We start from the raw sequence: 115,343 nt of genomic DNA, 5'->3' as shown, positions 1-115,343 counted from the left end.
TCTACATTGTTTAATAGATTAACGGAAGCTAATACGTTTGAAGAAAACCTTCTGTTTGCAACATTAGATCCGACGACAAGGAAGATGTCGTTACCTTCTGGTTATACAGTATTACTGACCGATACGGTTGGTTTTATACAAGATTTACCTACGTCATTAATTGCTGCTTTTCGTTCAACGTTAGAAGAAGCTGGTGAAGCAGATGTTATTTTACATGTTGTTGATTCCGCAGATCCTAACTATGTAGGGCATGAACAAACGGTAAAGCAATTGTTGTCAGAACTTGAAATTAATCATATTCCTATTATTACGTTATATAACAAGAAAGATGAATTACATCAAAACTTTATTCCGTTTCCGGAAAGTGACTTTTTAATGACTAGTGCTTTTGAACAAAGTGATTTATTACATATAAAAGAAGCGATAGAAACGAAGATGAAGGAAGAAATGGTTTGTTATCAAGTGGAAATTCCTCCAAGGGAAGGTAAGTTGTTAACGCTATTAAAGACGGAAACACTATTAACAAAGATGGAGTTTCTGGAAGGTAAATTTGTATATAATTGTACAGGGTATATATTTGCTCATTCGTCGCTTAATGGGCAGTTAAAGAGATTTTTAGTGGAAGAAGGAGAAAATAATAATGTTTGATCGTTTAAAAAATGGAGAAAAAATTGCTCCGATCGTAAAAGAAGTAGAGAACCAAATTACGGAAGTACATAAACGTGCGGAGGAAGTAATTGAAAGTAATCAATTTCGTGTATTAGAAAGTTTTCGTAAACATAAAATTAGCGATTCGCATTTTATTCCGACGACAGGTTATGGTTATGATGATATTGGTCGTGACACGTTAGAAAAAGTGTATGCTGATGTATTTGGAGCGGAAGCTGGTCTTGTTCGTCCGCAAATTATTTCGGGTACGCACGCTATCTCTACAGCGTTATTTGGTATTTTACGCCCGGGAGATGAGTTGTTGTACATTACTGGCAAGCCGTATGATACGTTAGAGGAAATCGTTGGTGTGCGCGGGAAAGGTGTAGGTTCATTTAAAGAATATAATATTGGGTATAATGCAGTTCCGCTGACTGAAGAGGGGCTTGTTGATTTTGAAGCTGTTGCAGCTGCGATCTGTAGTAACACGAAGATGATTGGTATTCAGCGTTCAAAAGGGTATGCTACTCGTCCGTCGTTTACTATTTCTCAAATTAAAGAAATGATTGCGTTTGTTAAAGAGATTAAACCTGATGTTGTTGTGTTTGTTGATAATTGTTATGGTGAGTTTATTGAAGAGCAAGAGCCATGTCATGTTGGTGCGGATTTAATGGCGGGTTCTCTTATTAAAAACCCAGGCGGTGGAATTGTTAAAACTGGTGGTTATATTGTCGGGAAAGAACAGTATGTTGAAGCTTGTGCATACCGTTTAACATCTCCAGGGATTGGTGCAGAAGCGGGAGCATCCTTATACAGCTTACAAGAAATGTATCAAGGTTTCTTCTTAGCGCCTCATGTTGCGGGGCAAGCGCTAAAAGGAGCGATATTTACAGCGGCATTTTTAGAGAAGTTAGGAATGAACACGTCACCAGCATGGAATGAGCCGAGAACGGATTTGATTCAATCTGTTCAATTTGATGATAAAGATCGTATGATTGCCTTCTGCCAAGCGATTCAATATGCATCTCCAATTAATTCGCATTTCACTCCGTATGCAAACTATATGCCGGGTTATGAAGATGATGTAATTATGGCTGCGGGAACGTTTATTCAAGGTGCAAGTATTGAATTGTCTGCTGATGGTCCGATTCGACCACCGTATGTTGCATACGTGCAAGGTGGATTAACGTATTCGCATGTTAAAATTGCGATTTGTTCTGCAATTGATGAATTGATTGAAAAGAATTTGTTAACAATTTCTTAAAGGGAAGCTGTCGATTTCGACAGCTTTTTTTCGTATCAAAGTAATGGTTTGTGCCATTAGAAAAAAGAATGAAAAAATTTTTAAAAAAATCATGTAAGAAAAGCTAACATCTATTGACACTAAACATAACATGATATAAAATGAGAAGCAGTTAAGGCGAAGGAGGAACCGAAACAATGAAAGAAGATAGACGTTCTGCTCCGCTGTTTCCTATTGGTATTGTTATGGATTTAACACAATTGTCTGCACGTCAAATTCGCTACTATGAAGAGCATAATCTTGTTTCTCCAACCCGTACAAAGGGGAATCGTAGATTATTTTCATTTAACGATGTAGATAAGCTGTTAGAGATTAAAGATTTATTAGATCAAGGCTTGAATATGGCTGGTATTAAGCAAGTATTACTAATGAAAGAAAATCAAACAGAAGCAGTGAAAATAAAAGAAGAAACGAAAGAAATTTCAAAAACTGAACTTCGCAAAATACTTCGAGATGAACTACAACATACAGGTAGATTTAATCGAACTTCATTGCGACAAGGTGATATTTCAAGGTTTTTTCACTAAAGATAACTGATTCTGAAGGTGTTTAGAGGGACTAAGGAGGAATTTATAATGGCTAGGTACACAAAAGAAGATATTTTCCGTTTGGCGAAAGAAGAGAATGTAAAGTATATCCGCTTACAATTTACGGACCTTTTAGGAGTAATTAAAAACGTAGAAATTCCAGTGAGCCAATTAACAAAAGCTCTTGATAACAAAATGATGTTTGATGGATCTTCTATTGAAGGTTTCGTACGTATTGAAGAATCTGATATGTATTTATATCCGGATTTAGATACTTGGGTAATTTTCCCTTGGACAGCTGAAAAAGGTAAAGTAGCTCGTTTAATCTGTGATATTTACAATGCAGATGGCACACCATTTGAAGGAGATCCACGTAATAACTTAAAACGTGTATTAAAAGAAATGGAAGCTTTAGGATTCTCAGATTTCAATCTTGGACCAGAGCCAGAATTTTTCCTATTTAAAGTAGATGAAAAAGGTAATCCAACATTAGAATTAAACGATAACGGTGGATACTTCGACCTTGCGCCGATGGATCTAGGGGAAAACTGTCGTCGTGATATCGTTCTTGAACTTGAAGAGATGGGCTTTGAAATTGAAGCATCTCATCATGAGGTTGCGCCAGGCCAACACGAAATTGACTTTAAATATGCAAATGCAATTCGCTCATGTGATGACATTCAAACGTTCAAACTTGTTGTAAAAACAATTGCTCGTAAGCATGGTTTACATGCAACATTTATGCCGAAACCATTATACGGTGTAAACGGTTCAGGTATGCACTGTAACTTATCATTATTTAAAAATGGTGAGAACGTATTCTTCGATCAAAACGGTGATTTACAATTAAGTGATGATGCTCGTCACTTCATCGCAGGTATATTAAAACATGCGCCAGCATTTACAGCGGTAGCAAACCCAACTGTAAACTCTTATAAGCGTTTAGTACCTGGATATGAAGCTCCATGTTACGTAGCGTGGTCTGCACAAAACCGTAGCCCGTTAGTACGTATCCCTGCATCTCGTGGTATTAGTACACGTGTAGAAGTACGTAGTGTTGACCCAGCTGCAAACCCATATTTAGTAATGGCAACATTATTAGCTGCAGGTCTTGACGGAATTAAAAACAAATTAACTCCACCAGCTGCAGTAGATCGTAACATCTATGTAATGACAAAAGAAGAGCGTGAAGAAGCAGGCATCGTTGATTTACCAGCAACATTAGCGCAAGCGTTAGTTACATTACAATCTAACGAAGTAGTATGCGGTGCACTAGGAGATCATTTACTTGAACACTTCATCGAAGCAAAAGAGATTGAGTGGGACATTTTCCGTACGCAAGTTCACCAATGGGAACGCGATCAATACATGTCTCTATACTAAGAGACTTAAACCCTTGACACACAACGTGTCGAGGGTTTTTTTATTTTGTGGGTAAAACACTTTTATTTGAAAGTAGAGTAATTCACCCACAAAACACCCACAAAAAAATCAAACTTACCCCAATACGTTATTCATATAAGCTTCAAACCCCGAAATAGAATCTTTGTTAATTTTATCGCTGATAGGAGGGTAAACGTTAGAAGTGATTTCTATACTCTTATGTCCTAGTCGACCTTGAAAGTATTTCATACTTGCACTAGACTCTAATAAAAGAACTGTATGAGTGTGTAGGATTGCATGTCCTAATTCATACGCACAAACAGTTCTTTGCATAGATGGAGACAAATGATTATTAATAACGATGAAACAATTTCTTTTTTCATATTTATAAAATCCGTTTATTTCTTCCATTCTTTTTGGGTTTGCTATTCACGAAAAAGTAATTGTGAATGGTTCGTATCAATACAAAGTAGACAACAGTAAAGGCAAAACATACTATGTAACTGCTAATCCAGCCTATGTGTATGCGAGATGAAAATTATAAAAGCAGAACCCTCATAGGGTTCTGCTTTTATTTGTTGTAATTAATTTTCTTTATCTAGTGTAAATCCCCAGATCGGTTCTACTTTTTCAATTACCTCAACATCTTCTAGTCTTACATCTTTTACGAATTCACCACGATCAGGTGAGGACATTCCTAAATCTTTTCCTACTTTCGGATCAATCGTATATATTGAAACGGTTCCTCTGTCTTTATTTTCTCCAATAATTCGAAACATAATTTCTTTATGCTTGGCAAAAGGTGTAATGTCATATGCTGTTTCTAACTCGGATTTTTCAACTTCTTTTATAAATAAATTGGGATTTCTTTCGTAGGGTGTAAAACCGTTTTGTAAGTCCTTTTGATTTGTAGAAGCTAATATATACCGATTATCGATTTTTGATATACTATATTCCGTTCCTTTATATACTGCATACTCATCTCGTCTAATCATTTTCATACTTCCTTTCTTAGTCCTTAGTCACAGCTGGAATAAATTTTTTATCTAGCTCGCTATATATTCCTACCAATCGTTCCTTTCCATTTACAACTTCATATATTTCTGCTCCATCATGTGGTCTTAATTTCTGTGGAAATTGAGATTCATATTCTGGAATAATATTCCTGTTTTCGGATATTACAAATCCATTTCCTGTTTGAGGATATTGTAAGTAGTCACTAGGTTTTTTATTTATTGGGTCAAAGTTATCGCATAAGGGATAAAAAGTAAGTGTAAACGGTTCGCTACAATATAAAGTACACAATAGAAAAGGAGGAAATATACTATGTTACGACAAATGAAGCCTTTGTGTATGTGAAGTAGAAAAAAGTAAAAGACCACCTGTAAAGGGCGGTCAAAAATCGTTCTTACTATTTATTTTTTAATGCTCTTTTTAAGAGTTCAACTATTTGTTCTAGCCATTCTATAGGGGAAAGGTTTAAAGTAGGAAAATAAATTTCGGCATTATATTTAATGAATTCTTCTTAATATATTTAATAAGGTTAAAGAAAATACAGATTCTTTTATTTATTACTCCCTGTTAAGATTTAGGTACCAAATGTTAACAGGGAATTTTGAAGAAGGGCTTGAAGGGTTAGAATACATAAAAGATATGCCGGATGGTTTATTAAAATACTACTATCACTTCTTTAAATTTATTTATGCAACAGAAATTGGAAACTACAATAGTGCAGAAAAACATCTTGAGTCTGCTAGTGATTTGTTAGATATGATGTCCGATGAAAAAGAAAAAGCAGAGTACCATTATCGTGTTGCGCTGTATAAATATTATATTTCACAACCTACTTTAGCAATTAATTATGCTACAAAGGCTCTCGATTATTTTTCAAGCCATGAAGGCTATGAGACCAAAAAGGGAGCGTGTGAAAATACATTAGGTATGGCTTGTATCACTTTAGAACAATTTGAATTAGCAGAGGAATATTTAATTTCTGCTCTAAATATGTTTCAAAAATTTGATGAACACTCGCTGGTTTTAAAAGTCCGTAGCAATTTAGGAGTACTGTATGCCGAACAAAACTTATCAGATTCAGCAATACGCCATTTAGAGGAAGTATATAAAGCATGTCAACATACAAAATTGCATTATCAAAGAAGGGTAATATTCCTATTAGCTCGGGAACATATTAAATTAAAACAGCATAATGATGCAGCTTTTTATATTAAAGAGGGCCTGAAGGATTGTAATCAAGAATATAGTTATCACCTAAATATTATGGAGTGTATAAATAACAATGAATCTATAGCGAAGTTAGAAGAAATTATAAATGAAGCACTTTCGTATTTTAAAGAACAAGAATTATGGAAAGACATTCAAATTTATACCGAACTATTAGCAGGTAAATGGTATAATGTGGGTGAAAAGGATAAGGCGTGTGAATATTATCACTTAAGTCATGAAGCGAGAAATTTATTAAAAGAAAAGGGGCGTTTAAAATGAAAAAGATTAAAATTACATTAATGGGTTTAATCGGTATTGCAGTGTTATCGTTTGGTTTAAATAGTCCTAGTATTGAAAAAAGTGCAGCACCTACACTGAAACAAGAAAATATTATTTCATATTCAGAACATGGTACAGGAATCTAATAAATAAAACATTACCCCCATCAGTTATTAAAGAAATAAATAATTACTAAGCAGTAAAGTATATTAAATAAACAAGGCAGGATGATGACAACATCTTGTCTTGTTCACTTGTGAAAAATTATTGAACTGTAACAAACTTTTTTAGAGGATATTTTAAATAGGAAAGAACAGATGAAAAACTGAAACAAGCCTAAGCTATTTAGGTTTGTTTCAGTTTGTGGGGCACCCCCAACTCACCCACAAAAACAAAAAAGTGATGAATCACTATGAAACATCACTTTTATAAAACCTTGATAAATCAACGCTTTTGGCTTGATTTAAACCTTGATGAATTCAGAGGATATATTCCGCATGCAAGTTCACCAATGGGAACCCGATCAATATATGTCTCTATACTAAGAAAAAAAGCCCTGATACTACGGTATCAGGGCTTTTTCGTCATTTATCTACAGCGAATTGCAGTGAATGTTGTCGTAATTTTTGGGGTGTAATTAAGAAGTGATTTAACAAGAATAATTTGTATTGACTCGTTCTGTATAAAGAACTAAAATGGCATTAATTAGGAGTTTTTATATATTTGAAAAATAAAAAATATTACTGTTATTTCTGTTTTTATGGGAATTTCAACTGGAATCTCATTGGTATTAAATGAGGGGGAGAAGTAATGAATAAGGAAATAAATTTAAAAAATCTATTTACTGTTATATGGAAAAGGGTGTGGATACTACTATTGTTTACGACTCTCACAACGGTAGGGGGAGCGATGTATAGTATGTACATGAAAACGCCTTTGTATGCCTCCTCAGCAAGAGTTATTGTTCAAGCTAATGCTGAAACGATGAATACATTGAAAGCGATGGTAAATGAGCCTGTAATATTAGAAAAAGTAGCTGTTGAATTGAATATTAACAGATCTGCAGGTGCATTAAGTGGGCAAATAAGTGCAGAAAGTGTACAAGGATCCCAGATTATGAGAATAAATGTAGTGGACAAGGATCCTGTGCTTGCGCATAAAATTGCAAATGCTACAGCTGCTGTTTATAAGAAAGAAGTAGCGAATATACTGAATTTTAATAATGTGAGTATACTACCAGAAGACCCAATCCAAAAATATTCGATGCCTATAAATATAAATCACTTTAAAACGATATTAATTGCATTCTCTATAGGTATGGTGCTTAGTATCGGTTTTATTTTTTTATTGGATTCACTTGATGAGAGAATAAAATCAGAACGACGAATTGAACAATTGTTAGATGTCCCTGTTTTGGGCGGGATTTCTAAAATGAATAGGAAAAATATGAAAGACAAATTCAGTGAAAAAAATACAGTGGTACTGGGGGATGGAACGGAGTGGCCTACAAAAATAGACGAAAAACCAATAAAGTTAAAGGAGAAAGTGTAATTGCTTATACAGCTCCAAGATCGAAAATTTCGGAGCAGTATCGTTCGCTTCGAACAAACCTTCAATTATCTTCGTCTATTCATAAAATCAGAACGATAGTTATTACTTCTCCGAGGTATGGTGAAGGAAAATCAACGATTACAGTTAATTTAGCAGTCTCAATAGCGCAAAAAGGTGAGAAAGTATTGATAATAGATGCAAATTTACGAACACCCACGATTCATGAAATGTTTGGAGTAGAAAATACAGTTGGATTAACTGATATATTGAACGGAAAAACAAATTTAGAAGGCGTTGTAAAAAAAACAGAGATGGAACGTCTTGATGTATTAACTAGTGGTCCAGTACCATTCAATCCATCTGAAGTACTTGGTTCAGATGAGATGGATATATTAATTCAAAAGGCAATGGAACGGTATGACATCATATTATTTGATTCTTCTCCTGTATTAGAAGTAACAGATACGAGTGTATTAGCTGATAAGTGTGAAGGAGTACTATTGGTGATCCGATATAATCGTACTGTGAGTGAAGATGCGCTTGAAACGAAAAGAGCGCTAAGTTTTACGAAAAGTAGAGTGTTGGGTGCAGTTTTGAATGGGAAAGTATAAAGGGGATTTAGAATATTAAATTTAACCTTTGTACATAAAAATGTTCGTAATAAAGAAGAATTAATAGAACTGTGATGTGGTGATGTCTCCTGACCGCTATCAATGGAGGCACTCGATTATGCTGTGGGTTGTGAAAACAACCTTAGATGCGAGTCATCAAAAGTGTAATGTGAGGGAGGGTTAGATGCCCATGTTTTATTAAAGTTTCTAATTATGTGCTTTTAATAAGAGGATATAATTAGAAACTTTAAATTTGAAAGAGTTATGTAAGGAATTGATTAAAGGAGGAAGTAATATGACGTATCGCCGGAGGATATCGTTATTGCTTTTAATGGATTCACTGATTGTATTAAGTGCTATTTTTTTTAGCTATTTCTTTGTAAATGCTAGCTTTAGTGTGATCACTCTATCATCAGTTATTAGCTCTATCACTTTATTAGTCAGTCATCATTTGTTTGCTTTTATTTATAAGTTGTATAAAAAAGCTTTGGAATATGCAAGTATAGGTGAGTTGCTAATTATATGCAAGGTCGTTACATTTTCTATACTTACTACAGCAGTTGTGCAGCAACTATTCATGCAAAAAATGTATTTTCGATTATTAGTTGTAACTTGGATGATTCATATTTTATTAATTGGCGGTTCCCGCTTTATTTGGAGAATGTATAGAGATATTTATTATGTAAAAAAGGGTGATAAAAAAAGAACGTTAATTGTTGGTGCTGGATCAGCTGGGACGATGGTTGCAAGACAGTTGTTGAAGAATAGCGCTGCTGAATTAATGCCAGTCGCGTTTATTGATGATAATGTCAAAAAACATAATCTTGATATTTGGGGAATTCCGGTAATAGGTGGTATGAATCAAATTGATTACGTTATTAAAAAATTGAATATTGAGATAATAATTTTGGCAATTCCTTCGCTAAACAAGAGAGAGAGAAATGTTATTTTAAAAGATTGTTTAAAAACAAAAGTTAAAACTCAAATTCTTCCAATGTTAGAAGACTTAGTAACAGGTAAGGTTTCAGTGAATGAATTTAGAGATGTTCAAGTAGAAGATTTATTAGGGCGAGATCCTGTAGAGTTAGATGTGGATATTATTTCAGATTATATAACTGATAAAGTTATTTTAGTTACTGGTGCAGGTGGATCGATTGGTTCGGAAATTTGTAGACAAATTGCGCAATTTAAGCCGAAAAAATTGATTTTATTAGGGCATGGAGAAAACAGTATTTATTCCATAGAAATAGAATTAAATGAAAAATATAACGATATGAAAGGCGTGTTTATTCCAGAAATCGCAGATATACAAGATGAAAAGAAGATGCATTTAATAATGAATAAACATCTTCCCAATGTTGTATATCATGCAGCCGCACATAAACATGTACCATTAATGGAGAACAATCCTGAAGAGGCTGTTAAAAATAATTTGATTGGGACTATAAATATAGCAGAGGCCGCGAGAACACATGGAGTAGGAACGTTTGTCATGATTTCTTCCGATAAAGCGGTGAACCCGACGAGTGTTATGGGAGCAACAAAGAAATTAGCTGAGATGGTCATTCAGCACAAAGATAAAATAAGTCATACAAAGTTTGTTACAGTACGTTTTGGAAATGTATTAGGTAGCCGCGGGAGCGTCATACCTTTATTTAAAAAACAAATACAAAATGGTGGACCAGTTACAGTTACTCATCCTGATATGGTTCGTTATTTTATGACAATTCCGGAGGCATCTAGACTCGTAGTGCAAGCGGGGGCGTTAGCTAAAGGAGGAGAAATTTTTGTACTGGATATGGGAGAACCGGTAAAAATAGTTGATCTTGCTAAAAATCTCATTCGATTATCAGGAAACTCTTTGGATGAAATAGGAATAGAATTTACTGGTATACGCCCTGGAGAGAAGCTTTTTGAAGAATTACTAAAAGAAGATGAAATGAATGAAAAGCAAGTTCATCCGAGAATTTATGTAGGGCAAGAAATGAATGTTCGTATAGAAGAAATAGAAGAGCTTATTTCAAATTATACAGATTTAAACGAAGTAGAATTAAGAAAGCGATTGTTAAACTTAGTAAATCAGCGTAAAACTTTAAAGCTATTAATACCAGTATCAGGTTAATAGCGAAAATTTATAATAAGACGGGTGCGTGGGAAGGTGTCTAAAAAAGTTCTGTTTTGTGCAACTGTGGATTATCATTTTAAGGCTTTTCATTTACCATATTTGAAATGGTTTGCAGACCGAGGATGGGATGTACATGTTGCGGCGAATGGGAATATACCTCTTCCGTATGTAACTCAAAAACATAATATTACTCTTCAAAGATCGCCTCTTAGCGTACAAAACTTTCATGCATATAAAAAACTCAAATCAATTATTCATCAAAATAAATATAATATCATTCATTGTCATACGCCTATGGGAGGAGTAATTGCTCGCCTAGCTGCTAGAAAAGTGCGGAGAGAAGGCACAAAGGTTATATATACAGCGCATGGATTTCACTTTTGTAAAGGATCATCATTCATAAATTGGCTTTTATACTATCCAATCGAAAGAAGTTTAGCTAATACTACGGATTGTCTTATAACAATTAATCAAGAAGACTACAATTTAGCGGTAAGACATCGATTTCAGGTGGGGAATATTAAACTCGTTCATGGTGTAGGGGTGGATATAGAACGATATATTCCTATTACTGAAAGTGAAAAGGAGCAATTAAGACTTAAAAATGGTTATAAGTCAAAAGATTTTTTGATGTTTTATGCAGCCGAATTTAATAAGAACAAAAACCAAAGCTTCTTAATTCGATCATTAGCACAGTTGAAAAATGAAATTCCACATGCGAAGCTTCTACTTGCTGGTGAAGGGCCGTTAATGGAAGAGTGCAAAAAAATAGCGACTCAACTAGGAGTAAGTAATATGGTTCACTTTCTTGGTTATAGAAATGATATAGCCTCTTTGTTGCAGATGTGTGACCTAGCCGTTGCATCAAGTTATCGGGAAGGTTTACCAGTTAATATTATGGAAGCTATGGCTTGTGGACTTCCAGTTATCGCTACTGACAATAGGGGGCATAGGGAGTTAATTATTAATAATAAAAATGGTTGGATTATAGATCGTGATGACATAAAGACGATGTCTGAAAGGATAATTTCTATTTCTAAAAATAATAAATTAAAAGCTCAGTTTGGGCAGTATGGACGTACTATTATTAAAAGTAAATATTCAGTTAATGAAGTGTTAAAAGAGAAACAAGAAATTTATACAACATATATGGATGAAATGGAGGATTTAAATTGGGCGCTCCATTAAGAGTATTACATGTAGTCGTAAATATGAATAGAGGCGGAGCCGAAACTTTAATTATGAATTTGTATCGTAATATAGACCGCTCAAAAGTACAATTTGATTTTTTAACTTGTAAAGAGGGTGTATTTGATGAAGAAGTAGTAAAGTTAGGCGGAAAAGTTCATAGAATTCCATATGTTACAGATGTTGGTCATAGGGGCTATATAAAAGCATTAGATACCTTTTTTAACTCTCATCCACAATATAAAATCGTTCATTCACATATGGATAAAATGAGTGGGTTTGTGCTTCGTTCAGCTAAAAAGGCGAAGGTGCCAGTTAGGATTGCACATAGTCATAATACTAGTAGTGAAGGTGGTACAGCTGCAAAAATCTATAAATGGTATGCAGGAAAATCTATATCCGCTTGTGCAACACATTTGTTAGCATGTTCAAATGCTGCTGCCAGGTGGCTATTTGCGGATAAAGCCGATGTAGCAAGAATTTTAAAAAATGGAATTGATTGTGATAGATTTTTGTTCTGTCCAGAAATGCGAACAGAAGTAAGAGAAGAATTACAAATTAAGCAAGACGCTCTTGTTATTGGCCATGTTGGAAGGTTCGCTCATCAAAAAAATCAGACCTATCTTATAGAATTATTCGCGCAGTTAACTCGATTTAGGCCGAATTCAATGCTTTTATTAATTGGCGAAGGGCCGCTTCGCGTGGGAATTGAAAATAAAGTAAAGGAATTGAATATGGAGAAGCATATAAGGTTTCTTGGGATACGAGACGATATAGAAAGGATACTTCAAGCATTTGATGTATTTGTTTTTCCATCTTTACATGAGGGATTGCCACTCACTCTCATAGAGGCGCAAGGAGTTGGTTTGCCTTGTATTATATCTGATGCTATTACGAAAGAAGTGGACTTGGGAATGAATCTAGTTGAACATGTTCCTCTAACAGATAAATTGACTTGGATAGAAAAAATAAAAAATATAGAAACTAGTAATTTTTCGAGGAAAACATCAGCTCAAGTATTATTAGAAAAAGGATACGATATAAAACATACAGCTGAATTAACTCAAGACTATTATTCCGTACTTTCGAGGTGAGTAATTTGGAGAATTTAACGATTTTCACCCCTACTTATAATAGAGCGTATTGTCTTGCAAATTGTTATGAGAGCTTAAAACGTCAAACATGTAAGAATTTTGTATGGTTAATAATAGATGATGGATCTAGTGATAACACAAAAGAATTGGTGGATAGCTGGATAGCTGAAAAACATATCAAAATTATGTATCATTGGCAAAAAAATCAAGGGATGCATGGTGCTCATAATACAGCATATGAAATGATTGATACGGAATTAAATGTTTGTATTGATTCTGATGATTATATGCCAGATGATGCTGTAGAAAAAATCCTGTCTTTTTGGAGTAGCTACGGGAATGATGAGGTAAGTGGAATGATTGGACTGGACTTGTATACAAATGGGCAAATAATTGGCTCGAAGTTACCAGAGAACCTTAAACACTCCACGCTTTTTGATCTTTACAACAAACATGGTGTCACAGGTGATAAAAAATTGGTCTATCGAACAGAATTGACTAAGAAATATCCGTACCCAATTTTTAAAAATGAAAAATATGTAGGGTTAGCATATAAATACTATATGTTAGATCAACAGTATGAGATGTTACTTATGAACGAAGCGCTTTGTTATGTGGAATACATGGCTGATGGATCATCAATGAATATGCTAAACCAATATCGTAGAAACCCAAAAGGTTTTGCTTTTTATCGCAAGGAACTTATGAAATTACCATTTACTAATCGACTATTTAAGTATAGGCAAGCTATACATTATGTATCTAGTAGTTTCATATCGAGAAATAGAAGGTTTATACAAGAATCGCCATGTAAAGGACTGACACTTTGTGCACTGCCATTTGGGATTATCCTTTATAGTTACATTACAATGAAAACAAAAATAAAAAGTAAACATATAGGGATTTAATTAGTAATTAAATGAGAGGAAATAACAATGACTATACTTTGGATGAATCTTGCTATAGTATTCATACTCGCATTTTTTGCAAGGTATTTTGCTATACCTGTAACTAATAATTTTGCAATGATAAAACCAAATAGATTGTTGGTTTTAATAGCGGCTCTATCACTTGTATTGGTAGCGGGACTTCGGAATAATATTGGAGATACTTATTTTTATATGCATGCATATAAAATAACGGAGTTTAATTGGGAATATGTTCAAACTAACAAAGACATGGGCTTTAATATTTTTCAAATGGTTTTGAAAAAATATACGGATGATCCTCAAGTAATGGTTTTTACTACAGCATTGATAACAAATGTACTCATTGTAGCAACACTATATAAATATTCAAGACTAATTGAATTGAGTTTATATGTTTATATTACATCAGGTATGTATTTAACATCAATGAATGGGATTAGGCAATATTTAGCCGCTGCAATTATTTTTGCTGCCACAAAATATATTTTTGAAGGAAAATGGAAAAAATATATGGCAATTGTATTATGCGCATCAACATTTCATGCAAGTGCATTAGTTCTTATGCCAATCTACTTTTTTGTAAGAAAAAAAGCCTGGTCAGGAACGACATATTTGCTTCTTTTTTTAGCAGTATGTGTAGTTATAGGTTTTAATCAGTTTTCGGAAGTTTTATTCTCGGCTATTGGAAATACTCAATATGGTCAATATAAGGAATTTCATGAAGGTGGTGCCAATATACTTAGGGTTGCTGTGAATATAGTGCCAATTATACTGGCTTACCTTGGGAAGGATAAAATGAGGGCGTTATTCCCTGAAAGTGATTATATTGTAAATATGTCCATATTAGGTCTTGTTTTTATGATTATTTCAACACAAAATTGGATATTTGCTAGATTCTCCATATATTTTGGATTGTATCAGTTAATATTAATTTCTTGGGTTGTAAAGTCATTTACAGATAAAGATCAAAAGTTGATTTATTATGCAGTTCTAGTTTGTTATTTTATTTATTTTGTATATGAACATGTAATTACTTTGGGAATTATCTATAAGAGCAACCTGCTTTGATAATAAAGTGTAAAATGCTGGGGGCGAATTGTGAAATGGGGATAGATTATAAACTTAGAACTAAAAATACAAAAAAGGTTTTACACATTGTCAGTGCTCTGAATCGCGGGGGAGCTGAAACGTTATTAATGAATATATACAGGAAAATAGATAGAGGGCAGCTTCAGTTTGATTTTGTATCTCATCGAAACGAGAAAAATGATTACGAAGATGAAATAATTGCATTAGGTGGGAGAATATATAGGGTACCTAGTTTAGGGCAAATAGGACCTTTTGCCTATGTTAAAGAACTTGTAAAGATTATGTCGGATAATCAATATGAAGCTGTACATGCACATACGGATTATCAAGGTGGTTTCGTTGCTGTAGCGGCAAAAATAGCTGGTATAAAAAAGAGAATTTGTCATTCACATAGTAATAATTGGCCACAAGAATCTAGAATAAAAGCAAGAGTTATTCTAAAGGTTTTGCAATCTATTATTAAATATGCTGGAACTAATTATTGTGCGTGTAGCGTTGAAGCAGCACGTTTTTTATTTGGTGAAAGGATGCTTCATAGTAAGAGGATAGAACTGATTAAAAACGGTATAGATATTAATCAATTTACTGATATAGATATTGGAAGTAGTGTCAGTGTAAGAAAGGAACTTAGTATACCGAATGCAGCAAAATTAATAGGGCATATAGGAAGTTTTTCAGAGTCAAAGAATCATATTTTTATCTTAAAAGTTTTAAAGCAAATTTTAAAAAGAGATTCAAATTTTGTTGCTATTTTGGTAGGAGATGGCCCATTAAGGAGTTCTATTGAATTAAAAGCAAAGCAATTAGGGATTTTTGAAAATATTAGATTTTTGGGAGTTAGGAAGGATATTCCACGCCTCATGAAGAGTTTTGATGTTTTTATTTTTCCTTCTTTATTTGAGGGGTTTGGTATTGTGACTTTGGAAGCACAATCTGCAGGTGTACCATGTGTTGTAGCAGATACGCTACCTAATAATACTGATATGGGGTTAGGAATAATGTCATTTATTGGTTTAGATGAAGAAATAGAAATATGGTGTAAAGAAATTTATAAGGCTTTGTTAAAAGAAAGACCTGATAGGGAATTTATAATTAACAATATTTCGAAATTAGGCTTTGATATTAACAATAATATTCACGAATGGCTATCGTTATATGGAATTGTGCGCAAGGAAGAAATAGGGTAATCAAATTTGTTTTCATTTTATACGTCTGATGTATAAGGGGATTTGTTGTGCAAAACAGCAAAATACTAATATGAAATGAAGAAAAGAAATCAATAATAGATTTTGTGAGGTATCCTATGATGAAAAAGAAAAGAATATTAATTGCATCTTTTGATATGGAAATTGGTGGAGTAGAAAGAAGTTTGATTGGTTTATTAAATACAATTGATTACAGTAAGTATGATATAGATTTAATGTTATTTAGGCATGAAGGTGGATTTTTCTCTTTATTACCTAAAGAGCCGAATTTATTAGAAGAATTGCAACAATATACTACTTTTAGAAAATCAATTAAGCAGATATTACAAGAAGGACATTTCTCAATTGGAATTACTAGGATGCTAGGAAAAGTTATGGGTGTTATGCATGGAAGATATGTAAATAGTAAAGAACCTGGATACTTTGTTATTCAATATGGATGGAGAATATCTCTTCCATTTCTTCCAAAGTTGAGGGAAGAGTATGATGTTGCTATAAGTTTTTTATGGCCACACTATTTTATAGGGGATAAAGTTCGAGCGAAAAGAAAAATTGGTTGGATTCATACTGATTATTCAAACATACAACTTAATAAAGGAATGGAATGTAAAATGTGGAGGGAAATAGATGATATCGTGGCGGTTTCTGAAAGTTGTAGAGATACATTCCTTAATAGTTTGCCTTATATTAATAAAAAGGTTCAAATAATAGAAAATATAATAGATCCTGCATTTGTCCGTGAGCAATCTAATCAAGGAGATATTACTCAAGAAATACCAGTAAATAGCGAGCGAATCAAGTTAGTTACTGTTGCTAGACTTTCGCATGCTAAGGGAATTGATAACGCTATATATGCGCTTAGAAAACTATTAGATCAAGGGTATGATATCGAGTGGTACATAGTTGGATATGGGCCTCAAGAAGCTGAACTTAAATCGTTGATAGATAAACTAGGACTTCAAGATAAATTTGTTTTACTAGGTAAGAAGATTAATCCGTATCCGTACATAAAAGCATGTGATATTTATGTGCAACCATCTAGATACGAAGGGAAGGCAGTAACAGTTCGGGAAGCACAAATTCTTAAGAAACCAGTATTAATAACTAATTTTTCAACTGCCAAAAGTCAGCTAGAGAACGGGGTAGATGGATATATTTGTCCAATGGGTATAAAGGGAATTGTCGGAGGAATAAAAAGAATGATTGATGATGTAGAATTCAAAAATGAAATTGTAAATAATGTAAGCCGAAAAAATTATGGTAATGAAATAGAAGTGGAAAAGATATATAGGTTAATTGAATTAGAATAGATTAAGTTATAAAACTAAAAAATCTTTTACTATTTATAAAAGATACTTGGGGGAATTATTTTTATGGATAATGTTTTAGTATTAGATACATCAGTAGGTTCTCTTAACAAGGGTGACGATATAATAATGAAGTGTGTAAAGCATCATCTATCTGATATAACTAAAAATGCATATGTTTTAACATTACCCACTCATGTTTCACCTTTTCATTGGTACCAAGTAGCGAGAAAATCAAATAGGGTAAAGATTTATAGTGATGCAAAATATAAGTTTGTAGGTGGTTCGAATTTGCTAGCAATGGATATGTTTACTCATTTCCCGCAGTGGAATATTAATATATTTAATTATGGGCCTTTAAAAGGGAGTATTCTGGTTGGAGTTGGTGCAGGAAAAGGGAATAAAATAAATACCTATACAAAAATGTTATATAGAAAAGTTTTATCACATGAATATATACATAGCGTTAGAGATGAAAGAACAAAAAAGTTTTTAGAAGAAATGGGGTTTAAAGCTATAAATACTGGTTGTGCAACTTTGTGGTCTTTTACGCATGATTTTTGTAGGGGAATTCCAAGTGATAAATCGGACTCAGTTGTTTTTACACTAACCCATCATTCTAAAAATCGTGAAAAGGATCAATTATTGATAGATATACTTAACAAAAGTTATGAAAATGTCTACTTCTGGATACAAGATGCTGATGATTTGGAATATTTAAAAACTTTTAGGGATATACAAGGCATGAAAATTATACCTCCTACTATAGAGGCGTATGAAAAAGTCCTAAATACAGCCGTTGATTATATTGGAACACGTTTACATGGCGGTATATTTGCTATGCGTCATAAAAAACGTGCAATAATTATCTCCATAGATGAAAGAGCTAAGGGAATGGGTGAAACGTATAATTTAAATCTGATTGATAGAGAAGATTTAAATAATCTTGAAAAAATGATACATTCAGAATTTATAACGGATGTTCAGGTGGATTTTGATGTAGTAAATCAATGGTTAAAACAGTTCTCCAATTAGCAAACGTACTATGTTAAAAATGGCGATTTATTAGGAGGCTCAAATGAATAGTATAATTCTCGATAAAATTGTCGTGAAAAATAATAGGGTTGATTATTCTTTTAGTATTAAGGGGGATTTACAAAAGTATTTTAAGACAAGTAATCATATGTTTCTTGAATATAACTATGATGTATCTGATATCCCCTTAAGTATTTTAGCTATTCCGTTTGTTGCAAATGTAGTTCCTCTTGTATGGATTACTAACTCAACAATAGTGATAAATGAATTAGATAAATCTTTTTATATTTGTTTGAATAATATAAAAAATGCATATCAAAACATGTTTCCTAGTGTGAAATTTAAAGGATCCATAGTTGTAGGAGAAATTATTGATAATGTTTACATTCCGGAACTGGAAGCGGCATCTTTATTTAGTGGTGGATTAGATGCACTTACTACATTTATAAGAATAAAAGATAAAAACCCCTTGTTAGTTACTGAATATGGATGGCATGAAAATGAAATAAAGGGTAGTAAAGTATGGGAGGCAGATAGAGAAAATGCTATGAATTTTGCAAAGATTAATGGATTAGAAAATATTTTTATACAATCTAACTATGGGACCTTTATAATTGCAGGGAACATTGACCGTGATTTTAGAGAAAAGTTAAACGATACATGGTGGCATGGATTGCATCATGGTTTAGCAATAATATCTGCAGCTATTCCAATAGCTTTTAAACTTAAGATAAAATGTATATACATTGCAAGCTCTAATTCTCCATTATATCAAGTTACTTGTGCATCTGATCCAACTGTGGATAATGAAATAAAATATGCATCTGGAACAGTCCTTCATGATGGGTACGAACTTACTAGGCAAGAAAAGATTAAAGTGGTTGTGGACCATTATTCAGCTAATAAAGAACCTGTTAATATCAGGGTATGTTTTAAAAATGAAGAAAATTGTTGTAAATGTGAAAAATGCTTAAGAACGATTATGGGAATTATTGCTGAAGGGAGAGATCCTCGTGAGTATGGTTTTAATATTCCAAGTAATCTTTTTCAGTACGTTAAAACTTCTATAAATAGCGAGGTGAAGTTTTTTACCAATACATTCATTGAAATGTATTGGAATTTAATCCAAGTGCGAATGAAACAAAATCGTGATTGTATTGCAGATAAAAATTTACTAAATTGGTTTCTAGATTATGATTTCAAGGCGCAACGAAGGAAAGCATTATTAAAATACAGGATAACAAAGTTTTTCCCTATTTTAAAGAGGAAGATTAGTGCCAAATTTAGTAGAGTGGGTACGTAAAACAACTAAAATATAGAAGGTATTACGATGAGAATACAAAACTCCTTAAAAAATATTTTATTCGGTTTGTCTGGACAAATAATTAGTATTGGTATGGGATTTATTGTTCGAACTGTTTTTATCTATAAACTCGGTATAGAATATTTAGGTGTGGATGGACTTTTTACAAGTATACTATTGATGTTTTCCCTAGCTAATTTAGGATTTGATACAGCTATAATTTATAGTTTATATAGGCCATTAGCTGAGAAGGATATTTATAAAATACAGGCATTAATGAACTTATATCAAAAAGCATATAGAATTATAGGAGTAGTAGTTTTATTGATAGGTTTATTGCTATTGCCTTTCATCCAAAATTTAATAAGTGCAGATACCGCAATAAAAGATATTAACATTATCTATCTCTTATTTTTAACAAGTTCTGTTTCATCATATTACTTTGTATATAAGCAATCTATTATTATCGCTGATCAAAGTAACTATATCATTTCTAAAATACACAGTTTGTTCATGATTATATCTAACACATTACAAATTGTTTTATTATTAATTATTAGTGATTACATTGTAGTACTAATAGCTCAATTAACATTAAAAGTAATTGAGAATATATATATTGCAAATAAGGCAAATAAATTATATCCATACTTAAAAGAAAAAAATAATGCGAAATTATCTAAGGTAGACAGAAGAGAGTTTTTCGAGAATTTGTACTCCTTGTTACTATATAAAATTAGTGGTGTAGTAATTAATGCAACTGATAATATAATTATATCGAAATTTATTGGAGTTATTTGGGTTGGTGTGTATTCGAATTATCTGCTGATTTTAAATACATTAAATACCTTCTTAGGCTATTTGTTTTATTCTATCACTGCTAGTGTTGGAAATTTGAATGTGAAAGAAAATGCAGAAAAAAAATATTTTATTTTTCGTGTAATTAACTTTTTTAATTTTTGGATATATGGATTTTGTACAGTTTGCCTTTGGAATTTAATAAATCCATTTATAACGCTCTGGTTAGGTGAGGAATATGTGTTTAATAAATATGTATTATTTTCCATATTACTTAATTTTTTTACTTCAGGAATGCAAAATACAACTACAATTTTTAGAGAGACCACAGGTTTGTTCAAAAAAGGAAAATATAGACCTATTGTAGCAGCAATTATAAATATTGTAGTTTCTATAATTCTTGCGAAACAAATAGGGATAGCCGGTGTGTTTTTAGGTACTGTTATTAGTAGATTATGTACTTACTTTTGGTATGACCCTTATATTATATTTAAAATTGTTTTTGAAAAATCTGTAAAAATATATTTTTTTAGATATATTTTGTTTGTAGTGCTTGTATTATTTTCTGTTATAGCAACGGATGTAATTGGTTATATTTTCCGTATGAATATATTTACGGATATAATAATGCGTAGTATCTTGTGCCTGATTATTCCGAATTTTATCTTTTGGATGGTGTTTAAAGAGGCAGAAGAGTATAGGTATTTCCTTAATTTAACCCGAATATTAATAAAAAAAATAAAGTCGAAAATATTAACTCGGAAAGTTTCGAATGATAATTATCTATAAAACATTATTATATTTTCACTATATCACAGTAAGGAATTCTTTATCTATGGAAGAAATTTTAGGTTGTTCTGAAAATAATAGTAGATAATAATGGGGTGTTATGTATAAAAAGCATAGTGTCTTTTTAATTATATACCTAGATGTTAAGCGTCTTGATTATTGTAAATTTAAATAGTTTAAATAAAAGGGTATTGAAATAAACACAGTTAGTAGGAAAAGAACTTTTTAGGGAAGGAGAAAGGAATTATAAAAAGGCTTTCTAAATAATGAATATCTGAAGAATAATAAAAAGTGATATTAATTCTCTTATATCCAATCAATTTACCATATTAAACATAAAATGTAGAAAAGCAAAAAAAGAGGTGTGAATTGATGTGGAGAAGAAAGGATAACCTTGGAAATTTAAATGATTTAGATTTGGTATCCAAACCTCCTTTTCATAATGACATTTTAACTTATGATAGTACGCAATTAAAATGGATTCCAAAATCATTAGAAGCTACAAATTCTACAAGTATATATGTATTAGAATTAGATAGATGGGATGTTAAGAATGATGGGACTGATGCTATCAACACTTCCCAAGGTATTAATAATGCTTTAGTTTGGGCGGCACAACAAGGATGTACGGAAGTTGTGTTACCTAGAGGAGTATATTTGATTGATAAACAAATACCCATCGAACCACAAAGTCATTTAATGTTGAATCTAAACGGTTCAACATTAAAAATGGAAACAAATAATTTGACTGGATATGCAATTATAAGCTTTCGTAGAAATCAAGTATATTCAAGGGTTACAAATGGTATTATCCAAGGAGATAGATATACACATGATTATTCTAGTGGGGGAACACATGGGGCGGGGTATGGCATTGAATTGGGGAGTTTTACTCCGCCTGCTGATGGGGGGAACAATACAAGGTTTGTATCTTTAGATAATCTAGATATTTTAGATTGTACAGGAGATGCCATTACACTGAACAGTACTTTTGGGCAGATTTCACCTTTTCCTACATCATTAGCAAGTTCATTTGAACAGGGAGCAATTAATACAACAGATGGTTCATTAGTAAGTAGTACAACAAAGATACGTTCCAATTTGCAAATTGATATGACCCAAGTGGCTATTGTAAAGTATGGTTACTTCGGTTTATATGGAAATGGATTTGGAGCATTGGGTTCTGATATAAAATGCGATTATTATGATGTCATTTTTTACGCTTCAAATAATATGTTTTTATCTTCAAAAACCAATGTACAATTCTTTGATGAAGTGGAAGCCCCTAAAGGAGCAAGTTATGCTAAAATTGTTTTGCATCAAGGGAATGTTCCTGCTCCTGCAAATTGTTTAATAAATGTTCGGGTGCCTTCTTTTCCACAATATACTTATATAGAAAAATGTAATTTACATGATTGCCGTAGACAAGGAATTAGTGTATGTGGGGCAAAGAATGTATATATTCGAGATAATGATATTCATCACATCGCAGGTACCGATCCACAAAGTGGAATAGATATTGAAGATGGATATGATTTAAATCAATATATATATATTGAAAGAAATAATTTTCATGATAATAAAAATTATAATATTATTGTTGTAAATGGGAAATTTATCTATATATCAAATAATTCTATTATGAATACCATTTCAAATGCTTATGTTGGTCTATCTATTAATAGTGGTGCAGATAGGGTAATCGTAACAGGGAATAATATCCGATTAACTAAGGTCTCTTTATTAGGAGATGTTATTTTTTCTAATAATTATGTATACGGATCGCAAATAAATGTTCAAGGTGTATATGCAAATCGATCTATTAATATACTAGATAATATTTTTTCTAATAGTAAAATGGTTATTGATACCCCCTTTCCATATGCGGTTAAAGTTGATTCCTGTCGTTTTATAAATGATGCAGATAAGCTAAATTCCTTGTCATCATTGTATCAGTGGACATTAGAGATGAAAAATGAGCCGCAAACTATCTCAAATTGTATATTTGAAGGACAAGACGTTTTGTATTTAAATTATGTACCAATAGGAACAGTTAAATCAGGATGGATATTTGAAAATATTATATTTAATAATGTTAAAACCCCAACCTTAGTTGCAGGGACATATACGAATTGCTTTTTTAAGGACGTAACCTTTTTGGGGATAACAAGCGCAGGAAGCGCTTTAGAATTAAAAGATTGCAATTTCTTTAGTATAGATAGAAATAACACGTTATTTACAGTGAATAACCTCAAAGCATTCAAGATGATTGATTGCCATATAGAAAAATCAAATGGAACGGTCTTGAATATTCAAAATGTATCTGATGATATAGTGTTAAGGGGAAATACTATAAAAATTACAAATGATACTCTTCAGAGAGCTATTATTGTTTTGGATACAGTGTTTACTGGTAAGCAAGTGGTAATCCAAAATAATAATATAAATTCCACAAATTTGATGCAAGTTGGGATAGATAATAGAACAACGAGTAGTACACCACAAGTAGTAATTCAAAATAATGTGTTGAATAATGCGAAAATTACAATTACAGGGAGAGAATTTTTGCAAGGAAATATTGTTAATGGTGTAATGGATCCAAATTAATGCATGGTGATAATTAAATTTGAATGGTTTCAAAAAGTTATGAGAAAGGAGGTAGAATGAATCTTAATAAATATGTCTATAAAGTATTATATAATGGTACGTCGTATACAATTTCATCCGCTTTTTTATTAGTTTCAGGTAGTACTTTTGCTGATAATAATGTTACATGGAAAGATTTTGGTCCAATGTAATCATTCGAAATAGTCTAATTCCTAATAGATATTATGCTTATTGACTTTTAGTTACTACTATAAAAAAGAGAAGAGCTATTATGTTTTTTATAAACATAATAGCTTTTTGTTATTACGTTAACTGCATACTACAAAATAGTATGTAGGAGAATTTTTTAATAATAAATGGGTTTTTTATATACTACTAAGCGTTGTTTATAAAATTGTTTTTGTGAATATATTTATTGAGATTTTTACAGATAGTAAGGGAAAGATACGTAGAAACTATATGAGTATTTTATAATCCCAAATATATTATTGGGAAACATACTCCTTATAAATCTATAACGTTCACACTTGCATGTCTAATATAATTTCATGTTCCTTCTTTATAAATAAGAATAGATTTTGACAGCATGTAATATTCTCTTCGATAATTATTTAGAAAAATATGGTTTATACCTATATGTCCTACTTTCTCTTACTTATTAAGTTTTAAAGTTGTGCATTATAAAAAATGTTTGCAGGTGATAAGTAAAGAGAAATTGAATACAATTCTTTAATTACAACTTGAGAACACTTAATTTCAATCCGTAATGAATACTTTGTAGATTATTTAACTTTGGAAAAGCATTTGTAATAATTTAAGGTGGAGGAATGATTGGTAATGAAGAGACTGTTTGATATCTTTATTTCTTTATTATTATTATTTTGCTTTTTTTTCGTTATTCTTTTAGTAGCAATTATAGTTAAAATCCAGATAGGATCACCTATTTTATTTAGACAACAACGTCCAGGGTTACATGGAAAACCTTTTTATCTTTATAAATTTCGCACGATGACTAATGAGCGAGATAGTAATGGGGAACTCTTACCAGATCACGCTAGATTAACTAAAGTTGGAAAATTTCTTAGGAAATATAGTTTAGACGAATTACCACAATTAATAAATGTGCTAAAAGGTCAATTAAGTTTGGTGGGCCCCCGACCATTATTAATGGAATATATGCCTCTATATTCGAAAGAGCAAGCGAAAAGGCATAATGTAAGACCGGGAATCACTGGATGGGCTCAAATTAATGGAAGAAATAGTATCTCATGGGATGAGAAATTTAAATTAGATGTATGGTATGTTGAGAATCAAAGTTTTCTTTTAGACTTGAAAATTTTATATCTAACTTTTAGTAAGGTTTTAAAGTCGGAAGGGATAACAAATAATAAGCATGTGACTATGCCAGTTTTTAAGGGGGGAATCGAGCATGGGAGAGAATGAAATGAATATTTTGTTTACTAGCTCAGGTAGGAGGGTCGCCTTAATTGAAAAATTTAAGGAGGCACTTAAACAAGAAGGAATCAAAGGCAAAATCTTTACTGCAGACTTAAAAGAAACTGCACCTACCATTTACTTTAGCGATAAGCATTTTATTGTTCCGCATGTAAATGAAGAAGGCTATATAAGTGAATTATTAAAAATATGTAGATCTGAAATGATAGATTTAATAATTCCTTTAATTGATACAGAATTAATGCTTTTGGCTAATAATGCAAAGGTTTTTGAGGGTATCGGTGTAAAAGTACTAGTTTCTAGTATGGAATTAAATAAAATAGCTAATAACAAAAAATACACGTATAACTTTTTTGTTTCTAATAATATACCTACGCCGAGAATATATAGTGATGAAGAAATTGAAAGGAAAGAATATCAATTTCCATTATTAATTAAGCCCTATGATGGAAGTTCTAGTAAAGGTGTAACAAAAATTATGAATGAAAAGGAATTAGAATTCTTCAAGGAGTATATACCTAACGCTATGATACAAGAGTATGTTTCAGGAGAAGAATATACTATAGATATAATGGTGGATTTCTATGGGAATATAAAAACGATTGTTCCTAGATTGCGTATAGAGACAAGGGCAGGTGAGGTAAGTAAAGGTATGACCAAGAAGGATATTGATATAATCAAAGCAGCAGAAATTGTAACAAAAGCTCTCCCTAATCCCATTGGCTGTATTACTTTACAATGTTTTAAAAAGGAGGATGGACAAATTACGTTTATTGAAATAAATCCACGTTTTGGTGGAGGAATTCCATTATCCATAGAAGCAGGAGCAAATTTTCCACTTTGGACAATTAAAATGTGTCAAGGAGAAGTTTTTACAGATAGAGACTTTAATTGGAGAGAAAATTTAACAATGCTTAGATATGATGAAGCAGTTTTTATGGAGAGTATTTAATATGGCGATTAAAGCAATTGTTTTTGATATGGATGATACTTTATATAAAGAGAAGGATTATGTCGTAAGTGGTTTTAAAGCAGTGGATGATTGGATTAAAGAGAATTATAAGGAAACGGAGTTTTATAATATTGCAATTCAATTATTCAATTCAGGGGAAAGAAAGTTTGTGTTTAATAAAACACTTGAAAAGTTAAACATTGATTATGATGAAAAATTCATTAGTAATTTGATAGAACGGTATAGGTTTCATAAACCAGATATTCAATTATTGGATGAAGCGGATTGGGTACTAAATAATTTAATTAATTCGGTAAAAATAGGACTAATTTCAGATGGATATTTAGTTACTCAAGAAAGAAAAATAAATGCATTAAAGTTAAAAGAGAGAGTGCATTCAATAATTCTTACTGATAAATTTGGAAAAGGATGTTGGAAGCCGAGCGAAATTCCTTATGAAAAAATAAGTAAGGAATTACAGGTGCCTCATCAGCAATGTGTCTATATAGGGGATAATTTAAGAAAGGATTTTATAACTGCCAAGAGACTGAAATGGTTAACGATTCACATTAATAGAGAAGATGGGATTTACCGTAATCTTATAGTTGAGCAACCTTATCAAGCGCATTATACAATTGATAATTTAAGAAGGTTACCTGATATACCAGTATTAAAGCATATGTTTCTAGATACATAGTATTTAAATATGTATAAAGGATGTGTTTACATGCAAATAGTTCAGCATAAAAAGCGAATCTACCTTTCCTCTCCGCACATGAGTGGAAATGAACACAAATATATTCAAAATGCATTCGATACCAACTGGGTTGCTCCTCTTGGCCCAAATGTAGATGGATTTGAAAGAGAACTTGCATCTTTTGTAGGAGTTAAAGGTGGGGCGGCAGTTAGTTCAGGTACTGCTGCTATTCATTTAGCTTTGCGATTATTAGGTGTTCAAAAGGGAGATACAGTATTTTGTTCAAGTTTTACTTTTGTAGCGAGTGCAAATCCAATTGTTTATTTGGGAGCTGAACCAGTATTTATTGACTCAGAACCAGAAACATGGAATATGTCACCGAATGCATTGGCACATGCATTGTATGAAGCTGATAAAGCGGGGAAATTACCGAAGGCTATCATTCTTGTTCATTTATACGGTCAGAGTGCTAAACTAGATGAAATTCTTTCACTTTGTAATCAATATAATGTTCCTATAGTTGAGGATGCAGCAGAATCTCTTGGATCTACATATAAAGGAAAAGCAAGCGGTACATTCGGGAAATTTGGTGTTTATTCATTTAATGGAAATAAAATTATTACAACTTCAGGTGGTGGAATGCTTGTTTCTGATGATGTAGAAGCATTAGAAAGAGCGAGGTTTTTAGCGACACAAGCAAAGGATCCAGCGCCACATTATGAGCATAGTGAGATAGGATATAATTATCGTATGAGTAATATTTTAGCTGGTATTGGTAGAGGTCAATTAGAAGTGTTAGAAGATAGGGTGAGAGCGAGAAGATCTATATATATACGGTATTACGAAGCGCTATCTCAAATGCCAGGATTTTATTTTATGCCTGAATTAGAAAATACTCGCTCAAATCGTTGGCTTACTACATTAACAATTGATGAAAAGGAATCCGGGATCTCTATTGGGAAATTATTGAGAACTTTAGCAGAAGAGAATATTGAAGCGCGTCCTATGTGGAAGCCACTTCATATACAGTCGCTCTTTAAAAGGAAGAAGTATTATCCACATAGCAAAAATGAAGATGTGTCGCAGTACCTATTTCAAAGTGGAATTTGTTTGCCTTCAGGATCTAATATGTTAGCTGAAGATCAACAAAGGGTAATTCAAGGCATTTTAAAAGCTATAGAATGGAAGAAATAAAAGAAAAGTAAGTAAAAGTGGAATTAGATTTGTATACGTACCACAAATCGTTCTTTATAATGAACGTTTTGGGCTTTCAGTTTCAATTCACATAGAAAAGGATGATTCTAGGTGTTAAATATCTATGTCTTAGTCTAAAAGTAAATTAAAGCATGTAATTGAGAAAGTAATAAAATAAATAATTTTGTTCGTTAAAAAGAATGATAAAGAGGTATGTTCAACGAATTTAATATGTAAATAGTATTTGGAGTAACTTTTCATATATTAGGAGGAAGAAATGAGCGCTATAACTGGCATTATTCACTTTACTAATGAGCCTGTATCAATTGAGCACGGAAGAGAAGTAATGAGTCGTTTATACAAATACCCTGCTGATGATATTCAAATATGGCACAAAGAAAATGCTTTTCTAGGATGCCATGCACAATGGATTACACCAGAGTCAGTTGGTGAACAATTACCCTTTTATAATTATGAAAAGCAACTGGCAATTACAGCGGATGCTATTATTGATAATCGTCATGAGTTATTTGAAAAATTACAAGTAGATTATGCGGATAGAAAGAGCATGACAGATAGTGAATTGATTTTACTCTCTTATCAAAAATGGGGGGAAGCGGCTCCAAAATATTTGGTAGGTGATTTTGCCTTTATGATTTGGGATGAGAAAAAACAAATACTTTTTGGGGCTAGAGATTTTTCTGGGAGCCGGACGCTTTATTTTTATCGTGGTGAGGAAAAGTTTTCTTTTTGCACTCTTATAAATCCGTTATTTTCTCTACCATATGTCGAGAAAAATTTGAACGAGCAGTGGCTTGCTGAATTTTTAGCTATACCTGTAAATTTCGAATCAGTAGATCCGCAGTTAACAGTTTATAAATATATAGAACAGGTGCCTCCATCACACACTATTTTGGTAAAGGAAGGCGAAGTGAAGTTTTCGCGATACTATACACCAACTGCTGGGAAAATACTTAATTTAAAATCAAATGAAGAGTATGAAGAGGCGTTTCGAGAGGTGTATCAAAGTGCAGTGAAGGCACGTTTACGAACACATCACCAAGTAGGAGCTCATTTGAGCGGAGGGCTAGACTCAGGTTCTGTCGTTAGCTTTGCTGCAAAAGATTTACGTGCTGAAAATAAAAAATTACATACGTTTAGTTATGTCCCAGTAGAAGGATTTGAAGATTGGACACACAAAGGTAGGATAGCCGACGAAAGACCATTTATTCAATCGACTGTAGAGCATGTAGGGAATATACAGGATTATTATTTAGAATTGCCAGAGAGAAGCCCACTATCGGAAATTGATGATTGGCTGGAAACAATGGAGATGCCATATAAATTTTTTGAGAATACTTTTTGGCTAAGGGGAGTTTATGAAAAAGCATCTCAGAATGGAATAGGAGTACTTCTTAGTGGTCAAAGAGGCAATTGGACAGTATCATGGGGACCTATTTTAGATTACCAGGCAATGTTGTTAAAAAAGCTACATTGGATTCGTTTTTATCGTGAACTACATTTATATAGTAGAAATATAGGGGTAAAAAAATCACGTGTTTTTGAAGTGGTAAGAAGAAAGGCTTTTCCGTATTTGTTTCAGTTACTTTCTTCAGAGAAACAAGATGTTTTTCCAACAATAATCAATCCGGAGTTTGCTAAAAAAGTGAATGTTTTTAATAGACTCAAAGAACAGGATATCGATATAACGGGTATGTCTATCTTAAATGCATATGACATGAAAAGAGAGCAGTTCGAAAAAACATATTATTGGAGTATAAACGGAACGTATGAAACGAAATTATCGTTACGTTATGCTTTATGGGATCGTGATCCTACAAATGACTTACGCGTTATTCAATTTTGTTTGTCAGTCCCGGAAGAACAGTATGTTCAAAATGGTTTAGATCGATCTCTGATCCGGAGAGCTACAAAAAATTTTCTTCCTGATAAGGTAAGATTAAATCAGCGGGTTCGAGGTGTTCAAGGTGCAGATGGTGTTTACCGTATGGCTCCTTTTTGGAATGAATTTATTGAGGAAGTTGAAGAACTTAGTGTAGATCCAGTAATTTCTGAATTTCTAAATGTGGAGGTAATTAAGAAAGCTATCTCAAAAATTTGTAGAGAGCCTAGACCTGAATATGCATTTGATTTAGATTTTAGAATTTTAATGCGTAGCTTAATCTTCTATCGATTTATAAAAAAATCAATATGAAAGGGGGTGATACGTGTGAAAAAGGAATGGAAACAACCTGTATTAGAAGTGCTTAATGTTAATATGACTATGGCGGGGCCAGGACATAAAACTCCTGACGCGGTTCAACCTGATCCAGATGATCCGGTGAAGTTTAGTTAAGTTATGAAAAAATAAAGCTCTTATATAGCTTTATTATATAAGAGCTTTCAAAAAAAATGACAATGTGGGGTGAATGGGGTGATTGATTTTATGGGGAATGTGCTATATCAGGCCTTTGGGTTAAAAATAGTAAGTGAAATTCCATTACCCGAATTGTCTCAGTTGAATGAAAAGAAAGAGATGGCAGATATCCAAATTGAAATAACTGATTTATCTGAACGATGGAATGAATATAACGAAGAACAGCAAAAAACAATTGTAGTGGAAGATGAGGTAGTGATGTTTCATGTTCCTCAAACTGCAATATTTTCTATCCAAGCAGGCGAAAAAATTACTTTTTCACCTATGCCAGAGGCAGATGAAAATAAAATACGACTCTATATTTTGGGAACTTGTATGGGAGCGCTTTTAATGCAGCGCAAAATACTCCCGTTGCATGGAAGTGTAATTGCTATAGATGGGAAAGCATATGCTTTAATTGGTGATTCAGGAGCCGGAAAATCAACGTTAGCCTCGGCTTTTTTGAGTAAAGGATATCAGCTTTTAAGTGATGATGTAGTTGCCGTGTCTCTTTTAAATCAAAATACTGCAATAGTTCATCCGTCTTACGCGCAACAAAAATTATGGCAAGAAAGTTTAAACGAGTTTGGAATGGAAATAGCGCAATATAGCCCTTTGTTTGAAAGGGAAACGAAGTATGCTGTTCCTGTAAATTCTCAATTCTTTCCTGACCCATTACCTCTTGCAGGTGTTATTGAATTAGTAAAAACGCAGGGAGAAGATATTGAGATGACCCGTATAGAAGGGCTCGCACGCTTGTATAAATTATACCGCCATACTTTTAGGAATTCTTTGGTTTCTAAATTAGGATTGATGGAATGGCATTTTGAAACTTCATCTAATATTGCAAGTGGAATGGAAATGTTTCAAGTAAGCCGCCCGATTTCAAGATTTACAGCTCATGAGCTTGTGAAAGTTATTTTAAATACTATACAGAAAGGGAGTATGGCTGATGGTTGTCCACGCGAGAAAAATATCATTAGAACATAACGTTGTTCAAAGTAAAGGTAATATAGTAAGCGATATGGATGGAGAAAAAGTTATGTTAAATGTCCAGAAAGGAAATTACTATAACTTAGGTGAAATAGGCGGAGAAATATGGGAGCTCATTGAAAAGCCAATAATAATTAATCAGCTTGTTACTACGCTGGTATCTAACTATGATATTGAACGAAAAGATTGTGAAGAGCAAGTTCTTTCCTTTTTAGAATGTTTGTTCCAAGAAGGTTTAATTCAAATAAAAGATCAGCCTAATAGATAGATTCATAATTTCGAAAGAACTGCTAGGAAGGGATTTATGAATATTGTGAAAAGGTTAAGGATATTTTTATCAATGAACATGAAAACAAAGCTTTTACTTTTAGAGGCTTTTATTTTTTTAGGATGGGCACGTGTACTAAAAAGTATTACATTTTCCAAAGTTGCACCTTCTTTAGGAGATTACATGAGTGAAACGTCAAGTGCTCATATTCAACTGCACGGAGATACACTAAAAAAGGTGTCCGAAGCTATTTCTATTATGAGTCGTTATACTTTTTGGGAAAGTCAATGTCTTGTTAAAGCCATAGCTGGGATGAAAATGCTCGAAAAACGTCACATTGAGAGTACTCTTTATTTAGGAACTGCTAAGGATAGTCATGGGGAATTAATTGCACATGCATGGTTACGTAGCGGTTCTTTTTATGTTACTGGATCGGAAGGAATGGAGAAATTCACTGTTGTTGGATCATTTGCAAAGAGGCTAAGTGAGAACACTATTAAAGGAGAGTAAAATGAAGAAAGATTTTGGTCTTAATGTAGAGTTCATGTCTAAGGAATTGAAACTTCTTTGTGCAATTTTGAAGTTACAAGATGACGCAACAATGCAAATTTACAGTAATGAATGGTTTTCGGATATTGATTGGGAGGTATTTCTTGAGCAAGCCGTGCATCATCGCGTTTATCCGGTGATATATCAAAAACTTAAACATGAGGATGAGGAACTGATTCCTTCACATATTGTACAAGCCTTGAATAGAAAATATAAAAGAAATACATTTCAAATGCTTTATTTAAGTGCTGAAATGGAACGAATAAATAAACTATGTAATGAAAATGAGATTCGTACGATTTTTCTAAAAGGGCCTGTACTATCTCAGGACCTATATGGAGATATTTCTTTCCGAACATCCTGTGATTTGGACGTTCTTATTCCTATTCAAAATTTAGAAAAAGTAGAAAAACTACTTTTAGAGCAGGGATATGTGAAAGATGATTATATTCAAACGATATTAAATGATTGGAAATGGAGGCATCATCATATAACATTTTTCCATCCAACAAAGCAGATCAAGCTTGAAATTCATTGGAGGTTAAATCCCGGACCTGGTAAGGAACCTGGGTTTGAAGAGCTTTGGAAGCGAAAGAGAAAGAGTACACTTACGAGTAATTCGGTATATATGTTAGGGAAGGAAGACTTATTTTTATTTCTTGTATCTCATGGCGCTAGACATGGTTGGTCCAGATTGCGCTGGTTAGTAGATATAAAAAAAATTGTCGATCAAGATCTTAATTGGAGTGAGATTCATAAATTAATGAGAAAATATCAAATGCTTCATTTAGGAGGACAAGCGTTAATTTTGGCAGCTCAATTGCTAGGTGTACGATTAGATGAAAGAATGATGGAATTAGTAGCTAAAAAACATTCAAAACAGTTAGCGCAAGAAGCGTTATTTTATTTCAAGCAAATGATAAACTTACATACCGATCCTGTTCCTGAAGAAGTACTTGCTTATCATAGTAGGCATTTATTTTCGCTAATGTCTAATCAGCAAAAGATTTTATATATTATGAGCCAACTATATCCTTATCCAATTGATGCAAAAACATTACCGCTACCTAAATTTCTTCATTTTTTATATTTTCCTTTACGTCCGTTTCTATGTCTTTGGAGGAGAACAAAGAAGCTTGCTTTGTTATAGGGGGAACATCGATGAATCATATTATATATTTTATGAAGAAATTATACTCTTCTGCAGGGAAAATTCTGTATGTGAATTTGTTTGGTATGGTTTTAATAAGTTTACTTGAAGGGATAGGTATTATTTTATTAATTCCAATGATAAGTATGACTGGAATAATCAATATAGGCGAGGAGACTTCTTTTATTGCGCCTGTCTATAATCTTTTACAGAATTCCCCTAAAACCATAAGTCTAACCTCTATTTTAGGTATATATGTATTAATAGTGTTAGGTCAAAATCTACTACAAAGAAACATAACGCTACGGGATGCAAAAACTCAACAAGCTTTTATAAGGAAATTAAGAATAGACACATATAGTATGATTTTAAAAGCAAAGTGGAGTTTTTTTTTAGAGAAAAGGAAAACAAATCTAATAAATATATTAACGACAGAATTAGCTCGTGTTAGTTATGGGATTAATTTAATTTTACAATTGTTAGCTTCTGTTCTTTTTACATTTATACAGGTGGGGTTTGCGTTTTTATTATCTCCCAAAATAACTATATTTGTTTTAGGATTTGGATTATTGTTCTTGGCAGCTTCTCGTATTTTTATAAAAAAAGCACGAATACTAGGCGGTAAGACCTCAGAATTGGCACAAAGTTATCTTTCTGGTATAACAGATCATTTCAATGGAATTAAAGATATAAAGAGTAATGCCTTGGAAGTATCACGTTTGGATTGGTTCCAATCTATAACAGAAAAGATGAGTAACGAACAAATGGAGTATATGAGAATTAGGTCGAATTCTCAATTGTTTTATAAAGTTTCAATGGCTATTTTAATTGCATTTTTCATATTTTTATCAATAAGTATGTTTCAAGCGCAACCTGCCCAATTACTATTAATCATTCTCATATTCTCCAGACTATGGCCACGCTTTACGGCGATTCAGTCTAATTTAGAACAGCTTGCTGCAAGTATTCCTGCTTTTAAATCTTTATGGGAATTACAAGAGGAGTGTAATGAAGCAATTGAAATGCAGGATATATATCAGCAAAAACATATAAAGCCGATTTGTATAGAACAAGGTATTGAATGCAAGGATGTTTACTTTCGTTATAATAAGCAAGAATCTTTATATGCGCTTCAAAATATTAATGTGCAAATTCCAATAAATAGTATGACGGCAATTGTAGGACATTCTGGTGCTGGGAAAAGTACATTAATTGATGTTTTAATGGGATTAATCCAACCAGAAAAAGGTCAAGTGCTAATAGATAGTACTCCTCTTACAACTGATAATTTATTGTCATTAAGACGGGCTATTAGCTATGTACCACAAGACCCATTCTTATTTAATGCTAGTATAAGAGAAAATTTATTGATGATTGATCCGAATGCAAGTGAAGAACAAATTTGGGCTGCATTAGAATTTGCGGCGGCAGCTGAATTTGTACGAATGCTTCCAAATGGGCTTGATACACTGATTGGAGATCGTGGGGTGAGACTTTCAGGTGGTGAACGCCAGCGACTTGTATTAGCCCGGGCCATTTTAAGACAACCGACCATTTTAGTATTAGATGAGGCTACGAGTGCGTTAGATACTGAAAATGAGGTGAAAATCCAATCAGCATTAGAAAGGTTGAAAGGAACGATGACAATTATTGTTATTGCGCATCGTTTATCTACGATACGCAATGCAGATCAAGTTATTGTTTTAGGAAAAGGTGAAATTGTTCAAAAAGGTGAATTTAATCAATTAGCTAAAGAGAGGAAAGGTGTGTTTCGTAATTTATTAGGGTCACAAATGGAAGTTGGCTCTTAGAGGAGAAAGAGTGAATGAAGTCTTGTATGAATGTAATTCGAATCGAATAAAAGCCCGAATAATGGTCAGTTACAATAGATCTTATTCGGGCTTTTATTGGTGCTTTTTCTAAATTTAGGGAATAAATATAAATGGATAAAACAGGTACTGTGTATTGAACAGTACTAAAGTAAGAAAGGAGAATTGTACCTGAACGTTCTTATCAAGATGTAAAAGTAAATTCATCCGCTGGACAAATAGAAATAAGTGATGTGACAAGTGAACGCGTAAGTGTTGGAGTACTCGCCGGAGATGTGGATTTGAAACATGTAACAGCTAAGAATGTGGAGGGATCTACAAAAGCTGGTGAGGTGAATTATAAAAAGGTTATAGGGAAAGTAACAGTAAAAACGGCTAGTGGGGATGTAGATAGTATTGACCATGATGCCAAATATGATTTAGAGGCAAGTTCAACTGCTGGAAATGTTACTATAGAAACGCGTTAATAATTAATGAAATGCATTCTTTTGAATGAAAGGAATCCTATCAAAATATAAAAAGAAGATAATTACCTATATAAATAAGGTGATTATCTTCTTTTTATTATTTTTTAATGCAAATCACGATATACACCAATTACTTTTCCGATAACTGACACTTGCTTTAGAATGATAGGTTCTAATGAAGAGTTTTCAGGTTGTAGACGGAAATGGTCTTTTTCTTTATAGAAGCGTTTCACCGTTGCTTCGTTGTCTTCTGTTAAGGCAACGACAATTTCACCGTTGTAAGCAGATTGTTGTTGGCGTACAACAACTAAATCTCCGTCGAAAATACCCGCTTCAATCATACTATCTCCAGAAATACGTAACATAAACACTTGGTCTGCTCCAGCAACAATGCTAGCAGGGAGTGGGAAGTGCTCCTCTACACTTTCAACCGCTGTAATTGGTAATCCAGCAGTAACTTTTCCGACGATTGGAACTTGAATAACAGATTGTGTTTCTGTATCCATTCGGTCATCACCTAAAATTTCGATTGCTCGTGGTTTTGTTGGATCGCGTCGGATATAGCCCTTTTCTTCTAGTCGTGATAAATGTCCGTGCACTGTAGAACTAGAAGCGAGGCCGACTGCTTGACCGATTTCACGTACGGAAGGTGGATATCCTTTTTCTTGTACTTTTAGCTTAATAAAGTCGAGAATGTCTTGCTGGCGTTTCGTTAACTTTTCCATGTTTTCTAACACCTCGTTTTCTTTCATTTTTCTTATTAATAAGTATAACATGTGAAAAAACATTCTACAAACATAAGTTCGAACAAAAGGCAAATTTATGTTACACTAGAGAGAAAATATAGCGAGAAAGAGGGGTTCAAAATGAATGCAATTATTTATGCACGTGTGAGTACAACAAAAGAAGCGCAGGAAACATCATTATTACGTCAAAAAGATGAATTATTGCATTTAGCTGAGCGCTATCAAATGAATGTTACAAAGGTGATTGAGGAGCAGGCTAGTGGCTATACAATTGAACGTGATGGCATATTAGAAGTATTAGATACAATTCGAGACGAACAAATTGATGTGCTACTTATTCAAGATGAAACGCGCCTTGGTAGGGGAAATGCGAAGATTGCATTAATGCACTGTTTACATAAAGAAGGAATAAAAGTGTATACGCATACGCATAATGGTGAATTACAATTGTCGGATTCTGATTCGATGGTATTAGATATTATTGGTATTGTTGAAGAATATCAAAGAAAGATTCATAACTTAAAAATTAAACGTGGCATGCAACGCGCAGTTGAAAAAGGTTATCGCCCAGAAAATAATTTAAAAAATCGTCATTTAAGCATAGGAAGAGAGAAAAAAGAAGTGCCAATTGAGGAAATTGTACGTTTGCGTAGGAGTGAACTTACTTTCGAAGAAATTGCAGCAACGCTTCGTGGCTTTGGTCACAATGTTTCGAAAGCGACTGTACATCGTAGATATGTAGAGTATACAAAGCAATTGCTTGATAAAGAAGAGTAACTATTGTATGATAATAATCAGTTTTGATTAGAAGGGGGATTCGAGATGCTTAGTCACGAACTCGTTGAACGCATTAACTTCTTAGCGAAAAAAGCAAAAGCTGAAGGTTTAACTGAAGAAGAACAACGTGAGCGTCAATCGCTACGTGAACAATATTTAAAAGGATTTCGTCAAAATATGTTAAACGAACTTAAAGGAATTAAAGTCGTTAACGAAAAAGGCACAGATGTTACGCCGGCGAAATTAAAAGCTTTAAAAAAGCAAGATAATGCAAAATTAAATTAAAAGATGGGCGAAGCCCATCTTTTTTATTTGTTAAAATCGTTATGTAATAACTTTCCAGTTGTTATTCACTGTTGCTTTTATCGTTTTATGTTCCAATATATAATTAGCGATAAGTTCAGACATATCTGTTGGTATGTCTTTTACTACGGGCTTATTTTGAAACATAAAATAGTTCCCGCCACCGCTTGCACGATAATTATTCATAACAACGTCATATTCTTCATTCATATTAAGAGGAGCACCTTTATACTGTAAAGACTCTACTCTCTCACCAATTGGTTTTGAAATGTTTAATATATACGAAATCCCTTCCCACATATCGTAATTATAGTGCGCAGACTTTGGTTCTATGAATACAGGATTAACAATTATATCTCCATCTTCATTTAATGTGAAATAAGTAGCAGAGAGTTCGAGAGCATCTTTTATATCTGCTCCAGTCACTCGAATAACTTTTAATGTGTTTGGGTAAATATAATTGGAAACGATATTTCGCATTGTGACATGTTTCGGGAATCCTGTAGATGTATTATGAAACAAACTTGTACAAGAAATTGAAACGTTAGCTATCTCCATCTGTATTTTATTTATGAATTCAATAAAAGGATGGTCTTGCAAACGAGTTTGCATAGCATCTGAAATTTGCATGTCCCCGTGGATGATTCCAATAGGTTGATCGAGCCATTTTTGTGTTTTCTCTTCATAATCGGCTACCAAGGAAAGAACATCTGGATCTGCCTCAATTCCTTGCACAGTCAAAAGTTCTGAATAACTCTCTTTTTTTACCCACTCTTGTTCCGTTTTTTCAAATGTTACTGTTACTTTTCCAACTGAATGTCCATTACATCCAGTCTGTAAAATTGTTACACCATTATCCAAAGTTTGGGCAATTTCTCGGTGTTGGTGGCCTGTGAGTATAATATCTATGCCTTCAATTTCATGACACATTGCATATCCTTGGTTTTCGCCTGTTAAAGCTTCAGTCGGTACACCAGTTTGCAAATCGCGTTCAAATCCCCCGTGATAAGCTACGACTAGTAAATCTGGTTTCTCGTGTTCGCGGATGTAAGAAACCCACTTTTTTGTAGTTTCTAATGCATCTTCAAATAGTAAATCTTTAATATGGTGGGCTTGTTCCCAATTTGGGATGTAATGCGTTGTTACTCCTAAAATAGCAATTTTTATATTTGATTCGATATGTTTTATTATATAAGGTTTCCCGAAATAAGGTTCTTTTATGTTTTTATCTAAAATATTTGCTGATAAGTACGGGAAGGTTGCAGTATCTACAGCACGATTTAATATATCCATTCCATAATTAAATTCATGATTGCCGATAATTGCAGTGTCATACTCTAAGTAGTTGGCTAATAAGGACATTGGATTTTTCTTATCTTTTTCGTATGTAGCGTAATGATAAGTAAAAGGTGTTCCTTGTATAAAATCACCGTTATCAATTAAAAGAACGTTTGCATTTTGAGAACGTTCTTTTTTTATAAGAGTAGAAATTTTAGCTAAACCAATTTCTGCTTTGGAGTTATCTTGGTAGTGAATTGGATACGCAGTACCATGTACATCACTTGTTAATAAAATATTTAAAGTTACAATTTGATTTTGATTCAACACCATTCACCTTTTCTATTATTATCTTTCAATTAATCATATCAAATATGTGAAGAGAATTTTAATGTGAATGTATATAATGTGTAAAGATTCTGTAAATAAGCGATTATTTGTAAAAATGTGTGATATATTTCTTCATGTTTATGGAAGGTTATTTTATAATAACGAAAAATGGAGGCATTAACATGTTGAAAAAAGTTTTTGCAATGAGCACAACAGTTGTACTAGCAGCGGGATTATTAAGTGGCTGTGGAACGAAGGAATCAAGTGCAAGTAAAAGTGAAGATACGAAAAAAGGCTATGTACCGAAGACGTTAAATGTTCAATTTGTACCTTCTCAAAATGCAGATACGTTAGAGGCGAAGGCAAAACCATTGGAAAAGCTATTAAGTGATAAATTAAACATTCCGGTAAAAGTTAGTATTTCAACGAATTACAATACAATTGTAGAAGCGATGGCATCTAAGCAAGTAGATGTAGGTTTTTTACCTCCAACAGCGTATGTGTTAGCACATGAGAAAAAGGCTGCAAATGTAATTTTACAAGCACAACGTTATGGGGTAGAGGATGAAACAGGAGCTCCTACAAAAGATTTAGTAGATTTTTATAAATCTGAATTTGTTGTTAAGAAAGATTCTAATATTAATAGTGTAAAAGACTTAAAAGGTAAAAAAATTGGTTATCAAGATGTAACATCATCAGCGGGGTATGTATGGCCTGCGGCTGTACTGTTAAAAGAGGGAATCGATCCGTTAAAAGATGTGAAACCTGTTACATTAAAAGGTCACGATCAGTCGCTTATTGCTCTTTTAAATGGTGATGTAGATGCAGCTGTTGTATTCCAAGATGCCCGTAATATTGTAAAAAAAGATTATCCAAATATATTTGATCAAACAAAAATAGTGAAATTTACAGAGAAAATTCCAAACGATACGATTTCTGTACGCTCTGATTTAGATGCAGAGTGGAGCAAGAAATTACAAGATGCTTTCATTGAAATTGGAAAGAATGAGGAAGGTCGCAAAATCATTAAAGAAGTATATTCACACGAAGGATATGTTAAATCTGATGATAGTAAATTTGATATCGTTCGTGAATATGGAAAGAAAGTGAAAACGCAATAATACATATGGAAATGGCAGCTAACTGGAAAGCATCTGGTTTCAGTTAGTTTGCCGTTTTTCGGTTATTGAGAATACATAGAAGGTAGGTAAGATGTGTGATAGAGTTTCGAAATGTTTCCAAAGTGTATCCGAATGGAACGAAAGGATTGAATAATATAAATTTAAAAATTCAAAAAGGTGAGTTTGTTGTAATGGTTGGGCTTTCCGGGGCTGGAAAATCTACACTTCTCAGATCAGTAAATCGGCTTCATGAGATTACAGAAGGAGAAATCATTATTAAAGGTGCGTCTATTACTGCTGCAAAAGGAAAAGGATTACGACGCATGCGTCGAGATATTGGTATGATTTTTCAAAGCTTTAACCTTGTAAAGCGATCAACGGTACTGAAGAATGTATTAGCTGGGCGTGTTGGATATCATTCGACATTACGTACAACGTTAGGTTTGTTTCCGAAGGAAGATTTGGAGCTTGCATTTCAGGCGTTGAACAGAGTGAATATTTTAGAAAAAGCGTATGCACGAGCAGATGAATTATCAGGAGGACAACAGCAACGTGTATCGATAGCTAGAGCATTGGCGCAAGAGGCGAAAATTATATTGGCAGATGAGCCTGTTGCTTCGTTAGATCCACTGACAACAAAGCAAGTAATGGATGATTTGAAGAAAATTAATGAAGATTTTGGAATAACGACAATTGTAAACTTACACTCTATTGATTTAGCGAGGCAATATGCTACTCGTATTATTGGATTACATGCTGGTGAAATTGTTTTTGATGGATTAGTAGAAGAGGCAACGGATGAAAAATTTGCTGAAATATATGGGGACGTAGCTCGGAAAAGCGAATTATTAGAGGTGGCAGTAAAATGAATGATGTGACGATGTATTCGAAAGCAATACCGAAGCCGCCAAGTAAGTTGAAACATATGTTAACGTTTATTTTAGTTATTTTAATGTTATGGGGTAGTAGTGTACAGGTAGATGCATCATTTTCAAAACTAATAGTCGGTTTTCCAAATATGGTGGATTTATTGAAAGAAATGGTGCCACCAGATTGGAGTTATTTTCAAGTTATTACAACAGCGATGTTAGATACAATCCGTATGGCGATTATTGGGACGACTTTAGGAGCGATTTTCGCTATTCCACTTGCATTATTTGCAGCAAGTAATGTATTTACTAACACATTTTTGTACAGTCCAGCTCGATTGATTTTAAATTTTATACGAACGATACCAGATTTATTATTGGCAGCTATATTTGTAGCGATTTTTGGAATAGGACCACTTCCAGGTATTTTAGCTCTTACTTTTTTCTCTATTGGACTTGTTGCAAAATTATTGTATGAATCAATTGAATCAATTGATCCAGGACCATTAGAAGCGATGACAGCTGTAGGGGCTAATAAAGTGCAATGGATTGTTTATGGGGTAATTCCGCAAGTAAAAGCGCATTTTGTCTCCTATGTACTTTATACATTTGAGGTGAATGTCCGTGCAGCAGCAGTTTTAGGTTTAGTAGGAGCAGGTGGTATTGGATTATATTATGATCGTACACTTGGATTTTTACAATATCAACAAACGGCTTCTATCATTATTTATACTCTTGGTGTTGTTTTGTTAATTGATTATATAAGTACATTGTTGCGGGAGAAATTATAATGAGTAAAACGACGATAATCGTGCCGAAACCGAAGAAACCGAGTGTATATCGCTGGTTTATTTTTATAGCATTGACAGTTATATATGTATGGGCCTTTTCAGGAGTTCCGATAGAGGGAATAAAGGATACTGCTGGAGAAATTACAAAAGCAATTATGACAGGCGTATTGAACCCCGATTGGTCGTATGTATCTTTGCCAGATGGTGAAGATTTATTACATGGTTTAATTGATACGTTGGCAATTGCGATACTGGGTACATTTATTTCCGCCTTTTTATCTGTTCCATTTGCCTTTTGGGCAGCAACGAATATGAGTAGTGGAAAATTAACTTCAGGAACTGGGAAGTTTATACTTAGTTTTGTTCGTACATTTCCTGAATTAGTTATGGCTCTTTTATTTATAAAAGCTGTTGGGCCAGGCTCTTTTGCCGGAGTGCTAGCTTTAGGGTTACATTCTATTGGAATGCTAGGGAAACTGTATTCGGAAGGGATTGAAAATATAGATAAGGGACCGACGGAAGCGTTGATGGCAACGGGAGCAAATCGTTTTCAAATACTTTGGTACGCGGTATTACCACAAGTATTACCGGATTTTTTATCGTATACGTTATACAGGTTCGAAATTAATGTACGATCCGCTGCGATATTAGGTGTGATTGGGGCAGGGGGAATTGGTACGCCATTAATTTTTGCACTGAGTTCACGTAATTGGTCTCGTGTGGGAATTATTTTATTGGGCATCATTTTAATGGTGATAATAATCGATTTTATTTCAAGTTCAATTCGAAAACGGATTGTTTAACTTATTTTAAAGAGCATCTAAGTTAGATGCTTTTTTAATGTTTATCAAAAGAATTTGGTATAGAAGAAGTTAGTATATTTGCATAAATATACAGATAATTCCCTTTCTTTTTAAAATAAAAATAATGAAAAAGTATGTCATATTGAATACCCATACATTCCCGGAATCATTGATTTTTTTATGAAAAACCAAAAAAATATCAACATATTTGTCGATACATGTTGTATAATCTTGCGTGGGAAGCTATCATATAAATGTATAAAACGTTTACTAATATAAGCGAAGGGAAGAATAGCATGTCACATTCAATCGAACAACTTTCTATCAACACGATTCGCACATTATCCATCGATGCGATTGAAAAAGCAAACTCTGGTCACCCAGGAATGCCAATGGGTGCAGCACCAATGGCTTATACATTATGGACTCAATTTATGAAACACAATCCAAATAACCCAACGTGGTTTAACCGTGATCGTTTCGTATTATCTGCAGGTCATGGTTCAATGTTATTATACAGCCTACTTCACCTATCTGGTTATGATGTAACAATGGATGACTTAAAGAACTTCCGTCAATGGGGAAGCAAAACTCCAGGACATCCTGAGTACGGGCATACTGCAGGTGTAGACGCAACTACTGGTCCACTTGGACAAGGTATTGCAACTGCTGTAGGTATGGCAATGGCTGAAAGACATTTAGCGGCTAAATATAACCGTGATGCGTATAATGTAGTAGATCATTATACATACGCTATTTGTGGTGATGGAGATTTAATGGAAGGCGTTTCTGCTGAAGCATCTTCATTAGCTGCTCATTTACAATTAGGTCGTCTTGTTGTACTTTACGATTCAAACGATATTTCATTAGATGGCGATTTAAATCGTTCATTCTCTGAAAGTGTAGAAGATCGTTACAAAGCATACGGATGGCAAGTAATCCGTGTTGAGGATGGAAACGATATTGAAGCAATCGCGAAAGCAATTGAAGAAGCGAAAGCTGATGAAAAACGCCCAACGCTAATTGAAGTAAGAACGACAATTGGTTTCGGTTCTCCAAACAAATCAGGGAAATCAGCTTCACATGGTTCTCCACTTGGTGTAGAAGAAACAAAATTAACGAAAGAAGCATATGCTTGGACTGCTGAGCAAGACTTCCATGTAGCAGAAGAAGTATATGACAACTTCCGTAAAACAGTACAAGATGCTGGTGAAACTGCACAAGCAGAGTGGAACACTATGTTAGGTGAATATGCACAAGCGTATCCAGAATTAGCAAACGAACTGCAAGCAGCAATGAACGGTCTTCTTCCAGAAGGTTGGGAGCAAAACTTACCAACTTATGAATTAGGATCAAAAGCAGCAACTCGTAATTCTTCTGGTGCTGTAATTAATGCAATTGCAGAGTCTGTACCATCATTCTTCGGTGGATCTGCTGACCTTGCTGGTTCTAACAAAACATACATGAATAACGAAAAAGACTTTACAAGAGATGATTACAGCGGTAAAAACATTTGGTACGGTGTACGTGAGTTCGCAATGGGTGCAGCAATGAACGGTATTGCACTACATGGCGGTTTAAAAACTTACGGTGGTACGTTCTTCGTATTCTCTGACTACTTACGCCCAGCAATTCGTCTTGCGGCATTAATGCAATTGCCTGTAACGTATGTATTCACACACGACAGTATCGCTGTAGGTGAAGATGGTCCAACACATGAACCAATCGAGCAATTAGCAGCGCTTCGTGCAATGCCAAATGTATCTGTTATTCGTCCAGCTGACGGTAACGAATCTGTTGCAGCTTGGAGACTAGCTTTAGAATCTACAAACACACCAACTGCTTTAGTATTAACTCGTCAAGACCTTCCAACATTAGAGGGTGCAAAAGACGATACGTATGAAAAAGTAGCAAAAGGTGCATATGTAGTTTCTGCAAGCAAGAAAGAAACAGCTGATGTAATCTTACTTGCAACTGGATCTGAAGTAAGTCTAGCTGTTGAAGCACAAAAAGCTCTAGCAGTAGACGGCGTTGACGCAGCTGTTGTCAGCATGCCATCTATGGACCGCTTTGAAGCTCAAACTGCTGAGTACAAAGAATCTGTATTACCAAAAGCAGTAACGAAACGTTTCGCAATTGAAATGGGTGCTACAATCGGATGGCACCGTTACGTAGGTCTTGATGGAGATGTACTAGGTATCGATACATTCGGTGCTTCTGCTCCTGGTGAGAAGATTATGGAAGAGTATGGATTTACTGTAGAGAACGTTGTTCGTAAAGTAAAAGAAATGCTTTAATGATTTTAGAAAAATCTCTCCAGCATGGGGAGATTTTTCTATGTAATTGAGTTTTTTCGACAGAAAAAGTTTTTTCTCTCTCCATAGTCAGACAATCATCGCAAATTTTCTTTTATATAATGTAGGGAAAAGGTTGTCCAGATCGGGAGGGAAAAAATGAAAACGTATGAATTGTATTTAATTCAAGAGGATATTGCGAAAGCTTACTTTGGTCGTGAATATTTGTTTTTTGATTTATTTGCTCGATTTTCAGAATCTGGGTCCCTTTCGGAGAAAAAGGTGTTATATAAGCAAATGATGTATATAACAATGCCGTTACAAGTAATGAAAATTCATCATAAATTGGAACAAGCTTTGCGTGTTCTCGGCAAATATGAAAGAACAACACATCATATGCATAAGCTTTATACGGGAGCAGAATATGGCGAAATAATGGTGAAATCACAATATATTCGAATGAATACTTCTGGAAATGTATCCATGGAAACGACTTTCTTTGAGGTGCTTAGAAAGTGTGAGCTAACATTTTTAGCGATGGATTATGAAAATAAAAAGTATGGCTGGTTAAATCCTCTCAAACAAGTACGGACATATGTGTAAAAAATGTCGAATACTATCTTGTCTTATTGAAATGGTTTTAGTACACTGTAAGGTAGACAACATGAAGGAGGAAAATATATGTCAATTTGGTTAGGTGTTCTAGTGGGCGTAGTAGCACTAGTAGCAGGCGTGGCGTTAGGATTTTTCATTGCCCGCAAATACATGATGAATTACTTACAAAAAAATCCACCAATTAACGAACAAATGTTAAAAATGATGATGATGCAAATGGGACAAAAACCTTCCCAAAAGAAAATCAATCAAATGATGAGCGCGATGAACAAGCAACAAACAAAATAAGCGCTAAAGGGCACTCTTACTGAGTGCCCTTTCCTTTTGGATTTTAAAAATGTTTAAAACTTTTAAAAATTCTGTATTTTTGTTAAACTGAAAACATCGCTCATTTTAAGGGAGGAGGATAAATATGAAAGTATTTTTTAATTTAGCTTGGTTTTTTAAACAAGAAAAACGAGCGTACATAATCGGAATTATTATGTTATTTGGTGTCGCGCTTCTTGAGCTTGTAGCCCCAAAAGTACTAGGGATTGTAGTAGATGAAATTAATAATGGAACATTAACGTCTGAGAAATTGTTGAAGTGGGTTATTTTGTTAGTAGTTGTAGGGATTACTATGTACATATTACGTTATTTATGGCGTATTATGATTTTTGGATCTTCTTTAAAACTAGCCCGTCAATTACGAAAGAATTTATATGAACATTTTACAAAGATGAGTCCAACTTTCTATCAATCACGTCGTACGGGCGATTTGATGGCACATGCGACCAATGACATTCAGGCGATTCAGCAAACTGCTGGATCAGGTGTTTTAACACTTGTTGACTCATTAGCAGTTGGAGGGTGTGTCCTCGTAGCGATGGGTTTTACAATTAGCTGGAAGTTGACGTTATTAAGTTTAATTCCAATGCCGATTGTAGCGATCTCTACAAATTATTATGGAACTTTATTGCATAGAAGATTTCATAAAGCGCAACAATCGTTTTCTGAAATCAATGATAAAGTACAAGAGAGTATGAGTGGGATGAAGGTGATTCGCTCGCTTGGACAAGAGAAAGAGGATTTACAAGCGTTTCGGAAGAAATCGGAAGATGTCGTACATAAAAATATGTTAGTCGCACGTATTGACTCGTTATTCGATCCAACGATTGCACTTATTGTCGGATTTTCGTTTTTAATCGCAGTTTGTTACGGATCACTATTAGTAGTACGGGGCGAATTAACTGTAGGTGAATTAGTAACATTTACAACATACTTGGGGACTCTTGTATGGCCAATGTTAGCCTTTGGGTGGTTGTTTAATATTATGGAGCGTGGACGCGCTTCATATGATCGTGTGGAGACAATACTTTCACAAACTTCAGATGTAGTGAATAGGGAAAATGCTATACATACTATAGCAAGTGGTGATGTTTCATTCGCAGTTGAATCGTTTTCTTATAAGAAAAATGAACTATTAAATTTAAAAGATATTTATTTTAACTTAAGAAAAGGGGAAACGTTAGGCATTGTAGGACGTACTGGTGCAGGGAAGACGACGTTGTTAAAATGTTTCATTCGCGAGTATGACCATTTTAATGGTGAATTAAAAGTTGGTGAGCAGGATATTCGAGATTTAACACTTCATGGTGTACGTTCTGCAATTTCATACGTGCCGCAAGATCATTTTTTATTTTCAGCGAGTATTGGGGAGAACATTGCGTTTGGAAAGGCTGATGCTACATATAAAGAAATTACCTGGGCTGCTGAAATTGCTTGTATTCATAATGATATCGTTCAATTTCCAGAAGAGTATGACACGGTAGTAGGTGAAAGAGGCGTTTCGCTATCAGGAGGTCAAAAACAGCGAATTTCCATTGCGCGTGCGTTATTAACGAATGCAGAAATTTTAATTTTAGACGATTGTTTATCCGCCGTAGATGCAAAAACAGAAGAGACTATTTTAACTGCATTGAAACGAGAAAGAGCAGAAAAAACGACGATTATTACTGCTCACCGTTTAAGTGCAGTTCAGCATGCAAATCTTATTCTTGTTATTGATGAAGGTATGATTGTGCAGCGAGGAACACATGAGCAACTAATGAAAGAAAATGGTTGGTATAGAGAAATGTACGAAAGCCAGCAGTTAGAGGCGTTAGTAGAGAAAGGAGGCGTATGATGGCTGAGAAAAAGCGGAGTGATTTAAGGAGATTGCTTTCTTATATGAGGCCATATAAAGGGCTATTGGCACTAGCGTTTATATTTCTAGTTGGTGCAACTGTAACTGAAATGATGGGTCCTTTTTTAATTAAACAATTTCTTGATGAACACTTAGTACCACGCAATTTTGAACAATCGGCACTTGTTACTCTATTTGTAGTGTATATTATTGCTCACTTACTAAAAGTATTATTTACTTATTTAGACCTATTGTATTTTCAAAATATCGCTTTTAAAATTGTTCAAGATATGCGTGTTGAAGTATATGAGCATGTTCAAAAATTGTCATTAAGTTTCTTTGATCGTACGCCGATTGGTACACTTGTATCTCGTATAACGAATGATACGGAAGCTATTAAAGATTTTTATGTTAGTGTATTATCAACATTTGTGAAAAATATAGTCTTTTTAGTAGGTATTTTAGTAGCGATGTTTTTATTAGATGTAAAACTAGCGTTATTTTCGCTCGTATTAATCCCAATAATGTTTGCGATTATGATGCTATATCGCCGAAGAAGTGCCGTTTTTTATTTAGAAGTACGTAATCAACTGAGTGTTTTAAACGCAAAGTTGAACGAATCCATTCAAGGAATGAATATTGTTCAAGTGTTCAGGCAAGAAAAGCGGATGAGAAAAGAGTTTGAAGAAGTGAATGATAAACATTATAGTGCAGGGCGACGCACATTAAAGTTAGACGCATTACTTTTACGTCCAGCAACGGATTTAGTTCATATTGTAGCAATTGCGTTAGTGCTTGGTTTATTTGGAATTGATGCTTTAAAGAGTCCTGTTGAAGTAGGGGTTTTATATGCGTTTGTTAACTATATTCATCGCTTCTTCCAGCCTGTAAATGAGATGATGATGAAATTATCATTTTTCCAACAGGCACTTGTTTCATCATCACGTGTATTTCATTTAATGGATGAGAAAGATTTAGCCCCAGTTCAAAAAGGGGATGGGAATCCTCAAGTAGTTGATGGAGATATTGAATTTAAAGATGTTACTTTTTCGTATGATGGAAAGCGTGATGTTTTAAAAAATGTATCTTTTCACGTGAAACAAGGGCAAACGGTTGCTTTTGTTGGGCATACTGGTAGCGGAAAAAGTACCATTATGAATTTGTTAATGCGATTTTATAATATTAAGTCAGGAAATATTGTAATAGACGGCGTGGATTTAGATGGATTTTCAGAACGAGAAATTAGAAAGAAAATAGGGCTTGTATTGCAAGATGCTTTTTTATTTGCGGGAAATGTAAAGCAAAATATTCGTATGTACAATGAAGAAATTACGGATGAAGAAGTAAAAGAAGCTGCACAATTTGTGCAAGCCAATACCTTTATTGAAAAATTACCAGAACAGTATGAAACAGAAGTAGTGGAAAGAGGAGCAGCATTTTCTAGTGGACAACGGCAATTAATTGCTTTTGCTAGAACGATAGCAACAAATCCGAAAGTATTAGTATTAGATGAGGCAACAGCTAATATCGATACAGAAACAGAAGAGGCTATCCAAACAGCATTGCAACAAATGCGAAAAGGGCGGACAACGATAGCAATTGCGCACAGATTATCTACAATTCAAGATGCCGATCAAATATTTGTAATGCATGATGGAGAGATTGTAGAAAGAGGAACACATCAAGAATTACTGAGTGAACAAGGGTTATATTACAATATGTATTTACTACAAAATAAAGGGAGTTTACAAAAGACCTTGTAGTTACAAGGTCTTTTTTTACTTTGTATACAAAATATATTTACTCTTTGCTTCTATAGCATAAATGTCGTGTCCACTTATTAAAGTTGTACATATTGTATGTATACGGAATAAAAAAATTTGATAGGAGATTTTATATGCAAAACAGATCGAGTTCAAATGTTACGTTTATCGATGTGTCTCATTGGGAAGGGAATATTGATTGGAATGCAGTTAAGGCATCTGGTATTCAAGCAGCATATGCAAAAGCGACAGAAGGTGTGAATTTTATTGATCCTACTTTTGCTCAAAATGTACAAGCAGCTCGAAAGGCGAATGTATTAATCGGTGCATACCATTTTGCACATCCAGAACAAAATGATGCAATTTCAGAAGCGAAATATTTTGTAAGTATATTACAAAGCAATCAGACAGACTTAATTCCAGTTCTAGATTTAGAATCACCAACAGATCCGAGTAATAGTAATTTAACTGGTACCGCTATATCTAATTGGGCAAGAAGTTTCATAAATTATGTGAAACAGGCCACTGGAAAAAATGTAATGTTATATACAGGAGTTTGGTATATTAATGAATTTGGTATTAATGGATTAAGTGATATTCCACTTTGGATTTCCAGATACTCTAGCACACCGCCTGCTGATGCTGGTGGCTGGACAGAGTGGACAGCGTGGCAATACACAGATTCTGGTCAAATTTCAGGTGTAGGAGGAAATTGTGACGTATCAGCAGCTGTTTCATTAGAAGCTTTACAAGGAAATGGAGCAAGTGGTGGAAATGTTTCCCCACCTACTAATGCTACTGCAGTCTACGGTGTTGCTGTAATTAATGGTGATAATGTAAATTTACGGAGTGGACCATCTTTACAATCTAGTGTAATCCGCCAGTTAAATCGAGGTGAATCATATAAAGTTTTGGACGAACAAGATGGTTGGCTTGCTTTGGGTGGAAATGAATGGATATACTATGATTCGAGTTATATTCAGTATAAACATTATGTGGCGACTATTACTGGTGATAATGTGAATTTGCGTGATGCTCCATCATTAAACGGAAATGTTATAAGACAGTTACATCATGGTGAGGCATATCGGGTATGGTGTAAGCAAGATGACTGGCTTGGTTTAGGTGGAGATGAATGGATATACTATGATTCGAGTTATATTCAGTATGGTGTACAATAAAGTATACTGTACTACTCTGTCACAGTAATGTAAGGTGGGATTTTATTAAAAAAATGTACCTCGCATGAGGTGCATTTTTTAATAAATATATATAATTTTTACAAAGTGTACGTTGATAGCATAGTATAATGTAATGGCTATACTTAAAAAAGATATAGAAACGAAGGAGAAGAAATATGGATTATGTGCTAATAGGTATAATTTTAATATTATTAGCTGCAGTGTTCGTACTGTTTTATAAAAATAAACAGTTAGAATCAGAGGGCCAGCAAGTAGAGTTTGAAAAGAAACAAGCAATCGAAACGTATGAAGGTGAAATCGCCGCTACGATTACAGAGCATAAAGAACAACAAGAAACTTTAAAAAATATGGAACAGAAAAAATATAATGATTTACAAGTGAGTACAGCTAGAGAGCTTGAAAATATGCGTATGATGAAAAATCAATTAGCGGTACAGCATAGTAAAGAACGTAGTGAAATGCAAGATAAACATAGTAATGAAATACATATGTTTCAAAAATTAATTGCAGATTTACGAGAGTATACTAAAAATAGCGCTGAAGTGAATACGCAAGAAACATTACATTATATGAAACAAGGCTTCGTAGAGCAAGGAATAATACTAGATAATGAATTTCATATTATACCGAATGTTTTTATTAGAAATAACCGTGAAATAAAAGATAATCGAATCCATCACCTCATCTTGTGCAAAACGGGTATTTATTTATTTGAGACGAAAGAATGGACAGGGAAATTAATTCATGGTGTAACGAAAGAAAATGCTAGTATATATTCATTTATGATTGATGAAATTGGTAAGTATCAACAAGAAGTTGAAAAAGAAGAGACGTTTGAATGTATTACAGGTAAAGATTCATTAACGATACAAGTGAAAAATGAAGGGAATCCAGTCTATAGAGCGAGGGAATTATCACATATTTTATACAATTGTCTGAAAGAAATGCAAGTTGATATTGTAAAGGAAAACGTAAAGCCGATTGTATATTTTTATAATGAGAGTGGCAAAGAAGTACTAGATCTTTCTAAGGAAGAAACACCTAGATTAAAAGATAGGGAGCAAATTGTAACGTTTTTCAGAAATGAAATCTTAACAGGGAAAGTAATATATACAGAACAAGAATTAGACAAGATTCGAGAAATGATTAGCCGGATGAATTATATAGAGTATAAAGTGCAGCGAGATTAATATAGCGAGAGGAAGAAGTTATATATTGTATAACTTCTTTTTATTTTTCAATATGTTATAGAAGGAAGATATAATTTTTGAATGGAATAAGGAATGAAAGCGGAGGTGATGCATATATATAGATGCATTGGGTTGTTTTTATCATATTGTATAAATGAAAAGGAGGTAAGACGGTGAAAGCGATACCGACTGATGTCCTGAGTAAAGAATTGATGGAAAGAGAAGGTGTTATATCAATTACAGTAAAGGAATTTGAAAAGATAGAAGTAGCTGGAGTAGTCGTTGCCGGTCCTGCTGTTATTTTGATTAATCAAGATTGAGTACATATTTTCAATATAGAGAAGTAGTAAAAGTATCCGAAATGTTAAATATATAACAATAGCTAAACATTGAAATTAAAAGCCTTTATCTTTGATTACTAAGTAATTATCGATAAAGGCTCTTTTTATAGCCTTGGAACAAAGTTTGATTAAATTAACTTAATAAGCCTTTATAAAAAAGTTTGATAAGTTTTGTGATTGTTGCTCAATTAAAACGCCCGATTGTTGAAAATCGTCGTTTTAATCATATTCAAGATAAGCACCCAATTCGTGCAATAATATTTTTTGTTACTGCTTCAGCTGGAGTAAATGCTTCGGTTATAGTTTGTCACTAATTGGGGGATAAATCAGTCCTTTTATCTTTACCTGGACTCTCCCTTAAACGAATGACCTTTTCTCCTTTTCCGTAGTTTCGAATTAGGTCGGGATCTCTAAAGATTGCGTACGTTCCAAACAATCTCACCGCGCTCGTCCCACGTACTGTGATGCCGCTCAAATCCAATCTTTTCTAGCACCCGGAAGGACGCAACATTCCAAGGGCGTACAGTCGACCAAAGTCTGTGGCGCCCGGTAGCGATCGCAGCGTCCAGCACAACGGATGCTGCCTCAGTCGCATAGCCTTTACGATGAGCACTGCGGAACAACTCGTATGCGATCTCAGGTTCTTCAAGTGTAGAACGACCGATAATCAAGCCACAGTATCCGATGAAATCGCCTTCGTCTCGTCGGCGAATAGTGAGAAGGGAAATGCCATTTTCGGCTGCTCTCTTGCGCATCTCGATAAGCTGGCTACGAACGGAGTCAAGGGGTGGCGTGTTCACACCACGTTCGCCAATTAATTTTCTCATCCAGGCTGAATCAGATTCTTCCCACATATTCAGGTCAAGTCGTTCAGTTTTCAGCTGGAACGCCATAGCTTTAAATAAATCTGTCATAGTGGAAACCTCCTAGTTATGTCACTGCACTTAATAGCTTCGTACCTCATCACCACATCAGGTTGGAAACCCGGTTGATTCGCGAATCTATTTTCAAACTCTCGCGAGAGTTTATAGCAACAGTATACAAAAAAATTAGTGTTATTTTATGCATAAGCAATTACCCTACAAAATAGACCTTTTTATCAATCTTTATTATAAATTATCAAACATTACAATGTATTTTTTATATGTCTTTAACGGCTAGGATGCTTTTTATTTGTATAAAAGAGGGCGTATAGTAGATAATTGGGGTACTGGAGGGAGAGTATGTGGCAATTATTATAACGATGTTATTAATGGGTATTTTATTAGGATTTGTTGGAGCTGGGGGAGCTGGATTTATTATCGCGATACTCACTTTAGTATTTCATATTCCTATTCACGTTGCGCTTGCAACATCTTTAACTGCTATGGCATTTACGACGTTATCTGGAGTTATAAGTCATTATCGTGAAGGAAATGTCGTACTTATGATAGGCGGGGTTGTTGGTGGATTTGGAGCGCTTGGTTCTTATATCGGTTCAAAGTTTGGTTCACTTATACCAGCACATCTTCTTCATTGGTTTACAGCTGGGATGTTATTTTTATCAGCAATTTTTATGTTTATTAAATTAATTATGTCTCGAAATAAGCAACAGCTATCCTTATGTGGAAAGAAAGAACTTTCAAAAAACAACTTGATGAAATGTATATGTCTAGGATTAGCTACTGGAATTTTGGCTGGTTCATTCGGGATTGGTTCAGCCCCCTTTATACAACTTGGACTAATGGTTCTTTTAGGATTAACGATACAGCAATCTGTAGGAACGACTATGCTTGTTATATTACCGATTGCAATTGGAGGCGGGCTTGGATATAGTTCGGAAGGGTATTTAGACTATATATTGTTATTGCAAGTATTAATTGGGACGATGTTAGGGGCATATATCGGTGCGAAGTTTACAAATTACGCACCACGCATGCTTCTGAGATTTTCAATGATTATGACGCCGGTGTTAGCTGGATGTATGTTATTGGTGGAATAAAACTAATATAGCAAACTATTAATATATTTTACGAATGAATTATGTAAGTAATTCATATTTCCCATATAAAAGGATTTGCTTTAATATTATGAGTGTAAAGTTCGAGTATTCGAAGTACTACTTGAATTATATCCCTATCCCTTTTCTAAAAATGCGAACAAGTTTTGCCCTATTCTATTCAATACTTAATTGCATAGAAATATATTGTTCGATGACCATTATGGAACGTACATAATGGGAAAATCCCGATCCTTAAAGAGGATGCCCCTAATCTTCATGTGAAAATATGATCGGATAAGAAAGCTGGCCAATTGATGGTCAGCTTTCTTTTTGTTCAAAAATTATTTCTTCTTTAATCTCTGTTTGCAATAATAAAGTTTTTCCGAAGCGACGTTTACATTCAGCTCGCACTTTTTGAATAGCTAGTAGCTGAGAAGTGGCGGGAACTGTGACGATAGCTTGGCGAGGCTTTCGATTTTCTTCACAAAAGACACATTCCACAACATATTTAGAAATCATAATTTCATCCTTCCGTTTTTAATTTCTAAGAAGGGACTGTCTATGAAGTTGATGTCTTCTTTCGTCACCGTTTTATTTATTTCCTCTTTTTTTAAGGAGAAAATAAAAAAGAAGGCGAATTTTAGTAAGGGAGGGATGTTTATGGAGAGATGGATAGGTACGGCAGCTATTTGCATAAATGACAGAAATGAAGTTTTAATGGTATTGCAAGGAAAAGAAGGGGAAGAAAAAAGGTGGTCTGTCCCAAGTGGAGGACTTGAAAAGGGAGAAACGCTAGAAGAATGTTGTATTCGAGAAGTTTGGGAGGAAACGGGTTACAATGTGGAGGTTGTAAATAAAATATACGAAAAAGAAGGTATTACATACGGAATTCCGGTGTATGTTCATTATTACTTTGTTAAAAAAATAGGCGGTAATATGAAAATTCAAGATCCTGATGAGTTAATACATGAAATTGATTGGAAAGGGATACGTGAAGTTGAAAAATTATCGTTAGCTTTTCCGGAGGATTACGAGTTAATATGCCGATATATATATTAAAAAGCAAGTATGTAAATACTTGCTTTTTTAATGTATCCAAGATAAGAAAAGCGGAACGATAACTAAACTAGCCCCTGCTGTTAAAAGCATGGATAAACTGGCAATTGTTCCTTCGACAGGACCGATTTCGAATGCTTTTGACGTACCGGTTCCATTTGCGCTCGTACCCAACATAATGCCTTTTGCAATTGCTGTTTTAATACGGCAAATACGGATGAGAGAAGGACCGAGTAATGCTCCTGTTAAGGCAGTTAAAACGACAAATACAGCTGTTAATTGTGACATACCACCAATCATTTCTGAAATAGCCATTGCAATTGGTGTCGTTACGATATGCGGTGCTAAACTATGTTCTAGTGACGCATCAATTTGAAAATAATTAGCTAGTAGTGCTGAAGTAATAACTGATAAAAACGAGCCGACAATGACATTAAGTAAGATGGCGATTCCGTGTTTCTTTAATAAATCAAAGTATTTATAGATTGGCCATGCAAAAGCAACTGTTGCAGGTTTTAATAATTCTGTTAGCCATTGGCCACCAGATTCATATGTTTCATAAGGCGTGTCTAGTCCGAGCAATAAAGCAATTAAAATAATGGGACAGACGAGAAGAGGAGAAAGTAAGCTCCAATTCCAGCGTTGATACATTTTTTTAGATATCCAATATGTTAATAGTGTTAATAACAAACAAAGAAAGCCGATCATTGCGTTGATCCTTTCCGCTTAAGTAGCAATTCTGTTAAAAGTCCTGTAACGAGAGTGACACAAAGTGTACTAATCATAATAATTAAAATGAGATCGATTCCATATTGTGATAGTGTATCTTTGTAGCGTATGACAGCGACTGCAGAAGGAATGAAAAATAAAATAAGTTCTTTTAATAAAAAGTCAGCGCCATCCTGTACCCATTCTTTTTTAACTAGGTTAAGCTTTAATGAGATTAATAATAAAAAAATACCGATTATACTTCCTGGAACTGGGAGGTGTGCCTGTTTTGCAATCCATTCACCTGTCCAAGCGAAACAAAATAATAATAAAATTTGTCCGCTTAACTTCCACCATTTCATACAGTAACCACCTCTTTCTTTTTTTACATAAAAATTGTAAAAAAGAATTAACAATTTCTACTATACGTTCATTCAAAATATTTGTCTAATATATAAATTATATGTTATTAATATATTAGACGTATTAATTGAAAGTGAAAAGGGTGTCCAAAATGGAATTACGGCATTTGCAATATTTTGTTGTTGTGGCAGAGGAGTTACACTTTGGACGAGCGGCTGCTCGTTTACAAATGACACAACCACCACTTAGTCAACAAATTCAGCAATTAGAAAAAGAAATGGGAGTTATGTTATTTTCAAGAACGAAGAGAAAGGTTGAATTAACAGAAGCAGGAGAAATGTTTTTAAAAGAAGTAAAAAAAGCGTTTGAACAAATTGAAAAAGCAGTAGAAGTTGCACAAAGTGCGCAAAGGGGAGAAGTTGGCTCACTTTCAATTGGTTTTGTAGGTGCGGCGATATATGATATTTTACCTTCAATTGTTAGGGAGTATAGAAAGAAATTTCCACGGGTGTCTGTAGCATTACATGAATTGTCAACACCGGATCAAGTACATGCGCTTCATGATAATCGAATTGATATTGGATTTTTACGTCCGCCAATTTCAACGCAGCTGCTGGAGTTAGAGCCAATTCAAAAACTTTCCTGTACATTATGTTTACCGAAGGCACATCCGCTTGCTGAAAAGGAAGAAATACATATCGAAGATTTAAGAGATGAACCGTTCGTATTTATTACGAGACCAGTATGGCCGGCGTTGTACGATACAATTTTATCTCTTTGCCGAGAAGTTGGATTTAGTCCACGCATTGTACAAGAAGCGACGGAATATCAAACAGTTATGGGGCTTGTAGCAGCAGGGATTGGAATTACAGTTATCCCCGTATCGGCAAATAAATTATATAAAACAGAAGTCGTGTATAAAGAGCTATGTGATTCTAATTTCGTCGCAGAAATGTCGGTGGCTTATAAAAAAATGAATAGTAATCCAGAGCTTTTAGAGTTTTTAAAGATTGCAAGGGAGAAGAAACGAATAGAAGTAGGAGATGAGAAGGACGAGTAGTAGTAGTGGCGGGGTATGGATGTAATTAAGATGTTTAAAAGTACACCTTATTAAACAATAAAGCGGAAATGCACTTGAGTTGCATTTCCGCTTTATTGTTTTTTGGCTCGATACTAAATAGATAAACGTGTTCGTTTTCTTTTAAGAGTAGATCAATACCCGATTCTTCATCAATTGTAGGGACGCTTACAGTTTCTTTATTTGTTTGGATTACAGCAGCTAAAATCATTTTCTGATTGTACCTTAAATTTTTGGCAGATTGAATTGTAGTAGATGCAGAACTATTTCCGCCTGGAGGTGATTCTTCAGGAGCAAGCATTGAACTACCTTCAATATTAACATACCAATATTTTTCCTCTTGTTACATCTTTATCAAATTGGAAATGTGGTGGTATGAAAGAGAGTTTTATTTTCTTTTTTGAAAAATGTGATGAGGCTATGTTAGCAATCTCTTTCACTTTTGTACCCTTTTGATAATATTCAATTACAGCATTTCTTTCATCTTTATCATTTTTAAGCGTAACGTGATAAAACATGCTATTTCCTTCTTGAATAGGAGTCATTTGTAAAATAGAAGATAGTTCTTTTGTTAACTTGTACGGTTCTACAGAAGCGACTTTATTATTTTTTAGTGGGCTACAACTAGTAAAGAAAAGTAAAAATAAGATGAATAACACTTTTATACGCATATTATAACCCCCTTTTTTGCAGATTATAATCTGGATATGAATTAATGTCATTTGTTTTTCTAAGACTAAAGGCTTAGAAGAGATTCCGATTGAAGTGCGATGTTTGTAATGTCATATTTTTATACACTAGTAGTATAGAATGCGTATGTAATAAGGTAGGGGAAGAAATTTATGTCTTTATGTCGGTTAGCGAGAAAAAATATAAGAACATTTGCTGCCAAAAGGATGAAGCAATTCATGTGGGTTGCCATGAGTACTATGATTTTGTTTTTCATGATATCGCTACAATTTAATGATGTAGTAATGGATAAAGTAGGGGATATACGTATATTTGAAATGTGTTTTTATGCTATGTTTATTTTTTTGATTTTTATATGTATTTTTATTACATACAAAATGACGTATTCCCTTTTGCAAGTGAGGAGAGAGGAATTTAAATCTTATGTAACAGAGAATATGAAAAGAAATAAAATGCTATGTTTATTATGTCAGGAGCAATTATTCATTTATGGAGCGGCGGTTATTTTCGGTTTAGTTCATGGGATGTTATTTTTGAAATTATTTACGATTATCTTTATGAAAATAGCAGGGATACAAGGAATAAATAGTGCACCGATTACAATATATGCAATAGTAGTTGTTAGTATAATTATGATGGTTGTTGTCTTATTATCGATGATGCAATGCTGTCGATTTGTTCAAAGTTTAAAAGATGAAAATTCGTTTCATTTCAAGAAAAGGGCATGAGAAATCATGCTTTTTTCTATTTTACACATAAAAATAATCATGTTACAGTGAAAAGACCTGACAAAGAATGGGAAAGAAAGGTTGTATAGAATGACAAATGAACAATCAATTGTAAAAGTTGAGCGGCTGACGAAGAAAATCGGTTCAAAGACACTTGTGCAAAATATTAGTTTTGAAGTGAAAAAAGGTGAGGTTGTTGGTTTACTAGGACCAAACGGTGCTGGGAAAACGACTTTAATGAGAATGATGGTCGGTATGATCCGTATGACAGAAGGCGAAGTGTGGATTGATGGTCAATCTGTGAAACAGCAATTTGAAAGTACAGCTGCGAAAATTGGTGCTGTAATTGAGACGCCAGAATTTTATCCTTTTTTAAGTGGCTATGAAAATTTAACATATTTCGGACGAATGAATAGTAATGTGACCGAAGAACGTATCGATGAAGTAGTAAAACTGTTAGGAATGGGACAAGTAATTGACCGTAAAGTAAAAGCATATTCCCTTGGTATGAGACAACGTTTAGGAATCGCTCAGGCGCTTATTCATGATCCGGATGTATTAATACTAGATGAACCAACGAATGGATTAGATCCTAGTGGTATACATGAAATGCGGATGTACATAAAGAAAATTGCACATGAACAAGGAAAAGCGGTTCTTGTATCTAGTCACTTACTTTCAGAAGTTGAATTAATGTGTGACAGAGTGATCATCATTCAACACGGGGAATACGTAGCGACCCAAAATATTCAGCAGAGTCAAAGCGAAGAGATGGAGACAATCCGTATACGTGTAGATGATGCAAATAAAGCAGCTGAAATGTTAGAGCAGAATGTTTTAATAAAAGGTAATGATCTACTTATCAATGTAAAAGATGAAGAAATCCCAAATGTTATTCGTACATTGCTTGAGAAAGATATTCAAGTTTATCGTGTATATGAAGAAAGAAAAACGTTAGAAGAGCAATTTTTAGAATTAACAGGGGGAAAAGATATTGTTTAATTTAGTGTATAACGAGCTGTATAAAATATTTAAGCGTAAAAGAACGATTATTCCTTTTGCAGTTATTGCAGTATTAATAATTGGATTAGGATGGGTTACGGTAAAGTATTTAGAACCAGAAACAAAAGGGTGGAAAACAGATTATACAGAACGTACAGTAGAGATTGAGAAAAAGCTTGGCATGAAAAAAGAAGCTATTTTAGCAGAAAGGTCAGGAGACGAGCTTGTAAAGGAATATCAGCTTAAAATGAAGCATTTAGATACGGAGACAGCACCGGCAAGCAGTTCTCCACTTTCTTTCATGAGAGATACAGGTGTTATCGTATTTCCTATTTTGCTTCCATTTATTCTTGTGTATGCAAGTACAATTTTTGCGAATGAATATAGCTGGGGAACATATAAATTTTTAACGATCCGTCCGGCGAGTCGATTTAAAATTTTAACAGCAAAATTTTTAGCAATCGTTATATTTGCAGCTTTATTGTTTCTATTTAATATGATTTTCTCCACTTTATGTGGGCTTGTTATTTATAAATTCCAACAGCCTGCATGGAGTGAGTTTATTTTCCAAGATGGAAATATTATCAAACAAAATATTTTTGTAGAAGCAAGTAAATATTATGTTTTATCGTGGTTGCCAACTCTTGTGTACGCAGCGTTTGCGTTTATGATTTCTGTTTTAACAAGATCTAGTGGAGGTGCGATCGGTATTTCGCTATTTCTTGCTTTATCAGGACATATTGTGTTATTAGCAGCAACTAGATATAACTGGGTGAAATATTTATTACCGGCAAACACAAATTTATACGATATTTCAAAGAGCGGAAGTTTTATTGATGGAGTAACATTCCCGTTTGCTTCATGTATGTTACTACTTTATTTATTCGTATTTTTAGGTATTTCCTATACTGTGTTTTTAAAACGTGATTTAACTTAATAAGAAAAGCCGTTAAGTACTCCTTAACGGCTTTTCTTATGAGAATTGTTTAAGTGCTCTTTCCGCTAGCAAAGCAAAATATTCTGCACTTATAGGTAGTGCTTCTTCATTAATTGTAAAAGAAGGATGATGCCACTCATGTGTACCACTCGTTCCCATAAAAACGAATGAACCTGGTATTTCTTGTTGGTAAAAGGAGAAATCTTCTCCAGCCATGGAAGGAGTAGGTGTGATCACATTTAGAGCCATTTCCTCTGCAATTTGAGTGCATAAATCAGTAAGGATTGTATCATTATGAACGGCAGGGGGGCCCGAATAAAAACGGAATTCTGTTTTTACACCTAATGCATCAGAAACGCCCTTAATAATACGCTCCATTAAAGCTGGTATCTTTTCACGTGTTTCAGCTTGAAATGTACGAACAGTGCCTTCTAACGTAGCTTTTTCAGGAATTACGTTCCACGTATTTCCTGAATGAATATTTGTTACACTTACAACTGCACTATGAGATGAACTTATATTTCGGCTTACAATTGTTTGCAGTGCCATAACAATTTGAGAGGATGCGACAATAGGGTCCACTCCAGCATCTGGTACAGCTGCGTGTGTACCGACTCCGTGAATTTCAATTTCAAATCGATCGACTCCGGCCATTAGTGGACCATCTTTAATACCAATTGTACCTACTGATAAATCAGGTTTATTATGCATGCCGAAAATAGCTTGCACACCATGTAAATGTCCAGCATCAATAACTTTGCAAGCACCATCACTGCTTTCTTCAGCCGGCTGGAATATAAAGCGAACAGTTCCGTTAAGAGAAGATTCTTTTTCCTTTAATAAGTAAGCTGCACCAATAATAGCAGCTGTATGAAAATCATGTCCGCAAGCATGCATTTTACCAGGAATTTTTGATGCGTATGATAAATCTGTTTCTTCCTGAATAGGAAGGGCATCAATATCAGCTCGAACTGCTACAAGTGGACCGTTTTTATTACCAGAAATTTCAGCGATAATTCCTGTTTCTAAATTGGAATTAATAATAGTAATATTTGCTTCTTCTAACCAATTTTTTATCGCTTTTGTTGTTTCAAACTCTTCATATGATAGTTCTGGATACTCATGTAAATGTCGACGAATAGAAATAAGTTTTTCTATTAGTTGATTTGGAATAGGTACCACGTATTATGCCCTCTTTCTTAAGTGAAGTAATTACCATAAGTATACAACAATAAAAGAGAGGATTCTCAAATGAAAATCCTCTCTCGTTTATGCTGCCACTTTTTTATGTGTATGATGTTTTTGATAACGTCCACGCATTGCATATGCAATTTGCGGAATTGCAATACCAATTAAAATAAGTGATACACCGAACCATTGTGAAGATAGTACAGCTTCTTTTAAAACGAATACAGACATAATTGTTGTAACTGGTAGTTCCGCTGCACCAAGAATAGTCGCTAAGCCAGAACCGATTTTTGGAATACCAATTGTAAAGGCAATAGACGGAATAACGATACTAAATATTCCTAATCCTAAGCCATATTTCCAAAGTCCTTGAGAAATGGCACCGTTCATAATAAATGTTGGCGGGAATACGATCATTACTAAAGTTAAAGCGCCAGCCATTAAAAGGACCCCACGTGGTAATGAAGGTACTTCAACAGCCACTTTTCCGCTCACGAAAATGTATGTTGCGAATGTAACAGCAGATAATAAACCTAAAATAATTCCAGTCGTATCGAAATCACCTGCTGATTTTTCTAGTAAACCACTTGATAAAAATGTACCTACAAGTAAGAAAATAACGGAAATAACTTTTTCTCTTGAAGGCAATGTTTTTGTTGCGACTGCTTCAATGATAATTCCGACCCAAACGAATTGGAATAAAAGAATAATTGCAATAGATGCTGGTACAGTTTTTAATGAAGCATAATAAAAAATCCCAGTAAAACTTGCAGATGTTCCTGCAACGAATAAAATTAACGCTTGTTTTAATGGAACACGGTGTCTAGAAAATAGAAGTGTAATAGCAAGCAAAATAATCCAACCGAACAAATATTGGCTGCCAATTACTTCTCCAAGTGAAAATCCTTCTGCATATGCAAGTTTAACAAAAATAGCTAAAATTCCATAACTACACGCTCCTAATAAAACTAAAAGAGAATAACGAAGCATGAAAAATTCCTCCCATCTATATGAAGTTGTTCCGTAACGAAAATATATCTAGAGGGAAGTATACAAAATTAAAAATGAAGGGTCAAATAAAAGAAAAGTGTGACATTTTATAGAATAATAATAAAAGTATGATATTTATGCATAATCTTGAAATTATTAATTATAAAAGTATTGTAAAAACAGCTTTGTATTGTATAAAGACAGCATTTGAAAAAAATATTTTTTGAATCAATATGTATATAGACGTACCTATAACGTGCTAATCATTTGAGAAACTATGTTACCTTTGTTATGTTAATAACAATTAAAGGAGTTTCATAATCCAATTGAGATTTTTCTATATAATAGAAGGAAATGAAAACGTTTTATCCACTATTTGTGGACGGTAAGACTCCCACCTCAAAATTCGGCTGGAGAAAAGAAGTTAGGTAGGAAATCAACTGCCCGTAAACGCCCCATTGGTTCAACTAATAATTAGTGGGGATGAACCCCCCACTGATTAAAGTTTCACTTTATTAGAAACTATGTGAAAAGGTAGTTTTTCTTATTATCACGTTGGAAAAGTAATTTCACGAATTGTTCATAGTATTTTTATGTGTTTTTGCTACAATATTTAAGGAGAGGAGTGGAATCATGCAAGATATTAGTGTTTTTTTAGCGTTTGGTGCTGGGTTCTTATCATTCATTTCCCCATGTTGCTTACCGCTTTATCCGGCATTTTTATCGTACATAACAGGTATGTCGGTTTCTGAATTGAAAGAAGAAAATGCAATGCTTCGCAAAAGAAGTATGATACATACAGCGTTTTTCTTACTTGGATTTTCAATTATATTTATGGCAATTGGATTTGGTACAAGTTTTATCGGAGGTATCTTTACGGATTATAAAGATTTAATTAGACAGTTAGGTGGTATATTTATCATCGTGTTCGGTTTAATTATTGTCGGTGTGTTTAAGCCGAAGTTTTTAATGCAAGACCGTAAATTTACATTTAAAAATCGTCCGAGTGGCTATTTTGGATCCGTTCTAATTGGATTGGCCTTTGCTGCAGGATGGACGCCATGTACTGGACCTATTTTAGTGTCCGTAATTGGATTAGCAGCAACAAACCCAGAATCAGCAATGATTTATATGATTGCTTACATACTCGGATTTGCTATCCCGTTTTTCGTACTGTCATTCTTTATTACGAAAATGTCTTGGATTAAAAGAAATAGTATGGCCTTCATGAAAGTCGGAGGATACATTATGATTGTCATGGGTATCTTCCTATACTTTAACTGGATGACGAAAATTATCGTATATTTCTCAAGTTTATTTGGTGGTTTTACCGGTTTTTAGTATTATTCTGTGAAAATGTTGGAAATACTAACGGAAAAGCATATAATGAAAGTATATTTTGCATATAGCCACAAAAAAGGATGAGAAAATATGAACATAGTTCTTTTATCAAGTATTGTTGCTGTTTGTATGGCTGTCGGTGCGATGTTTATTCGTTTAAAAGCAGCTAAGAAACCTGCAACATTGAAAAAAATTATACTTCCGCCATTTTTTATGAGCACGGGAGCATTGATGTATGTTTTTCCAGAATTTCGATTAACTCCAGCAGAAATGTTAGAAGCAATTGGTGTTGGTTTATTTTTCTCTATTTTTCTTATTAAAACATCTAAATTTGAAATTAGAGGACAAGAGATTTATTTGAAGCGTTCAAAAGCATTTGTTTTTATATTAATTGGATTACTTGTAGTGCGTATTGTATTTAAAACATACTTAAGCCAATCTCTTGATTTAGGACAACTTAGTGGCATGTTCTTCTTACTTGCGTTTGCAATGATTGTGTCATGGAGAATCGCGATGTACCGTTCCTTTACGAAATTACAGAAGGAAATGGAAAAAGAAGATGGTTTTTATAATGAAAAAGATATGAAGCTAACTTGAAAAATGTATATGTATAAAATAAAAAGAGACAGCGTCAAAGATGCTGTCTTTTTTTTAAATAATGTGAAGTTACTTTGCGAGTAAAGATTGGTAGTCGGAATAATCAATTTCTTTCTCTTGCAGTTTTTTAACTAAAAATTTATGGTCACGCTTTGGTGTGGCAATGATATATCCTTTAATAATTAAGTCTTGTGTAATTTGAGAGGCATTTTCTTGTAATGCAAGTTCTCCGATTTTGCCAGCAATTTTTGATTTGGCAACATCGCGAAATAGTTCTGGAACAGGACTTACAAGCTCTTCTAACAATTGTTTTTGTTCGTCAGCCCATAAATGTCTCGTTTTATTTATATAGTGTTCTTCCCAATCTAAAATGGACATACCGTCTTCTTTTGGTAATCGTTTTAGGAATTTTCTGAACATGAAATATCCACCAATAGACATAAGTCCTAATAATACAACAGTCCAAACGACTATAAACCAACTAAACCATCCTTCAAGCAATCGTATGCCCTCCTTTAACGAAAGCAGTATTTGTTTATATTATAAACAGTTAGATTCATAGAAAGCAAGAACGCTTGGTCATTTTGACCAAGCGTTATCATTTAAACAAAGTATAGTTGTTCAACACATAAGTTATCATTATCATCTTCTACATATTCAATGATTAGTGTGCCAACTTTACGATCTTTATCTTCAGTTGTGAAAATAGAGTAAGAAGTAAAACGCGCTGTTGATAGGCCGCTTATATGTGTAGGTAAAGGAATGTAGTCGTTATCACGGAAGAATTCCATCAGTTCAATATCTTCAAATTCTTTTCGGTCAACTTGTTTGTTTGTATAGCGGCGTTGAAGTTGTTTTAAAGATTCATTCCAAGAAATTGCCTTTGTATCGTATACCATTGTTCTATCTCCTTACTGTATGTAATTGTTAAGAACATACGTTCTAATCTAGTATACTCTTTTTATAAGAAAAGGGAAAGCAAAAAATAATGTAAGCTTGGATTTCCAAGCTTACATTATTTTTGCGTCCGTCATAATCTCTATTTTTTATTATAAGTTAGATAAGAATAAGAAACAAGATGATATATATTTTGTTGATAGTTTTCAAAATTCTGTATATTATCAATGTATTATAGGAAAAGGGAATGAGAGGGATGGCATACGTAATTTCACTTCAAGGGCCTATGGCAAGTGGAAAAACAACATTGGCCAAAAGGCTAGAGCAATATGGGCTATCAGTTATATATGAAAATCCATATCCAATTGTAGAAAAGCGAAAAGAATTGAATTTAGATATGAATTCAAAAGAGGGTTTTATAGCAAATCAAAAAATGTTTATGGAAGCAAAAATAAAAGAGTTTCAAAATATCCAGGAATCGACTGTGATTTTTGATCGTGGACCAGAAGATATTGAGTTCTATACACTTTTTTATCCGAAATTAATAGGAGAAGAGTGGGATATAGAAACAGAATTAAAAGATGAATTGCACAAATTAAGAGAATGTCGTTCGGATGCAATTTTTTATTTAGATGTTTCGAAAGAGAGTTTATATGATAGAAAACATAATGATAGGGCGAGAACTCGAAGTACATTTGAGGAACAATTTAAATTAGTAGAAAATGAAAAAGAATGGTATAAACAATTTCCTGTAACTTATGTGGACACGAATACATTATCAGTGGACGAATTAGAAGCATATTTTATAGGATGGCTAAAGGAGAGAGGACTATGACGAAAGTATTATTATTCGTATACCCAACATTTGCGGGGTTTGAAATAACGGTAGCAACGGCATTGTTGAAAAAACAAATATGAAATCATTACAGCGGGCTTAACGAAAGAATTGATTAGAAGTGAACAGGTTTGCAAGTGTAGCCACATATAGAATTAAGCGAAGTGCGCGTAGAAGAGTATGAAGGAATACTTATTCCAGGTGGAGACGCAGTACATATGAAAGATGCAGAAGTTCTCTTTTCAATCATTCGTCAATTTTCTGAACAAGAAAAATTAGTAGCTGCAATTTGTGCTGGACCGTACGCGTTAGCAAAAGCGGGTTTATTCAAAGAAATTTCTTATACAGCGACTATAGATTATTAAAAATTAGATTGTTTTCCAGTAGAAAACTTTGTATATAAAGAAATTGTGCAGCAATCGAATATTATCACAGCACAAGGACATGCATTTGTACCATTCGGAATAGCGATTGCCTCTTATTTTGGAGTAGCAGACGAACATAATACAAATTTTTATTGTGGTAAGGGCAATGTGGTGATGGAGAATCTTTTATCAGAAAACGTGTAAAAGCTAGCAAATGCTAGCTTTCTTCCTTTTTGCATTGATAAATTGCTAACGTTTTTGGATCGCGCCATATACCGTTATGAAGAGATAATTCCTTGTTTATTTCTTCTTTTAGCCATTCCTTTATTTCGGCGTGAAGATACACATTATCAGGTATATTCAGCGATGGGAACATGCTAGAAATATAGTTTACGATCGGAGTAGCGTGATGAAAAACGAGTGCATTGTGAATAATTGTTTCCTCAACAATCGGAAAAGTAGATTGTAGTATCTCTTTACCATTTTCTAAACAAAATGGGGCGACTGCTGGAGATGTTTTCGGTAAATCAAATGCGTCTAGCATGTTGTTGCATACTTTAATTATGCGAGGCAATGAAACTTTAGAATTTGTTGTGGCGAAAAGTGCACCACCGGGACGAATGATTTTATAAAAACCTTGAAGTGTCTTCTTAACATCTTTCACGTGGTATAACATATGTCTTGCGATTATCCAGTCATAACAATTAGATTCGAATAGAAGTTTACTAGCATCACCCTGTTTCCATTCAATTCTATTACTCCTTTTAGCGGCTTCAGAAAGCATAGTTTTCGATTGATCAAACCCGATTAATTGGCCTTTATGACCAGTGATTTGTAATAGGGAAAGAAATTTCCCGTTAGCGCAACCAACCTCTAATATTTTTTCTTCCCCTTGAAGTTGTAAATGTTCAATGACGACTTCATCTAAATCCACTCGTTTTTCTTCGTAACGTTTATGCGTATCGATACGTGTTTGTAGATGGTTGCTGACGTTGTATTGGCGTTTTACATCATTCAATTTTTCACATTCCACCTTCGTGCAAAATTGTTGAATCGCATGTGTTAATACATCTGTTTTCTTTAAACCTTCGTAATGGAGTGCCGATTCAAACCTTTCAAGTAATTTTTCTTCAATTCGAAAATGAATATCTTTTCGTTTTGTCACTGAAATCTCGCCCCTTTGCATCTGTTAGTGAGACTATAGCATGTCTAGAAAAAATGTGTAAATAATTTGTGTACACAAATTAGGGGAGTTAAAAAAATGTTTAAATATGATTTTAAACTATTGACGATTTAACCGTTTTCATATATTCTTAAATTAAGAAATATTCAAATAATTAAAAAGAAATGAGAGAGTCACATGCTTCTTCAAGGAACACATCGAATTGGTCGTATGGCCATGCTGTTGGCACTTGCGGATGAGAATGAAAGCCCTGTATTATCTATTCCAAAAGGTTGGAAATATTGTACGGGGAAAGTGGGTTCTATGAATTCGCAAAAGGTTGTAGCAGCAATGGAAACAGCGGCTAAAAGCAACCAAGTTATTGAAACAGACGTTTACAGAGAAACGCATGCACTTTATCATGCAATAATGGAAGCTTTGTACGGAGTGACGAGAGGTCAAATTCAGTTAGCAGACGTTCTTCGTACAGTAGGACTTCGTTTTGCGATTGTGCGCGGTACACCATACGACGGGAAAAAAGAAGGCGAATGGGTTGCTGTTGCATTATATGGAACGATTGGTGCACCTGTAAAAGGATCTGAGCATGAGGCGATTGGTTTAGGAATTAATCACATATGATTTGCCCATAGTCTATTAGTTAGAAGGGGGCCTTACTTTTTAGGACAGAAGTCTGTCTTAAAAAGATAAGGTCCCCTTTTGCCTTTTTAAGGAGGAAAAATGATGATTACGTTAACAGGACACACATTGACAGTTGAAGAAATGAAGAGGTTGTTACTTGAAGGGGAAGGTGTAACAGCTTGTCCAACTAGTATGCAAAAGGTAGCGGAGTGCCGCGAAGTAGTTGAGAAAATTGTAGAGGACGGAAAAGTCGTTTACGGTATTACAACTGGATTTGGAAAGTTTAGTGATGTGCTTATCCAAAAAGATGATGTAAAGGCACTTCAACATAATTTAATTCAGTCACATGCATGCGGGATAGGTGATCCATTCCCGGAAGAAGTATCGCGCGGTATGTTAATTTTACGAGCGAACACGATGCTTAAAGGAGTATCAGGTGTTAGACCGCTTGTTGTAAATATGCTTCTTGAATTTGTAAATCGTAAAATTCACCCAGTTGTCCCGCAACAAGGTTCACTTGGTGCGAGTGGTGATTTAGCACCTTTATCGCATCTTGCGCTCGTATTATTAGGTGAAGGTGAAGTGTTCTATAAAGGGAAAAGAGTCCATGCAATGGTTGCTCTTACAGAAGAAGGTCTTGAGCCAATTGAACTTGAAGCGAAAGAAGGTCTTGCATTAATCAATGGTACGCAGGCGATGACAGCACAAGGAGTTCTTTCTTATATAGAAGCAGAAGCAACGGCTTATCAAGCGGAATTAATTGCTTCCATGACAATTGAGGGGTTACAAGGCATTATTGATGCATTTGATGAAAATGTTCATAAAGCGCGTGGTTATAAAGAGCAAGTGGAAGTAGCAAGCAGAATTCGTGACATTCTCCACGATAGTAAGTTAGTGACAAAACAAGGAGAACTTCGTGTACAAGATGCATATTCCCTTCGTTGTATCCCACAAGTACACGGTGCTTCTTGGCAAGTTTTAAATTATGTGAAAGAAAAATTAGAAATTGAAATGAATGCAGCAACAGATAATCCACTTATTTTTGATGGCGGGGAAAAAGTAATTTCAGGTGGTAACTTCCACGGTCAACCGATTGCATTTGCGATGGACTTCTTAAAAGTAGGAATGGCAGAACTGGCAAATATTTCAGAGCGTCGTATTGAGCGTTTAGTAAACCCGCAGTTAAATGATTTACCACCATTTTTAAGTCCAGAGCCAGGACTTCAGTCAGGTGCAATGATTATGCAATATGCAGCAGCTTCACTCGTTTCAGAAAACAAAACGTTAGCACATCCGGCGAGTGTAGATTCTATTCCATCATCAGCTAACCAAGAAGATCACGTAAGTATGGGAACAATCGCTTCACGTCATGCACATCAAATTATTCAAAATGTAAGACGCGTTCTTTCCATTGAGATGATTTGTGCGATGCAAGCAGCAGAATATCGCGGTATTGAAAAAATGAGTACAGTGACGAAAATGTTCTATCATCAAGGCCGTCAGCAAGTGCCTTCTATTACAAATGATCGCATATTCTCAACAGATATTGAAAATATTGCGCATTGGTTAAAAACGAATTATTCGATAAAAGAAAGATTGAATGTAAACGCGGCACTATAAAATGAGAAAAGGGAGAGATTGAAATGGAAAAAGTACAACAAACAATTCGCGCGCCAAGAGGTACTGAGTTACAAACGAAAGGGTGGGTTCAAGAAGCTGCACTTCGTATGTTAATGAACAATTTAGATCCTGAAGTTGCTGAAAAACCAGAAGAATTAGTTGTATATGGCGGAATTGGCCGTGCAGCTCGTAACTGGGAAAGCTACAATGCGATTGTAGATTCGTTAAAAACGTTAGAAAGCGATGAAACGTTACTTGTTCAATCAGGAAAACCGGTAGTAATTTTTAAATCACATGAAGATGCGCCTCGCGTTCTTTTAGCGAACTCAAACTTAGTACCGAAGTGGGCAAACTGGGATCACTTCCGTGAACTAGAGAAAAAAGGTCTTATGATGTACGGACAAATGACAGCTGGTAGTTGGATTTACATTGGAACACAAGGGATTTTACAAGGAACATATGAAACATTTGGTGAAGCGGCACGTCAACATTTCGATGGTTCATTAAAAGGTACATTAACACTTACTGCTGGTTTAGGTGGTATGGGTGGTGCACAACCTCTTGCTGTAACGATGAACGGCGGTGTTGTAATTGCTATTGATGTAGATAAGCGCAGCATCGATCGTCGTATTGAAAAGAGATATTGTGATATGTATACAGAATCGTTAGAAGAAGCATTAACTGTTGCGAAAGAGTATAAAGAGAAAAAAGAGCCTATTTCAATTGGATTGTTAGGAAATGCAGCAGAAATTTTACCTGAGCTAGTAAATCGTAATATTATCCCGGATTTAGTTACGGATCAAACATCTGCTCATGATCCATTAAACGGTTATATTCCAGTAGGTTATACGTTAGAAGAAGCTGCGAAACTTCGTGAAGAAGATCCAGAACGTTACGTACAATTATCAAAAGAAAGTATGAAAAAACATGTGGAAGCAATGCTTGCTATGCAAGAAAAAGGCGCAATTACGTTTGATTACGGAAATAACATTCGTCAAGTTGCTTTCGATGAAGGTTTGAAAAATGCTTTTGACTTCCCAGGATTCGTTCCAGCATTCATTCGTCCGTTATTCTGTGAAGGAAAAGGACCGTTCCGCTGGGTAGCTCTTTCTGGTGATCCAGAAGATATTTATAAAACAGACGAAGTTATTTTGCGCGAGTTCGCAGATAATGAGCATTTATGTAATTGGATTCGTATGGCTCGTCAGCAAGTTGAGTTCCAAGGTCTTCCATCACGCATTTGTTGGCTTGGTTATGGGGAGCGTGCGAAGTTTGGCCGCATCATTAATGAAATGGTTGCAAATGGCGAATTGTCAGCACCGATCGTTATCGGTCGTGACCACTTAGATTGCGGATCAGTAGCATCTCCAAATCGTGAAACAGAAGCGATGAAAGACGGTAGTGATGCAGTAGCAGATTGGCCAATTTTAAACGCACTAATTAACAGTGTAAACGGTGCGAGCTGGGTATCAGTTCACCACGGTGGTGGCGTTGGTATGGGGTATTCACTTCACGCTGGAATGGTTATCGTTGCAGATGGAACAGAAGCAGCAGCGAAACGTATTGAGCGCGTATTAACTTCTGATCCTGGTATGGGTGTTGTTCGTCACGTAGATGCTGGATATGACCTAGCGGTTCAAACTGCGAAAGAAAAAGGCGTTAACATTCCAATGATGAAATAAGGGGGAAGAAACATGCTGGACACTTTACTAATAAATATCGGTCAATTACTAACAATGGATCAAGAAGATGGCTTGTTAAGACGGGAAGCGATGAACACGCTTCCTGTTATTGAAAACGGTGCGGTTGGAATTGAAAATGGTGTAATTACTTTCGTTGGAACAGCGGAAGAAGCAAAAGGATTTCAGGCGAAAGAAGTTATTGATTGCGGCGGGAAAATGGTTTCTCCTGGTCTTGTTGATCCGCATACTCATCTTGTATTTGGTGGATCTCGTGAAAATGAAATCGCACTGAAATTACAAGGAGTTCCGTACTTAGAAATTTTAGAACAAGGCGGAGGTATTCTTTCGACTGTAAATGCAACAAAACAGGCAGCGAAAGAAGAACTTGTTCAAAAAGCGAAATTCCATTTAGACCGCATGCTATCTTTCGGTGTGACAACTGTAGAAGCGAAGAGTGGTTACGGATTAGATGATGAGACGGAATGGAAACAATTAGAGGCAACTGCACAATTACAAAAAGAGCATCCAATCGATTTAGTTTCAACATTTCTAGGTGCTCATGCAGTTCCGAAAGAGTATAAAGGAAAATCGAAAGAATTTTTACAATGGATGTTAGATTTATTACCAGAAATGAAAGAGAAGCAATTAGCTGAGTTTGTCGATATTTTCTGCGAAACAGGTGTGTTCTCTGTAGAAGAATCAAAAGAATTTTTATTAAAAGCGAAAGAGCTTGGCTTTGATGTGAAAATTCATGCAGATGAAATTGACCCTCTTGGTGGGGCGGAAGCAGCGGCTGAAATCGGTGCAGCATCAGCGGACCATTTAGTTGGCGCTTCTGATAAAGGAATTGAAATGCTTGCGAACTCGAACACAGTAGCAACATTATTACCAGGAACAACTTTCTATTTAAATAAAGAAAGTTTTGCACGCGGCCGAAAAATGATCGATGAAGGTGTTGCAGTAGCTTTAGCTACAGACTTTAACCCAGGCAGCTGTCCAACTGAAAACATTCAGCTTATTATGAGCATTGCAATGCTAAAACTGAAAATGACGCCAGAAGAAGTTTGGAATGCGGTAACAGTTAACTCATCTTATGCAATTAATCGTGGTGATGTAGCTGGGAAAATTAGAGTTGGTCGTAAGGCAGATTTAGTTTTATGGGATGCTTACAATTATGCTTACGTGCCGTATCATTACGGCGTAAGTCATGTGAATACAGTGTGGAAGAATGGTAATATTGCATATACAAGAGGTGAACAATCTTGGAGCACGGCCACTATTTAAAGAAAAATGCAAAGTTTATCGATTGTGAAGTAACGAAATGGAGTGAGATGATTAAAGATTGGGAGGAAGGCGTAGAAATATTCGGTGCAGCCTTAATTGGTGCACCTCTTTCTAAACCATCTATTAGTCATTCAGGAGCATGTTTTGCACCGAAAACGATCCGTTCAATGTTAGATGCATATAGCACGTACGCCATTACAGAAGAACACGATATGAGAGAAAGTGTCTTATATGATTGTGGTGATATTACGATGCATGTGACAGATATAAAAGAAAGTCATAACAGAATTGCGAAAACAGTTGGTCACTTAACGAAAGTAAACCCGAAAATGATACCAATCGTTCTTGGTGGTGATCACTCGATTAGTTTTCCGAGTATAAGTGGTTTTGCAAATAGTAAAGGGAAGGTCGGTATTATTCAATTTGATGCCCATCATGATTTACGTAATTTAGATGATGGCGGTCCATCAAATGGCACACCGTTCCGTAGTTTACTAGAAAATGATGTTATTACAGGGAAACAACTCGTTCAAATTGGAATTCGTAATTTTTCAAATGCACGTGCTTACCATAAATATGCGAAAGAGCACGGTGTGACAGTGTATACAATGAAAGATGTAAGAGAGCGAGAAATAAAAGATATTATTTCAGAAAGTATTGAAGTTTTAAGAAAACAAGGTGTGAGGTCTATTTACATTTCTCTTGATATGGACGTACTTGACCAAGCGTTTGCACCGGGTTGTCCAGCGATTGGCCCTGGAGGGATGGATAGTGCGACTTTACTCGATGCGATGGAATTCCTTGGCAAAGAGCCACTCGTTCAAGGGCTGGATATAGTAGAAATTGATCCGACTCTTGATTTCAGGGATATGACGAGTAGAGTAGCAGCGCAAGTGATTATGGGTTTTCTTTTAGCGCGAGAAACAGTTCGTAAGCAGGTTAGTATATAGGCGGAAAATTAAAAGAGAATGTTTGCCTATGCCTTATAAAAAACACATTTCTACTCATATGTAGTAATGTGTTTTTTATGTTAAAAGAGAATGTGAAACTAGAATGCATGTATGTGTGGAAAAGTTAACAAAATTGCGGGTTTTTAGTGTGATTTTACGGGTTCATTTTCTTAGTTTAAAAGTATTGACATGAAAAATATTTTTATGATAAAATAAAAATTTTGCTAAAAAAACGAATGTGTGTTAAGATTGAGAAGGTTACCATATATGGAGGTGGATTATTTGTTTCAAATTGGCGATAACATTGTTTATCCAATGCAGGGAGCAGGTATAATTAAAGCCATAGAAGAGAAGGAAATCGCAGGAAAAAAACAACAGTATTATGTTATAAAAATGTCGGCTAGTAATATGGAAATAATGATTCCTGAAGGGAAAATATTGAATTCAAATATACGACCAGTTACGGATATAACGGCATTAATACACATAATAGATATTTTTCAGCATGGAGAATCAGATAGATTACTTACGTGGAAACAAAGGTATAAAGTGAACACTGATAAAATAAAAACGGGTAAAATGCAAGAAGGTGCTGAAGTTGTACGTGATTTAATGCGTATACAGAAAGAAAAAGCACTTAATGCAAGCGAAAAGAAAATGTTAGATAACGCACATGAATTTTTGATTAGTGAACTGGGATTAATTGAAGGTATCACAGAAAATCAGATAAAAAGCTTTTGTTAAGGTTCATTACAAATAATGTATTACATCCCAAAAAAGATCTTGAATTTTTTGGGAACATAATTATAGACAATCAATTATTTCAAAGACATTCAACTCTTTCAAACCACTTTTAGAGCATTAACCTCTTTTGTTATTACTACATTCAAATCCATTTTTATTTTAAATTTCTTTTACGAATGTTCGAAGTTTAATTCAACACTTCGATAAAATAGTTACTTGATTTTTGCAATCCTGATTCACACTGGCACGGACGAGGAGCCGTAAGGATGAAAGAGAGGTAGGGCTTTCATTGTTTTAGGTATATATAAGTTATTATTTTTAGAAGAATACTGAACCATTTTCACTTCTATTGATAAGGGCTTCTTTATATTAAAGAGATAAACGAGTTGACAGCCATATATGGTTAACTAAAAAAGGTTTCCTCCTAAGGAAACCTTTTTTAGTTTATTTATATCATTCTATTTTTTTGATATTCGAATGTTTTATGGTAAAAGCGTATAAATTGACGTTACTATCTAAAAGTAAGTATGATGCAATTATAGTAAGATTTTTTTAGGGGGAAGAAAAATGACAAGTTCAAATAATAAAACGGCAAGTATTTATGAAGGAACAAATATAAACGCTTGGGGATCTTTTGAATATGTTGAAAAGACGAAGTTATTTGATCCAATTCAAATTGGATCTTGGTCTCTTCGTAATCGTATTGCAATGGCACCGATGACGAGATGTTTTGCAGACAATGAAACTGGAGTAGTTGGCGCTGACGTAGTAGAGTATTACCGTAAGCGTGCCGCGGATGGGGTTGGGCTAATTATTACAGAAGGAATCGTTATTAGCCCAAGAGCAAAAGGGAATCCAGGGGTGCCAGGGATTTATACACAAGCCCAAATCGATTCTTGGAAACCTGTTACAGAGGCGGTACATAAAGAAGGCGGAACGATTATTGCTCAAATATGGCATGTTGGACGTATGAGCCATCACGAAATAATTGGTGGTCAATTGCCGCAAGCTCCGTCAGCAATTGCTGCAGAAGGAAATGTTCCGCGTTTTCGTAAACCGTTTGATACACCAGAAGCTATGACAATAGAAGAAATAAAAGAAGTTATCGGTCAATACGCACAAGCTGCCAAAAATGCGATAGAAGCAGGATTTGATGGGGTAGAAATTCACGGTGCACACGGATATTTAATCGATCAATTTACTTATGAATTTGCGAATAAGCGTACTGATAAATACGGCGGTGAATTAAAGCAAAGGTTAACATTTATGAAAGAAGTAACTGAGGCTGTAATAGAAGCTGTTGGAGCTGATAAAACACTTCTTCGCTTCTCTGCCTTTAAAGGTGATAACCCTACTTATATGTGGGAAAATCCTGAACTTGCGATTGAAACATTCGTAAATATGTTTAAAGAAGTTGGATTAACGATGATTCATCCTTCAACGATGAATTATACGCAAGTTATTGCTGACGGAAAGAATTTTCATCAATTAGTAAGAAAATATTGGGATGGTACTATCGTAGGAGTAGGGAATTTGAATCCGAAAGAGGCAGAAGAAGCATTGCAAGAGGGAACAATTGATGTAGCGGCATTCGGAAGACCGCTAATTGCTAATCCAGACTTTGTTCATCGCATTAAACGTGCCGAAAGTTTAGTTGAATATGACGCGAAAGAGCATCTTGCTACATTAGTGTGAATAAAGATAAAAGGAGAACACATCGAGTGTTCTCCTTTTATTATGGGATTTCTTAGGGGGAAACGGGATGAGTGAAACGCTACTCGTTATCATTAGTATATTATTACTTTTAATGTTGCTTTTAATCGTCTTTTTTATCATTACATTTTTTATAAAAAAACGGACGCATCATTCTATATTAAAACTGCATCCATACTTAGGAAGGATGCGCTACTTACTTGAAAAGATAGGACCCGAATTTAGGCAATATTGGTTTGATCATGATACGGATGGAAAGCCTTTTTCACGTTATGATTTCCAAAGTGTGATGCTTTTAGCGAAATATCGTTCTGAAATACTTGGTTTCGGGTCAAAAAGAGATTTTGAAGCTTCTGGTTATTATATTGCTAATACATTGTTTCCAATATTAACTGAGGAATTAAGTGTGAATCTTTTGCAAGAGCGAGAAGGTAAAAAGTATGTGATTCATAAAGAGGGGGTATTTTCAAGAAGAGAGAAATTGACAGCGGATACAACAAATCTTTGGTTATATGAAGAAGACGATGCCATTATCGTCGGTGAAAATCGGAAATATCCATGGAAACTACTTGGCATGTTTGGGGCATCGGCTACTTCTTACGGTGCGATTGGAGAAAATTATATTTTAGCAACTGGTTTCGGTGCAAAAATGGCTGGAGGATCGTGGATTAATACTGGTGAAGGTGGCGTTATTCCAGAACATTTACATACAGGTGCGAATATTGTTGCGCAAATTGGTCCAGGATTATTCGGATACCGTGATGAGGACGGTAATTTTTCTATGAAGGAATTTATTGAGAAATCAAAAGAAAGTAATATTAAAGCGTTTGAATTAAAATTTGGGCAAGGTGCTAAAATACGTGGTGGTCATTTAGAGGGACAAAAAGTCAATGAGAAAATTGCTTCTGTTCGGAATGTACGAGAAGGAGAGACGATTAATTCACCGAATCGATTTTCATTTTTAAATAATGCAGCGGATACACTTTATTTTATTCAGCAGTTGCAAGAAAAAGGTGGTAAACCAGTCGGGATGAAAATTGTAATTGGACAGCAAAGGGCTTTGGAAGATTTATTAAAAACAATGAATGAATTAAATATTTATCCGGATTTTATTACAATTGATGGTTCAGAAGGTGGATCAGGTGCAACTTATAAATCGATGGCAGATAGTATGGGGATTCCGCTTATTCCAGCATTACTTACATTTATTGATACAGCAACTCATTATGGTGTCCGTAACAAGTTTAAAGTATTTGCATCAGGTAAATTAATCACACCAGATAAAGTGGCGATTGCTTTAGCGATTGGAGCAGATGCTGTAAATTCAGCCCGCGGATTTATGATGGCAAGTGGTTGTATTATGGCGCTTCAATGTAATTCCGGACAATGCCCATCTGGAGTTGCGACAACGAATCCGCACTATCAAAAAGCGTTAGATCCGTATGAAAAGAAATGGCGGGTAATGAATTATATAATAAGCATGAGATATAGCTTGTTTGCATTAGCGGCAGCAGCGGGGGTAAGGAGCCCACGACATTTAACGAGGGAGCATATTGTGTTTAAAGATGAGGCTGGAAGGGTATTCCTACTTTCGGAATTGTTTCCTATAAGTAAATCAAGTAAACTTTAATCGGTTCGGGGCATTATACTCATTATTAGCCTGTAACAATCGGGATAAAAAGTGAAAGAAATGCTTTTTAAAGGTCATACATTTGTATGACTTTTTTATTTGAGAACAAAGGTAATCAAGTAAAAAAATAATGAAATAAGGAACTTATTGACAATAGAAAATAATTAACTTATAATAAATCTTGAATTCAAGATAAATTAAGATTTAATATAAATTTAGATGGATTTGATATTTTTTTATAAATTATCTCGAATTCGAGATATCGAACGTAATGATGGATTTTACTTTGCAGTATGGACAAAATGAATAATGAATTTTAGTGTATAAACAGCTTTTATAACAAAATAAAAAAGGAGTGGGCAAAATGGAAAAGAAAACAATGGGGATTCATCACATTACAGCAATTGTAGGGCATCCGCAAGAAAATGTAGATTTTTATGCTGGTGTATTAGGCTTACGTTTAGTTAAACAAACAGTGAATTTCGACGATCCAGGTACGTACCATCTTTATTTTGGTAATGGAGGAGGAAAACCTGGAACAATTATTACATTTTTCCCATGGCCAGGTGCTCGTCAAGGAATTATTGGAGACGGTCAAGTAGGCATTACTTCATATGTCGTACCAAAAGGTGCCATGGAATTTTGGGAAAATAGATTAGAAAAATTCAATGTTCCGTATACAAAGATGACTCGCTTTGGAGAGCAGTATTTAGAATTTGATGATCCACATGGTTTGCATTTAGAATTAGTTGAAAGAGAAGAGGGCGAATTCAATACTTGGAGTTTTGGAGAAGTCACGCCAGAAGTAGCAATTAAAGGGTTTGGTGGTGCTGTTCTTTTATCTGCACAACCTCAAAAAACAGCCGAATTGTTAGAACATGTTATGGGTCTTGAGAAAATTGAAGAAGAAGGTGAGTTCGTTCGATTCCGTTCTTCTGCTGATATTGGAAATATTATCGACTTGAGATTATCAACAATCGGACGTGGCCAGATGGGTGTTGGTACAGTTCACCATATTGCTTGGAGAGCTAGCGATGATGCTGATCAACTAGACTGGAAAGAGCATGTGTCTCGCTTTGGATATGGCGTAACTCCTGTACAAGATCGAAATTATTTTAACGCGATATATTTTAGAGAACATGGCGAAATCTTATTTGAAATTGCAACAGATCCTCCTGGTTTTGCTCATGACGAATCGTTAGAGACGATGGGTGAGGGATTAAAGTTACCAGAGCAATATGAATCACATAGACAACAGATTAAACAAACTCTCTTACCATTTGAAGTGAGAAATTTAGACTAAAGTGATTGAAAGGGGAAAAGGATTATGATGAAACATGTTTTTCAAAAAGGAAAAGATACGTCAAAACCAGTGTTGTTATTACTTCATGGTACAGGTGGTAATGAATTAGATTTATTACCACTTGCAGAAAGAATTGATCCGGAAGCTTCAGTATTAAGTGTTCGTGGAAATGTACTAGAAAATGGGATGCCACGTTTCTTCCGTAGATTAGCAGAAGGTATTTTTGATGAAGAAGATTTAGTTTTTCGTACGAAAGAATTAAATGAGTTTTTAAATGAAGCGGCAAAAACATATGGATTTGATAGAAATAACATTGTAGCTATCGGTTATTCAAACGGGGCAAACATTGCAGCGAGCTTACTGTTCCACTACGAAAATGCATTAAAAGGTGCTGTTCTTCATCACCCGATGGTGCCTAGAAGAGGAATAAAATTGCCTAATTTAGTGGAAAAGGCAGTATTTATCGCAGCTGGGACAAATGATCCAATTTGTTCATCGGCAGAGTCAGAAGAATTGAAGACATTATTAGAAAATGCAAATGCCAATGTAACAATGCATTGGGAAAATAGAGGGCATCAATTAACGATTGGTGAAGTAGAAAAAGCAAAAGAGTGGTATGATAAAGTGAAACTTTAATCAGTGGGGGGCAGTCCCCACTGATTATTAGTTGAACCAATCGGGCATTGGGCAGCCCGACTCCCGCCTAACTTCTTTGCTCCAGCTGACCTTTGAGGTGGGAGTCTTACTGCCCGTTAATGCGGGATAAAATAATTCTATAAGTGTAAATAATAAAAGAAGCATCTGCTAGCAATTAGCAGATGCTTCTTTTATTATTTACGACTGGATTGCAAGCTGAGATGAAGAAAGTGGTAATTGAATATCAACGATAGTACCTTTATTTATTTCGCTTGAAATGTGTAATTTACCATGATGTTCTTCAATTATTTTGTAACATATCATTAATCCTAGTCCAGTACCTTTTTCTTTTAAACTATAAAATGGTTCGCCTAAACGAGAGATGCGATCTTCTGGTATACCACATCCTTCATCAATAATACGTATTAAGATGAAATTATTCTCTAACGGTTTTGTTTGGATGAAAATATTTCCGCCATTTGGCATTGCTTCTATAGCATTTTTTAATATATTTATAAAAACTTGTTTTAGTTGGTTACCATCGCATTGAATATCATGTACGTGATCAAAATGATCCATAATGATATGAACGCTATGCATAATGGCAGTCGGTAAAATAAATGTGACTACTTCTTCTATTAAAGTTTGTATGTTGCAAGTTTGGATAGATAAAACTTGTGGTTTAGACATAGCCATAAATTGACTCGTAATAGATTCCATTTGTGAAATCTCACTTAACATAACATCGACATACCATTTATTCTCCTCATTTATTTCAGGGAGTAGCAATGTTAAAAAGCCTTTTAGAGATGTGAGTGGATTTCGAATTTCATGGGCGATTCCGGCTGTCAGCTGTCCGACTACTGCGAGTTTTTCTGATTTCCGTAATAACTTTTCAGTTTCTTTTAGCTCAGTAACGTCTCTTCCCATTACGATAAGACCTTTACGGGAACCGTCAGGATGATAAAGAGGAACTTTTGATATACTTAAGATGAGGTCGAAATCATCTCTATGTATAATAAATTCCTCTCCGTGAAGAATTTGTCTTTGTTGCCATGCTAGTTCATCGACTTCTTCACAGTGCAAAAAAGCTTCTCGATACGCTTCATTATATTGAATGAGTTCACTGTCCTTTTTTCCATGATAGGGTACATGATGGAAATTAAAGCAAGAAAGTGCATAGTCATTCGCTTCAAGCCAGCGCCCTTCATGATCTTTAAATATAACAAACGCAGGCATTGAGTTCATTAATGTACGTAATCTCTTCTCACTTTCTTTTAGCATTTGCTCAATTCTTTCTGATTTTTCAAGAGGTTTCATAATCGCATATACGCCGGTTAGACGATTTTTTGAAAAAATAGGAACTAGTTTTGTTACGACATCTAATAAATATCCGTCTTTATGATAAACAGATACAATATACTCTTGTTGATTGTCCGCTTCAGTATTTTTTATACATTGTAATACTTGCTCAGAAATATGAGCTTCTAAAATAGCGGTAATGTTTTTACGTTCTAATTCTAAAGAAGTGTAACCTAGTATTCTTTCGGCAGAAGGATTGGTGTGTAGAATAACTCCCTCTAAGTTTAATAAAATAATACTATCAGGATTGTGTTCGAACAGAGAGGCGTACATTTCTGCTAAAGAACGATCTTGTATATGGTTTCGCAAACGTCCAGAAATGTTCGGATGACGTTTTTTTTGAGTAGATGAATATTTTTTACGACTCATAATATTTCCTCCGTACAACTAGCATCTAAAAAGATTTGTCTATTTATTACTATAATATAGGTGTAGCCTAATTTCTATAAAAAATGAAAGTTACAGAAATGAACTACCCCCACTTAGTATTTCTTACGAGCTTACTTGAAGTGGGGGCTTCTCGGTTCATCGCTACTTTTGATAGCTAACGAATTTGTCCTAGGACAGCCGAGCTAACTCCCTTGTTCCAAAGGTTATTTTGTTGCTATTTATGCCAACGCCAATAAGCGAATAGCTTCCTTTTTAATATTGATAGCTGCGTTATAGTCACGGCTTATTGTTAGTCCACACGAACACTCATACGTGCGTTCAGATAATGGCATTTCTTTTCTGTTTCCACAACGACTACACATCTTTGTAGAAGGGAAACCACTTATCTATTTTTATAAGCTGTTTTCCTTGTTCTTGTAGCTTATATGCTAAAGATGTCACCGAACATCCTCCAACCGTTATCGGCTATACTCTTACCAAAGCGAAGTGCTCGTGACATTCCTTTCATATGTAAGTCTTCAATTGCTACAACGTCAAAATTCGCAGCTAATTCTTTAAACTTATGATGAAGGAAATTTTTACGTTGATTTGCGATTTTTTCATGCAACTTAGCGACACGAATCCGTTGTTTATTCCAGCGCTCTGAATCTTTCACACGTCTTGCTAATACTCGCTGTGCCTTTGCTAATCTGTCTAACATCTGACGATAAAAGCGAGGATAATTGGCTTTCTCATCTTCGCTACTCACGTACAATTCAGCCATTGCGAAGTCTAATCCAACTACACTTTCTACTTCTTTTTGTACAATCTCTTTTTCATATTCAGTCAGGATGGACACATAGTATTTACCAGTAGGTGTCATCGAAATCGTACACGATTTGATGATATGGTTTTGCGGTATCTCTCTATGTTGCTTCAGTCGCACTACTTTCAGTTTCGGTAATTTGATATAACCATGAAATAACATAATATTTCCGTTTACTCGATTCGTTGTATAGGATTTTCTACTCTTTTTACTTTTGAATGTAGGAAAATCACTTTGACCACTAAAAAATTTTTATACGCAGTTTGCAAGTTTAATTGAGCGTTAGCCAATGCTAATGAATCGACTTCTTTCAACCATTCATACTCCACTTTGTATTTCGCAGGAGTAGGGAATTTTTGTTTCTTTAGTTCTTCCTTGTTCTCTTTGTATTTTTCGTATATTTCTTTCCGCTCAGCCAGCATTTTATTATATACAAAGCGTACACACCCGAAAGTTTTACGTATCAGATAGGCTTGTTCTTCTGTTGGATATAGACGGAATTTGTACGCCTTATTATGCTTTATCATATCAGTTCACCTCACTTTTCGCCTTCATTTCCCGTAAGCTATGACGGTGATAACACAACCTGAACACTACATGATTATTTCATTTCATTGTTATACCAAACTTTACCTCGTATAAGACTGATTATATCAGAGGCGAAATAAATAGAAAAACCCAATTTTTTGGCTACGCCAAACCAAAATTCATCTCCCACCTACCGCTAGACTATCGTCTTTCACACGCTTGAGGAAGGAGACTTCTTTCGGATAATGCGTTAAATTTATTTTCTTTATTTATTAAAAGCATAAAATGCAGTAATAAGAGAAGCTTATATCTTTTTATTATTTTTTTGTAAGTTACATTGAGATGCTTTTGTTATAACATAAGGGTAGAGGAGGGGGAGAGAAAATGAAAGGTTATATTCAAGGGATTGATCATGTGCAAGTAGCTGCACCTGTAGGATGTGAAGAAGAGGCTCGTGAATTTTATGGGAATAAAATTGGTATGGAAGAAATTCCAAAACCAGAAGAGTTAAAAAAGCGAGGTGGATGTTGGTTTAAGTGTGGAAATCAAGAAATCCATATCGGTGTGGAGCAGAATTTTACACCAGCTAAAAAAGCACATCCAGCTTTTTATGTGACTCAAATTAATGAATTTAAGCAAACATTGATAGAGCAAGATATAGAAGTAATTGATGATCATGCCCGACCAGATGTAATTAGATTTTACGTGTCAGATCCATTTGGAAACAGAATTGAATTTATGCAAAATAAAGACTAGGTGGACGCCACCTAGTCTTTAACTTCTTCTGAAAAGTCCTAACACTTCTACGGTTTCTGTAATATTAACGAACGCATGCGGGTCGATTTCAGAAATTGTTAGTTTCATACTTGTTAATTCTTCACGAGAAACGACTGTCATAAGTACACGCTTTTTCTCACTTGAATAAGCACCTTCGCCATCAAGTAATGTAATTCCACGTACAACAGTTGAAAGAAGTTGCTTTTTCATTTTTTCTGCTTCATTTGTTACAATCATAAGTGTAACTTTACGGTGTTTTGTATGAACAGCATCGATTACTTTACCAGTTACATAAATTGAAAGTAAGCTTGTAAGTGCAACATCCCAAGTGAAGAAAAATCCTGCGATAACAACAACAACTGCATTTAAAGCAATAAGGAATCCGCCAAGTTTAATGTCTCTTTTACGAGATAACAACATACCGATAATATCGAATCCACCAGTTGATCCATTACAGTTAAAAACAAGACCGATACCAGCTCCGGCAATGACACCTCCGAAGATAGAAGATAACAATGGATCTGTCGCTACGACTTTTACTGGAACGTAGTATAATGCAACAGATAATACAATTACAGAAATAACTGTGTTAAAAATCACTTTTTTTCCAAGACCTATGTATCCTAAAATAAGGATAGGTAAGTTTAATACGAAGTTAATTATACCTGTGTTTACAGGGGTTACAATCCCTAAAATAATAGCAATTCCGCCAATTCCACTACTTAAAATTTTGTGGGGGATAAGGAAAAGATTAAAGGCAATCGCAATAATAATAGAACCAATAATAACACCAAGAAATCTGACCATCTCTTTCCCGTCCTTCACTAAAAAATTCATATTATTTCAAGATTATATATGATATTGAAAGTTTTGGGTAAAAACAGTTTATTTTGGAAAATTAGATTAATCAAAAGAATTAGAGTATTCCATAATTCGGAAGAGGGGTGCGGATATGAGGATAAAAACGTATCAACAGAAAAGCCCATTGAAACATGAATGTGAGGATTCCTATTTTTGTAATGAAAATAAAATGGTTTATGGTGTATGTGATGGTGCAACACCGCTCGTCCCGTTTCGTGATGAAAAGGGACATAATGGAGCATGCATCGCTTCGCATTTATTTGCAAGTTATTTTACTTCATTACGTGAAAATCATAGTTTACAAGTTGCAGTTGCAAAAGCAAATGAAGCATTGCAGAACAAAATGTTAGAATATAAAGTAGACACGAGAAAAAAAGAGCATTTGTGGTGTACATGTATTGCGGCAGTCCAAATAGATGGTGAGAAACTTGAATATGCGCAGCTAGGTGACTGTATGATCGTTGCGATACTTCAAGATGGAACGATGCAAGTATTAACGAAAGACACGGTTAAAGGAATTAGTGGGCGCGCAAAAAAGAAGAGAGAAGAAGAACGTAAAAAAGGTTTATCTGTGCCAGAAGAACATGTTTTTCAAGATGTTCGAGAACAGTTAACATACAATCGTTATCTTGCGAATATGCCAAATGGGTATTCAGTTGCAAATGGGATGAAAGAAGCTATGGATTATTTACAACATGGTGAATTACAAGTAGAAGAATTAAGTGGGATTTTTATTTGTTCAGACGGGTTGTTCCATCCAGAATGGTCATTAGAACAAACTGTTGCATATATAAGAAAGAATAGTATAAACGAATATATAGCAATCATTGAAGAGCTAGAAGGCGAAAAGAGAATAAGACCAGATGATAAAACAATTATTATGATTGATTTTTAAGAGGAGGAAGTTCAAATGGAAATTAAATGTGCAAATTTAACATTTCAAGATGAATTAGTTCCTTTAGAAAGAATAAATAAACTTATTATTCACCATACATCAGAAGATGGCTGGGATGTGTATAAAACGCATGAGTTTCATCAAACTGTAAGAGGATGGAGCGGGATTGGTTACAATTATTTTATTGAAGAGGACGGAACTGTAGTTGAAGGAAGAGGTTTACACATTGGAGCGCATGCGAAAGAACATAATCGTGATACAATTGGAATATGTATGACGGGTAATTTTGATAAATACGATCCAACTACTGCACAAATGAATTCATTATATTCTTTATGTAAAATGTTTATGAAGCAGTTTTCCATAAAGAAAGAGAATATACTAGGCCATAGAGAGCTAGAAGGAGTTACAAAAAGTTGTCCTGGAATTCGTTTTTCTATGGTAGAGTTAAGAAACGTATTATCTTAAATATAGAGGAGTAACGAATGATGATGAATATAAAAATACCGAATGATAAAAAAGAAGAGCTTGTAGCACAAATTCAGCAATTTTTTATGGAAGAAGATTTAGATGAAATCGGACGTTTCCAAGCAGAACGTTTAATAGAAGAAATGATTAAATTAGTAGGACCATTTGCCTACAATCAAGCAATTGGTGATGCTAGAAAACTTGTAAGTGAGAAATTAACGAATATCGAAGAAGATTTGTATGTGTTAGAGAAGAATGAAGGGAAATAAAAGAAGACTAGAAATTCTAGTCTTTTTTTATTTGATTGGCAGCAAAAAAACATGGAGAAAACACGAAAAGGACATTGGAAGTACACTCTTTGTTTTTAGAATATTCTTAGTTTTAAAATATTTCAGAAAGGAAGAGTGTAATGAGATTAACGCCAAGAGAAATTGATAAACTGCTGGTAGTTGTTGCGGCTGATCTAGCTTATCGACGAAAGGAGAGAGGGCTTAAGTTAAACTATCCAGAAAGTATCGCTATTATTACGTATGAAATTTTAGAAGGGGCAAGAGACGGTAAAAACGTAGCAGAATTAATGGAGCTTGGAAAAAATATTTTAAGTGCTGAAGATGTTATGGATGGTATTGCAGACATGATATCAGATATTCAAGTTGAGGCAACTTTTCCTGATGGAACAAAATTAGTAACTATTCATCAACCAATTCATTAAAGGAAGTGAATGTTATGATTCCAGGGCAATATATCCTTGCGAAAGAAGACATAGTGTGTAACGGAAATAAAAAAGCAACGAAAGTTAAGGTGTTAAATCAAGGAGATAGACCTATTCAAATTGGATCTCATTACCATTTTTATGAAGTGAATGAGGCGCTAAAATTCAATCGTAGTGTAGCAATTGGACAACATTTAAATATTCCAGCGGGTACAGCGGTAAGATTCGAGCCTGGAGATGAAAAAACGATTGAATTAGTTCCGTATTCAGGGAAGCAAGAAGTATATGGATTTAAAAATAAAGTGGATGGCGATATTCAATCTTACACAAAAAGAGGGAGATAGCATGAGTTTTAAGATGTCACGTAAACAATATGCTGATTTATATGGTCCAACTACAGGAGATTCTATTCGTTTAGCGGATACACAATTATTCGCACATATTGATCGAAATTACACCGTCTATGGTGATGAAGCTGTCTTTGGTGGAGGGAAATCAATTAGGGATGGTATGGGACAAAATTCGCAACTTACAAGGGAACAGGGGGTTGTGGATGTTGTTATTACGAATGCGATTATTATTGATTATACAGGAGTATTTAAAGCGGATATTGGTATAAAAGATGGAAAGATTTCAGCAATTGGTAAGAGTGGTAATCCTTCAGTTATGGATAATATTGATATCATCATTGGAACATCAACGGAAGTAATTTCTGGTGAGCGGAAAATCGTTACAGCTGGAGGTATTGATACACACGTGCATTTCATATCCCCACAACAAATTGATACAGCATTAGCTTCAGGTATAACAACTTTAATTGGTGGGGGAACAGGACCGGCAGAGGGTACTAAGGCAACTACAATAACGCCTGGATCTTGGAATTTAAGAAAAATGCTAGAAGCAGCAGAAGCTTTTCCTATAAATCTTGGGTTTTTAGGGAAAGGAAATAGTTCAAGTTTACCTGCCCTGGAAGAACAAATATATGCAGGGGCTATCGGATTAAAAATTCATGAAGATTGGGGAGCGACTTCTTCAGCAATTCATCACTCGTTACAGATTGCTGATAAATATGATATCCAAGTTGCTATTCATACTGATACGCTAAATGAATGTGGTTTTGTGGAAGAAACGATAAAGGCTACTGATAATCGTGTTATTCATACGTACCACACTGAAGGAGCTGGTGGTGGGCATGCACCAGATATTATAAAGATTGCTGCACTGAATAATATTTTACCTTCTTCAACGAACCCGACCTTGCCATATACAGTGAATACGCTGGATGAGCATTTAGATATGCTCATGGTATGTCATCATTTAAAAGCAAATATTCCAGAAGATGTAATGTTTGCGGATTCAAGGATTCGAAAAGAAACAATTGCAGCAGAGGATATTTTGCAAGATTTAGGGGTTTTCAGCATGATTAGCTCTGACTCACAGGCGATGGGAAGGGTTGGAGAGGTTATTATTCGCAATTGGCAAACCGCCGATAAAATGAAAAAGCAGATTGGTAGTTTAGAGGGAGATAAAGAATATAACGATAATAATAGAATTCAACGTTATATAGCTAAGTATACAATTAATCCGGCTATTACACATGGGATTTCAGAATATGTTGGCTCTATTGAAGTAGGAAAGTATGCAGACCTTGTAATATGGGATCCACAATTTTTCGGTGTTAAGCCAGATATGGTTTTGAAAAACGGGATGGTAGTGATGGCATTAATGGGAGACGAGAATGCTTCGATCCCTACACCACAACCATATTATGAAAAAAAGATGTTTGGTGCATATGGAAAAGCAGTACAGTCAAGTTCGATTACATTTGTATCTAAAGTAGCTTATGAGAATAATATTAAAGAAAAATTAGGTTTAAATAAAGTTGTATTACCTGTTAAAAATACGAGAGAGATTTCTAAGCGAGATATGAAGCTGAATAATGCAACACCAGAAATTGAAGTAGATCCGCAGACATATGAAGTTAAAGTTGATGGACAAGTTATCACGTGTGAAGCAGTAGATGTATTACCTATGGCTCAAAGATATTTTTTATTTTGATATAACGGGGGAGATAAAATGATTATTGAAAAAATTAATAACAACGTATGCAATATGAATGATTTTTCAAATACAAAAAAGCATCTTGATAAAATATTGATTTCTAGTGAACTTTTACTGAAGAGGGTTCAGAAATTATATTCAGAATCTGGTTTTGAAATTGGGGTGTCATTAGATAATGGAGAAACATTAAAGAACGGTGATATTTTATATGAAGATGAAAATCGTATTGTATATATTGAAGTCTTACCAGAAGAGGTAATTGTAATTACTCCAACGTCAATAAAAGAAATGGGAATTATTGCGCATAACTTAGGAAATAGACATTTACCAGCACAATTCGATGAAGGGTGTATGATTTTGGCGAACGACTACTTAGTAGAAGATTTACTTAAAAAGGAAGGTGTTCCTTATCAAAAAGAAAATAGAGTATTACCAAAACCGTTCAAGCATGCTTCACACAAACATATTTAACCTACTCCAAATTAGTGATTCGAACTTCCCAACAGGAAGTTTTAGTCACTCTTTTGGATTAGAAACATTTATTCAAGAGGGACAGGTTACAAATAAAGGCGAATTTTTCAAATGGATGAATCGATATGTAAAAGTGCAATTAACACACACGGACGGCTTAATTTGCAAATATACTTACGAAGCCATTAAGAATAATGATGGAAAGCAAATTACATTTTTAGATGAATTAATAACGGCACAAACATTGCCTTTTGAATGTAGAAAAGCAAATAGAATGATTAGTAAAAGTACTTCTAAATTATTGTGTGAATTGTTCTCATTTGTAAATTTAAATATATATAAAGAAAATATTATAGGTAATAAATTACAAGGTCATCCGAGTATCGTATACGGAATATTAGGGGCGGAATTGAAAATGACAATAGAAGAAACGCTCTTAGTTTTCTTATATTCAAGTGTTGGAAGCATTATTCAAAATGGTGTGAGAGCCATTCCTCTTGGACAAACAGATGGTCAAAAGTTATTACAAGAATGCCATGAATTGATCTGTGAATCTATTGATAGAATTCAAATACTTTCATTAGAGGATTTTGGATTGAATGATCCTGAATTCGAAATAAATCAAATGCAACATGAAGATGTAAATGTAAGAGTCTTCATGTCATAGGGAGGAAAAATAAAATGATAAAACCTATTAAAATTGGTATTGGTGGCCCAGTAGGTGCTGGGAAAACAATGTTAGTTGAAAAGTTAACAAAATATTTAAATACAGATTATGAAATTGCAGCAATTACAAACGATATTTATACGAAAGAAGATGCAAAGATTTTATTGAAAACAGGTGTTTTACCAGAAGATAGAATTATTGGTGTAGAGACAGGAGGGTGTCCACATACAGCAATTCGAGAGGATGCTTCTATGAATTTTGAAGCAATTGAAGAACTCATGATTAGACATAATAATTTAGATATTATTTTTATTGAAAGTGGGGGTGATAATTTAGCTGCCACATTTAGTCCAGAGTTAGTGGATTTTTCCATTTATATTATTGATGTGGCGCAAGGAGAAAAGATTCCTCGTAAAGGTGGACAAGGAATGATCAAATCCGATGTGTTTGTGATTAATAAAACGGATTTGGCACCTTATGTAGGGGCTGATCTTGGAGTTATGGAGCAGGATACAAAAAATTACCGACATAATAAACCATACTTTTTTACAAATTTGAAGGATGAGGAAGGCTTACAGGAATTAATAAATTGGATGCGACAAAATATCATGTTAGAAGGATTGAAAAAATGAAAGCTCCTACAGGTGTCTTAAACATTGATGTGATGGAAAAGAGACATAAAACCGTACCGATTAAGGTTTATCATAAAGATGCCTTAAAAGTAACGCAGCCAATATATTTGGACGAGTATGGTAGAGCGTATTACTATATCATGAATTCTGGTGGAGGTTATTTAAAAGGAGATTTCTATTCTATAAATATAAATGTTCGTGAAGATGCGAAAACATATGTAACAAGCCAATCAGCAACGAAAGTTTACAAGACTCCAAATAGTTATGCTTTGCAAGAATTGAATTTTTATATTGGTGAGAATGCTGTTATGGAGTATTTACCAGACCCATTAATTATGTACAAGGATGCAGCATATAAGCAAAAAACAAATATATATATGCAAAATAATTCTACATTGATTTTATGCGATTCAGTTACGCCTGGTTGGTCGCCAAATATGGAGAAGTTCACATACCAATATTTTGATTCGCTAACAAAAATATATATGGAAAATAAACTTGTAGTTTACGATCATCTATTGTTAAACCCTTTCAAAGAGTCGTTAGATCAAATGGGAATATTAAATCAATATTCCCATTATGGTACTTTCATAGTTATTAATGAGAACATTACAAATGATTTAATTGCAGCATTGAAAACATCGATTTCTAACAATAACAATATGAAGATTGGAATATCTTCTATGCCATGTAAAGGCCTTGTCCTACGCATACTTAGTCATAATACAGAGGATATGGAGTCTATATTTTTTCAGTGTCATCGTTTTGTTAGAGAGAACTGTTTGCATGAAGAATTAACATCCTATCGAAAATACTAAGTAGGAGAAGGGGATACTATGACTAATGTGGGATTATTGTTTGTCGGTGCAGTTCTATTTATGAATTCACTAGCAGCTTTTAAACTCATTGATAGCAAAAGTGTAGGGTACTTCAATTTATTTGTAGGGGCATTACAAACTTTGACACCATTATATTTATTATTTACAGGAAGTCAATCCGATGAGTGGACGATCCTATCTAATGGAACTATTTTTTTATTTGGTTTTACTTATTTATATGTTGGCCTTACGAATATATTAAAACTTGATTCTTCAGGTGTAGGTTACTATTCTCTTTGGGTTGCGATTATTGCGACGGTTATGGGAATAGTGAATCAATTACATGAGAGTGGAAGTCTACAAAGTACAATAATTTGGTTCTTTTGGGCGTTTCTTTGGTTTTTATTTTTCCTGCAAGATGGGTTGAAAAAGAAGATTCATATTTATGTAGGGATTGTTTGCTTCATTGAATCTTGGATTACTGCAACGATACCAGCTCTGTTAACACTTACAAACCATACAAACGTGTTAAATAATTTTGTAATTATTTTAGCGACTGTTATAACGATTGTAGTTTTTATTATGGCACTTTTCTTTTTTAAGAGTATTCAATTTAAAGTAGAAAGGGTTAGTAACTATGTGGAAAAGTGAACTGAAAAAAGCAACTAACTTTTTTGTTATTATTATATTTCTTCATGTGCTTGGAATTCTCTTATTATTACCTGCACTGTATAATGGCAATAGCATAATTGGAATGGCTATTATTGCATATTCTTTAGGATTGCGTCATGCGTTTGATAGTGATCATATTGTCGCAATTGATAATACTGTTCGGAAATTAATTGAAAAAGGTAAAAACTCACAGGGGGTGGGATTTTACTTCTCATTAGGACACTCTACAGTAGTATTTGTGATGATCGTATTAATTGCTTTAATTGGAAAAACGGCAAAACATGGAATGGAGAGTTTTTCTACTATAGGCGGTATTATCGGTACAATCGTTTCTAGCACATTCCTTATTATTATCGGTCTTACTAATCTGTTGTATCTTATTAAAGTGTTACGAAGCCAAGAGGATAAGCAGCCAGAAAACTTAGGATTTATATACCGTTTCACGCAGCGCTTATTTAAGTTTATTGATAGTCAAAAGCAATTGTATATGATCGGTTTTTTATTTGGGCTTGGTTTTGATACAGCAAGTGAAATTGGATTAATTGCTCTTTCTACAGTAACTGCAACGAGTCAGTCCATTCCACTTGTAAGTATATTTGCTTTTCCTATTTTGTTTGCTGCAGGAATGTCATTGATGGATACATTAGATAGTACATTCATGAATACGAATTATAAGTGGGCAATGGAAAATAGTCGAATAAGAAATTCGTATAATGTATTAATCACCTCAATATCTGTTATAACGGCTTTTTTAATAGGGGGTTATCAACTATTATCTTTGCTTATTGAAAGCTATAATTTACAGGGACCTTTTTGGAATCTCATACAGGTAGTTAATTTTGATTATTTGGGTATATGTCTTGTTGTATTTTTTATTATTTCTCTTATTGTTTTTGCTGTGTGGAATAGAAATGTCTTTAAAGAACCACTTACAAAGAGTATAGAGAAATAAAAATATATCGTATGTTATTTGGTTCATTATGTATATAAAGTAAAATAAAAAACACATTAGATGAAAATGCATCTAACGTGTTTTTTATTATTTATGTTCCTTATATTCATGTACTTTTTCTTTCACATTACCAACTGTATCTTTAGCAGTGCCTTTCACTTTATCCCATTTTCCCTCGGCTTGTAATTTCTTATTGTCAGTTACTTTCCCGACAACTTCTTTTACTTCACCTTTTATTTTATCAATGGCACCTTCTACTTTTTCTTTTAAACCATGATCATGCTTACTCATACATTTCTCCTCCGTGTAGTTTGATTAGAATTCTCTTTTCATATTGCAAGTTGAATGATGTATCTAGTAATAGCGTAATAAATATAGTTTGAATATTCAAATGATCAATAGAATAGAAAAGGAATTGTTATAAAATGTATAAGATTGTAATGAGAAGAGAAAGAATGTTAATTACATGTCTTTTGCGGTCCATATTGATTTCGTATAAGCGATTTTCATATGAGCGCGTTCCATATTATTTTGGCTACCGCTACCAAATCGAGCTTGTCCAACTATTAAATGACAGTCTGTTGCTATAGCTGTTTTGATTCGTTTCTGAATTAATGCAGTATGACAACCTTTACGCTGAAACTCCGGTAAAGTAGCAGAAGCAGCTAATGAGGCAATACCTTTATTTACATATAGTACACCAATGCCTGCAGGAATATTTTGAACTTCAGCTATGAAAAAATGCCACCCTGGCTGCTTGTAAAGAACCTCATTATTTTGATGGACGCCATCTTTTGTAAAGGACGGCATATTAAATGCGCGTACATAAATGTCTGCAAAAGTATGAAACTCATTTTCTTTCAGTTGGCGTACTAGAATGTCAGACGGAAGAAGTGATGAATCTTCTCTCGGCATACTATATAAAGCGGTATGGAAGCTAGATTGGTAAAAACCTTTTTGACATAAATATTGAAATAGTTCAGTTGTGCCTTGTGCTGGTGTAATCTCAAAACGGCAAGGGATTTGTAGTGATTGATAATAAGAGATAATTTCATCTATCTCATCTGTATTTGTAAATGTAATGCCTTTTACCGTATTAAAAGCAGGACCAGCAATTACTTTTGATGAAAAGGCAGTGGCACTCCCGAATTTTTTCATTTGTACTTGCATTGGATTTTCGCTCATTTCTTGTAGTGCCTCTAATCTAGAAGAGAGCATATCAATTTCTGCGCTTTCAATTTCTTTTGCTATATCGAGTGTCATAATAGTAGTCATAAAATTCCTCCATCAATAAATGTAATACATAATACTTATACGATTTTTATGCTAAGATTCCTGTTGTAATGTAAGAGAATAAGAAGTTTTTTGGAAGGGAAATGGAAGGGAACTGTCGAAGGGAGTAGAAACAGATTAAAGGTGGTGCTCTCATGAAACAGAAAGACGTGCAGACATGCTCATATTGTGGTTCACATCATATCGGTGAAGGAGAGTTTGTCGGATATGCACAAATAAGGAAAAAGGAGACGATGTTTACATCTTCACCAGTGGATGCTTATATTTGTACAGATTGCGGGAATATCCTTTTATTAAAGGTACGGAATTATGAAAAGTTTAAGCAAAAACCGTTATGATTATTGAGAAATGGTCATATCCAACATTGTATACGAAACGTCTTATATTAAGGAAAATCAATATGAGTGATAGTTTACATATATATGAGTATGCCTCGGATAAAGAGATGCCAACATATACTGTATGGGATGCTCATCAATCATTACATGACACATACAAATATATAGAAGAAATTGTGAGTCAATACTCCAAAGGAAAAGTGGCCCCTTTGGAATCGTATTAAAAGAGGAACAAAAACTTATAGGGACTTGTGGATTTATAAAATACGATTCAACTGAACATAAAGCAGAAATTGCATACGTCTTATCACGAAAATATTGGGGAAGAGGAGTAGCTACCGAGGCTGCGATAGCTTTTTTGAGTTATGGCTTTAATGAGTTACATCTTAATAGCATTGAAGCGGAGTGTAATTCAGAAAATGAAGTATGAATGTACGATTCAAAATGATTTGTTTGTTAAAGGGAAGTATCGTGATACGAAAAGGTATTGTATATCCCGAAAAAGATATATGGATAAATGAAATATTTTATATTGAAAACTCCTTGAAATAAATAAAGGAGTTTTTATTTTTATTAACGTCATAATTATAGGAAAAAACAGCTATATAACATAATCGCAACTGTAAGTTGACAAAGTGCAACCGTACGAAGATAGAGATAAGTGCAATGTTTATATACAATTTAGTTAAGAAAACAAAGGGGGACACACATATGGGATTTGGTGAGAAGTTATTTAAATTAAGAAAGGAAAAGGGCCTTTCTCAAGAAGCATTAGCAGAGAAATTAAACACGACAAGGCAAGCGGTTAGTAAATGGGAAAATGGTCAGGGTTTTCCTGAAACCGAAAAGTTAATAATGATTGGAAATGTATTTGAAGTATCTCTTGATTATTTATTAAAAGAAACTGCTGAGCAAAGTAATGAAAAGGAAAATGGTTATTATGTAAGTAAGGAAATGGCAGAAGGGTATGTAGTGTACGGGCAAAAAATTTCTAAATATATCGCATTAGGTTTTAGTTTGCTCATTTTATCTACAATACCGTATTTATTATTTAAAGAAAATGCAACAATGTCTACATTCCTTGTCATTATTATTGTAGTTCTTGGAATTGGAGTAATGATGGTACCTGCAACAATAGAAGAGAGCCGATACAATGTATTAAAAAAGGAAGAACTATTATTTGATCAAAACTTTCTAAAAGAATTGACAAAAAGATATGCGACTATTAAGAAGAAGTATGCTGCAGTAGTGATCGTTGGATTTTGTTTCATAGCAGCAGGAGCGATACCATTTTTATTTGAGAAAAAGCGTATCACTTCAGGAGAATTAGTGCAGTATTATCCGTACTGCGTTGTACTTATTGCAATTGGTTTCTATCTTTTTGTTCGTGTTTTAGGAGTGTTAGAAACGTACAGAATTTTAGTGGAAAATAAAGAATATAGTAATCGCTTTATTTTTAAGTTGAAAAAGAAAGTAAGAAAAAAAGTAGATAGTTTATAAATATTAAAAAACATGTTTCGGATCATTGTATTCAAAACATGTTTTTTATTGTTCTGAATTATTTCCAAAGAAATAATTCAGAAAATACAGAAAAATATCGTAAATATTTGTAGAAGTCTGTTATAATATACAAAAATGAAAACGCTTTAAAGGGGGATGTAACCAATATGATGATGAATGTACCACTAACAATTAGTTCTATGATGGAAAGAGCAGAAAAACTGTTTTCGAAGAAAGAAATTGTTTCCAGGACACATGATACTATTACGACGTTAACGTATAAGCAGTTAGGAGAAAGGACGAGAAGACTTTCTAGTGCGCTAAAAAAGCTTGGAATGAAAGAAGGCGAGCGAATAGGAACGTTAGCGTGGAACCATCATCGACATGTGGAAGCATATTTTGCTATTCCAGGTATTGCTTCGGTTTTGCACACAATTAATATTCGTTTATCTCCTCAACATATTTCATACATTATTCAGCATGCAGAAGATCGAATTCTACTCATTGATGAAGATCTCGTACCACTCATTGAAAATATTCAATCAGAATTATCAACTGTACAAGCCTACATTATTATGACTGATAAAGATGAACTTCCAAGTACTACGCTGGAGCCTGTATATCATTATGAAAAGCTATTAGAAGAAGGCGATCCGAATTTTCAATTTGTAAAAGATATTGATGAAAATACACCTGCTGGTATGTGTTATACGTCAGCAACTACGGGAAATCCAAAAGGCGTTGTATATACGCATCGTAGTACTGTATTACACTGTATGGCACTCGGTTTAGCTGATACAGCTGCTTTATCGGAAAGTGATGCAGCAATGGCGATTGTACCGATGTTTCATGTGAATGCTTGGGGACTTCCTTTTGCAGCTACTTGGTTTGGATCAAAACAAGTTCTTCCAGGACCGATGTTTACTCCAAAAATTTTATTAGAGATGATTCAAGCTGAAAAAGTAACGATAGCAGCAGGTGTGCCGACAATTTGGCTCGGTGTATTACAAGAGTTAGAAAATAATAGTTACGATTTATCTAGTATGACGAGAATATTATGCGGTGGTGCAGCTGCGCCGAAAAGTGTAATTAAAGCATTTGAACAGAAGCACAATGTTCCTTTCATACATGCATATGGGATGACGGAGACAAGCCCGCTCGTAACACTTGCGCGTTTAAAAAGTTATGAAACAGAACTATCGTATGAAGAGCAATTGGAAATTCGCTCAAAACAAGGATATCTTGTACCTGGTGTAGAGATGAAAGTAGTCGGTACAAATGGTGAAGTGAAGTGGGATGGTACGGAGATGGGAGAATTATGTTTACGAGCGCCATGGATCGCTGAAAGCTATTATAACGATGAACGTACTGTCGAAGGCTTTCGAGATGGATGGTTATATACTGGCGATGTTGTTACAGTTGATGAGGAAGGTTGCGTAAAAATTGTTGACCGTACAAAAGATGTTATTAAAAGCGGGGGAGAATGGATTTCCTCAGTTGATCTTGAAAATGCTTTAATGGCACATGATGCTATATTTGAAGCGGCTGTCGTTGCAATTCCTCATCCGCAGTGGCAAGAGCGCCCAGTTGCCTGCGTTGTTCAAAAGAAAAATAGTACGGTTACAAAAGAAGAAATATATGAGTTTTTAAAACCGCAGTTTGCGAAGTGGTGGTTACCAGATGATATTGTATTTATGGAAGAAATACCAAAAACATCTGTTGGGAAGTTTTTAAAACAGGCGCTTCGGAAAGAACTTGAGCATTTGCATAAAGAGAAATAGTTGAACTTCCATTTGTCAACTTTGATTAAAATTAAGTTGACAAAGAGTGGGTAGAAAGATAATATAACTCCTATAATATGTTATCTTAAATCTATTTTAAGTTTACAAATGGGAGAAGCAAATATGAATACAAAAAACTTAGTTTTCGTCGCTTTATTTAGTTCTATTATGGGAGTGTTGGGGTTAATACCTCCGATTGCCCTTTCTATCACACCAGTTCCGATTACATTACAATCACTCGGTGTTATGCTTGCTGGCGGATTGTTAGGCTCACGTCTTGGTGCATTAAGTCAGCTTATTTTCTTACTTATAGTTGGAGTTGGAGCACCATTACTTGCGGGTGGACGCGGGGGTCCAGGTGTATTTGTTGGGCCAAGTGCAGGATATTTACTTGGTTATATCGTTGGAGCGTTTGTCATTGGCTATTTAATTGAGCGTTTACGTGAAGTTTCTATTATAAAGGTATTATGTATTAATATAATTGGTGGTATTTTCGTAGTTTATGTATTTGGTATTATTGTACAAGCTTTCTTAATGGGTGTTTCCGTATGGGAGACGATGAAAGTGAGTGCTGTGTTCTTACCAGGGGATTGCATAAAAGCAATTATTGCAGCAATTCTCGTGACAAAATTACATCGTTCATTGAAACATATTATTACGCCCGCTCTCAATAATGGGAAATATACAAATGCGGGATAAGAAGGAGAAGAAACACGTTAATTGCGTGTTTCTTTTTGTTATTTTATAAAGAAAGGACGTTTCATATGGGGATTACAAAAGAATACAAAAAGCATGCCTTTTTACAATCAAATAAAATAGCGATAAAGGAAAATGATAGAGTTTTAACATATAAAGAGTGGTTCGAATCAGTTTGTAAAGTAGTAAACTGGTTGCGTGAAAAAGAATCGAAGAATAAAACAATAGCAATTGTATTAGAAAATCGTATAGAGTTTTTACAACTATTTGCTGGTGCTGCTATGGCTGGATGGATTTGTGTGCCATTAGATATAAAATGGAAAAAGGATGAGCTAAAGGAAAGACTAGTAATCAGTAATCCGGATATGATTGTGACGGAACGATATAAGTTAAATGATATATCGGGGGAGGAAGATAGAGTAATTGAAATTGATGAATGGAAAAGAATGATAGAGAACTATCTTCCTACAGATCACCCTGTAGAAAATGTACAACATGCTCCTTTTTATATGGGGTATACATCAGGATCGACTGGAAAGGCAAAAGCATTTTTACGTGCACAACAATCGTGGGTTCATAGTTTTAATTGTAATGTATATGACTTTCATATGAAAAAAGAAGAGTCTATTTTAATAGCTGGAACCCTTGTTCATTCTCTTTTCTTATATGGCGCAATAAGTGCATTATATGTTGGGCAAACGGTGCATGTTATGAGAAAGTTTATTCCAGATCAAGTGTTGGATAAATTAGAAACTAAAAATATTTCGGTAATGTATACAGTTCCGACAATGCTTGAATCTTTATATAAAGAAAACAGAGTAATAGAAAATGAAATAAAAATTATTTCGTCAGGAGCGAAATGGGAAGTTGAAGCGAAAGAAAAAATAAAGAGTATATTTCCTTATGCAAAAAAATATGAATTTTACGGTGCATCTGAACTTAGTTTTGTAACAGCATTAGTCGATGAAGAGAGTGAAAGAAAGCCAAATTCGGTAGGGAAACCTTGTCACAATGTGCAAGTTCGAATATGTAATGAAGCAGGAGAAGAAGTAAGGTTAGGTGAGATAGGAACTGTTTATGTGAAAAGTAATCAGTTTTTTATGGGATACATACTAGATGGTGTTTTAGTTCCAGAGTTAACTGAAGATGGCTGGATGACAGTACATGATGTAGGCTATCAAGATGAGGAAGGGTTTATATATATAGTTGGTAGAGAGAAAAATATGATTCTATTTGGTGGAATTAATATTTACCCAGAAGAGATAGAAAGTGTGTTATATACTCATCAAGCTGTTGAAGAAATTGTTGTTGTTGGTGTAAAAGATAGTTATTGGGGTGAAAAGCCTGTCGCTATCGTAAAAGGAAGTGCTACAAAACAACAATTAAAGAGCTTTTGCTTACAACGATTATCATCTTTTAAAATACCGAAAGAATGGTATTTTGTAGATGAAATACCTTATACAAATAGCGGGAAAGTAGCCCGCATTGCAGCCGAAAGTATAGTTAGAAATCAGGAGAAGATACATGAATAGAGCAGTTATTGTAGAGGCGAAAAGAACGCCCATTGGTAAGAAGAATGGGATATTGAAAGACTATGAAGTTCAGCAATTAGCAGCACCACTTCTTTCATTTTTAAGTAAAGGAATTGAGAGAGAAATAGATGATGTCATATTAGGTAACGTCGTTGGGCCAGGAGGAAATGTTGCGAGACTATCTACTTTAGAAGCAGGACTTGGTTATCGTATTCCTGGTGTAACGATTGACCGGCAATGTGGTGCTGGATTGGAAGCAGTGCGTACTGCGTGTCATTTTATTCAAGGCGGGGCAGGTAACTGTTATATTGCTGGGGGAGTAGAGAGTACAAGTACGTCACCTTTTCAAAATAGAGCACGATTTTCACCTGAAACAATTGGTGATCCTGATATGGGAGTAGCAGCTGAATATGTTGCGGAGCGTTATAACATAACGAGAGAAATGCAGGACGAGTATGCTTGTCTTAGTTATAAACGGACGCTACAAGCGTTAGAAAATGGATATATACAAGAAGAAATATTGTCACTTAATGGATTATTAGATGAAGCTATAAAGCGAGAAATGAAGTATGAAAGAATGATTAAGAGAACAAAACCTGTATTTTTACCAAATGGAACGGTGACGGCAGGGAATTCGTGTGGTGTAAATGATGGGGCGTGTGCTGTACTTGTGATGGAAGAACAACAAGCTCGAAAATTAGGATATAAGCCTGTCCTTCGTTTTGTTCGCAGTGCTGTAGTTGGAGTGGATCCAAATCTTCCGGGAACTGGTCCGATATTTGCTGTGAATAAATTATTAAATGAAATGAATTTAAAAGTAGAGGACATAGATTATTTTGAAATAAATGAAGCATTTGCTTCAAAAATTGTAGCATGCGCAAAGGAGTTACAAATACCGTATGGAAAATTAAATGTAAATGGTGGTGCAATTGCACTTGGGCATCCGTACGGTGCATCTGGGGCTATGCTTGTGACACGTTTGTTTTATCAGGCGCAAAGAGAGTATATGAAATATGGGATTGTGACATTAGGAATTGGAGGCGGAATAGGGCTTGCGCTATTATTTGAGAAAGTAGAAGACTAGAAAGGAACTAGTTTTCTACTTTTTGAGGGATATAGTCGTTGCTACCAGGTTTTGTTTTTATTTCGTTCCAAGCAGCGATAGCATCAGCTTTTGATTTTCCTTTGTTGTATGGGTCTTCGAAAAAGGCGCGAGTAAAACGATTGTATTCAAACTGTGCACTTATAGTTGTTTTATAAGAGGGGTCTTTTTTACGTTCGTTTTCTTCATACCAAAACGTTATCGCATCTTCAAAAGTTTTTCCAACATTCTCTTTGAAAAACTTTTGAAGAGCTACTGTAAAGCGGAAGTTTGCTCCAATTTTTTCTTTAAAAAAAGCACGAACATCTTCGCTACAGCGGTGATTTTCAGTGATAATCGTTTGAAGAGAAAGATCTTTATAAGATAGGGAAGCTTTACTCACTTTTTGATGAGAACTGTTTTTAAATATTTTACCGGTAGTTAAATAATGTGAGATACGCTCGGTTATTTCGATTTTAGAGCCACTAGCTGGCAAATCATGCTCACGACAAAATGTTTGTAGTTCTGTTTTTAACCAATAATAGTTTTGGAAATCTTCAAGAGATATAGTTTTTGTTAAAGGTGGACGCATGAATGTAACAACTTCTTTCTTCCATAATTTTCTTTAATTATAAAACGTACGTTCTTTTTGTGGAAGGATTAATTTATAAATTTAATGAGAAGAGGAGATTGTATATGGAAAATGTAATGCAAGTTCGTGTTACTGGAATCTTAATTGAAGATGAAAAGGTATTGTTAGTAAAGCAAAGAGTTGCTAATCGGAATTGGTCTTTACCTGGAGGAAGGGTAGAGAATGGTGAAACATTGGAAGAAGCGATGGTTCGAGAAATGAGAGAAGAAACGGGATTAGAAGTTAAGGTTAAGAAGCTATTATATGTTTGTGATAAACCAGATACTCTCCCATCTTTATTACATATTACATTTTTACTTGAAAGGATTGCAGGTGAAATTACGCTTCCTTCTAATGAATTTGATCATAATCCGATTCGTGATGTGCAAATGGTAGCGATTAAAGAATTGAGTCATCATGGTTTTTCTGAAACCTTTATAACCCTTATAAACGATGGTTTTTCAAATGCAGGGAGTTATCAAGGATTGAAACAAAATATTGGTTTGTAACTATAGATGAAGGATAGCTGGTGGCTATCCTTCACAAAAATGTTTTACACTGCTGACTGTAAAGAAGAAACAAGTTGATTCAAAAACTTGTCCCCAGTCATAATTGCTTTTCCGCCACCACGAGCACTTTTTTTATTTCCGCCGCCTTTTCCTTCAATTGTAGGAAGGGCATCTTTTAAAAGAGTATTCATATCAAGCGTTACTGCTTTTCCGCAAGCGAGAATACATTGTAGTTTTTCATTATTCTCAATGACGAAGTATGTAATTGCATGTTCTTGCTGTTCTGTAATAATAGCGGATAGTTGTGCGATTTCTTGCATAGAGCGATTTGTAAATACTTTGGATATAAGTGTTCCAGTGTGTATTTCTTCCGACTGTTTTAATAGTTCATTTGCCTCTGCAAATAATAATTTTTCATTCATTGCTTGTATTGCTTTTTCGTTTTCTTTTTGAGAAGTAAGAAGTTGTGCTACTTTTGCTGGAATATCTGTTTCGCTACTGTTTAATTGTTTAGAAACATCTTTCATAATTTGTTGTTGTTGTCCCATTAAATTAAGTGTGCGCCAACCAGCGATAAACGTTAAGCGTATGCCACCTTTATTGCGCTCCCATCCTAGGACTTGAATAGGACCAACTTCACCAGTACGTTTCGGATGCGTTCCACCACAGCCGTTGTAGTCGTAATTTTCGATAATAACAACCCGTATATTTTCTGTTATAGTTGGTTCTTTACGAAGAGGTAATGTTTTTGCTTCTTCTAAGCCCATCCACTGGGTACGAATTGGATGGTTTTCAAAAACGATTTTGTTGGCAATTTGCACTGCTTTTTCAACCGTTTCTGTAGGCAAGTTTGCTGTTTCTAAATCAATTGTTACCGTCTCTTTTCCAAGATGGAAACCAATTGTTGGTATGTTAAAGTGATCCCAAAAAGCAGCAGATAAAATGTGCTGAGCTGCATGTTGCTGCATATGATCAAAACGGCGTTCCCAATTAATTTTACCTTCTATTTCTTCTGTATGTAATTGTTCTGCAATGAAGTGGCGAATTTCTCCATCTACTTCTTCAACATTGAGTACAGCAATACCATTTAAAGTTCCAGTATCATGCGGTTGTCCGCCGCCTGTTGGATAAAATGCCGTTTCATTTAAAACAACATATAAGTTACCTTCTTTATCATAATCTTGCTTTATAACTTTAGTAGTAAAGTCTTTCTTATAAGCGTCAATGTAATATAATTTTTGCTCCAAGTTTCTTTCCCCTTTCGTGTTCACTAGTTTCATTGTAAAGCAATTGAAATTAGTTTCCTAATATTTCAGAAGAAAGAAACTATTTTTAGAATTTTCTTGCTATAATAAGAAAAAGAAAATGCGGGGGTGGAATGAAAATGCTATATGAAAACGGCGTAGATAAATTACTTCGTCTTAACAGAAATATTTCCGAATTATATCGAGAATTAAATGAAATGACCCGGATTTTAACGGATTGTAACCGAGAAAGTGTGCAATTTGATCGGTTATATGTAAAAGAGTTACTTTGGAAGAAAGAAGATGTAATAGAGAAATATGACCAACTACTTGTACAGCTTTGTATGAATGAATGCTTTGATTTAAAAAGTGTCATTACAGGGGAATATAAGTATACATATGAAGAAGTAGAAAATATAGTTTTACAATTTAATGAAAAGTATAATGTCGCAATTTTAATTAAAGATGTTTGTAAAGAATTACAGTTTACATATGGTATTGATATGGATATAACGAGAACAGCTCGGGTATCAACAGCTCAAGTATAGAAAAAGGAAAAGAAAGCAGATCCTTTGCTTTCTTTTTTTATGTAAGAATAGGGAGAGTAGGTTTGAAGATGAAGGAGAAGTTACAAAATATTCATCCACTTGGAATGAGTATTATTTTAGGGACACTATTTGCTAGATTCGCTACTTCAATGAGTATTCCGTTTTTAGCGATTTATTTAACAACTGTTAAAGACGTTTCAGCTGGGATGACGGGAGCTATCATTGGAACGAGTGCACTTGTTGGCGTTTTTGCTAGTTTTATCGGAGGGAATTTATCGGATCGATTTGGCCGGAAAACGATTATGATGTGGTCCATGATCGTTTGGATTTTTGTATTTATAGGTTTTTCACTTGCAAATCATGTTTTAAGCTTCTTTTTATTAAATGCTTTAAATGGATTATGTAAGTCATTTTTTGAGCCGACATCAAGAGCGTTACTATCAGATTTAACGAAACAAGAGTATCGGTTACTCGTCTATAACTTACGATACGGTGCAATAAATGTTGGAGTTGCAATTGGACCGATTGTTGGGTTACAGATTGGAAGCGCAAAATCAACAATTCCTTTTTTAGTAGCCGCTGGAGTATACATTCTATATACAGCTATATTAGCGTTCCAATTTAAGAAGTATCCACTTGAACAAAGGAAAATCAATACAGAAAAGCCTGTCACAATGTTAAATGCAATTCGTATATTACGCAAGGATGTAGTATTTTTAGTTGCTTTAGTCGGTATTATTTTGAGTAATTGTGGCTTTTCTCATTTAACGACGACAGTATCTCAATATTTTGCAAATGCACATATATTTCAGGATGGAGTAAAGGTGTTCTCATATATGCTAGCTTTAAATGCGATTGTTGTAGTGGCTATTCAATACCCTGTTGTTCAAATGTGTAAAAAGTATACACCGTTAGCATCAATTATAGTGGGAACCTTATTTGTGAGCGGGGGATTGTTTGGATTTGGTATAGTAGAATCTACGTTAGGGGCTGCTGTTTGTACATTTATTTTTACAGTGGGAGAAGTTTTAATGTTTTCAATGACGGATGTATTTATTGATGATATAGCTATTTCACATCTAAAAGGAACATATTTTGGGGCGATGGGCTTTTCTGGAATTGGAGGGGTAATTGGTCCGTGGTTTGGGGGAGTACTCCTCGATTATTACGGATACCAAAATGGATTTATAGTATTTTCAGCACTAGCTATATTTTCAACAGTAGCGTTTCCGGTTCTTTTAGTTACAAAAGGCTTATTGAAAAAAAGGCATGTTGGAAATTTTAATATGGAAATACGAGCAAAATAACATAAGCCCCAGTAAGCGACTGGGGCTTATGTTTGTATTTATAGTAATCCTTAATTTGAAAAAAGAACTGTTTTTTCATGCTTATTAGCAATTTCATTTTTGGAAATATGAATAGCTAAAAATCCATTCTCTAAGCAGGCTAGCATCTTCTTGTAAACAATGTTAGTAGGTAAAGAAATTGTTCGCTGCAAAGAAGTGTTTTTATGAAGTATGCATATATTTAGGCCTGTCTCCATCTTCTTAATGCGTACATTTTGTTCAGTTGCATTTGGTACATCTGTTTCCAAAATGTATTCTTCTTCAGTTTCGCAAAGGTCGATATGAATTTCATTTGGGAAACTAAAATTACTGTAAGAATCAGAACAAAATTGATCCATCCATTCTTCAAAACCATCAACATGAAAAAGACAATGCTTCTTTTTCTTGCCCATGTAAGACACCCTCCGTAAAATATTAATTCATACTATGTTATGCATGAATCAAATAGGGGTGAAGAATAAATGGCGAAATATAAATATTTTATGTTGAATATGCAAAGTATGTGAATGTTTTCTTATTACATATCATGATGTGCATGTTTTTTTTGGCGTGAATGGTTGCGATTTTTTACTTTATGAGATCCGCTTAATGGTTCAGGTTGTCCTTTTTTTTCTTTAGATTCACGATTGTTTTTTTCCATTGTATGTGACACCTCCTCTTTCTCTTTAGAATGAGAGAAGTTTGCGAATTTATACGAGAATGTTTTTAGAAAAACAGGTAAAGATAAATGGGACTAACTATTACAGAAAGGGGATCATATAATGCCATATCATAAAGATAAGCAACAAGCTTTTCAAGCTGCACAGCAAGGGGTTACACAAGCAGAAAATATATTTAACAACATTGTGAAAAATGATCCAAACTACGGTCATGATTTAAAAGAGTTACGCCAAGAAGTTCAGGAGGCATATGAACAAATTCAAAATGCACTTGAAGTAGCTTCAGAAACACAACGCCCACAACTTGAGCAATATGAAAATAATCTCCAAAATATTATGCGAAATGTAGATCAATTGGAAAAGTAAATGAGGTTGTTGTGTATGCGACAACCTTGTTACTTTAACGAATGCTATGTGGAAAAAAAAGTATTTCTTATTAGTTTTTTCTTTACTATGCGCAGTACATATATTTCAAGTGGAAAAAGTGGAAGCGAAAATGTTGCTCAGAAAAGAGCTAGAACCAACTGGCTATGTAACGTGGGAAGTACCTAATAATGAAAAGATTATTGCAATTACATTTGATGATGGACCAGATCCAACTTATACACCACAAATATTAGATTTATTACATCAATATAAAGCTGAAGCGACTTTTTTTATGATTGGATTTCGAGTACAGAGTAATCCATATTTAGTAAAGCAAGTGATAAAAGAGGGACATGAAATTGGCAATCATACGATGAATCATTTGTATGCGAGTAATTCATCAGATGAAAAATTAGAAAATGATATTTTAGATGGAAAGAAATATTTTAAAAAATGGGTAAAAGAACCTTTGCTGTTCCGTCCACCAGGCGGCTATATTAACGATGCTGTATTTAAAACAGCTAAAGAAGCTGGGTACCAAATTGTTCTATGGTCATGGCATCAAGACCCACGTGATTGGGCAAATCCAGGGGTTGAATCCATTGTAAATCATGTAGTGAAAAATGCTAAAAGTGGAGATATTGTATTGTTACATGATGGAGGAAATGATCGTAGTCAAACAGTAGCAGCATTAGCGAAAATTTTGCCTGAGCTTCACAAGCAGGGCTATCGATTTGTAAAGGTTTCAGAATTACTACGTTATAAACATTAGAAAAAATCCCAAAAGGCAGGCATACCTTTTGGGATTTTTCGTTATTGATTCTTTTTACGTTTCTTATTATTTTGTCGCTCTGCTGAAGTTAAAGGTTCGTTTGCAAATTCTTCATTATAACCTGTTCCTTGTCCTTGTGCAGAAGCAGCATTCATTCCTGGAATAACATGATTTGCTTTTCGTTTACCCATTTTATTTCACCTCTATAAAATTTTTTTGCATGTTGAATGATGAGCAGTTCATAGTGTGTATGAACTGTAAGTAAGGCGCTGACAGAGCACTTTACTTTATGATAATAGTATTCATAAGGAGCATGAACACTATTCAAATTTAGAAATATAAAGAAAACTTATGATAATCTATAAGTTTCTTATTATTTACTTATTTAGAAAGTTGTAATAAGATATTATCGTAAGGTATTGAAAAGTTTGTCTACATTTTATATTCAGACAACTTAGTCACGTTTAACAGGGGGGAAACATAATGGTCAAACATAATCCATTTCAATCACGTGCAACTTTTGAAGTAGATGGAAAAACGTATCATTATTATGATTTGAAAGCGCTTGAAAATGCAGGGGTTGGCAACGTATCTCAATTACCATATTCCGTGAAAGTTTTACTTGAATCAGTACTTCGTCAAGTGGACGGACGTGTAATCACAGAAGAGCATGTTACAAATTTAGCGAAATGGGGAACGAAAGATGTTCAAGATATCGATGTTCCATTTAAACCATCTCGTGTAATTTTACAAGATTTCACTGGTGTTCCAGCTGTTGTTGATTTGGCTTCGCTTCGTAAAGCAATGGCGGACATGGGCGGAGATCCTGATAAAATTAATCCTGAAATTACTGTAGACCTTGTAATTGACCACTCTGTACAGGTTGATAGAGCGGGTACGGCAGACGCGCTTGCATTCAACATGGACTTAGAGTTTAAACGTAATGAAGAACGTTATAAATTTTTAAGCTGGGCACAAAAATCATTTGATAACTATCGTGCGGTTCCACCAGCTACAGGTATTGTACACCAAGTAAACCTTGAATATTTAGCACCAGTTGTTCATGCTGTGAAAAATGCTGAAGGTGACTTAGTTGCATACCCAGATTCATTAGTTGGAACAGATTCACATACAACAATGATTAACGGTATCGGCGTTCTTGGATGGGGCGTTGGTGGTATTGAAGCAGAAGCAGGAATGCTTGGACAGCCTTCATACTTCCCAGTACCTGAAGTAATCGGTGTGAAATTAACTGGTACGCTTCCAAGTGGTACTACAGCAACAGACGTTGCATTAAAAGTAACACAAGTATTACGTCAAAAAGGTGTAGTTGGTAAATTCGTTGAGTTCTTCGGTAATGGACTAAAGAGCATGCCTTTAGCTGACCGTGCAACAATTTCAAATATGGCACCAGAATACGGCGCAACTTGTGGATTCTTCCCAATCGATGATATTTCATTAGAATACTTACGTTTAACAGGTAGAGATGAAGAGCAAATTCGCGTTGTTGAAGAATACTGTAAAGCGAACGGTTTATTCTATACAGCAGACAGTAAAGATCCAATCTATACTGATCTTGTTGAAATTGATTTAAATACAATCGAATCTAACCTTTCTGGACCGAAACGTCCGCAAGATTTAATTCCACTTTCAGATATGAAAGATGCGTTCCACAAAGCCGTTGTAGCACCAGTTGGAACGCAAGGACTTGGATTTAATGAGCAAGAGTTCGATAAAGAAGTGAAGGTTACATTAGAAGATAAAGAAGTAACGATGAAAACTGGTGCAATTGCAATCGCTGCAATTACAAGCTGTACAAATACATCGAACCCATACGTATTAATTGGAGCAGGTCTAGTTGCGAAGAAAGCAATTGAAAGAGGGCTTGTAGTACCTGATTACGTAAAAACATCATTAGCACCAGGATCTAAAGTTGTTACAGAGTACTTAGATAAATCAGGTTTAACAACGTATTTAGATCAACTAGGTTTCCAAACAGTTGGTTACGGTTGTACGACTTGTATCGGTAACTCTGGTCCATTAGCGCCAGAATTAGAAGAAGCAATCGCAGCAAATGATTTATTAGTAACATCTGTTTTATCTGGTAACCGTAACTTTGAAGGTCGTATTCATCCGCTTGTAAAAGCAAACTACTTAGCATCACCACCACTTGTTGTGGCATATGCACTTGCAGGTACTGTTGATATTGACCTGAAAAATGATGAAATCGGTAAAGATGCAAATGGCAATGCTGTTTACTTCAACGATATTTGGCCATCAGCTAAAGAAATTGAAGATGTAGTTCAAAGCGTTGTTACATCTGAACTGTTCAAGAAAGAATATGCACAAGTATTTAACAGTAATGAACGTTGGAATGAAATCCAAACTTCAAACGAAGCTTTATATACTTGGGATAATGACTCAACTTATATTCAAAACCCACCATTCTTTGAAGGTTTATCTAAAGAACCAGGTGAAGTTGAAACATTATCAGACTTACGCGTAGTTGGTAAATTTGGTGACTCTGTAACGACTGACCACATTTCACCAGCAGGCTCAATCGGTAAGCATACACCAGCTGGACGCTACTTATTAGAAAATGGCGTACAACCAGTTGATTTCAACTCTTACGGTTCTCGTCGTGGTAACCATGAAGTTATGATGCGTGGTACATTCGCAAACATTCGTATTAAAAACCAAATCGCACCAGGAACAGAAGGCGGATATACAACATATTGGCCAACTGGTGAAGTAACATCTATCTATGATGCTGCTATGAAATATAAAGAAGATGGAACAGGCCTTCTAGTTGTTGCTGGTAAAGATTACGGTATGGGAAGTTCTCGTGACTGGGCTGCGAAAGGTACTAACTTATTAGGTATTAAAGCAGTAATCGCAGAAAGCTTCGAACGTATTCACCGCAGTAATTTAGTGTTAATGGGTGTATTACCACTTCAATTTAAAGATGGCGAAAGTGCTGAAACGTTAGGTCTTGTTGGTAACGAGTCATTTGAAATTCAAATCGACAAAACAGTTAGACCACGTGATCTAGTAAAAGTAGTTGCAACCGATTTAGATGGCAACGAAAAACAATTTGAAGTAGTAGCTCGTTTCGATAGCGAAGTTGAAATTGACTACTACCGTCACGGTGGTATTCTGCAAATGGTTCTTCGTGAGAAAATCGAAGAGTCTAAAGTGTCAAACTAAATAATTGAAATGAATAATAAGGAAGCTGACAATTGTTGGCTTCCTTATTTTATGGAAAGGGATGAAACCATATGGTTTCATCCCTTTCTTTTTACTACGAAAAGTGGAGGGAACGTCATGAAAGAATATAAAAGAATATTGTTGCCGTTACGACAAGAGAAAATATTAGTAATAGCAGCTGTATGTAGTGGAATAATTGCTGCCATTTTAAATTTATCACGCCCACTATTCATGGGATTAATTGTAGATAACCTTATTCAGCAGAAGTTAAAAGACGCCTATTTGTACATTGCTTTGTTTGCAAACTGCTGTTATATAGAAAAGTAAAGAAAAAACAGTAAACACCCCAAGCGTCTAGGCTCTGTAAAGTTAGGGGTATATCAAAACCAGAGATAATAATGAAAAATAAAAGTGAAAAGGTGAATGGGGCAATCAGAAAATACGTATCACCTCATATGTTTTTTTAATTATATGATAAAAAGGAAAATACTTCACTTTGAATGAGAAAATTCTAATTATTTAGACTGTGAATATTTCAAAGCTTGTCCGTATAAGCTAAAATAAGGTATATAGTATTTTAATGAATATGTTATAAGAAGATAAACACGTTAGGGTGATATAAAATGTGGCGGAAGCTTACGATTATTGTAGTGTTACTTTGTTTAGCGGGATATGCAGCGTATGAACAGTTTGGTAAAAAGGATCAGGCGGTACAAGGAAAGCAAGAAAAAAGTGAAGCTGCTATGAAAGAGATTATCGCAAGGAATGGAATTGAAATAGGAAAGAATGCACCAGATTTTGAATTAACTAAGCTAGATGGAACGAATGTAAAGTTATCGAATTTAAAAGGGAAGAAAGTGATTTTAAACTTTTGGGCAACGTGGTGTGGACCTTGTCAGCAAGAAATGCCTGATATGGAGGCTTTCTATAAAGAATATAAAGAAAACGTAGAAATTTTAGCAATAAATTATACTCCCTCAGAAAAAGGTGGGGGAGAAGAAAAGGTAAGCAATTTTGCTAAGGAAAAAGGAATTACTTTTCCTATTTTATTGGACAAGAACATTGATGTGACAACAGCGTATAAAGTAATTACCATTCCAACTTCATATTTTATAGATACAAAAGGTGTCATTCAAGATAAGTTCATTGGACCGATGACTCAAAAAGAGATGGAGAAACGGATCGCTAAATTAAAATAACGGTGAAAAGGTAGAGGTGGAAAGCGGTCATTTCTGCCTTTTCTTTTTCAAGTAGTGATAGCTTCATGATATGATAAAAGAAATATAATCGTTAAGAGATAAAGGAGTGTATGGAGTGGGGAATGTATCCTTACCGTTAGATTATGTTGTAATCGACTTTGAAACAACAGGATTTAACCCTTATAATGATAAAATTATTCAAGTAGCAGCAGTGAAATATAGTAATCATGAACTAGTAGACCAATTTGTTTCATATGTGAATCCAGAGCGTCCAATTCCAAGCCGAATAACGAGTTTAACAGGTATTACAAATTATCGTGTTTCGGATGCACCAACAATTGAAGAAGTGTTGCCTTTATTTTTAGCATTTTTACATACAAATGTTATTGTGGCACATAATGCTTCTTTTGATATGCGCTTTTTGAAAAGTAATGTAAATATGATTGGATTACCTGAACCTAAAAATAAAGTAATTGATACGGTGTTTTTAGCGAAGAAGTATATGAAGCATGCGCCTAATCATAAACTTGAAACGTTAAAGCGAATGCTTGGAATTCGTTTAAGTTCTCATAATGCATTTGACGACTGTATTACGTGTGCAGCTGTTTATCAAAAATGTGCATCTATTGAAGAAAAAGGGAAGCGAAAAGTAAATAAGATCGTACTTGATGAAACTGTGGTGTACGAAGCAGTGAAAGAAATACTTGCACGTAATAAACGTAATGTAGAATGGCTACGTTGTATGAATGTAGGAAGTTTTTTAGATATAAAAGCTTTTTATCCAGTTATAAGATTAAAGGTAAAAGGACGAAAGAAATACGTATTAACAGAAATTTTAGAAGATGATGTGAAAGAAATATGTACGAGCTTAATATGTGAACCAGCTTTAAAAAGTGAAGTTGGTAATACGAGAATTATGCTTAATAGCTTAGAGGATGTCTTGAAATTAGAAAGTTATATTTTAGAACAGTATGATTTTGTATTACAAGCACTTGATGATTATAGAGAAAATGAAACAAATGCTGATGAAAAGCTGAAAGAGTATTTAAATGTTATGGTATAAAAACTCCGTGTGCAAATATATTGTACACGGAGTTTTTTTAGGAGTACTAAAACATAAAATTTTCTTGCAAATCTGATTAAAGAGTTTTTTATTTGCTCATACTATGTAGTAAGAATGCGAAGGAGAGAGGGTGAACAGCATGAGAAGAAGTCGCCGTAAATCGTTTGAAGAACTTGTTAAAGAAAATAAACAACAATTATTAAGCGATCGGGATGCAATCGATCGAATTGAAGAACGTATTGAAAAACGTTATGAAATGAAACTTTTTAAGCAGGCTGAATAATTCTTAACACTAGTACGATACTAGTGTTAAGGAGGCGATAGTAATGGGTAATCCGAAAAAGAATTCAAAAGACTTTGCACCAAATCAAATTGGAACACAATCGAAAAAAGCTGGTGGCAATAAAGGGAAACAAATGCAAGATCAAACTGGCAAACAACCGATTGTAGATAACGGTTAAAGAAAAGGAGAATGTTTCATTCTCCTTTTTATGTATAAATTTAAAGGGGTATGGTTAATTTAAGATAGTATGTATATATAATTAGGAGGGAATAACATGCCGAATCCAGACAATCGAAGTGACAACGCTGAAAAATTACAAGAAATGGTACAAAATACAATTGATAATTTTAATGAAGCAAAAGAAACAGCGGAGCTTTCTAATGAAAAAGATCGTGCTGCCATTGAAGCGAAAAATCAAAGACGTTTAGAAAGTATTGATTCATTAAAAAGTGAAATAAAAGATGAATCTTAACAGAATGTATAAAAAAAGGGCTGACAGAAGTCAGCCCTTTTTCGTGATTGTAAAGTTTTCAACGAGTAAACGCCAATTTTGTGGGAATGGTAGACCGATTTTCCAATAGCTAATGCCGCCTATACCTTGTTCTTTCATTAAATTAAATTTACTTTGCACGGACCGTGAATCTTCAAACCATACTTCGTGTTGTACGCCGTTTTCATCAAAGTAATTAAAATGTGGAGCTTGAGCTGTGAAATCATAGCGGATAGGAACATTGTATTTGCGAGCTAGTACAACGGCTGCGACAGAGCTAATTGCTTTTGCTGGTGGATTCCCTTGTTTGAACGGAAGTTTCCAATCGAAACCGTATAAATTTTGCCCCATCATAATTTTTTGTGGAGGCATTTGAGATTTTGCATATTGAAGTACTTCTTTTACAGGACCGATAGGAGAAATCGCCATTGGTGGTCCACCTTGCCAACCCCAGTCGTACGTCATAATGACAACGAAATCAACAATTTGCCCTTGTGCTTTATAATCGTGAGCTTCAAAAAATTTTCCTTTTTGAGTGGAACTTGTTTTCGGTACGAGAGTTGTACTCAATGTGTACCCGCTAGGTAAGCGTGTTTTCACATTTCGTAAAAAACGATTATACGCTTCACGATCTTCTGGTGCCACATTTTCGAAATCGAAGTGAATGTCTCGCATACCGTATTTTTCGGCTGTTTGCAAAATGTTTGTAATAAATTTGTTTTGAAGCGTTGCGTCACGTAAAAGAACAGATGCCAGATCGGCACTGAAATTTCCATTTTCGATATTTGTAATGACGAGCATAGGGATGGTTTTACCTTGTGTTGCAAGATTAGCAATTTTAGCTGTTTCGGTTGGTTCTTTTAAAGTACCGTCTCTTTTTGCTTCAAAACTAAAATAGGCTAAATAGGTTAAAAATGGGTTGATAGCACGTGTAGCATTTACTAAACTTTCTTTTATTGGAATTGTTGAAGGTTGTAAATAAGCGATGGATTCTACTGCTCGTTTTGTTCCTTTTGGTACATATAATTGCTGTCCGACATGGAGAATGGATTTTAAAGATAGAT

The 115,343-nt window shown here is 34.5% G+C and carries 114 protein-coding genes and 11 pseudogenes (2 of these 125 cut by a window edge); 99 read left to right on the top strand and 26 right to left on the bottom strand.

Annotation, left to right across the window (positions count from 1 at the left end; genetic code table 11):
* The 4 genes from hflX to glnA form a co-directional block, all read left to right on the top strand.
* Positions 1-648 carry the 3' portion of a GTPase HflX gene (gene hflX, locus ACQKNR_RS01150; RefSeq protein WP_427315790.1) on the top strand. 627 nt of this gene lie to the left of the window's left edge, so only the last 648 of its 1,275 coding nucleotides appear in the window; its start codon lies off the left edge, out of view; it ends in the stop codon at positions 646-648.
* The gene (locus ACQKNR_RS01145) at positions 641-1,912 is read left to right on the top strand and encodes an aminotransferase class I/II-fold pyridoxal phosphate-dependent enzyme (RefSeq protein WP_427314771.1); all 1,272 of its coding nucleotides are present in this window, start codon (positions 641-643) and stop codon (positions 1,910-1,912) included. Before hflX ends, ACQKNR_RS01145 begins: the two co-directional genes overlap by 8 nt.
* Positions 1,913-2,088: 176 nt before the next feature.
* Positions 2,089-2,478 (top strand): transcriptional repressor GlnR, encoded by a 390-nt coding sequence (gene glnR / locus ACQKNR_RS01140; protein ID WP_000656782.1) that lies wholly within the window; start codon positions 2,089-2,091, stop codon positions 2,476-2,478.
* Between the two features lie 48 nt (positions 2,479-2,526).
* Positions 2,527-3,861, top strand: coding sequence for a type I glutamate--ammonia ligase (glnA, locus tag ACQKNR_RS01135; RefSeq protein WP_098759997.1), 1,335 nt, complete (start codon positions 2,527-2,529; stop codon positions 3,859-3,861).
* 114 nt (positions 3,862-3,975) lie between these two features.
* On the opposite strand, the pseudogene ACQKNR_RS01130 reads toward glnA, so the two are convergent.
* A pseudogene (locus ACQKNR_RS01130) lies at positions 3,976-4,269 on the bottom strand (ImmA/IrrE family metallo-endopeptidase); the annotation flags it as partial.
* Between the two features lie 10 nt (positions 4,270-4,279).
* Between ACQKNR_RS01130 and ACQKNR_RS01125 the strand changes: the two are divergent.
* Positions 4,280-4,396, top strand: a pseudogene (locus ACQKNR_RS01125) (N-acetylmuramoyl-L-alanine amidase); the annotation flags it as partial.
* Between the two features lie 49 nt (positions 4,397-4,445).
* On the opposite strand, the gene ACQKNR_RS01120 reads toward ACQKNR_RS01125, so the two are convergent.
* Positions 4,446-4,856 carry a hypothetical protein gene (locus ACQKNR_RS01120; RefSeq protein WP_427314768.1) on the bottom strand — a complete coding sequence of 137 codons (411 nt, stop codon included), beginning with the start codon at positions 4,854-4,856 and terminating at the stop codon, positions 4,446-4,448.
* 416 nt (positions 4,857-5,272) lie between these two features.
* Positions 5,273-5,386, bottom strand: a pseudogene (locus ACQKNR_RS01115) (contact-dependent growth inhibition system immunity protein); the annotation flags it as partial.
* A gap of 2 nt (positions 5,387-5,388) precedes the next feature.
* On the opposite strand from ACQKNR_RS01115, the pseudogene ACQKNR_RS01110 reads away from it, so the two are divergent.
* The 27 genes and pseudogenes from ACQKNR_RS01110 to ACQKNR_RS00980 all read left to right on the top strand — a co-directional run.
* Positions 5,389-6,363: pseudogene (locus tag ACQKNR_RS01110) on the top strand (tetratricopeptide repeat protein); the annotation flags it as partial.
* Entirely contained in the window at positions 6,360-6,509 is a 150-nt protein-coding gene (locus tag ACQKNR_RS01105; RefSeq protein ID WP_000721300.1) for a Phr family secreted Rap phosphatase inhibitor, read from the top strand. The pseudogene ACQKNR_RS01110 and the gene ACQKNR_RS01105, both read left to right, overlap by 4 nt.
* 664 nt (positions 6,510-7,173) lie before the next feature.
* Positions 7,174-7,914: a YveK family protein gene (locus ACQKNR_RS01100; RefSeq protein ID WP_427314766.1), complete on the top strand. Its 741-nt coding sequence runs from the start codon at positions 7,174-7,176 to the stop codon at positions 7,912-7,914.
* Complete coding sequence (locus ACQKNR_RS01095; protein WP_427314765.1) at positions 7,863-8,525, top strand: CpsD/CapB family tyrosine-protein kinase; 663 nt, start codon at positions 7,863-7,865, stop codon at positions 8,523-8,525. The genes ACQKNR_RS01100 and ACQKNR_RS01095 overlap by 52 nt, the downstream gene beginning before the upstream one ends.
* Before the next feature lie 295 nt (positions 8,526-8,820).
* Complete coding sequence (locus ACQKNR_RS01090; protein ID WP_427314763.1) at positions 8,821-10,647, top strand: polysaccharide biosynthesis protein; 1,827 nt, start codon at positions 8,821-8,823, stop codon at positions 10,645-10,647.
* Between the two features lie 36 nt (positions 10,648-10,683).
* The gene (locus ACQKNR_RS01085) at positions 10,684-11,838 is read left to right on the top strand and encodes a glycosyltransferase family 4 protein (RefSeq protein WP_427314761.1); all 1,155 of its coding nucleotides are present in this window, start codon (positions 10,684-10,686) and stop codon (positions 11,836-11,838) included.
* Positions 11,823-12,932 (top strand): glycosyltransferase family 1 protein, encoded by a 1,110-nt coding sequence (locus ACQKNR_RS01080; RefSeq protein ID WP_427314759.1) that lies wholly within the window; start codon positions 11,823-11,825, stop codon positions 12,930-12,932. The genes ACQKNR_RS01085 and ACQKNR_RS01080 overlap by 16 nt, the downstream gene beginning before the upstream one ends.
* A gap of 5 nt (positions 12,933-12,937) precedes the next feature.
* Positions 12,938-13,840 (top strand): glycosyltransferase family 2 protein, encoded by a 903-nt coding sequence (locus tag ACQKNR_RS01075; RefSeq protein ID WP_427314757.1) that lies wholly within the window; start codon positions 12,938-12,940, stop codon positions 13,838-13,840.
* A gap of 27 nt (positions 13,841-13,867) precedes the next feature.
* Positions 13,868-14,929 carry an EpsG family protein gene (locus tag ACQKNR_RS01070; RefSeq protein WP_427314755.1) on the top strand — a complete coding sequence of 354 codons (1,062 nt, stop codon included), beginning with the start codon at positions 13,868-13,870 and terminating at the stop codon, positions 14,927-14,929.
* 35 nt (positions 14,930-14,964) lie between these two features.
* Positions 14,965-16,137, top strand: coding sequence for a glycosyltransferase family 1 protein (locus ACQKNR_RS01065; protein ID WP_427314753.1), 1,173 nt, complete (start codon positions 14,965-14,967; stop codon positions 16,135-16,137).
* 119 nt (positions 16,138-16,256) lie between these two features.
* Positions 16,257-17,465 carry a glycosyltransferase gene (locus ACQKNR_RS01060; RefSeq protein ID WP_427315788.1) on the top strand — a complete coding sequence of 403 codons (1,209 nt, stop codon included), beginning with the start codon at positions 16,257-16,259 and terminating at the stop codon, positions 17,463-17,465.
* 63 nt (positions 17,466-17,528) lie between these two features.
* Positions 17,529-18,497: a polysaccharide pyruvyl transferase family protein gene (locus tag ACQKNR_RS01055; RefSeq protein WP_427314751.1), complete on the top strand. Its 969-nt coding sequence runs from the start codon at positions 17,529-17,531 to the stop codon at positions 18,495-18,497.
* 43 nt (positions 18,498-18,540) lie between these two features.
* Entirely contained in the window at positions 18,541-19,800 is a 1,260-nt protein-coding gene (locus ACQKNR_RS01050) for a peptidase (protein WP_427314749.1), read from the top strand.
* A gap of 27 nt (positions 19,801-19,827) precedes the next feature.
* Positions 19,828-21,387, top strand: a complete 1,560-nt coding sequence (locus tag ACQKNR_RS01045; RefSeq protein ID WP_427314748.1) for a lipopolysaccharide biosynthesis protein — start codon at positions 19,828-19,830, stop codon at positions 21,385-21,387.
* A gap of 372 nt (positions 21,388-21,759) precedes the next feature.
* Entirely contained in the window at positions 21,760-23,994 is a 2,235-nt protein-coding gene (locus tag ACQKNR_RS01040) for a right-handed parallel beta-helix repeat-containing protein (protein WP_427314746.1), read from the top strand.
* 837 nt (positions 23,995-24,831) lie between these two features.
* Positions 24,832-25,437 (top strand): sugar transferase, encoded by a 606-nt coding sequence (locus ACQKNR_RS01035; RefSeq protein WP_427315786.1) that lies wholly within the window; start codon positions 24,832-24,834, stop codon positions 25,435-25,437.
* Complete coding sequence (locus ACQKNR_RS01030; protein WP_427314744.1) at positions 25,424-26,401, top strand: ATP-grasp domain-containing protein; 978 nt, start codon at positions 25,424-25,426, stop codon at positions 26,399-26,401. The genes ACQKNR_RS01035 and ACQKNR_RS01030 overlap by 14 nt, the downstream gene beginning before the upstream one ends.
* Before the next feature lies 1 nt (position 26,402).
* Positions 26,403-27,098 carry an HAD family hydrolase gene (locus tag ACQKNR_RS01025; RefSeq protein WP_427314742.1) on the top strand — a complete coding sequence of 232 codons (696 nt, stop codon included), beginning with the start codon at positions 26,403-26,405 and terminating at the stop codon, positions 27,096-27,098.
* Between the two features lie 30 nt (positions 27,099-27,128).
* Positions 27,129-28,292 (top strand): aminotransferase class I/II-fold pyridoxal phosphate-dependent enzyme, encoded by a 1,164-nt coding sequence (locus ACQKNR_RS01020; RefSeq protein WP_427314740.1) that lies wholly within the window; start codon positions 27,129-27,131, stop codon positions 28,290-28,292.
* A gap of 277 nt (positions 28,293-28,569) precedes the next feature.
* Positions 28,570-30,507, top strand: a complete 1,938-nt coding sequence (locus tag ACQKNR_RS01015) for a lasso peptide isopeptide bond-forming cyclase (RefSeq protein ID WP_427314738.1) — start codon at positions 28,570-28,572, stop codon at positions 30,505-30,507.
* Positions 30,508-30,522: 15 nt separating this feature from the next.
* Positions 30,523-30,648 (top strand): paeninodin family lasso peptide, encoded by a 126-nt coding sequence (locus ACQKNR_RS01010; protein WP_427314736.1) that lies wholly within the window; start codon positions 30,523-30,525, stop codon positions 30,646-30,648.
* A gap of 78 nt (positions 30,649-30,726) precedes the next feature.
* On the top strand, positions 30,727-31,698 hold the full coding sequence (locus tag ACQKNR_RS01005) for an HPr kinase/phosphorylase (protein WP_427314734.1): 972 nt from the start codon (positions 30,727-30,729) through the stop codon (positions 31,696-31,698).
* Positions 31,661-31,969, top strand: a complete 309-nt coding sequence (locus ACQKNR_RS01000; protein ID WP_427314732.1) for a lasso peptide biosynthesis PqqD family chaperone — start codon at positions 31,661-31,663, stop codon at positions 31,967-31,969. Before ACQKNR_RS01005 ends, ACQKNR_RS01000 begins: the two co-directional genes overlap by 38 nt.
* Positions 31,970-32,005: 36 nt before the next feature.
* The gene (locus ACQKNR_RS00995) at positions 32,006-32,479 is read left to right on the top strand and encodes a lasso peptide biosynthesis B2 protein (RefSeq protein WP_427314730.1); all 474 of its coding nucleotides are present in this window, start codon (positions 32,006-32,008) and stop codon (positions 32,477-32,479) included.
* 1 nt (position 32,480) lies between these two features.
* Positions 32,481-33,668: a nucleotidyltransferase domain-containing protein gene (locus ACQKNR_RS00990; protein WP_427314728.1), complete on the top strand. Its 1,188-nt coding sequence runs from the start codon at positions 32,481-32,483 to the stop codon at positions 33,666-33,668.
* Positions 33,669-33,679: 11 nt separating this feature from the next.
* On the top strand, positions 33,680-35,479 hold the full coding sequence (locus ACQKNR_RS00985) for an ABC transporter ATP-binding protein (protein ID WP_427314726.1): 1,800 nt from the start codon (positions 33,680-33,682) through the stop codon (positions 35,477-35,479).
* Between the two features lie 182 nt (positions 35,480-35,661).
* A pseudogene (locus ACQKNR_RS00980) lies at positions 35,662-35,952 on the top strand (DUF4097 family beta strand repeat-containing protein); the annotation flags it as partial.
* 116 nt (positions 35,953-36,068) lie between these two features.
* Here the strand turns inward: ACQKNR_RS00980 and lexA are convergent.
* A complete protein-coding gene (gene lexA / locus ACQKNR_RS00975; protein WP_193414543.1) occupies positions 36,069-36,689 on the bottom strand; it encodes a transcriptional repressor LexA in 621 nt (206 codons plus the stop codon).
* 141 nt (positions 36,690-36,830) lie between these two features.
* Here lexA and ACQKNR_RS00970 point away from each other — a divergent pair, with 141 nt between their 5' ends.
* Positions 36,831-37,487, top strand: a complete 657-nt coding sequence (locus ACQKNR_RS00970) for a YneB family resolvase-like protein (protein ID WP_193414544.1) — start codon at positions 36,831-36,833, stop codon at positions 37,485-37,487.
* A gap of 45 nt (positions 37,488-37,532) precedes the next feature.
* Positions 37,533-37,772, top strand: coding sequence for a DUF896 domain-containing protein (locus ACQKNR_RS00965; RefSeq protein ID WP_427314723.1), 240 nt, complete (start codon positions 37,533-37,535; stop codon positions 37,770-37,772).
* Positions 37,773-37,811: 39 nt separating this feature from the next.
* Here ACQKNR_RS00965 and ACQKNR_RS00960 read toward each other — a convergent pair whose 3' ends face one another.
* The gene (locus tag ACQKNR_RS00960; RefSeq protein ID WP_427314722.1) at positions 37,812-39,395 is read right to left on the bottom strand and encodes a bifunctional metallophosphatase/5'-nucleotidase; all 1,584 of its coding nucleotides are present in this window, start codon (positions 39,393-39,395) and stop codon (positions 37,812-37,814) included.
* A gap of 185 nt (positions 39,396-39,580) precedes the next feature.
* Here ACQKNR_RS00960 and ACQKNR_RS00955 point away from each other — a divergent pair, with 185 nt between their 5' ends.
* The 12 genes from ACQKNR_RS00955 to ACQKNR_RS00900 all read left to right on the top strand — a co-directional run bounded on the left by ACQKNR_RS00955 (position 39,581) and on the right by ACQKNR_RS00900 (position 52,530).
* Positions 39,581-40,519 (top strand): phosphate/phosphite/phosphonate ABC transporter substrate-binding protein, encoded by a 939-nt coding sequence (locus ACQKNR_RS00955; protein WP_427314721.1) that lies wholly within the window; start codon positions 39,581-39,583, stop codon positions 40,517-40,519.
* Positions 40,520-40,614: 95 nt separating this feature from the next.
* Positions 40,615-41,388 carry a phosphonate ABC transporter ATP-binding protein gene (phnC, locus tag ACQKNR_RS00950; protein ID WP_427314720.1) on the top strand — a complete coding sequence of 258 codons (774 nt, stop codon included), beginning with the start codon at positions 40,615-40,617 and terminating at the stop codon, positions 41,386-41,388.
* A complete protein-coding gene (phnE, locus tag ACQKNR_RS00945) occupies positions 41,385-42,179 on the top strand; it encodes a phosphonate ABC transporter, permease protein PhnE (RefSeq protein ID WP_427314718.1) in 795 nt (264 codons plus the stop codon). The genes phnC and phnE (ACQKNR_RS00945) overlap by 4 nt, the downstream gene beginning before the upstream one ends.
* Positions 42,179-42,982 carry a phosphonate ABC transporter, permease protein PhnE gene (gene phnE, locus ACQKNR_RS00940; RefSeq protein ID WP_427314716.1) on the top strand — a complete coding sequence of 268 codons (804 nt, stop codon included), beginning with the start codon at positions 42,179-42,181 and terminating at the stop codon, positions 42,980-42,982. The genes phnE (ACQKNR_RS00945) and phnE (ACQKNR_RS00940) overlap by 1 nt, the downstream gene beginning before the upstream one ends.
* Positions 42,983-43,278: 296 nt before the next feature.
* The gene (gene tkt, locus ACQKNR_RS00935) at positions 43,279-45,279 is read left to right on the top strand and encodes a transketolase (protein ID WP_427314714.1); all 2,001 of its coding nucleotides are present in this window, start codon (positions 43,279-43,281) and stop codon (positions 45,277-45,279) included.
* Between the two features lie 156 nt (positions 45,280-45,435).
* A complete protein-coding gene (sirA, locus tag ACQKNR_RS00930; RefSeq protein WP_427314712.1) occupies positions 45,436-45,879 on the top strand; it encodes a sporulation inhibitor of replication protein SirA in 444 nt (147 codons plus the stop codon).
* Positions 45,880-45,957: 78 nt separating this feature from the next.
* Positions 45,958-46,179, top strand: a complete 222-nt coding sequence (locus ACQKNR_RS00925) for a YneF family protein (protein WP_002172951.1) — start codon at positions 45,958-45,960, stop codon at positions 46,177-46,179.
* A gap of 124 nt (positions 46,180-46,303) precedes the next feature.
* Positions 46,304-48,055, top strand: a complete 1,752-nt coding sequence (locus ACQKNR_RS00920) for an ABC transporter transmembrane domain-containing protein (RefSeq protein ID WP_427314710.1) — start codon at positions 46,304-46,306, stop codon at positions 48,053-48,055.
* Positions 48,055-49,818, top strand: a complete 1,764-nt coding sequence (locus ACQKNR_RS00915; protein WP_427314708.1) for an ABC transporter ATP-binding protein — start codon at positions 48,055-48,057, stop codon at positions 49,816-49,818. The genes ACQKNR_RS00920 and ACQKNR_RS00915 overlap by 1 nt, the downstream gene beginning before the upstream one ends.
* A 134-nt stretch (positions 49,819-49,952) precedes the next feature.
* Entirely contained in the window at positions 49,953-50,999 is a 1,047-nt protein-coding gene (locus ACQKNR_RS00910) for a GH25 family lysozyme (RefSeq protein ID WP_427314706.1), read from the top strand.
* A 176-nt stretch (positions 51,000-51,175) separates the two neighbouring features.
* Positions 51,176-52,210, top strand: coding sequence for a nuclease-related domain-containing protein (locus tag ACQKNR_RS00905; protein ID WP_427314704.1), 1,035 nt, complete (start codon positions 51,176-51,178; stop codon positions 52,208-52,210).
* Positions 52,211-52,383: 173 nt separating this feature from the next.
* Positions 52,384-52,530: a BC1881 family protein gene (locus ACQKNR_RS00900; RefSeq protein ID WP_000644411.1), complete on the top strand. Its 147-nt coding sequence runs from the start codon at positions 52,384-52,386 to the stop codon at positions 52,528-52,530.
* A 431-nt stretch (positions 52,531-52,961) separates the two neighbouring features.
* Here ACQKNR_RS00900 and ACQKNR_RS00895 read toward each other — a convergent pair whose 3' ends face one another.
* On the bottom strand, positions 52,962-53,465 hold the full coding sequence (locus tag ACQKNR_RS00895; RefSeq protein WP_427314702.1) for a GNAT family N-acetyltransferase: 504 nt from the start codon (positions 53,463-53,465) through the stop codon (positions 52,962-52,964).
* A 311-nt stretch (positions 53,466-53,776) separates the two neighbouring features.
* Between ACQKNR_RS00895 and ACQKNR_RS00890 the strand changes: the two genes are divergently transcribed.
* A complete protein-coding gene (locus ACQKNR_RS00890; protein ID WP_427314700.1) occupies positions 53,777-54,532 on the top strand; it encodes a sulfite exporter TauE/SafE family protein in 756 nt (251 codons plus the stop codon).
* Positions 54,533-54,850: 318 nt separating this feature from the next.
* Here the strand turns inward: ACQKNR_RS00890 and ACQKNR_RS00885 are convergent, their stop codons facing one another.
* The gene (locus tag ACQKNR_RS00885) at positions 54,851-55,051 is read right to left on the bottom strand and encodes a DUF3903 domain-containing protein (RefSeq protein WP_427314698.1); all 201 of its coding nucleotides are present in this window, start codon (positions 55,049-55,051) and stop codon (positions 54,851-54,853) included.
* A 141-nt stretch (positions 55,052-55,192) separates the two neighbouring features.
* Between ACQKNR_RS00885 and ACQKNR_RS00880 the strand changes: the two genes are divergently transcribed.
* The gene (locus ACQKNR_RS00880) at positions 55,193-55,591 is read left to right on the top strand and encodes an NUDIX hydrolase (RefSeq protein ID WP_427314696.1); all 399 of its coding nucleotides are present in this window, start codon (positions 55,193-55,195) and stop codon (positions 55,589-55,591) included.
* A gap of 27 nt (positions 55,592-55,618) precedes the next feature.
* Here ACQKNR_RS00880 and ACQKNR_RS00875 read toward each other — a convergent pair whose 3' ends face one another.
* Positions 55,619-56,296, bottom strand: coding sequence for an LrgB family protein (locus ACQKNR_RS00875; RefSeq protein WP_427314694.1), 678 nt, complete (start codon positions 56,294-56,296; stop codon positions 55,619-55,621).
* Positions 56,293-56,658, bottom strand: a complete 366-nt coding sequence (locus ACQKNR_RS00870) for a CidA/LrgA family holin-like protein (protein ID WP_427314692.1) — start codon at positions 56,656-56,658, stop codon at positions 56,293-56,295. Before ACQKNR_RS00870 ends, ACQKNR_RS00875 begins: the two co-directional genes overlap by 4 nt.
* Before the next feature lie 152 nt (positions 56,659-56,810).
* Between ACQKNR_RS00870 and alsR the strand changes: the two genes are divergently transcribed.
* Positions 56,811-57,719 carry an acetoin biosynthesis transcriptional regulator AlsR gene (alsR, locus tag ACQKNR_RS00865; RefSeq protein WP_427314690.1) on the top strand — a complete coding sequence of 303 codons (909 nt, stop codon included), beginning with the start codon at positions 56,811-56,813 and terminating at the stop codon, positions 57,717-57,719.
* Between the two features lie 34 nt (positions 57,720-57,753).
* Here the strand turns inward: alsR and ACQKNR_RS00860 are convergent.
* A pseudogene (locus tag ACQKNR_RS00860) lies at positions 57,754-58,408 on the bottom strand (histidine kinase).
* 171 nt (positions 58,409-58,579) lie between these two features.
* Here ACQKNR_RS00860 and ACQKNR_RS00855 point away from each other — a divergent pair.
* The 3 genes from ACQKNR_RS00855 to ACQKNR_RS00845 all read left to right on the top strand — a co-directional run bounded on the left by ACQKNR_RS00855 (position 58,580) and on the right by ACQKNR_RS00845 (position 61,094).
* The gene (locus ACQKNR_RS00855) at positions 58,580-59,155 is read left to right on the top strand and encodes an FtsX-like permease family protein (protein WP_427314688.1); all 576 of its coding nucleotides are present in this window, start codon (positions 58,580-58,582) and stop codon (positions 59,153-59,155) included.
* Between the two features lie 90 nt (positions 59,156-59,245).
* Entirely contained in the window at positions 59,246-60,157 is a 912-nt protein-coding gene (locus ACQKNR_RS00850; RefSeq protein WP_427314686.1) for an ATP-binding cassette domain-containing protein, read from the top strand.
* Complete coding sequence (locus ACQKNR_RS00845) at positions 60,150-61,094, top strand: ABC transporter permease (protein ID WP_427314684.1); 945 nt, start codon at positions 60,150-60,152, stop codon at positions 61,092-61,094. Before ACQKNR_RS00850 ends, ACQKNR_RS00845 begins: the two co-directional genes overlap by 8 nt.
* A 36-nt stretch (positions 61,095-61,130) precedes the next feature.
* Here ACQKNR_RS00845 and ACQKNR_RS00840 read toward each other — a convergent pair whose 3' ends face one another.
* Positions 61,131-62,276 (bottom strand): M20 peptidase aminoacylase family protein, encoded by a 1,146-nt coding sequence (locus tag ACQKNR_RS00840; RefSeq protein ID WP_427314682.1) that lies wholly within the window; start codon positions 62,274-62,276, stop codon positions 61,131-61,133.
* A gap of 87 nt (positions 62,277-62,363) precedes the next feature.
* Positions 62,364-63,272, bottom strand: coding sequence for an EamA family transporter (locus ACQKNR_RS00835; RefSeq protein ID WP_427314680.1), 909 nt, complete (start codon positions 63,270-63,272; stop codon positions 62,364-62,366).
* Positions 63,273-63,805: 533 nt separating this feature from the next.
* Between ACQKNR_RS00835 and ACQKNR_RS00830 the strand changes: the two are divergent.
* The 3 genes and pseudogenes from ACQKNR_RS00830 to ACQKNR_RS00820 all read left to right on the top strand — a co-directional run.
* Positions 63,806-63,889 (top strand): annotated as a pseudogene (locus ACQKNR_RS00830) (peptidase T); the annotation flags it as partial.
* 16 nt (positions 63,890-63,905) lie between these two features.
* Positions 63,906-64,613: a cytochrome c-type biogenesis protein CcdA gene (ccdA, locus tag ACQKNR_RS00825; RefSeq protein WP_427314678.1), complete on the top strand. Its 708-nt coding sequence runs from the start codon at positions 63,906-63,908 to the stop codon at positions 64,611-64,613.
* Between the two features lie 90 nt (positions 64,614-64,703).
* Positions 64,704-65,210 carry a CcdC family protein gene (locus ACQKNR_RS00820; RefSeq protein ID WP_001028439.1) on the top strand — a complete coding sequence of 169 codons (507 nt, stop codon included), beginning with the start codon at positions 64,704-64,706 and terminating at the stop codon, positions 65,208-65,210.
* 69 nt (positions 65,211-65,279) lie between these two features.
* Here the strand turns inward: ACQKNR_RS00820 and ACQKNR_RS00815 are convergent, their stop codons facing one another.
* Positions 65,280-65,711, bottom strand: coding sequence for a DUF2621 domain-containing protein (locus ACQKNR_RS00815; protein WP_427314676.1), 432 nt, complete (start codon positions 65,709-65,711; stop codon positions 65,280-65,282).
* A 101-nt stretch (positions 65,712-65,812) separates the two neighbouring features.
* Complete coding sequence (locus tag ACQKNR_RS00810; protein WP_427314674.1) at positions 65,813-66,109, bottom strand: hypothetical protein; 297 nt, start codon at positions 66,107-66,109, stop codon at positions 65,813-65,815.
* Between the two features lie 245 nt (positions 66,110-66,354).
* Here ACQKNR_RS00810 and ACQKNR_RS00805 point away from each other — a divergent pair, with 245 nt between their 5' ends.
* Together ACQKNR_RS00805 and ACQKNR_RS00800 are read left to right on the top strand one after the other, a co-directional pair.
* Positions 66,355-66,942, top strand: coding sequence for an AAA family ATPase (locus ACQKNR_RS00805; RefSeq protein WP_427314672.1), 588 nt, complete (start codon positions 66,355-66,357; stop codon positions 66,940-66,942).
* A pseudogene (locus ACQKNR_RS00800) lies at positions 66,939-67,511 on the top strand (DJ-1/PfpI family protein). The gene ACQKNR_RS00805 and the pseudogene ACQKNR_RS00800 overlap by 4 nt, the downstream one beginning before the upstream one ends.
* Positions 67,512-67,524: 13 nt before the next feature.
* On the opposite strand, the gene ACQKNR_RS00795 reads toward ACQKNR_RS00800, so the two are convergent.
* The gene (locus ACQKNR_RS00795) at positions 67,525-68,472 is read right to left on the bottom strand and encodes a class I SAM-dependent methyltransferase (RefSeq protein WP_427314670.1); all 948 of its coding nucleotides are present in this window, start codon (positions 68,470-68,472) and stop codon (positions 67,525-67,527) included.
* 195 nt (positions 68,473-68,667) lie between these two features.
* On the opposite strand from ACQKNR_RS00795, the gene hutP reads away from it, so the two are divergent.
* The 10 genes from hutP to ACQKNR_RS00745 all read left to right on the top strand — a co-directional run bounded on the left by hutP (position 68,668) and on the right by ACQKNR_RS00745 (position 80,670).
* Positions 68,668-69,108 (top strand): hut operon transcriptional regulator HutP, encoded by a 441-nt coding sequence (gene hutP, locus ACQKNR_RS00790; RefSeq protein WP_000926516.1) that lies wholly within the window; start codon positions 68,668-68,670, stop codon positions 69,106-69,108.
* Positions 69,109-69,210: 102 nt separating this feature from the next.
* Entirely contained in the window at positions 69,211-70,728 is a 1,518-nt protein-coding gene (hutH, locus tag ACQKNR_RS00785) for a histidine ammonia-lyase (RefSeq protein WP_427314668.1), read from the top strand.
* A 23-nt stretch (positions 70,729-70,751) separates the two neighbouring features.
* Positions 70,752-72,410, top strand: a complete 1,659-nt coding sequence (gene hutU, locus ACQKNR_RS00780) for a urocanate hydratase (RefSeq protein WP_427314667.1) — start codon at positions 70,752-70,754, stop codon at positions 72,408-72,410.
* A 12-nt stretch (positions 72,411-72,422) separates the two neighbouring features.
* On the top strand, positions 72,423-73,694 hold the full coding sequence (gene hutI, locus ACQKNR_RS00775; RefSeq protein ID WP_427314665.1) for an imidazolonepropionase: 1,272 nt from the start codon (positions 72,423-72,425) through the stop codon (positions 73,692-73,694).
* Positions 73,673-74,644, top strand: a complete 972-nt coding sequence (gene hutG, locus ACQKNR_RS00770; protein ID WP_427314664.1) for a formimidoylglutamase — start codon at positions 73,673-73,675, stop codon at positions 74,642-74,644. The genes hutI and hutG overlap by 22 nt, the downstream gene beginning before the upstream one ends.
* Before the next feature lie 282 nt (positions 74,645-74,926).
* Complete coding sequence (locus ACQKNR_RS00765) at positions 74,927-75,388, top strand: CarD family transcriptional regulator (RefSeq protein WP_000486324.1); 462 nt, start codon at positions 74,927-74,929, stop codon at positions 75,386-75,388.
* Positions 75,389-75,955: 567 nt separating this feature from the next.
* Entirely contained in the window at positions 75,956-77,083 is a 1,128-nt protein-coding gene (locus tag ACQKNR_RS00760) for an alkene reductase (protein WP_427314662.1), read from the top strand.
* Positions 77,084-77,150: 67 nt separating this feature from the next.
* Positions 77,151-78,731 carry a glutamate synthase-related protein gene (locus ACQKNR_RS00755; protein WP_427314660.1) on the top strand — a complete coding sequence of 527 codons (1,581 nt, stop codon included), beginning with the start codon at positions 77,151-77,153 and terminating at the stop codon, positions 78,729-78,731.
* Positions 78,732-79,095: 364 nt separating this feature from the next.
* Positions 79,096-80,034 carry a ring-cleaving dioxygenase gene (locus tag ACQKNR_RS00750; RefSeq protein WP_427314658.1) on the top strand — a complete coding sequence of 313 codons (939 nt, stop codon included), beginning with the start codon at positions 79,096-79,098 and terminating at the stop codon, positions 80,032-80,034.
* Positions 80,035-80,058: 24 nt separating this feature from the next.
* Positions 80,059-80,670, top strand: coding sequence for an alpha/beta hydrolase (locus ACQKNR_RS00745; protein WP_427314656.1), 612 nt, complete (start codon positions 80,059-80,061; stop codon positions 80,668-80,670).
* Between the two features lie 198 nt (positions 80,671-80,868).
* Here ACQKNR_RS00745 and ACQKNR_RS00740 read toward each other — a convergent pair whose 3' ends face one another.
* Together ACQKNR_RS00740 and ACQKNR_RS00735 are read right to left on the bottom strand one after the other, a co-directional pair.
* A complete protein-coding gene (locus ACQKNR_RS00740; protein WP_427314654.1) occupies positions 80,869-82,401 on the bottom strand; it encodes a BA3702 family sensor histidine kinase in 1,533 nt (510 codons plus the stop codon).
* Positions 82,402-82,640: 239 nt separating this feature from the next.
* Positions 82,641-83,754, bottom strand: a pseudogene (locus ACQKNR_RS00735) (RNA-guided endonuclease TnpB family protein).
* A 385-nt stretch (positions 83,755-84,139) separates the two neighbouring features.
* Here ACQKNR_RS00735 and ACQKNR_RS00730 point away from each other — a divergent pair.
* The gene (locus tag ACQKNR_RS00730) at positions 84,140-84,511 is read left to right on the top strand and encodes a VOC family protein (RefSeq protein WP_193412224.1); all 372 of its coding nucleotides are present in this window, start codon (positions 84,140-84,142) and stop codon (positions 84,509-84,511) included.
* Positions 84,512-84,529: 18 nt separating this feature from the next.
* Here the strand turns inward: ACQKNR_RS00730 and ACQKNR_RS00725 are convergent, their stop codons facing one another.
* Positions 84,530-85,369 (bottom strand): YitT family protein, encoded by an 840-nt coding sequence (locus ACQKNR_RS00725; protein ID WP_427314652.1) that lies wholly within the window; start codon positions 85,367-85,369, stop codon positions 84,530-84,532.
* Positions 85,370-85,484: 115 nt separating this feature from the next.
* Between ACQKNR_RS00725 and ACQKNR_RS00720 the strand changes: the two genes are divergently transcribed.
* From ACQKNR_RS00720 to ACQKNR_RS00665, 12 genes are all read left to right on the top strand, one after another.
* Positions 85,485-86,288: a protein phosphatase 2C domain-containing protein gene (locus tag ACQKNR_RS00720; RefSeq protein WP_427314650.1), complete on the top strand. Its 804-nt coding sequence runs from the start codon at positions 85,485-85,487 to the stop codon at positions 86,286-86,288.
* Positions 86,289-86,303: 15 nt separating this feature from the next.
* A complete protein-coding gene (locus tag ACQKNR_RS00715; protein WP_427314648.1) occupies positions 86,304-86,756 on the top strand; it encodes a peptidoglycan recognition protein family protein in 453 nt (150 codons plus the stop codon).
* Between the two features lie 17 nt (positions 86,757-86,773).
* Positions 86,774-87,025 (top strand): DUF2164 domain-containing protein, encoded by a 252-nt coding sequence (locus ACQKNR_RS00710; protein WP_002039315.1) that lies wholly within the window; start codon positions 86,774-86,776, stop codon positions 87,023-87,025.
* A 140-nt stretch (positions 87,026-87,165) separates the two neighbouring features.
* Positions 87,166-87,468, top strand: a complete 303-nt coding sequence (locus ACQKNR_RS00705) for an urease subunit gamma (RefSeq protein WP_001241327.1) — start codon at positions 87,166-87,168, stop codon at positions 87,466-87,468.
* 14 nt (positions 87,469-87,482) lie between these two features.
* On the top strand, positions 87,483-87,812 hold the full coding sequence (locus tag ACQKNR_RS00700) for an urease subunit beta (RefSeq protein ID WP_427314646.1): 330 nt from the start codon (positions 87,483-87,485) through the stop codon (positions 87,810-87,812).
* A gap of 1 nt (position 87,813) precedes the next feature.
* The gene (ureC, locus tag ACQKNR_RS00695; RefSeq protein ID WP_427314645.1) at positions 87,814-89,526 is read left to right on the top strand and encodes an urease subunit alpha; all 1,713 of its coding nucleotides are present in this window, start codon (positions 87,814-87,816) and stop codon (positions 89,524-89,526) included.
* Between the two features lie 18 nt (positions 89,527-89,544).
* Positions 89,545-90,000, top strand: a complete 456-nt coding sequence (locus ACQKNR_RS00690) for an urease accessory protein UreE (RefSeq protein WP_427314643.1) — start codon at positions 89,545-89,547, stop codon at positions 89,998-90,000.
* The gene (locus ACQKNR_RS00685) at positions 89,978-90,667 is read left to right on the top strand and encodes an urease accessory protein UreF (RefSeq protein ID WP_427314642.1); all 690 of its coding nucleotides are present in this window, start codon (positions 89,978-89,980) and stop codon (positions 90,665-90,667) included. Before ACQKNR_RS00690 ends, ACQKNR_RS00685 begins: the two co-directional genes overlap by 23 nt.
* Positions 90,668-90,681: 14 nt before the next feature.
* Positions 90,682-91,299: an urease accessory protein UreG gene (ureG, locus tag ACQKNR_RS00680; protein ID WP_097829089.1), complete on the top strand. Its 618-nt coding sequence runs from the start codon at positions 90,682-90,684 to the stop codon at positions 91,297-91,299.
* Positions 91,296-92,117, top strand: coding sequence for an urease accessory protein UreD (locus ACQKNR_RS00675; RefSeq protein ID WP_427314641.1), 822 nt, complete (start codon positions 91,296-91,298; stop codon positions 92,115-92,117). Before ureG ends, ACQKNR_RS00675 begins: the two co-directional genes overlap by 4 nt.
* Before the next feature lie 18 nt (positions 92,118-92,135).
* A complete protein-coding gene (locus ACQKNR_RS00670) occupies positions 92,136-92,768 on the top strand; it encodes an AmiS/UreI family transporter (protein WP_427314640.1) in 633 nt (210 codons plus the stop codon).
* Positions 92,755-93,741: a HoxN/HupN/NixA family nickel/cobalt transporter gene (locus tag ACQKNR_RS00665; RefSeq protein WP_427314638.1), complete on the top strand. Its 987-nt coding sequence runs from the start codon at positions 92,755-92,757 to the stop codon at positions 93,739-93,741. Before ACQKNR_RS00670 ends, ACQKNR_RS00665 begins: the two co-directional genes overlap by 14 nt.
* Before the next feature lie 87 nt (positions 93,742-93,828).
* Here the strand turns inward: ACQKNR_RS00665 and ACQKNR_RS00660 are convergent, their stop codons facing one another.
* Complete coding sequence (locus ACQKNR_RS00660; protein WP_427314636.1) at positions 93,829-94,032, bottom strand: CsbD family protein; 204 nt, start codon at positions 94,030-94,032, stop codon at positions 93,829-93,831.
* A gap of 171 nt (positions 94,033-94,203) precedes the next feature.
* Complete coding sequence (locus ACQKNR_RS00655; RefSeq protein ID WP_427314634.1) at positions 94,204-95,016, bottom strand: GNAT family N-acetyltransferase; 813 nt, start codon at positions 95,014-95,016, stop codon at positions 94,204-94,206.
* A 152-nt stretch (positions 95,017-95,168) separates the two neighbouring features.
* On the opposite strand from ACQKNR_RS00655, the gene ACQKNR_RS00650 reads away from it, so the two are divergent.
* The 7 genes and pseudogenes from ACQKNR_RS00650 (at position 95,169) to ACQKNR_RS00620 (ending at position 101,965) form a co-directional block, all read left to right on the top strand.
* Positions 95,169-95,372: a hypothetical protein gene (locus ACQKNR_RS00650; protein ID WP_427314632.1), complete on the top strand. Its 204-nt coding sequence runs from the start codon at positions 95,169-95,171 to the stop codon at positions 95,370-95,372.
* Positions 95,369-95,893: pseudogene (locus tag ACQKNR_RS00645) on the top strand (GNAT family N-acetyltransferase). Before ACQKNR_RS00650 ends, ACQKNR_RS00645 begins: the two are co-directional and overlap by 4 nt.
* Positions 95,894-96,083: 190 nt before the next feature.
* Positions 96,084-96,872, top strand: a complete 789-nt coding sequence (locus ACQKNR_RS00640) for a helix-turn-helix domain-containing protein (RefSeq protein ID WP_427314630.1) — start codon at positions 96,084-96,086, stop codon at positions 96,870-96,872.
* A 167-nt stretch (positions 96,873-97,039) separates the two neighbouring features.
* Positions 97,040-98,653 (top strand): long-chain fatty acid--CoA ligase, encoded by a 1,614-nt coding sequence (locus ACQKNR_RS00635; RefSeq protein ID WP_427314628.1) that lies wholly within the window; start codon positions 97,040-97,042, stop codon positions 98,651-98,653.
* A 123-nt stretch (positions 98,654-98,776) separates the two neighbouring features.
* Positions 98,777-99,352, top strand: coding sequence for a biotin transporter BioY (locus tag ACQKNR_RS00630; protein WP_427314626.1), 576 nt, complete (start codon positions 98,777-98,779; stop codon positions 99,350-99,352).
* A gap of 65 nt (positions 99,353-99,417) precedes the next feature.
* Positions 99,418-100,881 (top strand): acyl-CoA synthetase, encoded by a 1,464-nt coding sequence (locus ACQKNR_RS00625; RefSeq protein ID WP_427314624.1) that lies wholly within the window; start codon positions 99,418-99,420, stop codon positions 100,879-100,881.
* Entirely contained in the window at positions 100,874-101,965 is a 1,092-nt protein-coding gene (locus ACQKNR_RS00620) for an acetyl-CoA C-acyltransferase (RefSeq protein WP_427314622.1), read from the top strand. Before ACQKNR_RS00625 ends, ACQKNR_RS00620 begins: the two co-directional genes overlap by 8 nt.
* Before the next feature lie 7 nt (positions 101,966-101,972).
* Here the strand turns inward: ACQKNR_RS00620 and ACQKNR_RS00615 are convergent, their stop codons facing one another.
* Positions 101,973-102,554, bottom strand: coding sequence for a DUF6434 domain-containing protein (locus ACQKNR_RS00615; protein WP_427314620.1), 582 nt, complete (start codon positions 102,552-102,554; stop codon positions 101,973-101,975).
* Positions 102,555-102,658: 104 nt separating this feature from the next.
* On the opposite strand from ACQKNR_RS00615, the gene ACQKNR_RS00610 reads away from it, so the two are divergent.
* Positions 102,659-103,102, top strand: coding sequence for an NUDIX domain-containing protein (locus ACQKNR_RS00610; RefSeq protein ID WP_427314618.1), 444 nt, complete (start codon positions 102,659-102,661; stop codon positions 103,100-103,102).
* Positions 103,103-103,146: 44 nt separating this feature from the next.
* On the opposite strand, the gene ACQKNR_RS00605 is transcribed toward ACQKNR_RS00610, so the two are convergent.
* The gene (locus ACQKNR_RS00605) at positions 103,147-104,349 is read right to left on the bottom strand and encodes an alanyl-tRNA editing protein (protein WP_427314616.1); all 1,203 of its coding nucleotides are present in this window, start codon (positions 104,347-104,349) and stop codon (positions 103,147-103,149) included.
* A gap of 137 nt (positions 104,350-104,486) precedes the next feature.
* On the opposite strand from ACQKNR_RS00605, the gene ACQKNR_RS00600 reads away from it, so the two are divergent.
* Both ACQKNR_RS00600 and ACQKNR_RS00595 read left to right on the top strand, forming a co-directional pair.
* On the top strand, positions 104,487-104,894 hold the full coding sequence (locus ACQKNR_RS00600; protein WP_427314614.1) for a hypothetical protein: 408 nt from the start codon (positions 104,487-104,489) through the stop codon (positions 104,892-104,894).
* Between the two features lie 68 nt (positions 104,895-104,962).
* Positions 104,963-106,201, top strand: coding sequence for an MDR family MFS transporter (locus ACQKNR_RS00595; RefSeq protein ID WP_427314613.1), 1,239 nt, complete (start codon positions 104,963-104,965; stop codon positions 106,199-106,201).
* A gap of 50 nt (positions 106,202-106,251) precedes the next feature.
* Here the strand turns inward: ACQKNR_RS00595 and ACQKNR_RS00590 are convergent, their stop codons facing one another.
* Entirely contained in the window at positions 106,252-106,632 is a 381-nt protein-coding gene (locus tag ACQKNR_RS00590) for an Hsp20 family protein (protein WP_427314611.1), read from the bottom strand.
* 125 nt (positions 106,633-106,757) lie between these two features.
* Positions 106,758-106,880: a small acid-soluble spore protein P gene (locus tag ACQKNR_RS00585; protein ID WP_427314609.1), complete on the bottom strand. Its 123-nt coding sequence runs from the start codon at positions 106,878-106,880 to the stop codon at positions 106,758-106,760.
* 121 nt (positions 106,881-107,001) lie between these two features.
* Between ACQKNR_RS00585 and ACQKNR_RS00580 the strand changes: the two genes are divergently transcribed.
* Together ACQKNR_RS00580 and pdaB are read left to right on the top strand one after the other, a co-directional pair.
* A complete protein-coding gene (locus ACQKNR_RS00580) occupies positions 107,002-107,265 on the top strand; it encodes a hypothetical protein (protein WP_001146298.1) in 264 nt (87 codons plus the stop codon).
* A 46-nt stretch (positions 107,266-107,311) separates the two neighbouring features.
* Complete coding sequence (pdaB, locus tag ACQKNR_RS00575; RefSeq protein WP_427314607.1) at positions 107,312-108,037, top strand: polysaccharide deacetylase family sporulation protein PdaB; 726 nt, start codon at positions 107,312-107,314, stop codon at positions 108,035-108,037.
* 41 nt (positions 108,038-108,078) lie between these two features.
* On the opposite strand, the gene sspO is transcribed toward pdaB, so the two are convergent.
* Entirely contained in the window at positions 108,079-108,228 is a 150-nt protein-coding gene (gene sspO / locus ACQKNR_RS00570; protein WP_427314605.1) for a small acid-soluble spore protein O, read from the bottom strand.
* Between the two features lie 292 nt (positions 108,229-108,520).
* Here sspO and acnA point away from each other — a divergent pair, with 292 nt between their 5' ends.
* The 7 genes and pseudogenes from acnA to tlp all read left to right on the top strand — a co-directional run bounded on the left by acnA (position 108,521) and on the right by tlp (position 114,261).
* Positions 108,521-111,244: an aconitate hydratase AcnA gene (acnA, locus tag ACQKNR_RS00565; protein WP_427314603.1), complete on the top strand. Its 2,724-nt coding sequence runs from the start codon at positions 108,521-108,523 to the stop codon at positions 111,242-111,244.
* Between the two features lie 51 nt (positions 111,245-111,295).
* Positions 111,296-111,547, top strand: a pseudogene (locus tag ACQKNR_RS00560) (ABC transporter ATP-binding protein); the annotation flags it as partial.
* A 320-nt stretch (positions 111,548-111,867) separates the two neighbouring features.
* Positions 111,868-112,443, top strand: a complete 576-nt coding sequence (locus tag ACQKNR_RS00555) for a TlpA family protein disulfide reductase (RefSeq protein ID WP_427314602.1) — start codon at positions 111,868-111,870, stop codon at positions 112,441-112,443.
* 115 nt (positions 112,444-112,558) lie between these two features.
* Entirely contained in the window at positions 112,559-113,506 is a 948-nt protein-coding gene (locus tag ACQKNR_RS00550) for a 3'-5' exonuclease (RefSeq protein ID WP_427314601.1), read from the top strand.
* A 139-nt stretch (positions 113,507-113,645) separates the two neighbouring features.
* Positions 113,646-113,789, top strand: a complete 144-nt coding sequence (locus tag ACQKNR_RS00545; RefSeq protein WP_098760071.1) for an FbpB family small basic protein — start codon at positions 113,646-113,648, stop codon at positions 113,787-113,789.
* Positions 113,790-113,832: 43 nt separating this feature from the next.
* A complete protein-coding gene (gene sspN, locus ACQKNR_RS00540) occupies positions 113,833-113,967 on the top strand; it encodes an acid-soluble spore protein SspN (RefSeq protein WP_000527988.1) in 135 nt (44 codons plus the stop codon).
* Positions 113,968-114,063: 96 nt separating this feature from the next.
* Positions 114,064-114,261 carry a small acid-soluble spore protein Tlp gene (gene tlp / locus ACQKNR_RS00535; protein WP_002172888.1) on the top strand — a complete coding sequence of 66 codons (198 nt, stop codon included), beginning with the start codon at positions 114,064-114,066 and terminating at the stop codon, positions 114,259-114,261.
* A 30-nt stretch (positions 114,262-114,291) separates the two neighbouring features.
* On the opposite strand, the gene ACQKNR_RS00530 is transcribed toward tlp, so the two are convergent.
* Positions 114,292-115,343: the 3' portion of a glycosyl hydrolase family 18 protein gene (locus tag ACQKNR_RS00530; RefSeq protein ID WP_427314599.1), read on the bottom strand. Its footprint extends 241 nt past the window's final position; 1,052 of the gene's 1,293 nt are visible here — the last part of the coding sequence; its start codon lies beyond the right edge, outside the window; its stop codon occupies positions 114,292-114,294.

It is taken from the genome of Bacillus sp. NPDC094077, assembly GCF_050279465.1.
Classification (GTDB): Bacteria; Bacillota; Bacilli; order Bacillales; family Bacillaceae_G; genus Bacillus_A.
Note: the sequence above shows the minus strand (reverse complement) of the source record. Positions and strands in the feature narration are given on the sequence as shown.

Coding starts and splice junctions, on each gene's coding strand:
- ACQKNR_RS01145 (WP_427314771.1), top strand. CDS start 641: ATGTTTGATCGTTTAAAAAATGGAGAAAAAATTGCTCCGATCGTAAAA.
- glnR (WP_000656782.1), top strand. CDS start 2,089: ATGAAAGAAGATAGACGTTCTGCTCCGCTGTTTCCTATTGGTATTGTT.
- glnA (WP_098759997.1), top strand. CDS start 2,527: ATGGCTAGGTACACAAAAGAAGATATTTTCCGTTTGGCGAAAGAAGAG.
- ACQKNR_RS01120 (WP_427314768.1), bottom strand. CDS start 4,856: ATGATTAGACGAGATGAGTATGCAGTATATAAAGGAACGGAATATAGT.
- ACQKNR_RS01105 (WP_000721300.1), top strand. CDS start 6,360: ATGAAAAAGATTAAAATTACATTAATGGGTTTAATCGGTATTGCAGTG.
- ACQKNR_RS01100 (WP_427314766.1), top strand. CDS start 7,174: ATGAATAAGGAAATAAATTTAAAAAATCTATTTACTGTTATATGGAAA.
- ACQKNR_RS01090 (WP_427314763.1), top strand. CDS start 8,821: ATGACGTATCGCCGGAGGATATCGTTATTGCTTTTAATGGATTCACTG.
- ACQKNR_RS01070 (WP_427314755.1), top strand. CDS start 13,868: ATGACTATACTTTGGATGAATCTTGCTATAGTATTCATACTCGCATTT.
- ACQKNR_RS01065 (WP_427314753.1), top strand. CDS start 14,965: ATGGGGATAGATTATAAACTTAGAACTAAAAATACAAAAAAGGTTTTA.
- ACQKNR_RS01060 (WP_427315788.1), top strand. CDS start 16,257: ATGAAAAAGAAAAGAATATTAATTGCATCTTTTGATATGGAAATTGGT.
- ACQKNR_RS01055 (WP_427314751.1), top strand. CDS start 17,529: ATGGATAATGTTTTAGTATTAGATACATCAGTAGGTTCTCTTAACAAG.
- ACQKNR_RS01050 (WP_427314749.1), top strand. CDS start 18,541: ATGAATAGTATAATTCTCGATAAAATTGTCGTGAAAAATAATAGGGTT.
- ACQKNR_RS01045 (WP_427314748.1), top strand. CDS start 19,828: ATGAGAATACAAAACTCCTTAAAAAATATTTTATTCGGTTTGTCTGGA.
- ACQKNR_RS01040 (WP_427314746.1), top strand. CDS start 21,760: ATGTGGAGAAGAAAGGATAACCTTGGAAATTTAAATGATTTAGATTTG.
- ACQKNR_RS01035 (WP_427315786.1), top strand. CDS start 24,832: ATGAAGAGACTGTTTGATATCTTTATTTCTTTATTATTATTATTTTGC.
- ACQKNR_RS01030 (WP_427314744.1), top strand. CDS start 25,424: ATGGGAGAGAATGAAATGAATATTTTGTTTACTAGCTCAGGTAGGAGG.
- ACQKNR_RS01025 (WP_427314742.1), top strand. CDS start 26,403: ATGGCGATTAAAGCAATTGTTTTTGATATGGATGATACTTTATATAAA.
- ACQKNR_RS01020 (WP_427314740.1), top strand. CDS start 27,129: ATGCAAATAGTTCAGCATAAAAAGCGAATCTACCTTTCCTCTCCGCAC.
- ACQKNR_RS01015 (WP_427314738.1), top strand. CDS start 28,570: ATGAGCGCTATAACTGGCATTATTCACTTTACTAATGAGCCTGTATCA.
- ACQKNR_RS01000 (WP_427314732.1), top strand. CDS start 31,661: ATGGTTGTCCACGCGAGAAAAATATCATTAGAACATAACGTTGTTCAA.
- ACQKNR_RS00995 (WP_427314730.1), top strand. CDS start 32,006: ATGAATATTGTGAAAAGGTTAAGGATATTTTTATCAATGAACATGAAA.
- ACQKNR_RS00990 (WP_427314728.1), top strand. CDS start 32,481: ATGAAGAAAGATTTTGGTCTTAATGTAGAGTTCATGTCTAAGGAATTG.
- ACQKNR_RS00985 (WP_427314726.1), top strand. CDS start 33,680: ATGAATCATATTATATATTTTATGAAGAAATTATACTCTTCTGCAGGG.
- lexA (WP_193414543.1), bottom strand. CDS start 36,689: ATGGAAAAGTTAACGAAACGCCAGCAAGACATTCTCGACTTTATTAAG.
- ACQKNR_RS00970 (WP_193414544.1), top strand. CDS start 36,831: ATGAATGCAATTATTTATGCACGTGTGAGTACAACAAAAGAAGCGCAG.
- ACQKNR_RS00965 (WP_427314723.1), top strand. CDS start 37,533: ATGCTTAGTCACGAACTCGTTGAACGCATTAACTTCTTAGCGAAAAAA.
- ACQKNR_RS00955 (WP_427314721.1), top strand. CDS start 39,581: ATGTTGAAAAAAGTTTTTGCAATGAGCACAACAGTTGTACTAGCAGCG.
- phnE (WP_427314718.1), top strand. CDS start 41,385: ATGAATGATGTGACGATGTATTCGAAAGCAATACCGAAGCCGCCAAGT.
- phnE (WP_427314716.1), top strand. CDS start 42,179: ATGAGTAAAACGACGATAATCGTGCCGAAACCGAAGAAACCGAGTGTA.
- tkt (WP_427314714.1), top strand. CDS start 43,279: ATGTCACATTCAATCGAACAACTTTCTATCAACACGATTCGCACATTA.
- sirA (WP_427314712.1), top strand. CDS start 45,436: ATGAAAACGTATGAATTGTATTTAATTCAAGAGGATATTGCGAAAGCT.
- ACQKNR_RS00925 (WP_002172951.1), top strand. CDS start 45,958: ATGTCAATTTGGTTAGGTGTTCTAGTGGGCGTAGTAGCACTAGTAGCA.
- ACQKNR_RS00920 (WP_427314710.1), top strand. CDS start 46,304: ATGAAAGTATTTTTTAATTTAGCTTGGTTTTTTAAACAAGAAAAACGA.
- ACQKNR_RS00915 (WP_427314708.1), top strand. CDS start 48,055: ATGGCTGAGAAAAAGCGGAGTGATTTAAGGAGATTGCTTTCTTATATG.
- ACQKNR_RS00910 (WP_427314706.1), top strand. CDS start 49,953: ATGCAAAACAGATCGAGTTCAAATGTTACGTTTATCGATGTGTCTCAT.
- ACQKNR_RS00905 (WP_427314704.1), top strand. CDS start 51,176: ATGGATTATGTGCTAATAGGTATAATTTTAATATTATTAGCTGCAGTG.
- ACQKNR_RS00895 (WP_427314702.1), bottom strand. CDS start 53,465: ATGACAGATTTATTTAAAGCTATGGCGTTCCAGCTGAAAACTGAACGA.
- ACQKNR_RS00885 (WP_427314698.1), bottom strand. CDS start 55,051: ATGATTTCTAAATATGTTGTGGAATGTGTCTTTTGTGAAGAAAATCGA.
- ACQKNR_RS00880 (WP_427314696.1), top strand. CDS start 55,193: ATGGAGAGATGGATAGGTACGGCAGCTATTTGCATAAATGACAGAAAT.
- ACQKNR_RS00875 (WP_427314694.1), bottom strand. CDS start 56,296: ATGATCGGCTTTCTTTGTTTGTTATTAACACTATTAACATATTGGATA.
- ACQKNR_RS00870 (WP_427314692.1), bottom strand. CDS start 56,658: ATGAAATGGTGGAAGTTAAGCGGACAAATTTTATTATTATTTTGTTTC.
- alsR (WP_427314690.1), top strand. CDS start 56,811: ATGGAATTACGGCATTTGCAATATTTTGTTGTTGTGGCAGAGGAGTTA.
- ACQKNR_RS00855 (WP_427314688.1), top strand. CDS start 58,580: ATGTCTTTATGTCGGTTAGCGAGAAAAAATATAAGAACATTTGCTGCC.
- ACQKNR_RS00850 (WP_427314686.1), top strand. CDS start 59,246: ATGACAAATGAACAATCAATTGTAAAAGTTGAGCGGCTGACGAAGAAA.
- ACQKNR_RS00835 (WP_427314680.1), bottom strand. CDS start 63,272: ATGCTTCGTTATTCTCTTTTAGTTTTATTAGGAGCGTGTAGTTATGGA.
- ccdA (WP_427314678.1), top strand. CDS start 63,906: ATGCAAGATATTAGTGTTTTTTTAGCGTTTGGTGCTGGGTTCTTATCA.
- ACQKNR_RS00820 (WP_001028439.1), top strand. CDS start 64,704: ATGAACATAGTTCTTTTATCAAGTATTGTTGCTGTTTGTATGGCTGTC.
- ACQKNR_RS00810 (WP_427314674.1), bottom strand. CDS start 66,109: ATGGTATACGATACAAAGGCAATTTCTTGGAATGAATCTTTAAAACAA.
- ACQKNR_RS00805 (WP_427314672.1), top strand. CDS start 66,355: ATGAGAGGGATGGCATACGTAATTTCACTTCAAGGGCCTATGGCAAGT.
- hutP (WP_000926516.1), top strand. CDS start 68,668: ATGCTTCTTCAAGGAACACATCGAATTGGTCGTATGGCCATGCTGTTG.
- hutH (WP_427314668.1), top strand. CDS start 69,211: ATGATTACGTTAACAGGACACACATTGACAGTTGAAGAAATGAAGAGG.
- hutU (WP_427314667.1), top strand. CDS start 70,752: ATGGAAAAAGTACAACAAACAATTCGCGCGCCAAGAGGTACTGAGTTA.
- hutI (WP_427314665.1), top strand. CDS start 72,423: ATGCTGGACACTTTACTAATAAATATCGGTCAATTACTAACAATGGAT.
- ACQKNR_RS00760 (WP_427314662.1), top strand. CDS start 75,956: ATGACAAGTTCAAATAATAAAACGGCAAGTATTTATGAAGGAACAAAT.
- ACQKNR_RS00755 (WP_427314660.1), top strand. CDS start 77,151: ATGAGTGAAACGCTACTCGTTATCATTAGTATATTATTACTTTTAATG.
- ACQKNR_RS00750 (WP_427314658.1), top strand. CDS start 79,096: ATGGAAAAGAAAACAATGGGGATTCATCACATTACAGCAATTGTAGGG.
- ACQKNR_RS00745 (WP_427314656.1), top strand. CDS start 80,059: ATGATGAAACATGTTTTTCAAAAAGGAAAAGATACGTCAAAACCAGTG.
- ACQKNR_RS00740 (WP_427314654.1), bottom strand. CDS start 82,401: ATGAGTCGTAAAAAATATTCATCTACTCAAAAAAAACGTCATCCGAAC.
- ACQKNR_RS00730 (WP_193412224.1), top strand. CDS start 84,140: ATGAAAGGTTATATTCAAGGGATTGATCATGTGCAAGTAGCTGCACCT.
- ACQKNR_RS00725 (WP_427314652.1), bottom strand. CDS start 85,369: ATGAATTTTTTAGTGAAGGACGGGAAAGAGATGGTCAGATTTCTTGGT.
- ACQKNR_RS00720 (WP_427314650.1), top strand. CDS start 85,485: ATGAGGATAAAAACGTATCAACAGAAAAGCCCATTGAAACATGAATGT.
- ACQKNR_RS00715 (WP_427314648.1), top strand. CDS start 86,304: ATGGAAATTAAATGTGCAAATTTAACATTTCAAGATGAATTAGTTCCT.
- ACQKNR_RS00710 (WP_002039315.1), top strand. CDS start 86,774: ATGATGATGAATATAAAAATACCGAATGATAAAAAAGAAGAGCTTGTA.
- ACQKNR_RS00705 (WP_001241327.1), top strand. CDS start 87,166: ATGAGATTAACGCCAAGAGAAATTGATAAACTGCTGGTAGTTGTTGCG.
- ACQKNR_RS00700 (WP_427314646.1), top strand. CDS start 87,483: ATGATTCCAGGGCAATATATCCTTGCGAAAGAAGACATAGTGTGTAAC.
- ureC (WP_427314645.1), top strand. CDS start 87,814: ATGAGTTTTAAGATGTCACGTAAACAATATGCTGATTTATATGGTCCA.
- ACQKNR_RS00690 (WP_427314643.1), top strand. CDS start 89,545: ATGATTATTGAAAAAATTAATAACAACGTATGCAATATGAATGATTTT.
- ACQKNR_RS00685 (WP_427314642.1), top strand. CDS start 89,978: ATGCTTCACACAAACATATTTAACCTACTCCAAATTAGTGATTCGAAC.
- ureG (WP_097829089.1), top strand. CDS start 90,682: ATGATAAAACCTATTAAAATTGGTATTGGTGGCCCAGTAGGTGCTGGG.
- ACQKNR_RS00675 (WP_427314641.1), top strand. CDS start 91,296: ATGAAAGCTCCTACAGGTGTCTTAAACATTGATGTGATGGAAAAGAGA.
- ACQKNR_RS00670 (WP_427314640.1), top strand. CDS start 92,136: ATGACTAATGTGGGATTATTGTTTGTCGGTGCAGTTCTATTTATGAAT.
- ACQKNR_RS00665 (WP_427314638.1), top strand. CDS start 92,755: ATGTGGAAAAGTGAACTGAAAAAAGCAACTAACTTTTTTGTTATTATT.
- ACQKNR_RS00660 (WP_427314636.1), bottom strand. CDS start 94,032: ATGAGTAAGCATGATCATGGTTTAAAAGAAAAAGTAGAAGGTGCCATT.
- ACQKNR_RS00655 (WP_427314634.1), bottom strand. CDS start 95,016: ATGACTACTATTATGACACTCGATATAGCAAAAGAAATTGAAAGCGCA.
- ACQKNR_RS00650 (WP_427314632.1), top strand. CDS start 95,169: ATGAAACAGAAAGACGTGCAGACATGCTCATATTGTGGTTCACATCAT.
- ACQKNR_RS00640 (WP_427314630.1), top strand. CDS start 96,084: ATGGGATTTGGTGAGAAGTTATTTAAATTAAGAAAGGAAAAGGGCCTT.
- ACQKNR_RS00635 (WP_427314628.1), top strand. CDS start 97,040: ATGATGATGAATGTACCACTAACAATTAGTTCTATGATGGAAAGAGCA.
- ACQKNR_RS00630 (WP_427314626.1), top strand. CDS start 98,777: ATGAATACAAAAAACTTAGTTTTCGTCGCTTTATTTAGTTCTATTATG.
- ACQKNR_RS00625 (WP_427314624.1), top strand. CDS start 99,418: ATGGGGATTACAAAAGAATACAAAAAGCATGCCTTTTTACAATCAAAT.
- ACQKNR_RS00620 (WP_427314622.1), top strand. CDS start 100,874: ATGAATAGAGCAGTTATTGTAGAGGCGAAAAGAACGCCCATTGGTAAG.
- ACQKNR_RS00615 (WP_427314620.1), bottom strand. CDS start 102,554: ATGCGTCCACCTTTAACAAAAACTATATCTCTTGAAGATTTCCAAAAC.
- ACQKNR_RS00610 (WP_427314618.1), top strand. CDS start 102,659: ATGGAAAATGTAATGCAAGTTCGTGTTACTGGAATCTTAATTGAAGAT.
- ACQKNR_RS00600 (WP_427314614.1), top strand. CDS start 104,487: ATGCTATATGAAAACGGCGTAGATAAATTACTTCGTCTTAACAGAAAT.
- ACQKNR_RS00595 (WP_427314613.1), top strand. CDS start 104,963: ATGAAGGAGAAGTTACAAAATATTCATCCACTTGGAATGAGTATTATT.
- ACQKNR_RS00590 (WP_427314611.1), bottom strand. CDS start 106,632: ATGGGCAAGAAAAAGAAGCATTGTCTTTTTCATGTTGATGGTTTTGAA.
- ACQKNR_RS00585 (WP_427314609.1), bottom strand. CDS start 106,880: ATGGAAAAAAACAATCGTGAATCTAAAGAAAAAAAAGGACAACCTGAA.
- ACQKNR_RS00580 (WP_001146298.1), top strand. CDS start 107,002: ATGCCATATCATAAAGATAAGCAACAAGCTTTTCAAGCTGCACAGCAA.
- pdaB (WP_427314607.1), top strand. CDS start 107,312: ATGTGGAAAAAAAAGTATTTCTTATTAGTTTTTTCTTTACTATGCGCA.
- sspO (WP_427314605.1), bottom strand. CDS start 108,228: ATGGGTAAACGAAAAGCAAATCATGTTATTCCAGGAATGAATGCTGCT.
- acnA (WP_427314603.1), top strand. CDS start 108,521: ATGGTCAAACATAATCCATTTCAATCACGTGCAACTTTTGAAGTAGAT.
- ACQKNR_RS00555 (WP_427314602.1), top strand. CDS start 111,868: ATGTGGCGGAAGCTTACGATTATTGTAGTGTTACTTTGTTTAGCGGGA.
- ACQKNR_RS00545 (WP_098760071.1), top strand. CDS start 113,646: ATGAGAAGAAGTCGCCGTAAATCGTTTGAAGAACTTGTTAAAGAAAAT.
- sspN (WP_000527988.1), top strand. CDS start 113,833: ATGGGTAATCCGAAAAAGAATTCAAAAGACTTTGCACCAAATCAAATT.
- tlp (WP_002172888.1), top strand. CDS start 114,064: ATGCCGAATCCAGACAATCGAAGTGACAACGCTGAAAAATTACAAGAA.